This window comes from Polaribacter irgensii 23-P (assembly GCF_000153225.1).
Lineage (GTDB): Bacteria > Bacteroidota > Bacteroidia > Flavobacteriales > Flavobacteriaceae > Polaribacter > Polaribacter irgensii.
The window spans coordinates 140,849-256,191 of the sequence record NZ_CH724148.1 but is presented as its reverse complement, the minus strand read 5'-3'; the positions used below and the strand labels follow the sequence as shown (position 1 = coordinate 256,191).

General features: G+C 33.8%; 86 protein-coding genes, 1 other RNA gene and 3 pseudogenes (1 of these 90 cut by a window edge). 46 read left to right on the top strand and 44 right to left on the bottom strand.

The window, feature by feature from the left end:
• The 5 genes and pseudogenes from PI23P_RS01100 to PI23P_RS12875 all read right to left on the bottom strand — a co-directional run.
• On the bottom strand, window positions 1-3,080 hold the 5' portion of the coding sequence (locus PI23P_RS01100; RefSeq protein WP_004568852.1) for a SusC/RagA family TonB-linked outer membrane protein. 115 nt of this gene lie to the left of the window's left edge; the window shows 3,080 of its 3,195 coding nt (coding positions 1-3,080); the start codon lies at window positions 3,078-3,080; the stop codon falls past the left edge of the window.
• 249 nt (window positions 3,081-3,329) lie between these two features.
• Window positions 3,330-4,382: an arsenosugar biosynthesis radical SAM (seleno)protein ArsS gene (arsS, locus tag PI23P_RS01095; RefSeq protein ID WP_004568851.1), complete on the bottom strand. Its 1,053-nt coding sequence runs from the start codon at window positions 4,380-4,382 to the stop codon at window positions 3,330-3,332.
• A 131-nt stretch (window positions 4,383-4,513) separates the two neighbouring features.
• Window positions 4,514-4,849 carry an arsenosugar biosynthesis-associated peroxidase-like protein gene (locus PI23P_RS01090; RefSeq protein WP_004568850.1) on the bottom strand — a complete coding sequence of 112 codons (336 nt, stop codon included), beginning with the start codon at window positions 4,847-4,849 and terminating at the stop codon, window positions 4,514-4,516.
• A 33-nt stretch (window positions 4,850-4,882) separates the two neighbouring features.
• Window positions 4,883-5,587, bottom strand: a complete 705-nt coding sequence (locus tag PI23P_RS01085) for a DUF547 domain-containing protein (protein ID WP_004568849.1) — start codon at window positions 5,585-5,587, stop codon at window positions 4,883-4,885.
• Between the two features lie 283 nt (window positions 5,588-5,870).
• Window positions 5,871-6,172 (bottom strand): annotated as a pseudogene (locus PI23P_RS12875) (VUT family protein).
• Between the two features lie 401 nt (window positions 6,173-6,573).
• Here PI23P_RS12875 and fabD point away from each other — a divergent pair.
• Window positions 6,574-7,461 carry an ACP S-malonyltransferase gene (fabD, locus tag PI23P_RS01075; protein WP_004568847.1) on the top strand — a complete coding sequence of 296 codons (888 nt, stop codon included), beginning with the start codon at window positions 6,574-6,576 and terminating at the stop codon, window positions 7,459-7,461.
• Window positions 7,462-7,583: 122 nt separating this feature from the next.
• Here fabD and PI23P_RS01070 read toward each other — a convergent pair whose 3' ends face one another.
• From PI23P_RS01070 to PI23P_RS01055, 4 genes are all read right to left on the bottom strand, one after another.
• Window positions 7,584-10,421, bottom strand: coding sequence for a M16 family metallopeptidase (locus PI23P_RS01070; protein WP_004568846.1), 2,838 nt, complete (start codon window positions 10,419-10,421; stop codon window positions 7,584-7,586).
• 114 nt (window positions 10,422-10,535) lie between these two features.
• Window positions 10,536-10,730: a hypothetical protein gene (locus tag PI23P_RS01065; RefSeq protein ID WP_004568845.1), complete on the bottom strand. Its 195-nt coding sequence runs from the start codon at window positions 10,728-10,730 to the stop codon at window positions 10,536-10,538.
• A 331-nt stretch (window positions 10,731-11,061) separates the two neighbouring features.
• Window positions 11,062-12,069: a UDP-glucose 4-epimerase GalE gene (gene galE, locus PI23P_RS01060; RefSeq protein WP_018942482.1), complete on the bottom strand. Its 1,008-nt coding sequence runs from the start codon at window positions 12,067-12,069 to the stop codon at window positions 11,062-11,064.
• Between the two features lie 7 nt (window positions 12,070-12,076).
• The gene (locus PI23P_RS01055; protein WP_004568842.1) at window positions 12,077-13,240 is read right to left on the bottom strand and encodes a DegT/DnrJ/EryC1/StrS family aminotransferase; all 1,164 of its coding nucleotides are present in this window, start codon (window positions 13,238-13,240) and stop codon (window positions 12,077-12,079) included.
• A gap of 74 nt (window positions 13,241-13,314) precedes the next feature.
• Between PI23P_RS01055 and PI23P_RS01050 the strand changes: the two genes are divergently transcribed.
• Window positions 13,315-15,696, top strand: a complete 2,382-nt coding sequence (locus PI23P_RS01050) for a penicillin acylase family protein (RefSeq protein ID WP_004568841.1) — start codon at window positions 13,315-13,317, stop codon at window positions 15,694-15,696.
• Between the two features lie 430 nt (window positions 15,697-16,126).
• A complete protein-coding gene (locus PI23P_RS01045; RefSeq protein WP_004568840.1) occupies window positions 16,127-16,726 on the top strand; it encodes a PhnA domain-containing protein in 600 nt (199 codons plus the stop codon).
• A 169-nt stretch (window positions 16,727-16,895) separates the two neighbouring features.
• Here the strand turns inward: PI23P_RS01045 and PI23P_RS01040 are convergent, their stop codons facing one another.
• Together PI23P_RS01040 and PI23P_RS01035 are read right to left on the bottom strand one after the other, a co-directional pair.
• Window positions 16,896-18,083, bottom strand: a complete 1,188-nt coding sequence (locus PI23P_RS01040) for a pyridoxal phosphate-dependent aminotransferase (protein WP_026288476.1) — start codon at window positions 18,081-18,083, stop codon at window positions 16,896-16,898.
• Window positions 18,084-18,110: 27 nt separating this feature from the next.
• Entirely contained in the window at window positions 18,111-19,202 is a 1,092-nt protein-coding gene (locus tag PI23P_RS01035; protein ID WP_004568838.1) for a fatty acid desaturase family protein, read from the bottom strand.
• A 121-nt stretch (window positions 19,203-19,323) separates the two neighbouring features.
• Between PI23P_RS01035 and rsmG the strand changes: the two genes are divergently transcribed.
• Window positions 19,324-19,953 (top strand): 16S rRNA (guanine(527)-N(7))-methyltransferase RsmG, encoded by a 630-nt coding sequence (gene rsmG, locus PI23P_RS01030; protein WP_004568837.1) that lies wholly within the window; start codon window positions 19,324-19,326, stop codon window positions 19,951-19,953.
• Window positions 19,954-20,024: 71 nt separating this feature from the next.
• Here rsmG and PI23P_RS01025 read toward each other — a convergent pair whose 3' ends face one another.
• A complete protein-coding gene (locus PI23P_RS01025) occupies window positions 20,025-22,289 on the bottom strand; it encodes an FUSC family protein (RefSeq protein WP_004568836.1) in 2,265 nt (754 codons plus the stop codon).
• A gap of 238 nt (window positions 22,290-22,527) precedes the next feature.
• On the opposite strand from PI23P_RS01025, the gene PI23P_RS12630 reads away from it, so the two are divergent.
• On the top strand, window positions 22,528-22,698 hold the full coding sequence (locus tag PI23P_RS12630) for a hypothetical protein (protein WP_004568835.1): 171 nt from the start codon (window positions 22,528-22,530) through the stop codon (window positions 22,696-22,698).
• A 724-nt stretch (window positions 22,699-23,422) separates the two neighbouring features.
• Here PI23P_RS12630 and PI23P_RS01020 read toward each other — a convergent pair.
• The 3 genes and pseudogenes from PI23P_RS01020 to PI23P_RS12715 all read right to left on the bottom strand — a co-directional run bounded on the left by PI23P_RS01020 (window position 23,423) and on the right by PI23P_RS12715 (window position 27,231).
• The gene (locus tag PI23P_RS01020) at window positions 23,423-24,340 is read right to left on the bottom strand and encodes a glutaminase (RefSeq protein ID WP_004568834.1); all 918 of its coding nucleotides are present in this window, start codon (window positions 24,338-24,340) and stop codon (window positions 23,423-23,425) included.
• Window positions 24,341-24,489: 149 nt separating this feature from the next.
• Complete coding sequence (gene lysS, locus PI23P_RS01015; RefSeq protein WP_004568833.1) at window positions 24,490-26,184, bottom strand: lysine--tRNA ligase; 1,695 nt, start codon at window positions 26,182-26,184, stop codon at window positions 24,490-24,492.
• 546 nt (window positions 26,185-26,730) lie between these two features.
• A pseudogene (locus PI23P_RS12715) lies at window positions 26,731-27,231 on the bottom strand (DUF456 domain-containing protein).
• Window positions 27,232-27,356: 125 nt separating this feature from the next.
• Between PI23P_RS12715 and PI23P_RS01000 the strand changes: the two are divergent.
• From PI23P_RS01000 to PI23P_RS00980, 5 genes are all read left to right on the top strand, one after another.
• Complete coding sequence (locus PI23P_RS01000) at window positions 27,357-27,719, top strand: BlaI/MecI/CopY family transcriptional regulator (RefSeq protein WP_004568830.1); 363 nt, start codon at window positions 27,357-27,359, stop codon at window positions 27,717-27,719.
• 86 nt (window positions 27,720-27,805) lie between these two features.
• Window positions 27,806-29,362 (top strand): M56 family metallopeptidase, encoded by a 1,557-nt coding sequence (locus tag PI23P_RS00995; RefSeq protein ID WP_004568829.1) that lies wholly within the window; start codon window positions 27,806-27,808, stop codon window positions 29,360-29,362.
• 10 nt (window positions 29,363-29,372) lie between these two features.
• On the top strand, window positions 29,373-29,774 hold the full coding sequence (locus PI23P_RS00990; RefSeq protein ID WP_004568828.1) for a hypothetical protein: 402 nt from the start codon (window positions 29,373-29,375) through the stop codon (window positions 29,772-29,774).
• A gap of 24 nt (window positions 29,775-29,798) precedes the next feature.
• Entirely contained in the window at window positions 29,799-30,626 is an 828-nt protein-coding gene (locus PI23P_RS00985) for a tetratricopeptide repeat protein (protein ID WP_004568827.1), read from the top strand.
• Window positions 30,627-30,669: 43 nt separating this feature from the next.
• On the top strand, window positions 30,670-31,146 hold the full coding sequence (locus PI23P_RS00980; RefSeq protein ID WP_004568826.1) for a hypothetical protein: 477 nt from the start codon (window positions 30,670-30,672) through the stop codon (window positions 31,144-31,146).
• 103 nt (window positions 31,147-31,249) lie between these two features.
• Here PI23P_RS00980 and obgE read toward each other — a convergent pair whose 3' ends face one another.
• The 3 genes from obgE to secDF all read right to left on the bottom strand — a co-directional run bounded on the left by obgE (window position 31,250) and on the right by secDF (window position 36,618).
• Window positions 31,250-32,239 (bottom strand): GTPase ObgE, encoded by a 990-nt coding sequence (gene obgE / locus PI23P_RS00975; RefSeq protein WP_004568825.1) that lies wholly within the window; start codon window positions 32,237-32,239, stop codon window positions 31,250-31,252.
• A 151-nt stretch (window positions 32,240-32,390) separates the two neighbouring features.
• Window positions 32,391-33,509, bottom strand: a complete 1,119-nt coding sequence (locus tag PI23P_RS12310) for an adenylate kinase (protein ID WP_004568824.1) — start codon at window positions 33,507-33,509, stop codon at window positions 32,391-32,393.
• 106 nt (window positions 33,510-33,615) lie between these two features.
• Window positions 33,616-36,618, bottom strand: coding sequence for a protein translocase subunit SecDF (gene secDF / locus PI23P_RS00965; RefSeq protein WP_004568823.1), 3,003 nt, complete (start codon window positions 36,616-36,618; stop codon window positions 33,616-33,618).
• Window positions 36,619-36,815: 197 nt separating this feature from the next.
• Here secDF and PI23P_RS00960 point away from each other — a divergent pair, with 197 nt between their 5' ends.
• Entirely contained in the window at window positions 36,816-38,492 is a 1,677-nt protein-coding gene (locus PI23P_RS00960) for a formate--tetrahydrofolate ligase (protein ID WP_004568822.1), read from the top strand.
• Between the two features lie 97 nt (window positions 38,493-38,589).
• Here PI23P_RS00960 and mdh read toward each other — a convergent pair whose 3' ends face one another.
• The 3 genes from mdh to gyrB form a co-directional block, all read right to left on the bottom strand.
• Complete coding sequence (gene mdh / locus PI23P_RS00955; protein ID WP_004568821.1) at window positions 38,590-39,516, bottom strand: malate dehydrogenase; 927 nt, start codon at window positions 39,514-39,516, stop codon at window positions 38,590-38,592.
• A 130-nt stretch (window positions 39,517-39,646) separates the two neighbouring features.
• A complete protein-coding gene (locus PI23P_RS00950; protein ID WP_004568820.1) occupies window positions 39,647-40,654 on the bottom strand; it encodes a DUF6588 family protein in 1,008 nt (335 codons plus the stop codon).
• A gap of 125 nt (window positions 40,655-40,779) precedes the next feature.
• Window positions 40,780-42,720, bottom strand: a complete 1,941-nt coding sequence (gene gyrB, locus PI23P_RS00945) for a DNA topoisomerase (ATP-hydrolyzing) subunit B (protein WP_004568819.1) — start codon at window positions 42,718-42,720, stop codon at window positions 40,780-40,782.
• Window positions 42,721-44,189: 1,469 nt separating this feature from the next.
• On the opposite strand from gyrB, the gene PI23P_RS00935 reads away from it, so the two are divergent.
• The 14 genes from PI23P_RS00935 to PI23P_RS00875 all read left to right on the top strand — a co-directional run bounded on the left by PI23P_RS00935 (window position 44,190) and on the right by PI23P_RS00875 (window position 61,162).
• Window positions 44,190-44,456, top strand: a complete 267-nt coding sequence (locus tag PI23P_RS00935; protein WP_026288478.1) for a hypothetical protein — start codon at window positions 44,190-44,192, stop codon at window positions 44,454-44,456.
• 1 nt (window position 44,457) lies between these two features.
• Complete coding sequence (locus tag PI23P_RS00930; RefSeq protein ID WP_004568817.1) at window positions 44,458-45,861, top strand: amidase family protein; 1,404 nt, start codon at window positions 44,458-44,460, stop codon at window positions 45,859-45,861.
• Window positions 45,861-49,208 carry a bifunctional amidotransferase subunit GatB/aspartate--tRNA ligase AspS gene (gene gatB/aspS / locus PI23P_RS00925; RefSeq protein ID WP_004568816.1) on the top strand — a complete coding sequence of 1,116 codons (3,348 nt, stop codon included), beginning with the start codon at window positions 45,861-45,863 and terminating at the stop codon, window positions 49,206-49,208. Before PI23P_RS00930 ends, gatB/aspS begins: the two co-directional genes overlap by 1 nt.
• A 347-nt stretch (window positions 49,209-49,555) precedes the next feature.
• Entirely contained in the window at window positions 49,556-50,947 is a 1,392-nt protein-coding gene (locus PI23P_RS00920) for an anthranilate synthase component I (RefSeq protein WP_004568815.1), read from the top strand.
• 244 nt (window positions 50,948-51,191) lie between these two features.
• A complete protein-coding gene (locus tag PI23P_RS00915) occupies window positions 51,192-51,770 on the top strand; it encodes an anthranilate synthase component II (protein ID WP_004568814.1) in 579 nt (192 codons plus the stop codon).
• Window positions 51,771-51,849: 79 nt separating this feature from the next.
• On the top strand, window positions 51,850-52,839 hold the full coding sequence (gene trpD, locus PI23P_RS00910; RefSeq protein ID WP_004568813.1) for an anthranilate phosphoribosyltransferase: 990 nt from the start codon (window positions 51,850-51,852) through the stop codon (window positions 52,837-52,839).
• Window position 52,840: 1 nt separating this feature from the next.
• Window positions 52,841-53,017: a hypothetical protein gene (locus PI23P_RS12625; protein WP_004568812.1), complete on the top strand. Its 177-nt coding sequence runs from the start codon at window positions 52,841-52,843 to the stop codon at window positions 53,015-53,017.
• A 122-nt stretch (window positions 53,018-53,139) separates the two neighbouring features.
• Entirely contained in the window at window positions 53,140-53,928 is a 789-nt protein-coding gene (trpC, locus tag PI23P_RS00905) for an indole-3-glycerol phosphate synthase TrpC (RefSeq protein WP_004568810.1), read from the top strand.
• Window position 53,929: 1 nt separating this feature from the next.
• Window positions 53,930-54,409, top strand: coding sequence for a DNA-deoxyinosine glycosylase (locus PI23P_RS00900; protein ID WP_004568809.1), 480 nt, complete (start codon window positions 53,930-53,932; stop codon window positions 54,407-54,409).
• Window positions 54,406-55,107 carry a phosphoribosylanthranilate isomerase gene (locus PI23P_RS00895; protein ID WP_004568808.1) on the top strand — a complete coding sequence of 234 codons (702 nt, stop codon included), beginning with the start codon at window positions 54,406-54,408 and terminating at the stop codon, window positions 55,105-55,107. The genes PI23P_RS00900 and PI23P_RS00895 overlap by 4 nt, the downstream gene beginning before the upstream one ends.
• Window positions 55,108-55,150: 43 nt before the next feature.
• Window positions 55,151-56,335, top strand: a complete 1,185-nt coding sequence (gene trpB, locus PI23P_RS00890; RefSeq protein ID WP_004568807.1) for a tryptophan synthase subunit beta — start codon at window positions 55,151-55,153, stop codon at window positions 56,333-56,335.
• Between the two features lie 6 nt (window positions 56,336-56,341).
• Window positions 56,342-57,130, top strand: a complete 789-nt coding sequence (locus tag PI23P_RS00885; RefSeq protein ID WP_004568806.1) for a DUF3050 domain-containing protein — start codon at window positions 56,342-56,344, stop codon at window positions 57,128-57,130.
• Complete coding sequence (gene trpA, locus PI23P_RS00880; protein ID WP_004568805.1) at window positions 57,127-57,894, top strand: tryptophan synthase subunit alpha; 768 nt, start codon at window positions 57,127-57,129, stop codon at window positions 57,892-57,894. The genes PI23P_RS00885 and trpA overlap by 4 nt, the downstream gene beginning before the upstream one ends.
• Before the next feature lie 85 nt (window positions 57,895-57,979).
• Entirely contained in the window at window positions 57,980-61,162 is a 3,183-nt protein-coding gene (locus tag PI23P_RS00875) for a S41 family peptidase (RefSeq protein WP_004568804.1), read from the top strand.
• Between the two features lie 66 nt (window positions 61,163-61,228).
• Here the strand turns inward: PI23P_RS00875 and PI23P_RS00870 are convergent, their stop codons facing one another.
• The 5 genes from PI23P_RS00870 to PI23P_RS00850 all read right to left on the bottom strand — a co-directional run bounded on the left by PI23P_RS00870 (window position 61,229) and on the right by PI23P_RS00850 (window position 68,549).
• A complete protein-coding gene (locus tag PI23P_RS00870; RefSeq protein ID WP_004568803.1) occupies window positions 61,229-61,675 on the bottom strand; it encodes an FKBP-type peptidyl-prolyl cis-trans isomerase in 447 nt (148 codons plus the stop codon).
• Between the two features lie 41 nt (window positions 61,676-61,716).
• Window positions 61,717-63,330, bottom strand: a complete 1,614-nt coding sequence (locus PI23P_RS00865; RefSeq protein WP_026288479.1) for an amidohydrolase — start codon at window positions 63,328-63,330, stop codon at window positions 61,717-61,719.
• A 16-nt stretch (window positions 63,331-63,346) separates the two neighbouring features.
• A complete protein-coding gene (locus PI23P_RS00860; protein ID WP_437438057.1) occupies window positions 63,347-63,703 on the bottom strand; it encodes a DoxX family protein in 357 nt (118 codons plus the stop codon).
• A gap of 104 nt (window positions 63,704-63,807) precedes the next feature.
• Window positions 63,808-65,568 carry a TonB-dependent receptor gene (locus PI23P_RS00855; RefSeq protein WP_238299957.1) on the bottom strand — a complete coding sequence of 587 codons (1,761 nt, stop codon included), beginning with the start codon at window positions 65,566-65,568 and terminating at the stop codon, window positions 63,808-63,810.
• Entirely contained in the window at window positions 65,568-68,549 is a 2,982-nt protein-coding gene (locus PI23P_RS00850) for a tetratricopeptide repeat protein (RefSeq protein WP_004568799.1), read from the bottom strand. Before PI23P_RS00850 ends, PI23P_RS00855 begins: the two co-directional genes overlap by 1 nt.
• Before the next feature lie 214 nt (window positions 68,550-68,763).
• Between PI23P_RS00850 and PI23P_RS00845 the strand changes: the two are divergent.
• Window positions 68,764-69,282: pseudogene (locus PI23P_RS00845) on the top strand (cell division ATP-binding protein FtsE); the annotation flags it as partial.
• A gap of 157 nt (window positions 69,283-69,439) precedes the next feature.
• Here the strand turns inward: PI23P_RS00845 and PI23P_RS00840 are convergent.
• On the bottom strand, window positions 69,440-69,631 hold the full coding sequence (locus PI23P_RS00840; protein WP_004568797.1) for a hypothetical protein: 192 nt from the start codon (window positions 69,629-69,631) through the stop codon (window positions 69,440-69,442).
• Between the two features lie 358 nt (window positions 69,632-69,989).
• On the opposite strand from PI23P_RS00840, the gene PI23P_RS00835 reads away from it, so the two are divergent.
• Window positions 69,990-72,047, top strand: a complete 2,058-nt coding sequence (locus PI23P_RS00835) for an acylase (protein WP_004568796.1) — start codon at window positions 69,990-69,992, stop codon at window positions 72,045-72,047.
• Window positions 72,048-72,320: 273 nt separating this feature from the next.
• Here PI23P_RS00835 and PI23P_RS00830 read toward each other — a convergent pair whose 3' ends face one another.
• Window positions 72,321-73,595, bottom strand: a complete 1,275-nt coding sequence (locus PI23P_RS00830) for a hypothetical protein (RefSeq protein ID WP_004568795.1) — start codon at window positions 73,593-73,595, stop codon at window positions 72,321-72,323.
• Between the two features lie 216 nt (window positions 73,596-73,811).
• Between PI23P_RS00830 and PI23P_RS00825 the strand changes: the two genes are divergently transcribed.
• From PI23P_RS00825 to PI23P_RS00785, 9 genes are all read left to right on the top strand, one after another.
• Window positions 73,812-74,045 carry a hypothetical protein gene (locus PI23P_RS00825; RefSeq protein WP_004568794.1) on the top strand — a complete coding sequence of 78 codons (234 nt, stop codon included), beginning with the start codon at window positions 73,812-73,814 and terminating at the stop codon, window positions 74,043-74,045.
• A gap of 454 nt (window positions 74,046-74,499) precedes the next feature.
• Window positions 74,500-76,329: a leucine-rich repeat domain-containing protein gene (locus tag PI23P_RS00820; protein WP_004568793.1), complete on the top strand. Its 1,830-nt coding sequence runs from the start codon at window positions 74,500-74,502 to the stop codon at window positions 76,327-76,329.
• Between the two features lie 478 nt (window positions 76,330-76,807).
• A complete protein-coding gene (locus PI23P_RS12870; RefSeq protein WP_367888920.1) occupies window positions 76,808-78,013 on the top strand; it encodes a tyrosine-type recombinase/integrase in 1,206 nt (401 codons plus the stop codon).
• 58 nt (window positions 78,014-78,071) lie between these two features.
• Window positions 78,072-78,269 (top strand): hypothetical protein, encoded by a 198-nt coding sequence (locus PI23P_RS00810; protein WP_004568791.1) that lies wholly within the window; start codon window positions 78,072-78,074, stop codon window positions 78,267-78,269.
• Between the two features lie 120 nt (window positions 78,270-78,389).
• Window positions 78,390-78,905, top strand: a complete 516-nt coding sequence (locus PI23P_RS00805) for a hypothetical protein (RefSeq protein ID WP_004568790.1) — start codon at window positions 78,390-78,392, stop codon at window positions 78,903-78,905.
• 168 nt (window positions 78,906-79,073) lie between these two features.
• Window positions 79,074-79,355 carry a helix-turn-helix domain-containing protein gene (locus tag PI23P_RS00800; protein ID WP_004568789.1) on the top strand — a complete coding sequence of 94 codons (282 nt, stop codon included), beginning with the start codon at window positions 79,074-79,076 and terminating at the stop codon, window positions 79,353-79,355.
• 5 nt (window positions 79,356-79,360) lie between these two features.
• Window positions 79,361-79,720: a hypothetical protein gene (locus PI23P_RS00795; protein ID WP_004568788.1), complete on the top strand. Its 360-nt coding sequence runs from the start codon at window positions 79,361-79,363 to the stop codon at window positions 79,718-79,720.
• A 189-nt stretch (window positions 79,721-79,909) separates the two neighbouring features.
• Entirely contained in the window at window positions 79,910-80,479 is a 570-nt protein-coding gene (locus PI23P_RS00790) for a hypothetical protein (protein WP_004568787.1), read from the top strand.
• Between the two features lie 504 nt (window positions 80,480-80,983).
• Window positions 80,984-82,075 carry an AbiH family protein gene (locus PI23P_RS00785; RefSeq protein ID WP_004568786.1) on the top strand — a complete coding sequence of 364 codons (1,092 nt, stop codon included), beginning with the start codon at window positions 80,984-80,986 and terminating at the stop codon, window positions 82,073-82,075.
• A gap of 78 nt (window positions 82,076-82,153) precedes the next feature.
• Here the strand turns inward: PI23P_RS00785 and ssrA are convergent.
• Window positions 82,154-82,547, bottom strand: a transfer-messenger RNA (tmRNA) gene (gene ssrA, locus PI23P_RS12300).
• A 152-nt stretch (window positions 82,548-82,699) separates the two neighbouring features.
• On the opposite strand from ssrA, the gene PI23P_RS00780 reads away from it, so the two are divergent.
• Entirely contained in the window at window positions 82,700-83,905 is a 1,206-nt protein-coding gene (locus tag PI23P_RS00780) for an NAD(P)-dependent oxidoreductase (RefSeq protein WP_004568785.1), read from the top strand.
• The gene (locus tag PI23P_RS00775) at window positions 83,906-84,127 is read left to right on the top strand and encodes a DUF3820 family protein (RefSeq protein WP_004568784.1); all 222 of its coding nucleotides are present in this window, start codon (window positions 83,906-83,908) and stop codon (window positions 84,125-84,127) included. It begins immediately after the preceding gene.
• 41 nt (window positions 84,128-84,168) lie between these two features.
• Here the strand turns inward: PI23P_RS00775 and PI23P_RS00770 are convergent, their stop codons facing one another.
• Entirely contained in the window at window positions 84,169-84,741 is a 573-nt protein-coding gene (locus tag PI23P_RS00770; RefSeq protein ID WP_004568783.1) for a hypothetical protein, read from the bottom strand.
• A 177-nt stretch (window positions 84,742-84,918) separates the two neighbouring features.
• The gene (kdsA, locus tag PI23P_RS00765; protein WP_004568782.1) at window positions 84,919-85,749 is read right to left on the bottom strand and encodes a 3-deoxy-8-phosphooctulonate synthase; all 831 of its coding nucleotides are present in this window, start codon (window positions 85,747-85,749) and stop codon (window positions 84,919-84,921) included.
• 141 nt (window positions 85,750-85,890) lie between these two features.
• Between kdsA and PI23P_RS00760 the strand changes: the two genes are divergently transcribed.
• Entirely contained in the window at window positions 85,891-86,901 is a 1,011-nt protein-coding gene (locus PI23P_RS00760) for a M28 family peptidase (protein WP_004568781.1), read from the top strand.
• Window positions 86,902-86,970: 69 nt separating this feature from the next.
• Here PI23P_RS00760 and PI23P_RS00755 read toward each other — a convergent pair whose 3' ends face one another.
• Window positions 86,971-87,417: a hypothetical protein gene (locus PI23P_RS00755; RefSeq protein ID WP_004568780.1), complete on the bottom strand. Its 447-nt coding sequence runs from the start codon at window positions 87,415-87,417 to the stop codon at window positions 86,971-86,973.
• A gap of 178 nt (window positions 87,418-87,595) precedes the next feature.
• On the opposite strand from PI23P_RS00755, the gene PI23P_RS00750 reads away from it, so the two are divergent.
• Window positions 87,596-88,948, top strand: a complete 1,353-nt coding sequence (locus PI23P_RS00750; RefSeq protein WP_004568779.1) for a UDP-N-acetylmuramate--L-alanine ligase — start codon at window positions 87,596-87,598, stop codon at window positions 88,946-88,948.
• Here the strand turns inward: PI23P_RS00750 and PI23P_RS00745 are convergent.
• From PI23P_RS00745 to trkA, 6 genes are all read right to left on the bottom strand, one after another.
• Window positions 88,945-90,045: a nucleotidyltransferase family protein gene (locus PI23P_RS00745; protein ID WP_004568778.1), complete on the bottom strand. Its 1,101-nt coding sequence runs from the start codon at window positions 90,043-90,045 to the stop codon at window positions 88,945-88,947. The genes PI23P_RS00750 and PI23P_RS00745 overlap by 4 nt on opposite strands.
• On the bottom strand, window positions 90,035-91,165 hold the full coding sequence (locus PI23P_RS00740) for a phosphoenolpyruvate carboxykinase (ATP) (protein ID WP_004568777.1): 1,131 nt from the start codon (window positions 91,163-91,165) through the stop codon (window positions 90,035-90,037). Before PI23P_RS00740 ends, PI23P_RS00745 begins: the two co-directional genes overlap by 11 nt.
• A gap of 79 nt (window positions 91,166-91,244) precedes the next feature.
• Window positions 91,245-91,412, bottom strand: a complete 168-nt coding sequence (locus PI23P_RS12620; RefSeq protein ID WP_004568776.1) for a hypothetical protein — start codon at window positions 91,410-91,412, stop codon at window positions 91,245-91,247.
• Between the two features lie 21 nt (window positions 91,413-91,433).
• Window positions 91,434-93,629, bottom strand: coding sequence for a DUF8693 domain-containing protein (locus tag PI23P_RS00735; RefSeq protein ID WP_004568775.1), 2,196 nt, complete (start codon window positions 93,627-93,629; stop codon window positions 91,434-91,436).
• 1,165 nt (window positions 93,630-94,794) lie between these two features.
• Window positions 94,795-96,294: a TrkH family potassium uptake protein gene (locus PI23P_RS00730; RefSeq protein WP_004568774.1), complete on the bottom strand. Its 1,500-nt coding sequence runs from the start codon at window positions 96,292-96,294 to the stop codon at window positions 94,795-94,797.
• Between the two features lies 1 nt (window position 96,295).
• Window positions 96,296-97,642 (bottom strand): Trk system potassium transporter TrkA, encoded by a 1,347-nt coding sequence (gene trkA, locus PI23P_RS00725; protein WP_004568773.1) that lies wholly within the window; start codon window positions 97,640-97,642, stop codon window positions 96,296-96,298.
• Between the two features lie 149 nt (window positions 97,643-97,791).
• On the opposite strand from trkA, the gene radC reads away from it, so the two are divergent.
• The 3 genes from radC (at window position 97,792) to PI23P_RS12710 (ending at window position 101,221) form a co-directional block, all read left to right on the top strand.
• A complete protein-coding gene (radC, locus tag PI23P_RS00720) occupies window positions 97,792-98,478 on the top strand; it encodes a RadC family protein (RefSeq protein WP_004568772.1) in 687 nt (228 codons plus the stop codon).
• Between the two features lie 92 nt (window positions 98,479-98,570).
• Window positions 98,571-99,875 carry a polysaccharide deacetylase family protein gene (locus PI23P_RS00715; protein ID WP_004568771.1) on the top strand — a complete coding sequence of 435 codons (1,305 nt, stop codon included), beginning with the start codon at window positions 98,571-98,573 and terminating at the stop codon, window positions 99,873-99,875.
• 1,115 nt (window positions 99,876-100,990) lie between these two features.
• Complete coding sequence (locus PI23P_RS12710) at window positions 100,991-101,221, top strand: polysaccharide deacetylase family protein (protein ID WP_004568768.1); 231 nt, start codon at window positions 100,991-100,993, stop codon at window positions 101,219-101,221.
• 598 nt (window positions 101,222-101,819) lie between these two features.
• On the opposite strand, the gene PI23P_RS12295 is transcribed toward PI23P_RS12710, so the two are convergent.
• Window positions 101,820-102,017, bottom strand: coding sequence for a DapH/DapD/GlmU-related protein (locus tag PI23P_RS12295; RefSeq protein WP_081439198.1), 198 nt, complete (start codon window positions 102,015-102,017; stop codon window positions 101,820-101,822).
• 1,663 nt (window positions 102,018-103,680) lie between these two features.
• Here PI23P_RS12295 and PI23P_RS00695 point away from each other — a divergent pair.
• Window positions 103,681-104,370: a YjjG family noncanonical pyrimidine nucleotidase gene (locus tag PI23P_RS00695; protein WP_004568762.1), complete on the top strand. Its 690-nt coding sequence runs from the start codon at window positions 103,681-103,683 to the stop codon at window positions 104,368-104,370.
• Window positions 104,371-104,993: 623 nt separating this feature from the next.
• Entirely contained in the window at window positions 104,994-105,719 is a 726-nt protein-coding gene (locus PI23P_RS00690; RefSeq protein ID WP_004568761.1) for a hypothetical protein, read from the top strand.
• Between the two features lie 3 nt (window positions 105,720-105,722).
• Here the strand turns inward: PI23P_RS00690 and PI23P_RS00685 are convergent, their stop codons facing one another.
• Window positions 105,723-106,994 carry a replication-associated recombination protein A gene (locus PI23P_RS00685; protein WP_004568760.1) on the bottom strand — a complete coding sequence of 424 codons (1,272 nt, stop codon included), beginning with the start codon at window positions 106,992-106,994 and terminating at the stop codon, window positions 105,723-105,725.
• 76 nt (window positions 106,995-107,070) lie between these two features.
• Here PI23P_RS00685 and PI23P_RS00680 point away from each other — a divergent pair, with 76 nt between their 5' ends.
• A complete protein-coding gene (locus PI23P_RS00680; RefSeq protein ID WP_004568759.1) occupies window positions 107,071-107,745 on the top strand; it encodes a rhomboid family intramembrane serine protease in 675 nt (224 codons plus the stop codon).
• 5 nt (window positions 107,746-107,750) lie between these two features.
• Here the strand turns inward: PI23P_RS00680 and rlmB are convergent, their stop codons facing one another.
• From rlmB to PI23P_RS00660, 4 genes are all read right to left on the bottom strand, one after another.
• Entirely contained in the window at window positions 107,751-108,515 is a 765-nt protein-coding gene (gene rlmB / locus PI23P_RS00675; RefSeq protein WP_004568758.1) for a 23S rRNA (guanosine(2251)-2'-O)-methyltransferase RlmB, read from the bottom strand.
• 486 nt (window positions 108,516-109,001) lie between these two features.
• On the bottom strand, window positions 109,002-110,477 hold the full coding sequence (locus PI23P_RS00670; RefSeq protein ID WP_004568757.1) for a RagB/SusD family nutrient uptake outer membrane protein: 1,476 nt from the start codon (window positions 110,475-110,477) through the stop codon (window positions 109,002-109,004).
• 7 nt (window positions 110,478-110,484) lie between these two features.
• Window positions 110,485-113,664: a SusC/RagA family TonB-linked outer membrane protein gene (locus PI23P_RS00665; RefSeq protein ID WP_004568756.1), complete on the bottom strand. Its 3,180-nt coding sequence runs from the start codon at window positions 113,662-113,664 to the stop codon at window positions 110,485-110,487.
• A 910-nt stretch (window positions 113,665-114,574) separates the two neighbouring features.
• Window positions 114,575-115,343: RagB/SusD family nutrient uptake outer membrane protein (locus tag PI23P_RS00660; RefSeq protein ID WP_004568755.1), on the bottom strand; the 769-nt coding region annotated here is incomplete at its 5' end.

Sequence of the window (115,343 nt, the reverse complement as noted above, 5' to 3'; positions counted from 1 at the left end):
GGGTTTTCTGTAATTACAAATAAATTGTTTCCAATAAAAGAAAAGTTCATTGTAGAGGTATCTGTCAAGCCTAAAAAGCCTTCATTAAGATCTAAAGTGTAGCCAATTGAAAACTGACGTAATTTTAAATAAGAGGCATCATAGACATTATTCTCTTCATGATTTCTATCATAAAATTGTCTGTAATAACTTTCTGCAGAAACAGCAACTGTGTTTGGTTGTCCAGTATTTACGTTTACTCCTTGGGCAATAATACCCTCTGTTGGTCTATTTGCACTTTCTGCCAATTGACCTCCAACGTTTCCAAGAGCCCGTGTTCTAGAAACAATTTCTCCTCCCTGTCTCCAGTCGAACAAGAAACTTGCGTTCCAAACTTTATAAGAGAAACTGTTATTCCAACCTAAGGTAAAATCAGGATTGTAATTTCCAATTTTAATTAAATTATTATTGGCAATAAAACGCCCATTATTATCTAAAAGGAATTGGCCATTTTCATTTTTCTCATATCCGGTTCCATACAAATCTCCTATACGTCCACCTTCATCAACTTGAAACCATACGGTCTGATTTGCACTATTGTAAATGCTACTATATGCCAAAGTTAAACGTCCTTCTTCTTGCGGTAAATCTTTAATGATCGATTTATTAGCAGCAAAATTAAAGGTGGTATTCCATTTAAGATTACGCGTTTTTATTGGGGTTCCTCCTAAAATAATTTCGACACCCGTTGTATTTACTTCTCCACCATTGATCACTTGTTGGTTATAACCTGAAGAAATCGCAATTGGTAAAGAGATAATTTGATCTTTCGTTGTTGCGTTATAATAAGTGAAATCTACGTTTAAACGGTCTTTAAAAAAACGTAAATCTGCACCAAATTCATATGATGTGGTTCGTTCTGGTTTTAATTTTGCATTCGGAATAAAGTCTTGATTGCTAAAGGTTGCTTGTCCATTAAACGTTGTTTGCGATACAAAAGCACCAGATGTTTGGTATGGATTGGTATCATTACCAACTTGTGCAACACTTGCTCTTAATTTTGCAAATGAGATATTCTCTGGTAACGCTATTAAGTTTGATAAAATAAAACTTGAAGAGATTGATGGATAAAAGAAAGAATTTCCGGCTATAGAAAAAGGGGTTGCGAGTGCACTAGACCAGTCGTTTCTTCCAGTAATATCTACATATACATAATTCTTATATCCAAATTTTGCAATTCCGTAGAAAGAATTAATTCTCTTTTTAGAATCAAACTGAAAAGCTTCAATTGGTGAGGCTGCGTTGTTAAAGCTAAAAATTTCAGGTTGTGCTAAGTTTGATGTTTGTAATTGTTTTGTGGATGCTGTTTGATCTAATCTATTTCCACCAAAAGAAGCATCAAAAGAAAAATCGTTAAAATTATTGGTATAGTTTACTAAGAAATCTGTATTCACTTCTCTATAAAATACATCGTGTTCTGCATAGGCACCGTTCTTGAAACGATTGGAACTAAAATTACGTTTAAACTTTCTTTTTTCGGAGGAGTAATCCATTCCAGAGCGTAAAGAAATACTTAAGTTGTCTGTAAACTTATGGTTTATTGCAATGTTACCAAAGACACGATCTCTATTAAAGGAATTCGTGTTTTCTTGTAATATGAAAAAAGGATTGTCAAAAAAGGTATAGTTGAAAGAATACTGTTGTAAACCTTCTAATCCTGGTTGCCAGTAGTCTTTTAAACTATCAATATTTAAAGATCTCGGTCCCCAAGCAACCAAAGAATAATTGGCATTTTCACTTCCATATCCGTTGGCTGGTCTGTTATCGCTACCAGCGTTTACATAATTGACAGAAGCCGTCACTTTCGTCTTTTCAGACGGCTTAAAATTCATCTTTATAGCCGCTGTTTTTCGATGTAAATTTACGCCTGGAATAATCGATTCGCTATCTAAATCTGTGATGGATAATCTGTAAGAGCCGCTGTCAAAACTATCAGTAATAGAAATATTATTAATAGTGGTGATGCCTGTTTGATAAAAATCTTTTAAGTTGTTAGGATTTGATTTGAATAAAGTGGGCGTAATAGATGCGCTATTATATAAAGAAGTATCTCCACCGCGAACAATCGTTCCATCTGGTAAAGTTACGGGAGCATCAAATTGTGCAATGAAGTTGCCTGCATCTAATCTTGGACCCCAAGAATAGGTAATATTATCATTTGTTCCGCCACCTAAACCATCTACATATTTAAACTGTCCAGAATTTCCTTGACCAAATTCATTTTGGAAATCGGGCAGACGAAAAGCACTCTCAAACGTAACTGAAGAATTAATGCTTACGCCTAAACCTCTTTTTTTGCTACCATCTTTCGTCTTAATAACAAGTACTCCGTTAGAAGCTCTTGTTCCATATAAAGCAGCAGCACTAGGACCCTTTAACACGGTTACAGATGCTATGTCATCAGGATTTATTTCCATTGCGCCGTTACCAAAGTCTATTTCTTGGAAACCAGCAGCAGCTTCATTTGTGAAATTAAAGGCCGTATTATTGTTTATTGGGGTTCCGTCTACTATAAAAAGCGGATTGTTATTGGAGAATGAAGCTTCGCCACGAATGGTAATTTTAGAAGATGAACCAACTCCTGTTGCTCCTTGTGAAATGGTCACACCTGCCAATTTCCCCGATAAATTATCAAGAAAATTGGGGGTCTTTACTTCCGTTAGTTCTTCAGATTTTAATTCTTGAACAACATACCCTAGTTCTTTAGTTTGTCTACGAATGCCTAATGCAGTAACAACAATCTCATTTAAACTGGTTTCTTGTTCAACAAGTTGAATGTTAATAGTGTTTTTATTTCCGATACGTACTTTTTGAGTTTTATACCCTAAGTATGTAAATGTTAGAAACTGATTTTCTTTTGAGATTATAAGAGAGTAGTCTCCATTTAATTCAGAATTGGTTCCATTCGTTTTTGATGAAGAAATGCTTACATACGGAATTATGTCTCCAGTATTTTTATCCGTAATTGTACCTGTAATTTTTATTTGTGAAAAAATAGTGCTCGAAAAGAGCAATAAGATCCAAATAGAAATGTGTTTCATTTAATATGTTTTATGTCTAGAAAAGCGAATTTATATGTAGGTTTTAAGATCAATTAAAGGTCAGATTGAAATAAAAAAGGACCGGTATAATAGTTTTTAGAAAATTAAAACATGTTGTAAAAAAGGAGTTTGCAATTTTAGATACTATTTTAAATTTTTCTGCAAGTTTTCAGTACAGTGGCGCATTCCAAACTTCTGTCTTTATACGGGTAAAAAATCTTTTATTTCGGAAACACCCTGCACTAAAAATTAAGCGACAACTCCTTGGCAGCTACTCCCTGCACCAGCAGTGCAGCCGTAACAGTGCTGATTTGTTATGATATTTCTATCTTGTAATTTTGCTTCGTTATAATTAGAGATATGTTTTACAGTGCTTGCAACTTTTAGATTTAGCATCTGATTGAAATCACAGTCATACAGCCATCCGTCCCAACTGATTGAGATCGTATTCGTGCACATTACATTGGTTACTGCCGAAGGATTATAGGCCTCCACGAGGGAAGTCATATATTCTTCATAATTATCTGAGGCTATCAAATAATCTAAAAAACGACTGATGGGTAAATTCGTGATGGCAAAAAGACTGTGAAAATCAATATTAAAGGCAGTTTTAAGCTCTTTTTTAAAATCATTTTCTAGGGCTTGTTGGTCTCCGGGTAAAAATGCCCCTGAAGGATTGTAAACTAAATCTAATTTTAGACCTGAGCCTTCTAAACCATATCCAATGGCATTTAATTCTTGCAAAGCTTTTATTGATTTATCAAAAACACCGTCTCCACGCTGCTTGTCTGTTTTTCCACGAGTCCAATGTGGCATTGAAGAAACTACGTGTACATTGTGTTTTTTAAAGAATTCTGGCAAGTCATAATATTTTTTATTGGCGCGAATAATCGTTAAGTTAGAGCGTACAATAAAATCTTTAATTCCTGCTTTTGAAGCTTCTTCTACAAACCATCTAAAGTTAGGATTCATTTCTGGTGCTCCTCCTGTTAAATCTAAAGTATGTGCTTCGGTTGTTTTGATAACGTCTAAGCATTGTTGCATCGTTTCCACGGTCATAATTTCCTTGCGGTCTGGACCTGCATCTACATGGCAGTGACCGCAAACTTGATTGCACATGTACCCTAAGTTTATTTGTAAGATCTCTAGTTTGTTAGGTCGCAATGGAAACTGATGGGTTTCTTTTATTTTTGCAGCGAAGGTTGGCAATTCGCCTGTAGCAAAAATGCCACTAGAAAGAATTTCCATTTGACGCGCAGTTTTAGCGATGTCGTTATTTCTTGCTTTTAATGATTTTTTCATAGGTATCTCCTCGAGCACAGTCGAGAGGTTTTAATTTGTCAAGTTTACAATGGGGGTGTTGAAGTACTTTTTTTAAAGTCTCACTTTGTGGGGGGTTGGCAATTCTTTAAATTTGCTAAAAAAGTGACTGCTTACATCTCTAATTTGTCAACTTTGTTCATCATCTGAACCCCGTGCACTAGGGTAGCACCACTCTTAATAGCGGCTCCAACATGAATTGCTTCCATCATTTGTTCTTTGGTAATCCCGCGTTGCAATCCATCTTTTGTATAGGCATCGATGCAATACGGACACTGCTCTGTATGAGCAACAGCTAAAGCAATTAAAGATTTTTCACGGGCCGTTAAAGCACCTTCTTCAAAGACCTTTCCATAGTAATCAAAAAACTTGTTGCCAAGCTCTGGACTCCAATCTGTGATCTTGCTAAACTTTCTTAAATCCGCAGCATCGTAATAGTTTTTAGACATTATTTTTTTTATTTCTGATGAAAATTAAAGGTACTATTTTCCATTTAAAGACCAGTTATATTCTAGGTAACTAATTTTTTTGTTTGGTTGTAATTGAGTTTTTGAATACCTATTTAAAAAGGCAATTATAGTCCCGTTTTTAACAAAATCTTGTTCAAACCAACTAAAAATTGCTGATATTTCACAAGCATTTTCAGTCAATTTATTTTTAGAGGGATCATTGACGAACGCTTTCATGAGTTCTTCTAATAGATCCTCTATATTTGCCTCGGTAAAAGCAATATTTGAAAGTTTTGGACACGAAAGCGAAGCGCAATTTACCCCTATGTGAATCCTGGGATCAAACAGCTCTTTTAGCAATAGCCTATGTTCAATATCGTCTAGTGTGTGTGTGTTTCCCCCCACTCTTACAAAGGGAATTTTCCAGACAGTTTTACCTTCTTTGTAGATATCTTGAATGCTTTTTAAAGGATAATTTTCTAAAATTATTTGTATTGTATATGCGTTGTAAACATTCATCCAGAATGCTTTTTGTTTGTTTTCTGACCAAGATATATGGGGTTTTGTTGTTTCTAAATAGGTTAGGTATTTTTTAAGTTTTAATCGGTTAAAATTTTTATAATCAACCACACCTTCATTTGTTACATGTTTTTGCAACAGGTCATTAAATATTGTCGTTTGTGCATTCCCTTCAAAGCTGACAAATAGAAATAGCAATAGGACTCCTATTTTTTTCATGTATTTTTCTTTCTTGTGTGATAGACGAAATTTGCGTGAGTTCATTACATAAAATTAGTTTAAAATTTCTCACGCTATTCTTAATTGGAACTTTCTTCTAAAAAGGAAGATAATTCCATATAATATAGAAGTATCCACTACTGCAATAAGTATTCTAAAAAGAAAGCCACCAAGAAGTAAGTTCACAAAAATACTCCAAGGTAAAATGTTAAAAGAGCACAGTAAAAAAAACAGTAAAGGTGTCGATAAATTGTGACGAGAACATAGAGTAATTATTTTGCATCTAGAAATATTTTCTCTGGCTTCGTTTTTTCCAAAAGTGGAAAATTCTAATATTTATAAACAGCGTAAATAGGTAGGCTAACATCGAAGCAAAAAAAGCAATAAGAGACAAGCCATAAACTTGATGAAAAGTGCCATCCCTTATAAAAGAGTTTTTTATCGCAGGCGTAAAATCGGCAGTTAAAATTATTAGCATGTAAGATAGGAGGTGAAAACACCCGCAACTACAACCTGGTGTGCTTCTTTTCGACCACAGATTTCTGATAAAATACTGGTGCTTAAAAAGGTAATGAGATAGGGCAAGATTTCTACTGAAATTTCAAAATGATATCAAACTAAAGGATCTTAATAGTAATAGTTTAAAAAATTAAATTAGAACCGACTGCAGAGGCTATAAATAATGCTGCCAGTATAAGATAAATGGTATCTAATAGTTGTTTGTCCTTTTCAAGTTACTTACAAATTTACTATTTTTTTTTGTGTAGTAAAATTGCAGTCTGTAAGTCGAGAGCATTGAAGGCAGTAAGAAGAGGTAGAGAAACGGAATCTTGTGCAGCTCTTCTTACAAGTATTTGAGTTTCTAGATTTTCTAAAAGTAGACAGGGAAGCACAGTAAGCGAGATCTCGTGGTCTGTGCGAAATAGCTTTCAATAAAAATGAGTATTTTCGCGAACGATTAAACAAATGAATATAAATAAACATTTATGAAAGCATATATTTTTCCTGGCCAAGGGGCACAATTTACAGGAATGGGATTGGATTTGTACGAAAATTCTCCTTTAGCACAAAAATATTTTGAAAAGGCAAATTCCATTTTAGGTTTTTCAATTACAGATATTATGTTTGAGGGCACTGCGGAGCAGTTGAAGGAAACCAAAGTTACTCAGCCTGCAATTTTCTTACATTCAGTTATTTTAGCAAAAGTTTTAGGGGATTCTTTTCAGCCAGAAATGGTTGCAGGACACTCTTTAGGAGAACTCTCTGCTTTAGTGGCAAATGGTGTTTTATCTTTTGAAGATGGTTTGACTTTAGTTTCTAAAAGAGCTTTGGCCATGCAAAAAGCATGTGAAATGGCACCTTCTACGATGGCAGCTGTTTTAGGTTTAGAGGATCATATTGTGGAGGAGGCCTGCGCAGAAATTGAAGGTGTAGTGGTTGCTGCAAATTATAATTGTCCAGGACAATTGGTGATTTCAGGTGAATTTTCTGCAGTTGAAAAAGCTTGTAAAGTTTTATTAGAAAAAGGAGCAAAGAGAGCGTTATTATTACCTGTTGGGGGTGCTTTTCACTCGCCAATGATGGAGCCTGCAAGAGAAGAATTAGCCGCTGCAATTGAGGCAACTACCTTTTGTGAACCAACTTGTCCAGTATACCAGAATGTGCCAGCAGAAGCGGTTACAAACCCTGCAGAAATTAAGAAAAATTTAATACTTCAGTTGACTGCTCCTGTAAGGTGGACACAATCAATACAGGCAATGATTTCAGACGGTGCCACTGAATTTATAGAAGTTGGACCAGGGAAAGTGTTACAGGGCTTAATGCGAAAAATAGATAGAAGTGTTGTTGCAATTGGCGCTTCTTTAGACGCATAGAAGGTGTATCATTAAAATTAAAAGCCCCAATCTCAAATCTGGAATTGGGGCTTTCAAAATAAGTGTAAAAAGTTTCATTTCAGCTCTAAAAGTGGAGTAGTATCCAGTGCTCTTTATAAGTATTAGTTCTTAATTGCACGCTGTCTTTTATTTAAAAGAATTGGTGTTCCATACCCTAATGCCTTCATTCTTTCTAATTGCGTTTCTGCGTCACCAACAATGAGCCAGATCATTTTATTGGGATTGATGTACGTATTTGCTAATTCTTGAATTCGTTCTTTCGTCATATTGTTAACCGTATTTTCTCGATCTCTAATATAATCAGCTTTCAATCCATAATTACTAATCATAGAAAGCATGTTTAATTTTGCACCCGCAGTTTCAAAGGCTCGTGCGTTACTTTTAATTAAAAAACTTTTTGTAGTTTCTAAATCTTTGTCGGAAAAAGTAGTAGGATATTCTTTTAAAATTTTTTGAACTGCCTGTGCAGATTCTAAGGTAACATTTGAGCGTACGCCGCTAGAAATGGTAAAAGTACCCCTTGCTTTAGTTCCAGAAAATCCAGATCGAATACCATAGGTATAGCCTTTTCCCTCTCTTAATTCTTGCGTTAATCGAGAGGCAAACCCACCGCCACCTAGAATATAGTTCATCACAGTAGCTGCATAATAATCCGCATCTATTGCTGCTAAGGCAGGCGTACCAAACTGGAGAACAGATTGTTTTGCATTTGGGATATCATAAAAATAAACAGCAGGTTCTGTTGGTGCCTCCGGAGTTTTGTATACTGGGATAGTAACTTCTTTGGCTTTCCAATTGGTATTTAAAGTGTGTAAGGATGCAATTACTTTTTCTTTGGGAATGGCCCCTACAATTAACATTTTTGAGACAGAAGGCGAAATATAATTTTTATAATACGCTTTTAAATCGTCTAAAGTTATCGTGGGCACAGACGCTAAGGTTCCCAATATATTTTTAGAACGCATATTTTCTTTTCCATATATGAGTTCATCGTAAGCATTTCTGGCAACTGCATTAGGGCTGGCCTCTTGTTGTCTCAAGCGCGCAATAGTTGCATTTTTTAATAAGTCAAATTCAAGGGAGTCAAATCTGGGTTCTAATAATATTTCTTCTGCTAATGCTAATATTTTTGTATAGTTTTTAGCCAAGGTTGTTCCACTTAACGTAATGCTTTCTTTGTCCGCAAATACAGTTAAAGTGGCACCTAATTCTTGAATTGCTTTTTCTAACGCTTGTGTTGTTTTATTTTGTGTGCCTTTGTTTAATAAATCGGCAGTTAAACTTGCAACACCTAATTTATCCATAGATTCTAATAATTGCCCTCCATCAATGGTCAAATTAAAACGGATTAAAGGGACTTCATCATTTTCTATTCCATAGATTTTTAAGCCATTTTTTAAACTGCTTTCGTAGACCTCCGGAACGGCTAATGTAGGTTTTTCACCAAAGGGAGGCGCTACGCTTCTATCAAAGGAGGAAGGTGTTTTTTGATAGGTAGCTGCAATTTTTGGGTTAAATTTTTCTTCTGCTCCAGTCACGATTTTTTCTTCTTTAATTTCGGCAAGTTCCGAACCAATCAGTGCAAGTTCTGGACTGTTTTTAGGGACAAAGCTGGTTGCAATGTAATTTTTATCTTTGATATATTTCTTATAAACACGCTGCACGTCTTCTGCAGTTACAGCTAATGTTCTTTGGATGTCTTCGGTTACAAAGCCTGGATTACCTAAATACGTGTTGTAAGATGCTAAATTTGTTCCTTTTCCTAATACGCTAGACAAGCTTCTATAAAAGCTTGTTTCTTGTCCTGCTTTTATCCGTTCTAAATCTTTTATTGAAATCCCTTCTTCCTCAAATTTTAAGAAGCTTTTCTCAATTCCTGCTTTTACTTCCGACAGGTGGATGCCGTTAAAAGCCCTAACAGAAATTTGCACTTCTCCTGCTAATTCAGAGTTTCCACTATACATACTCGCATAGGAGGTTAGCTTTAATTCGGCTATTAAAACTTCGTTTAGCGGTGCCGATTTGCCTTCTGTTAAGTATTGAGAGAGTACATCTAGTGCATATGCATCGGGGTGATAAGATGCAACTGTTGGCCAAACCATTGTTAGCTGCGGTACTCTTGCAAAGTTATCTTCATAGTATAATAGCTTTGTTTCTTTTACAAACCCTGGTCTTTTCAATAGGGGAGTAATTTTTTCGGTGCCTTTTGGAATTTCATCAAAATAGCGATGTACCCATTTCGTAGCTTGCGCAACATCAAGGTCACCAGATAATACTAAGGTTGCATTGTTGGGAACATACCATTTTTTATAAAAATTCTTTACATCTTGTAAAGTAGCATTTTGTAAGTCTTCCAAAGAACCGATTACTTGCCAGTTGTACGGATGGTCTTTAGGATATAAATTTTTACCAATTACGAACTGATTGTAGCCATAAGGTCTGTTGTCATAACTTTGTCTTTTTTCATTTTTAACAACTTCTTTTTCTTTTGCTAAAACAGGATCCGTAACGGTATTTATAAAATAGCCTAGCTTGTCAGCTTCTGCCCAAATCATTTTTTCTAGACCGTCTTTCGGAATTGTTTGTAGATAATTGGTGCGGTCTCTAGAGGTAGATCCATTGGCGCCTGAACCTCCAATCCTTGCACTCATTTTATCTAAGCCTCCTTTTCCTAAGTTTTCGGATTCTAAAAATAATAAGTGTTCAAAGAGGTGTGCAAATCCAGTTCTGCCTTCAATTTCTCGCGCTGAACCAACATGTACCATTAATTCTACGGCAACAACAGGGTCTGATTTGTCTACATGAAAAATAACATTCAGTCCGTTTTTTAATTCAATTTTTTTGTAGTTGATGCTTAATTCGGCGGGCTGCTCTTTAGAAGAAGGTTTGCAAGCCATTAAGCCAACAATTGTAAAAAGAATGATGTTTATTTTTTTCATAGGAAAATATTTATAGAAGCTAAAAATACTAAAATGGAAAGAAGAAGATAGCATAATCTCTGTTAAATAATGTTCAAAAAAAATCCCAAACAGTTGTTTGGGATTTTTTCTAATTTATTTGGCTAAAACACATTCTTCACAATCTTTTATTTTGCCGTAATACGTTTCTCTGTATTTATGTAAAGTCTGTAGCGGAATGATATTTAATAATGTTTTCTTGATATAAGTGACATTGGTATGCAAACGTCCCATTTTTGAAGTATATCTTTTTTCTAGTCTGGTTGTTCTTCTAATTCTGATCAGTTTCATAGTTTCCAAGCGCATTGGTTAGACCTCAAAGTTACAGGGTATTAGAGCTGACGCGAAATTATAACTGTTAAAACCCTGAAAAGTAGCTTATAAATACAAATATGTAAGTTATGTGGTACTTCGATTGTTGATATCCCAAACTTATGCAACTTTTCTTATCATATAAAAACCAAAAATGGCTTAAAAAATGAATAAAAAGTCAAAAAAATGGTTAATTTGGTTAAAAATAGCAGTAAATAGGCTTTTTAGGACCAAAGTAAAATTTGATAAACAAGCCTTTATTTTGAAAACAAAGTTGCTATTTCTCTTTCTTTAGTTTGACTGTAGTTTTTTATTGCTTTTGTTGCCATTTCCAAGCAGCTTCCAGCGCTTCATCTAAAGATTTTTCTGTCTTCCAGTTTAATTCTCTATTCGCAATAGTGGTATCTGCATACGCAGTAGTAATATCCCCTGCTCTTCTGCCAACAATTTTGTAGTTTAGTTTTTGTCCAGAGGCTTTCTCAAAAGCTTTAATAACTTCTAAGACAGAACTACCTGTTCCCGAGCCTACATTAAAAACCTCGAAATTTTGTTTGTTTTTTTTATGCAGTAGTCTCTGTAATGCAGCAATGTGTGCCTTTGCCAAATCTACCACATGAATATAGTCTCTTATTGCTGTGCCATCTGGCGTTGGATAGTCATCTCCAAAAACAGACAGCTCTTTTCTAATACCAGCTGCGGTTTGCGTAACAAAAGGGATTAAGTTTTGTGGGACTCCCAGCGGTAATTCTCCAATTTTTATACTCTCGTGTGCTCCAATTGGGTTGAAATAACGCAAAGCAATGGCATTCAGCTGATGTGCCTTGCAGCTTTCTTGAAGAATTTCTTCTCCGATTTGTTTGGTGTTCCCATAGGTAGACTCTGCTTTTTTAATCGCTGCGTTTTCAGTAATGGGTAGCTCATCGGCCTGGCCATAAACAGTGCAGGAGGAGGAAAATATAATGTGATCAAGTTTGCGATCTCTCACTTCCTGTAAAATATATACGAGACTTCCAATGTTATTCTCGTAATAATCTAGTGGATTTCCAACGCTTTCTCCCACGGCTTTAAAAGCAGCAAAATGAATAATGCCATCTATAGGATTGTTTTCAAAAAAGTGATGCACCTCTCTTTTAATTTTTAAATCTACGTTGTGATATGCAGGCTTTTTCCCTGTAATTTCGGTAATACTGTCCAGAACACTGAGAGAAGTATTTGATAAGTCGTCAATAATAACAACCTCAAAACCTTCGTTTTGTAGCTCAACAACTGTATGTGATCCAATAAAACCTAAACCGCCAGTTACTAAAATCTTTTTCATAGCTTTTTTAGTTGACAAAATTATTAATGGTATCAGTGATAAACTCTAATTGTTCAGTATCTAATTCTGTATGCATTGGTAATGAAATTACCGTTTTTATCAATTCATTGGTTACTGGAAAATCACTTTCGTTATAACGATCATCTTTGTAAGCTTTTTGTGCATGCAAAGAAACCGGATAATAGATGGCGTTAGGAATTCCCAGTGCTAGTAAATGTTGGTGCAGTTCATCTCTTTTGCCATTTTTGATTTGCAGTGTGTATTGATGGAAAACATGACAATCACAGACAGCACATATTTGACCACAGTTCTCAGTTGCGTTTGATTTTGCAGCAGGCGTGCTTATGTGCGGGTTGTTTGCAAATGCATTGTTATAAAAGCGTGCAGCATCTCTACGGGCATTGCAGTACAAATCTAGTTTTGGTAATTTTGCTTGTAGAACGCCAGCTTGAATAGAGTCTAAGCGAGAATTTACACCCACAACGTCATGATAATAGCGTCTATACATTCCGTGATTTACAATACCTCTAATTGTATGCGCAAGGACATCGTCATTTGTAAAAATTGCGCCTCCGTCACCGTAGCAACCTAAATTCTTAGAAGGAAAAAAGGAGGTAGTCCCTACATTTCCAATCGTTCCTGCTTTTTGTTTTGTGCCATCTTTAAAGGTGTAATTAGCACCAATTGCTTGAGCATTGTCCTCAATCACAAATAAGTTATGTTCTTTAGCAATTTCCATAACTGCTTCCATATTTGCTACTTGTCCGAATAAATGAACAGGCACAATTGCTTTGGTTTTTGGTGTGATTGCTTTTTTCAATGCTTCAATATCCATATTGTAAGTGTCGGCTTCTACATCGACCAACACTGGAGTCAATTTTAGCAGGGCAATAACTTCTACAGTCGCGGCAAAGGTAAAATCAGCGGTAATCACTTCATCACCTTGTTCTAGGCCTAATCCCATCATCGCAATTTGCAAGGCATCTGTGCCGTTTGCACATGGAATCACGTGCTTTACTTCCAAATATTTTTCTAAATCTGCCTGAAATTCGTGGACTAAAGGTCCGTTTATATATGCGGATGTGTCTAGGACTTGCGCTATAGAAGCATTTACTGATTCTTTTATTTTTGCGTACTGACCTTGAAGGTCTACCATTTGAATTTTTCTCATGAAAGGAGTATTTATTAAAGGTGTCAAAAATACAACATAAATCTATTATCTTTGAAATTCTCAAATAGATTTCCATGAAAGTTTTTAAAAAAGGGCTCCTGTTTTTAATAGGTTTTGTTTTATTAATAGTCACTGCACTATGGTATTATACAGTAAGCTTACAGCCCCAGTATAGCGGAGAAATTAGCATAGAAAATACAATTGAAGATGTAACGATTCATTATGATACCATAGGTGTGCCACATATCAACGCTCAAAATCAGAAGGACGCATATGTGGCTTTAGGCTATGTGCATGCCCAAGATCGACTGTGGCAAATGGAGTTGATAAGAAGGATTGCTGCTGGAAGGCTGTCAGAAATGTTTGGAAAAGAGCTGATCGCAACAGACAAGCTTTTCTCTGGTCTTGGAATTGAAGAAAGATCTGCCATAACAATCCAAAATTCAGATACCAATGCGGCTTCGTACAAAATGGCAATGGCTTATTTAGATGGAATAAATCAATACATAGAAAACGGAAAAACACCTTTAGAATTTACTTTGTTAGGTCTTGAAAAAGAGAAATATGCCTTAAAAGATATTTATAATGTTTTTGGTTATATGGCATTTAGTTTTGCGGTTGCGCACAAGACAGATCCGCTGCTAAACGAGATAAAAGAAAAATTGGGTACTGCCTATTTAAATGAGTTGACGGCTACCGAGCATCAAAACTTAACATTGATTAAAAATGAAAAAAATCCAGAGATAACGGCTGCATTTTCAAAAGCGATGCATCATTTGATGGACGTTTTACCAATTTCTCCTTTTATAGGAAGTAATTCGTGGGTCTTAGGTGCTGATAAAACTAAAAATGGAAAGGTTATTTTCGCAAATGACCCTCATATTGGATATTCGCAACCCTCAGTTTGGTATCAAGCTCACATAAAAACACCCGATTATGAGATGTACGGTTTTCATTTGGCATTGATTCCTTTTCCATTGTTGGGGCACAACAAAGAGTATGCTTATGGCATAACCATGTTAGAAAATGATGATATTGATTTTTATGTGGAAGAAAATAACCCAATAAATGAAAATGAATATCGATTTAAAGAAGAATATTTCGCCTACTCTTTTGTTGAAAAACACTTAAAAGTAAAAGGGGAGAAAGATTCTATTTATACCATCAAAGTTAGCAAGCATGGACCTTTAATGAATGGAATTATTGAACCTTTAGCAACTAAAAAGCCAATTGCAATGCAATGGATCTATACCAAATTAGAGAATCAAATATTAGATGTGGCGTATACCATGTCTCATGCGAAGAGTTTGAGTGCATTTAAAGAGGGAGCCAGTAGATTGCACGCTCCTGGTCTAAATATGATGTATGGAGATGCAAAAAACAACATTGCATGGTTGGCCTCCGGAAAACTATATACCCATGAGCGTCCTTTGTACACAAAGACCTTTTTGGAGGGGGCTTCCGGAAAAGATGAAATTGCAGAATATTTAGATTTTGAAGAAAATCCGCAGGCTATAAATCCAAAAAGTAACTATGTGTATTCGGCAAATAATCAGCCAGATTCTATTCGAAAGATGCGCTATCCTGGTTATTATTTATCGGAAGACAGAGCGAAAAGAATTGTTGATCTGGTTGCACCGAAAAATGATTGGACAGTGCCTGAAGTTGCAGAAATGTTGCTAGATGTAACGAGTCCATCCGCGCCAGAAGTTATTGAAGATTTGTTAAAAATGTTAGAGGTGTCTTTGCTTTCTCCCAGCGAAAAAACAGCAGTTTACTATTTGGAAAATTGGAAGGGTAATTTTGATAAGAAGGAAGTAGCGCCCGTAGTTTATAATCGGTGGATTTATGAGTTTCAGAAAAATACATTCGCAGATGAAATGGGGAAAGGGTTTTATCAATTTGTAAACACACCGTTAGTAGAAAAAGTATTGCCTGTGCAAGCGAAACGGCAAAAATCTGTGTGGTGGGATAATATATTAACAAAAGATAAAGTAGAGACAAAACAAGAAATTGTTCGTAATTCTTTTAAAAAGGCGTTTGTGTTTTTAGAAAACCAGCTAGGAGCGAATGTAGCAGATTGGAAATGGGAACGCGTAATTTCTGTGGAGCACAAGCATCCATTGGGCGAATCGGCGATTTTAAGAAAATATTTTAATGTGGGACCTTTTGTAACCTCTGGTGGAGATCAAGTAATTAACAATCAAATTTATAATATTGATTCTACTGGATATTACAAAGTATCTGCGGGACCGTCAGCAAGAAGAATTGTGGATTTTTCTGACGTAGATAATAGTTTGGCAATTATACCTACTGGGCAATCTGGACGCGTTTTTAGTCCGCATTATAAAGACCAAGCTCAAAAATATTTGAACGGAGAATTTGTTCCGATGAAGTTGAATCAGGCAGCGATCCTTAAAAGTAAAAACACTTTAGTGTTGAAGGCAAAAAAATAAAGAATATTGGTTTTTATTTAGGCATATTATATTTAGGTTTTATTTAAACTACAAGACACGTGTTCAAAAGGAGTTTTAAAGCGTTCTATTTACACTGGCAATTTTGATAGCCTTTTTGTAGTCAACGAAATCGGGCGATTTTTTTACTGGCGGCCATACAATGCTGCTGCTGCTGCTGCTGTTGCTTCAAGTAAAGGCTATTTTTTATAATATTTTTGGCAATAAAATTTCGTGCATTGCAATCTTCCAAGAGTGCTTGAGAAGGTTGGTTTAGAAATCTTTTTAAGCTGCATTAGGAATACTTTAAAAAAGGATATAAAAGCCAATCTATTTTAGCATTGTATGCGCAATTATGGACTCTTTTATTTTATACCAATAAAAATAAGTGCATTCATTAAATAATGTATTTTTACCCAACTAAAATAATCCCATGAGTTTACAAGAAGATTTAGAAAAGAGAAGTGGAAACCAATGTGAATTGTGTACTTCAAAAAACGAAATAGTAATTTATGAAGTAAAGCCAACGGTAACTGTTGGTGGAAGTGGTGTAGATGGCAGTTTATTGGCTTGTGAATTTTGTCGAAATCAAATGGACGGTACAATCGAGATGGATGTCAACCATTGGCGTTGTTTAAATGATGCGATGTGGAGTGAGTTTAGGGCAGTGAAAGTGGTTGTTTGGAGAATGTTATCTCGCTTAAGAAGCGAAGGTTGGCCAAAAGATTTATTAGAAATGATGTATTTAGAAGGAGACGACTTGCGCTTTGCAAAGGAATCTGGAGATCATTTAGAGGAGAGTGAAAAGGTAATTCATAGAGATGCAAATGGCGCTATTTTAGAAGCTGGAGATTCTGTAGTTTTAATCAAAGATTTGAAAGTAAAAGGATCTAGCATGGTTGCCAAGCAAGGAACAGCTGTAAGAAGAATTTCTTTAGATCATGAAAATGCCAAGTTTATAGAAGGGAAAGTAGGCCCCACTCAAATTGTAATAATTACGGATTATGTGAAGAAAATGGCAGAGAAAGAGTAATACAATACTTGGTATTGTCGATTTATTTGACAAGTCCAAAAGGAGGTAGTATGGAGGTAAAAAGATTTTTTAAAAATATGTAGTACAGCGTACTTGAAAGTAAAAATAATAAGATTTCACAAAAAAAATCCATCTTAAAAAGATGGATTTTTTTTTATAGAAGTTGCTATTAACTCAAAGCATTTTTGATTCTTTTGATAGCTTCTCGCAATTGAACCTCAGAGGCAGCATAAGACATTCTAATGCAATTTGGTGCCCCAAAAGCATCTCCTGTTACCGTGGCAACATTCGCTTTTTCTAAAAGAAATAGAGAGAAGTCATTTGCGTTTTCAATTTTTAAACCCGAAATTGTTTTTCCGAAGAAAGCAGAAATGTCTGGAAAAACATAAAATGCGCCTTCGGGAATATTTACTCTAAATCCATCGATCTCTCGCAACAAATCCACGACAATATCTCTACGCGCTCTAAATTCGTCTACCATATATTGAATTTTAGAGACGGGAGCGAGAACTGCAGTAATTGCGGCTCTTTGTGCAATACAATTTGCACCAGAGGTAACTTGACCTTGCATTTTTGTACAAGCCTTGGCGATCCATTCTGGCGCGCCAATGTAACCAATTCTCCAACCAGTCATGGCAAATGCTTTTGCCAAGCCGTTTACAGTAATTGTTCTGTCATACATGTTTTCAATGGCTGCAAAGCTAAATATTTTGGATCCGTAGTTTATATGCTCATAGATTTCATCTGATAGAATATAAATTTGAGGATGCGCCTCTAAAACTTTCGCCAATGCTCTATATTCCGCTTCACTATACATGGATCCACTTGGATTGTTTGGTGAGTTGAAAAAGACCATTTTTGTTTTAGTAGTAATGGCTGCTGCTAATTGTGCTGGCGTAATTTTGAAATCATCATCAATAGAAGAAGGGATTTCTATGAATTTCGCTTCACTTAAAATAGCAATCGCAGAATAACTAACCCAATATGGTGCTGGGAGTAAAACTTCGTCCCCTGGGTTTAGTAATACTTGCGCCACATTGACTATAGATTGCTTTGCTCCTGTTGAAACTACGACCTGATTGGGTTCGTATTTCAGATTATTATCCCGTTGAAATTTGGTGCAAATCGCTTCTTTTAAATCTGAATAGCCATCTACTGGGGAATAAGAATTGTAATTTTGGTTGACCGCTTCAATGGCCGCATCTTTAATAAATTCAGGAGTATTAAAGTCTGGTTCTCCTAAACTTAAACTGATAATGTCTTTTCCAGCAGCTTTTAATTCTCTGGCTTTTGCGGCCATAGCTAACGTTTGTGAGACTGGTAAACTGTTAATTCTGTCCGATAATAGATGTTTCATTTTACTGTTGGTTGTGTGTTGCTCTTATTATGCCAATTCTGGTTTCTGTCCTAAAACACCTAAATGTCTAAAATGCTCTACAAGTGCTTTGCTCATTGTTTTGTATTCATTGTAAGGCAAATTAAATTCTTTCGCGGTTTCTTTCACAATTTTAGCCAATTTGCTGTAATGTACATGAGAAATATGAGGAAAAATATGATGTTCAACTTGATGATTTAAACCTCCTGTATAAAAGTTTACCAACCAATTACTAGGTGCAAAGTTAGAAGTGGTGTATAATTGATGGACTGCCCAAGTGTGTTCTAGATTTCCTTCTTTGTCTGGAAGTGGCATGGTGGTGTTGGGTACAATATGCGCCAATTGGAAAACAATACTTAATATCATACCTGCGGTATAATGCATTACAAAAAATCCGATTAATATTTTCCACCAAGCAACGTCTAAAACCAACAAAGGCAAGGCAATCCAAAAGGCATAATAAATAACTTTAGAGATGACTAACTTGGTCCACTCTGCAGCAGGATTTGGAAATTTACCATAAGATAATTTGCGCTTTAAATAGCGATGCATTTGTTTTACATCTGTAGTAATAGCCCAATTAATAGTTAACAAGCCGTATAAGAAGACAGAATAATATTTTTGAAGTTTGTGAATTTTTAACCATTGAGAATGCAGAGAAAAACGTATGATTCTACCCGCATCGATATCTTCGTCATGGTCTTTTATATTTGTAAATGTGTGGTGTAGCACATTGTGCTGTACCTTCCAATTGTATACATTTCCGGCTAAAATATAAATGCTACTCCCCATCAACTTATTTACCCACTTTCTTTTGGAAAATGATTCATGGTTTGCATCATGCATTACGTTCATGCCAACACCAGCCATTCCAATTCCTGTGAGAATAGTTAGCAAACCCATTGCCCATTGTGGCATGGTAACCGTTAGCACGATTATAAACGGAATTAGAAATAAAGAAAACATTAAAATTGCTTTGGTATACAATTTCCAATTTCCAGTTCTTTTGATGTTATTTTCCTTAAAATAGGTATTTACTCTTTTGTTTAGAGTTCTAAAGAATTTCGCTTTATCTACTCTTGAGAAATTAATTGCTTTCATCCAGTATTTGGTTATCTTTTTACAAAAATAAAGCTTTTGAATTGGCTTTTTGTGATAAACGTCAGATTTTGTTGTGAATTGTTTGGCAAGTATAGCTATTTTTGCATTTCAAACTTTTTAGATGGAGATTATTCATAAATATTTTAAAGACTTATCGCAAACTCAAATTGAACAATTTGAAAAATTACAAGGATTATATCAAGATTGGAATTTAAAAATTAATGTAGTTTCTAGAAAAGATATTGATGAATTGTATCTACGTCATGTACTACACTCTCTAGCAATCGCGAAAGTAGTGCAGTTTAAGGCAGGTTCAAAAGTATTGGATGTTGGAACAGGTGGTGGTTTCCCTGGGATTCCTTTGGCTATTTTATTTCCTGAAACGCAGTTTCACCTCGTAGATTCTATCGGTAAAAAAATAAAAGTCGTAGACGATGTTGTAGAGGGCTTGGGTTTAGAGAACGTCGAAACCACAAATGGAAGAGTTGAAGAGCTAAAAGACACTTATGATTTTATTGTAAGTAGAGCGGTAGCACAGATGGAAACTTTTGTCCGTTGGACAAAAGGTCGGATCTCTAAAAAGCAAAACCATGATTTAAAAAATGGGATTTTATATTTAAAAGGAGGAGATCTGTCTGAAGAGCTCAAATTATATACTTCTGCTACGATATACGATTTGCCAGATTATTTTGAAGAAGCATTCTACGAAACAAAAAAAGTGGTGCATTTAGCAATGAAGTTTAAGGGATAATATAAAGCAGAGTTGCACTACTTTTTTGTGCTGCACTCTCTATAAAAGCAGAAAAATAGGTCACAAATATTTTAGCTTCCCTTAAGGAAATTTAAAGACGACAGCTGATACTTTTTAGTGGCTTCTTTTAAATTTTCTGAAAGCGACTGCAACCAGTTCATATGATTTGCGATTAAATACGCTTCCTGAAGGCCATGCAGGGTCTTAATATCTAATTCAGTATTTCCTTGTCGGATATTTTCGTCGCGCAGATTGGATAGTTTTCGATAGGTGTTTAGTAGGGAATCCTTTGATTCTTCAATTGTTGTTGTTGTGTCGGTATCCTCAATTTCTTTATCTAATAGATGGTTGCAAGCGCTTTCTAATGTATGTGTTATGGTGTGAATTACCCTATTAAATTCTTCAGAAGCTGCTGTAGTTTTGTGGTGAATGACAAAAGTACCGATAGAGGCGATTGCAGAAACCATGGTTTGGTTTAAGGTGACCATTTCATAGGTAAGTTGAAATTCTTGCTGTTTTGACTTAGGATCTTGCGTCAGTCGTTGAAAAGAAGCATTTAAATTGCTGACAGCTAAAAAGGCCTCTTTCCTAGCCAATTTATAAGAGATCTTTTCAATTGTTGGCTCCTGATATAATTCTTGCGTTGCCAAAAGGTATTTCTTGTTCATTCTTAGCGCGTTCAGTAATATCTGTTTGAGATTGCTGGCTTCCCATTTAGGAAATATCAGATAATTAGCAACCATTGCAATTGCGGCGCCAATACCCGTATCGAGCACGCGGTACTGAATTACTTCAAAGGTATTTGGGTTTATTAAAGAGTACAAAAAAATAATACTAAGCGTAATTAATGCCGCTGCTGATTTATAATTCTGTTGGATAAGAGAAAATGCTAATATTATTGAGATAAAGGCTAAAACGCCATAAAGTATCGGGTTTTGAGTCGTTAATACAATAACAACCGCAATAATAGCTCCAATAAGAGTTCCGATGATTCGATCTTTCGAGCGTTCTTTTGTCAAGCCATAACTTGGGCGCATGATTACAATAATGGTCAGTAAAATCCAATAAGTGTTTTGGATGTCAAAAATAAGGCCCAATACGTATCCGAAAATAAGCGCGATTGTAAGTCGCAAGGAGTGTCTAAATATAGTTGAATTTAGATGGAAGTTTTGAACGAGTATATCCAAGCTATATTCTTGCAGCGTTAAGAATTGTTGCGAATCTTTTTTCTTTATGGATACTTTTGATGGCTTTTGAACATTTGCCATAACTCTGCGAATAGCGCGAATTTCTTGCAGTAAAAGCTCTTGATAATCGTAGAGGTTCTTTAAAATCAAAGCTCCCTCGCGGGCTTCAGGCAGCTTTAGAGTGTCTAAATAATTTGTAATTGCTTCGTTCGCATTAGAAAGTGCATCTATGAGTGTTTTTTTTGGTGGTATTTTATTGTTTTGAATGAGTAATTCAGACAAGTGAATGAGGTGGTTGCCCATTATCTTATTCAGTTTTTTTGCGGCTTTTAGAAACTTTTTATGTTTTCCAAAAATGGCGTCTATGACTTGGTAATCTAAATATTTAGCTTCGATTAATTCAAATATTTTAATGGAAGAAACAAAAATTAACAATTGTTTTTCTTCGTACCGAGACCGGCCAGAACGTTTACGAGCATTTAGCAAGGTTTCTCGCAGTGTTTCATGCTTCTCTGTTATTTTATTTTGAAGAACAAATGTTTGTTTTAGAAGTGTATCACGCTTATTTTTTTGGGTCAATAATTTCCCTCGTAATTTAAGGTAGGCACCAATAAGAAATAAACTATCTGATAAGAGTTGATTTTGATCTTTCTTAGGTGTGATTTTTTGAAAAAGAAGAGACAAAAGTAAATACCAGAGTCCGCCAACTCCCATTAAGGATACTTGCACGAGTATTTCAGTTGTCGTTTCTTTTTGAATAGCAAAGGCAATAACCATGGCTAAAAGTCCAGAAAAAGAAACTAAAGAAGCTCTGAAACCATAGACAGAAATTAGAGATGCAACAAAAGAAATGGTCGCAAGTGTTAATAATAAAAGGGGTAGGAAAGGTTTTGAAAACAGAATTCCAGCGGTAATAACCATGGTGAATCCAATGCTGATCAAAATAGCATTTACTTTCTGTTTTGTGCTTCCTGGAATATCTCCTGGTGTATTTAAAGCAGCGCCGAGAACGACTGCAGGTGCATATTCTAAATATCCTAAAAAGTAGAACACGGCAAAAGGCACTAAGATGGCAACCCCCAAACGAATTCCGCGATCGAAGTTGGTGCTTTTTAGAAATAATTCGAACTTTTTTATCTTTTCTTTCAATGCGCTTTTAAATTAAGGACAAAGTTATACTAATTGTGCAGAGCATAGCGCGTTCTGCGCGTTTTAGTTTCTGTTCTGAAGAGACGTTCACCAAGGAACCTTTGTAAATAGTACCATTAAAAATAGTTGATTTAAATAGGTTTTGTCTACAAATCAGTTTCTTTTTTTTTATTTGGTATGCTGATATTTTGTACCTTAGGGCCTTAATTAGATAGTTAAAATATTAAAGCATTAAAAGATGAAAAGTATTATTTTAAAGTGGTACCCTGTTATTTTAGCATTTTTATGTTTGCTATACTCTGTTGGATATGGAATATTAGGAATGACCGCAGAAGCGCAATATTCAGCGCACTGGCCAGGTACAATATTGTTGTTTGCGATTGCAATTAGACAAAGAAGAACCACCTAAAAAGAAGCTATTTTATCAAGGAGTAGGGTATTATGAAAGTAGTTAAAAAATAAATCCTTATCTTGAATTAGAAATACATTTATTTTTAGTAAAAATTGAATTTGCCTTTAATTCGTAATTTACTTCTTAAAGGTACAAATCAACACAAGCAATTAAAAATAAATGTATTTTTTAAAATAGCCTCCATCAGTTAACTTTTCTAGGTGTATTATATTCTTTAAATATAGGAACTTAGAAAGAAGAGACAAAGCATAGTATTTTGCATACTAGCTGGGTAGCATATTATTAATGGCAAACGCAATTAGACAAAGACAAACGATATGAATATAGGATTTTTTATAGTAGGAGGTATCATATTCGGAGTATATATGGGTCTAACCATATGGAATATATACGATTCAAGTAAGAAAAGTAAACAAGACAATTATCCAAGACAGAAGTAATAAATAGTTTTTAGGGTTAAATACCAAATGTTGATCCAATGTTTGGTAATTTAAGCCAATTTACAAGTGTTATGTTCTTGCTTGTATGATACGGGTTTAAATTAAAAGTTCGTATTTTCTGTAAAAAAAATATTCAGACTTCTCAAGTTTTTATTTTTTAAAAGAGCTTTAAATAGCTTTTATTGGTATATTGTAATTAGATATCTTTTCTGAAACGAGCGGTTTTTTATTCAATATATTTATGGGTTTAATTTTTATTACGCAGGCAGCATAATTATTACTTAAAAAATAGAAGAAGCTGTTTTGGTTGTGAAATGTTCTAAAAAGAGCATTCCTTTATATGAATTCCCTTTTTCGTTTAATTTCGGACTCCAAACAGTAATGCAAAATTTACTGGGGTGAACCGCTACAATACCACCACCAACACCACTTTTACCTGGAAGACCAACACGAAAAGCAAATTCGCCAGATTCGTCATAAAATCCACAGGTGAGCATTATTGCATTAATCCTTTTTGCTTGTGGCACTGTAATTACACTTTTTTGACTTTGTGTGGTAAAATGTTCGTCCGCCAGAAAAAGGAATATTTTAGAGATTTCTTCACAGCTCATCTCCAATGAACAGATATGAAAATAGAAATCGAGCACTGTATTTACTTCATTTTTTATATTGCCAAAAGATTTGATAAAATTGCAAAGTGCTACGTTTCGAGATCCGCAACTTTTTTCTGATTCTGCTACTTTTTCGTTGTAATTCAGACTTTTGTTATTTGAGAGATCCCCGCAAAAGCTCAGAAAATCTTCTTTTGGGTTTTTGAGATGGCTTACTAAAATATCACAGACTACGATAGCTCCAGAATTTATAAAGGGGTTCCTAGGTTTTCCAAAGTCCGATTCTAATTGTAAAAAGGAGTTGAAAGGATTTCCAGAAGGTTCTACATCTACCCGATCCCATAATTGTTCTCCTTCTAATTTATAGGCAAGCGTTAATGACAATACTTTTGCGATACTTTGAATGGAAAACTTTTTTTGAAAATCACCAATACCAAAAGTTTCTTTTTTGATGGTACTGATGTGAACGCCAAAATTATTTGATGCTACAAAGGCCAACTCTGGAATAAAATTTGCCGTCCTGCCTGTGTCCTCAACTTTTTTTACCTCATTATAAATGTCGGTTATTATTTTTTTGTAGTGTTCCATGAACATGTGTTTTTATTTATGGCTCCAAACGTATTTAATATTATGTATCTCATGATATAAAGTATTCAGAAATTAAAAAGGAATTACACTACTGTAATTCCTTTTTAGCGTGTCAATATTTTTGAAACCATCGGTAGAATATATCGTATTTATAAAGCAGTTACAAATAAACCTTCAGCTGTTTTAGAAACGTTAGCAGCTTCTTTTTTTATCAAACCTTTGATGGCTTTATCCCATTTTTTGTTCGATAAATTGGCCAATGTTTTTAATTCATTGAGCTCAATCTTTTCTGCTTTTGCAATAAGAGCGAGTACGGTCTTTTCTTCTGCGTTAAGTTCTATAGAAGTTGCTTTCTTTTCAGGGCGCATTTGAGGAAAAAATAGTACCTCCTGTATGGATTGGTTGTTGGTTAAAAACATAATTAGGCGGTCCATTCCAATTCCCATTCCAGAGGTTGGCGGCATTCCGTATTCTAGTGCACGTAAAAAATCTTCATCTATGAATTCAGTAGCTTCGTCATCTCCTTTTTGAGCTAATTTTAACTGTTGCTCAAAACGTTCTCTTTGATCAATAGGATCATTCAGTTCGGAATATGCATTCGCAATTTCTTTACCACACACCATTAATTCAAAACGCTCTGTTAACTCAGGATTATCTCTGTGTTCTTTGCACAGTGGAGACATTTCTTTCGGATAATCAGTAATAAAAGTGGGCTGAATGTAATTTCCTTCACATTTCTCTCCAAAAATTTCATCAATTAATTTTCCTTTCCCCATGGTCGCATTCACTTCGATATGCATCGATTGTGCTGCCGCTCTAATTTCATCCTCTGTTTTTCCCGTAATATCAAAACCTGTAAAATGTTTGATAGAATCTGCCATTGTTATTCTCGCATACGGTGCCTTGAAATCAATTTTGTGTTCGCCGAAGGTAGCTTCCGAAGTTCCGTTTACTGCGATCGCACAATGTTCTAAAAGTTGTTCAGCAAAATCCATCATCCAGTTGTAATCTTTGTAAGATACATAGATCTCCATTGCTGTAAATTCGGGATTGTGAGTTCGGTCCATCCCTTCATTTCTAAAGTTTTTAGAGAATTCATACACTCCGTCAAAACCACCAACAATCAGTCTCTTTAAATACAATTCGTTGGCAATCCTCATATACAAAGGAATGTCTAAAGAATTGTGATGCGTGATAAAAGGTCTCGCTGCTGCACCTCCTGGGATGGGTTGTAATACCGGTGTTTCAACTTCAAAGTAACCTGCATCGTTAAAGAAAGAACGCATGGCATTGAATAATTTTGTTCTCTTTATAAAGACCTCTTTTACGTGTGGGTTTACCACTAAGTCTGCATATCGCTGTCTGTAGCGCATCTCAGGGTCTGTGAAAGCATCAAAAGTAACACCGTCTTTTATTTTGGGCATCGGTAAAGGTTTTAAGGCTTTAGAAAGCAATTTAAATTCTTTTACCATGACTGTTTTTTCGCCTACTTGTGTGGTGAACAGGGTACCTGTAATACCTAGGAAATCTCCTAAATCCAGTAGTTTTTTAAAGACTTCATTATAGAGCGATTTGTCTTCTCCCAGACAAATTTCATCTCTATTGAAATATACTTGAATTCTTCCTTCACCATCTTGCAATTGTGCAAAAGAAGCTTTTCCTTGTATATTAATAGCCATCAAGCGTCCAGCAATAGTTACCTGTTTACCTTCTGCAAAACTTTCTTTTATTCCTTTTGAATTTGCATCCACGGGAAATAGGTCTGCTGGATAAGGGTTGATACCCAAATCTCTCAATTTTGATAGTTTTCCTCTACGTACAACTTCTTGTTCTGATAATTGCATTGCTTATATGTATTGATGAATTTTTATGCTTGTAAATGTACAATCTTTCACTATTTTGGCAATTACAGAATCCTAAAAAATAATAATAAATTGGGATAAGAATCATAAATGTTTGTATATTTGCGAGCTACTTTTTGTTGAAGTAGCATTTAGTTGTGTTGTTTGGTACTTTGTAAAAAGTGCCGTGGTTTTGTTAACCAATGGAAAGCTTCCCTTAATCGGGACGCTTTTTTTTTGCTTCAAACTTTTATAAAGAGTTGTTTTTAAAGCTTTTTACTTTTTTATGGTTCCTTCATATAAAGAACAAAAAGGATACGATTTTAATAAAGACTGTACTTTTTTATTGATTTTTAGAAAAATAAATACTTTTTTTAAATTCTAAATTTTTTATATTGTGCTGCAGAAAATAAAGTAGCTTGTTGCAGCTATGTAGTTTATAGAATATATTTTTAGTATCGTGAAAAGTTTTGTTTTATAAATAAAATAGAATGCGAGAAAAAATAACCGTTTTGTAGCTACTCACTTTCTTTTTATAATTGATAGATTTTAAAAGAACTCGCCATTATATTCCCAGACCTTCATAAAAAATAAAACAGCATATACTAAAGCTACAGCAAACTTTATAGTTGCAGAAGTTAGTAGTCCTAATAGAGAACCACTAGCGGCTTTAAAAGCTCTTTTTGTATCCGTTTTGTCAAAGAGTGTTTCTCCAATGAAAGTACCTGAAAAAGCACCAATTAATATTCCAAACGGAATGGGGGAGAACAAACCAATAAGCTATCCAATGGTAGTTCCGTATTCGCCATATTTACTGCCACCAAAACGTTTCGTTCCAATTGCAGGAATTATGTAATCTAGAACCCATATCAGTATGGCAACCGTCAAAGTTATTCCTAAAAACGTATAATTCATTGGTACTATCGAGGTAAGATGCAGTATTAATAAACCAAACCAGCTTGTTAATGGTCCAGGTAAAACAGGCAATATGGAACCTGCAATTCCTAGTAATACGAATAGAAAACCAATGATAAGCAAGAAGATATTCATAATCTATTTTGTAGTAAGACGAAAGTATGAAACCTTTGTTACATTGTTTATTATAACTAAATAATTAGTTTAAACTAATTATTTAGTTATATTTGTGTTATAAAACTATAACTTTAGTTGAAATTATGAGCAAACAATTAACAAAAGCAGAAGAACAGATAATGCAAGTTTTGTGGGATTTACAAGAGGCCTCTGTTAAAGAAGTATTAGCCAAATTACCAGAGCCAAAACCAGCATATAATACAGTTTCTACAATTATTAGGATTTTAGAAAATAAAGAATTTGTCGGTCACAAACCGATAGGTAGAGGTTTTGTTTATCACCCAGTAATCGAAAAAGAAACCTATAGCAACCAGCGTTTACACAAATTAATGAATGGCTATTTTGACGGTTCATTTAAAAGTATGGTGTCGTTTTTTGTGAAAGAAAATAAAATGGACGTTTCAGAATTAGAAAGTATTTTAAAAGAAGTGAACAAAGATAAATAGTTCAAAATTGGCAGTAATCAGTTTTAGTCGGCAGTGAGAAATGTTTTGAAAAGCAGTAAAATGCTTCAAATTAAAAAATAAAAACCATGATAAACTATATAATTCAAGTCGTATTATTCCAAGTAATGTTTTTGGGGATCTATGATTTCTTTTTGAGCAAAGAAACTTTCTTTACAAAAAATAGATGGTATTTACTAAGTACACCAATTTTGTCTTTTTTAATTCCGTTGATAAAAATACCAAGCTTTCAAAAAGCAGTATCACAAGAATATATTGTGTATTTTCCAGAGATTTTTTTATCTCCAGAAAAAGCAATTCAGCAGGTAATCGAAGAAGCTACTTTTTATCAATCTATCAATTATATCACTATTTTATTTTGGATTGGAACTGGCCTTTTTTTGATGTTATTTCTAATGAAATTAGGAAAGATTATCAACTTAATTAGAAAATACAAAACGGAACAAGAATCGGACTTTACGCTGATTTTTATTCCGAATCAAACGAAAGCATTTTCATTTTTCAACTATATATTTGTGGGTAATGAAATTCCGTTTTCGCAGCAAGAAAAAATAATTCAGCATGAATTGGTGCATAGCAAACAAAAGCACTCATTAGATTTATTGCTATTCGAAATTTTAAAAATTATCATGTGGTTTAACCCGATGATTTATTTGTATCAAAAGAGAATCACTTTGGTGCATGAATATATTTCTGATGCCGTGGCAACAAAAGCATCACCAAAAGAAAATTACATCAATCAGTTGCTATCAAACTTTTTTCAGGTCGAAAACATAGCGTTTGTCAATCAATTTTACAAACAATCATTAATTAAAAAAAGAATTATCATGATGAAGAAAAAACAATCAAAAAAAACGAATCAGTTAAAGTATTTGGTATTGATTCCTATGTTAGCGAGTATGTTATTTTATATTTCTTGCTCTGAAGACAGTTCCGAGGTGACTTTTGCTAAAAAACAAGTTCAAACGCGTTATAGTAACAAGGATGGTGCACTTAAGGCAAAGAAAGGTAAAAAAGAAACATATTTAGATTCCTTTTTTGGTTTTCAAAAACCCGTTAAAGGTGAAGAAATTTACCTCAAAGATTTATCAGTTCAAGAAAGAGAGGAGTATGATTCATTAATTAGTAAATTTAAAGAAAAGTCAAAGGCATTTTCAAAAACTGTGGAAGGTATCAGCTTTTATCTATATAAAATGTCAAATGGAAGAAATATGTACGCCATGATAATAGATGTTAAAGAACTTTCTAAGAGAACTGAAAAAGAAAATAAAATTTCAGGGGATGTTAGTTTTATGACAATAGATACGGCACCTACATTTCCTGGCTGTGATTCTGGAGATAAAAAATGTTTTTCGAGAATGGTTCAAAAGCATTTTTCAAGAAATTTTGATGCAGATTTGCCAAATAATTTAGGTTTAACTGCAGGTAAGAAAAGAGTTTTTATAGGTTTTAAGGTAGCTGTAAATGGAGATGTTATTGATGTTCAGGTGAGAGCGCCACATGCGGACATTGAAGAAGAGGTGCTAAGTGTTATGAAAACCTTGCCTAAAATGATTCCTGGTGAGCAAGAAGGTAAGAATGTCGTTGTAAGTTATAATATTCCGTTTTCAATTATTATAAAATAAAAGTAGTAAAATGAAGAAGAGAATTTTAATTGTATTGTTATTTGTATTTGTAAAAGTTGGGGCGCAAACCCCGGCTTTTTCTTCGATAGACAGTCTGTTTGAAAACGGAAGATACCAATTGGCATTAGAGAGATTACAAGCTATAACTACGCCGTCATTTTTATCAAACTATAAAACAGCTGTTATTTATGAATCGATAGACAACTGCAAACAAACCGCACTTTTTTTAGAAAAGGCATTGCACTTTAAAAAGGATAAAAAAGCGCTTTTAAAATTAGCAAAAGTATATCAAAGGCTCAATAAATCTTTTGTATCCATTGGTATTTACGAAAATTTGTTGGCTAAAGATTCTTTAAATTTAGTACTGGCATATCAATTGGGAAAATTGTATTACAAGACTAAAAACCATTAAAAGTCAATTGTAATTTTTAAAAGTTTGACAAAAAAAGATTCTGTAAATGCACAGTATTCGTATCAATTAGGGCTTTCTTATGCGTATGCCAAGGAAAGGGATAGAATGATCAATTGTTTTTTAGATACCTATAAGAAAGATACTGGGCATGTAAGAGCGATCTCTAAACTTGCATTGAGTTTTTTTAAATTAAACAAACTGGATTCGACCTATTTATTTATTAATAAGGGTTTGGCTCTAGCGCCAAGTGATGTAAGTATAAATAGGATAAAGGTAAATCAACTCTTCAGAGAAAAGAAATACGCAGAAACCATTCCTGTCTTGCTGAAATTGGATAGTATAGAAAAAATGGATCTTTTTAACAACACTATGTTAGGGAAAGCATATTATAATCTTGAAGATTTTGCAAATGCAAAATTAAGATTTGAGAAAGCTGTAAAATTAGATAGGGATGCCTATAAAAATTATACGTATTTGGGCAACATCGCCATGCAACAGAAGAAATTTAAAAGCGCAATGTTTAATTATTATCAAGCTAGTTCAAAGGGCAATGAAAAAAGAGATGCCGAATATTACGGATTGGCAAATGCGTATTATGCGATGAAAAGACCAAAAATGGCTTTAAAATTTTATAAAAAGGCATGTGAAGAAAATTTTAAAAACTATCAAGCAAAGTTTCAAGTAGCAAAAATTACAGATGCGTTGTACGAAGATAAAAAAATGGCATACGCGCAGTATAAAAAGTATGAAAAGCAGTTTTTAGATCGGGATAAAGTAATGACTGATTTTGTGCAAAAGAGGATTTCAGATATAAAAAAAGAGTACTTCATGAAAGGAGAATTCTTAGAATAGCCAATTCATTAAATTTTAGTAAATTCACGCTATAATTAGAACTATGTTTTTGCGTGTTTTCTCTTTTTTACTTTTTCTTATTGTGGTTACCTCTTGTAATCAGCTGTCGCTTTCAAAAGGCAAAAACAGTACTGTATTAGACACAATTGTTGATTTTTCTTCTGTGGATACTGCACCTTCATTTAAAGTATGTGATTCGATAATTGTTAAGGATAGTAAGTCGGAATGTTTTGGAAAGACACTGCATCAAATGGTAGGAGTGGAGTTGGTAAAATATCCCTTTAGCGTACAGGATTCTATTTCTGAAATGGTATATGTAGACGTGTTGATAAGTGCACGTGGAAAGATTACGCTAGCTGCCGTTTCCTCCTCATTTGTTGTTAAAGAGCAATTGCCACAATTAGACAGTATTTTAAGAGTTGTGATGGAAAAGATACCGAACGTATATGCTGCAATAAAAAGAGGGATTCCTGTAGCTTCGAAATATCGTTTGCCTATTAAAATCGAACTAAAAGAATAAATTTGCCAATTGTAGTCTCTAGATTAGAAACCGTAAATGGCAAATTTAAAGGATACTGTTTGTACTTTTAATTTCAGAAAGGTGCAATTATCAAGGGCACTGTTTAATTCAACATTTCCCAAAGTTTATCTTTTAACTCTTGTAAGCCTGTTTCTTCAATAGAGGAAATAAACAAGGCTTCCACACCATCTGGAAGGTCTGCTTTAATTTCTTCTTTCAGTTCCTCATCCAACATGTCCGTTTTAGAGATTGCCAGTAAGCGGTCTTTGTCTAACAGTTCTGGATTGTGCTGTTTTAGCTCATTTAGTAAAATAGCGTACTCTTTGTTTATATCGTCACTGTCTGCAGGTATTAGGAACAATAATGCTGAATTTCGTTCTATGTGGCGCAAGAAACGATGCCCTAGTCCTTTTCCTTCCGCGGCACCTTCTATAATTCCAGGAATGTCTGCGATTACAAAAGTTTGTTGATTCCGATGTTCTACAATTCCCAAGTTCGGTTTTAAGGTGGTAAAAGCATAATCTGCAATTTTTGGTTTTGCAGACGTTAAAACAGACAGTAACGTTGATTTTCCTGCATTTGGGAAACCAACTAGTCCTACATCTGCTAGCAATTTTAGTTCGATTCTAAACCAACCATCTTGGCCGTCTATTCCTGGTTGCGCATAACGAGGTGTTTGGTTTGTAGAAGATTTAAAGTTCCAGTTTCCAAGGCCTCCCTTTCCACCAGGTAGTAAGATTACCTCTTTCCCATGTTCGGTGATTTCATGCAATACTTCGTCAGTGTCAGCATCTCTTATGATGGTTCCCAATGGAACATCTACATAAACATCTGCAGCATCACGACCGGTACTTCTACTTTTACTTCCGCCGCCGCCGCCTTCAGCTCTGAAATGTCGTTTAAATTTTAGATGAAATAAGGTCCACATATTTTTGTCTCCACGAAGAATAATATGTCCTCCACGTCCGCCATCTCCTCCATCAGGCCCTCCTTTGGTGATGTATTTTTCTCTGTGCAAATGCACAGAACCTTGTCCTCCTTTGCCGGAAGTTGCATACACTTTTATGTAGTCAACGAAGTTTCCTTCTGTCATTGTAAATTTTTTTTAAATATTCGATTTAAAAGGACCTCTTTTTTGAGATGCGAATGTTTTAAATCTTTAGTTCTTGTTTTGTTTTAAAGCAGCCTTCTTTTGACCTTTGGAATCTAAACAGTTAGTTGTAAACGAACACAAAGTTACGCTTTTAAAGGGTATCAAATACGTTTGAAATTCGCTGCGTGATTTCTTCAACGGAGCCTACGCCATTAATCCCATAATATTTATTTTGAGCTTCAAAATAATCCTTTAGAATGGCAGTTTTTGTGTTGTATTCGTTGAAGCGATTTCGAATTTTCGATTCATCGGTGTCATCTGCTCTACCACTCGTCTTTCCTCTTTCCAGTAAGCGTGTTACCAAAACGTCTTCTGACACTTCCAAAGCAACCATACCATTTATTTGTTCTCCTTTTTCTGTCAGATACGCATCTAGCGCTTCTGCTTGAGACTGTGTTCTTGGAAAGCCGTCAAAAATAAATCCGTTGGCTTCCGCATTTTTCTCTACTTCAGTTTTTAGCATGCTAATAGTCACCGCATCGGGTACTAAATTACCGTCATCCATGTATTTTTTAGCCAATATCCCTAAGTCTGTTTTATTTTTAATATTGTAACGAAATACATCTCCCGTAGAGATGTGTACTAAATTGTAAAGATCTTTTAAAAAGTCTGCTTGTGTTCCTTTTCCTGCTCCGGGAGGACCAAATAATACTATGTTTTTCATTTTCGGTGCTGTTGATAGTTGATATATTTCTGGATAATTTCTACCCAAACCGTTATAATCTAATCCATAACCCACAATGAATTTGTCGGCAATACTTTGACCAATATAATCTATTGGCAACTCTTTTCTAAACACATCCGGTTTGAAGAAAAGTGTGGCAACTTTGAGTTGTTTTACTTTTTTATCTTGAAATATATTATAGATTTCTTGAAGGGTAGCGCCTGTATCAATAATATCTTCTAATATAATTACAGTTCTATTTGTTAAGTCTTCGTTGATTCCTACTAAGCTTTTGATTTGTCCATTTGTGGAAGTACCTTCATAGGAAGCTAGTTTTACAAAAGAAACCTCGCAGTCGCCGTCATACGCTCTAATAAAATCAGCAGCAAATAGGAAGCACCCATTTAAAATACCCACAAAAATTGGAATTTCATTTTTTGGTAAATCTGCTTTTACACTTTGAGCTAAATGTTTTACAATTGCCGCAATTTTATCCTTGTTGATATAAGGTTTAAAATAGAGGTCTTGAAGTTTTATAATAGCCATAGGAGTGCAAATATAACTTGTATTAGTGAAATGAAAAAACCGTTTTCTTATGTCTTACTAAAATCAGTTAGCACAAGAAAACGGTTGTAATTATGTATAATAAGGTTTACTTATTTTTCTCTTCTTTTTTGGAAGTGTCGAACATGATTGGTGTTGCCACAAACAATGAAGAGTAGGTACCTACAGCAACTCCTATAATAAGAGCAAACATGAATCCTTTAATAGAGTCTCCACCAAAGGTAAAGATTGCTAACATTACCAACAATGTTGTTAATGAAGTATTGATGGTTCTTCCTAATGTAGAACTTAGAGCTCTGTCTACTACTTCACTATACTTCCACGTTTTATGAGTTTCTGTAAATTCTCGAATTCTATCGAAAATTACAACCGTATCATTCAAGGAATATCCTACCACAGTTAAAATTGCAGCAATAAAAGATTGCCCTATTTCCATGTCAAAAGGCATAAAGCTATAACAGATAGAGAAGACACTTAAAACGATGAGTACATCGTGAAAAACTGCGATTACAGCTCCAATAGAGAAGGATATTTTTCTAAAACGCAATAGAATGTATAAGAAAACAATAAATAAGGATCCAAATACAGCATACAGTGCAGAAGTCTTGATGTCATCAGCAATCGTAGGCTCTACTTTTATGTAGCTCATTACGCCAGCCCCCTCTTTTTCAAAACCTGGTTTAAAGTCTTGGTATGTTGTATTTCCTAAATAGGGTTTTAGTCCTGTAAATAATGCATTTTGAACCTCCTCGTCAACTTGTTGACCTTCGTCATCAATTCTGTAAACAGTAGTTATTTTTAATTGTTTTTGGGTTCCATATGTTTTTACTTCGGGAGCTGTTATAAAAGCATCTTTCAAAGATTCTGCAACCTGCGTTGCATTCATGTCTTGATCAAAACGAATAACGAAAGAACGCCCTCCTTTAAAATCAACACCTTGCTTTAAACCAATAGAGAATATCGAAATAATACCACCAATAATAACGGCACCGGAAATGATGTATGCTATTTTACGGCTCTTTAAAAATTCCACATTGATGTTCTGGAACCATCCTTTAGAAACTGACGTATTAAATGTTAATTTTGCGTTTTTATTTATGGCATCATCGATTAACAAACGCGTTATAAATACTGCGGTAAATAGAGAGGTTGCAATACCGATCATTAAGGTTAAGGCGAACCCTTTGATAGGCCCTGATCCGAAAACATATAAAATAATTCCCGTTAAAAGCGTTGTAATATTGGCATCAATAATTGCTGATAAAGCTCCTTTTACTGAGAATCCTTCTTCTACGGACTGTTTTAAACCTTTCTTTTTAAACAAACTTTCTTTAATTCTTTCGAAGATAATAACGTTTGCATCTACCGACATACCTATGGTCAATATAATTCCAGCAATACCGGGTAACGTTAACACTGCGCTAAAAGAAGCTAAAATTCCAAAAATAAATAGGATGTTTACAGCAAGGGCAATATCTGCATACAAACCTGCTTTACCATAGTATAAAATCATCCATAATAAAACTAAAATAATTGCCAAGCCAAAAGATTGTATCGAGGCGTCTATCGATTCTTGACCTAGAGAGGGGCCTACAACTTCAATTTGAATAATTCTTGCTGCAGCTGGCAATTTACCTGCTTTTAAAACGGTAGCAATGTCTTTTGCTTCTGTAATGGTCATACTCCCTCCAGAAATAGAAGTGGTACCTCCTGTAATCGCATTGTTTACTGTAGGCGCTGTGTAGACATTGTCATCCAACACTACTGCTATAAATTTATTTTTTTGTGCAGCTAAATCAGAGGTTAGTTTGGCCCAATCTTTTGAAGCACCGCTGTTCATGGTCATGCTCACTTCAGGCTTGTTTAATTGACTAAAGACCTGTGAAGCATCTAGAATAACATCTCCTTCTAATGGAGCAACATCATTTCTGTTTGATTTTATAGCATATAAAGCAACCAGTTCGTCTGATTGAGAAGCATCATTAGTTCCTGCTGGGCTTTGTGGATTAAAAGATTTATAATCCCATAAAAATTTTACATATCTAAGTTCGCTAGGAAGCAAGGATCTGATTTCTTTTCTTTTCAATAAGTTGTTTACAGTGGCAGTATCTGTGACTTTAGCATATCCAATTGTAGAACTTAGTTGCGATTGCATAGGACTTAAATAAGAGAATAGCATTTTTTGGTCTACCTGTGTAGAGTCTGCAGTTGCTCCTAACAAATCGTCGATATCATCTTTGATTACTTCGTCTTCTTGAACAACCTCTTTTTTAGATATGTCCTTTAATAACGCTATAGATTTTGAATTTGCTATTGATAAGTATTGCAGTACTTCTGCATTGGAGTATACTTCCCAAAATTGTAATTCTGCTTTGCTAGTAATTAAAGTGGTTACACGCTCAATATCTTTTGCTCCGGGTAATTCAATTTGAATCCTCCCAGAATTTCCAATTCTTTGGATGTCTGGCGAAGCAACACCAAATTTATCAATTCTACTTCGCAGTACTTCAAAAGCAGTACCAATAGAACTGTTGATTTCTTTTTGTAAAGTTTCTTTAACAGAAATATTAGCTTCATTAAATGAAATTTTATCGCTCAACGACTTCGTTCCAAAAATAGAAGGATCACTTAGTTTTGTATCACCAGCGATGCTCTCAAATTCTTTAAAAAATAAATCTAAATAATTTGAATTGCTATTTTTTTGATTTTCGTCGGCCGTGTCTAAAGCTTTGTTGAAAGCTTCGTTTTTAGAATCGTTTGATAAATTCTTTAAAACTTCTTTTACAGAAACTTGTAAGATTGCATTGACCCCTCCTTTTAGGTCAAGACCAAGGTTCATCTCCTTATCTCGAACATCGTTGTACGTGTATTTAGCAATACCGATGTCAATTATTTCTTTGTTTGCAACACTGTCCAAGTATTTTTTTTCTGAATCAGCTTTCTTTCTCGCATCATTATCCGTTACCTTTCTTTCCGCATATGCTTTCGCATCGTCTTCGACGTTGGTTGCTAAAAATGTGAATGATAATTGATATAAACTCACCAATCCGAAAAGGATAGCGAATACTTTAATAAGTCCCTTGTTTTGCATTTTTGTTATTTTATGTCGACTTTCTTTTTTTTGAAACGAGCAAATATAGTATTTCAATGCAGGCGAAGCAATTATTTTATGACATTTATAAGGTGCTTTTTATCTTTTTGTTTACTTCTTTAATTTAATAAATCCCAAACTCCAAAAAATAGGTATATTTAATGCTTGAAAATAATAACAACCTCTAAATTTAATGAATGACAGGTCTATCTGATATTTCAATTGCACAAGCAAAAACATTGTTACATATAAAGGAAATTGCGAAGAAACTAAAACTAGTGGAGGATGATCTCGAGATGTATGGAAAGTACAAAGCAAAGCTGCCACTTTCTCTTATCGATGAAAGGAAAGTAAATAAACATCATCTAGTTCTAGTTACCGCAATTACACCCACACCAGCAGGAGAGGGAAAGACGACGGTCTCCATCGGCCTGACGGAAGGTTTAAATAAAATAGGAAAGCAAGCCTTAGTCGTTTTGCGAGAACCTTCTTTAGGACCTGTATTTGGATTAAAAGGAGGTGCTACGGGAGGTGGATATTCGCAAGTTGTGCCGATGGAAGATATTAATTTACACTTTACAGGCGATTTCAATGCAATTGAAAAAGCCAATAATTTACTGGCAGCTTTGATCGATAATAATATTCAAAGTAAGGCTCAAAATTTAAGGATAGATCCTCGAACTATTCTTTGGAAACGCGTGATAGATATGAACGATCGTGCTCTGCGAGACATTACAATTGGTTTGGGTGGAACTTCTAATGGAGTGCCAAGACAAGATAGTTTTAACATTACTCCAGCTTCTGAAGTCATGGCAATTCTGTGTATGGCTTCTAGTTTAGAAAATTTAAAAGAACGGTTAGGGAATATACTGATTGGTTTTACATTTGACAAACAACCCGTCTTTGCACGAGATTTAAAAGCAGAAAATGCGATGACCATTCTATTAAAAGAGGCGATCAAACCAAACTTGGTGCAAACATTAGAGGAAAACCCAGCAATTATTCACGGGGGCCCTTTTGCAAATATTGCACAAGGTACCAACACAATTATTGCAACAAAAATGGGATTGTCTTTATCTGATTATGTAGTCACAGAGGCTGGTTTTGGAGCAGATTTAGGTGCAGAGAAATTCTTAAATATTAAATCGCAGTTTGCAAAACTAAATCCGAAATGTGTTGTTTTGGTTTTGACAATTAGGGCCTTACGACACCACGGTGGTGCAAAAAGTGATGCTTACAATATACCGAGTTTAGCAAAGGTTGCGGAAGGTTTTAAGAATCTTGAAAAGCACATTGAAAATATTAGGAAGTTCAATATTGAGCCGGTAGTGGCTATTAATTCTTTTGTTTCCGATTCTGAAGATGAAGTAAATTACATTATTAAAAAGTGTGCAGGTTTAGGAGTGCATGCTGTTTTGTCTGAAGGTTGGGCGAAAGGCGGAGAAGGAACTAAAAAGCTAGCTGCGGCGGTAGTGGACGTTGTAGAGAACAAAGCGACACAATATAAACCATTGTATAGTTGGAAATTACCAATTAAAGAAAAGATTGAAATTATTGCAAAAGAAATTTATGGTGCCAAAAAAGTTGTTTACGGAGTCCAAGCAGAGTTAAATCTTAAAAGGATTGATCGCTTGGGTTTTAATGATTTTGCTGTTTGCATGGCAAAAACACAGAAATCTTTTTCGGATGACGATAAATTAATAGGAAGACCGAAAGATTTTACGATTACCGTTCGTGAAATTGAAATCGCAGCAGGTGCACAGTTTGTAATTCCTATTTTAGGTAAAATGTCGCGCATGCCAGGTTTGCCTACAATTCCCGCTTCAGAACATATGACGATTGACAAAAATGGTGTTATTTCTGGCCTGTCTTAGTGTTGGTTCCTTTTTAGTCACGAGATCTTAAAAATAAAAATCCAGCGAAAGTGCTGGATTTTTATACGATTTGATTCCTAAAGGATTTGTACTTATGCTATAAGGTTAACAATTTATTTGTAGCAGAAACTCCAATTGCAGACTCTTGCATGTGTGCTTTTTCGGAAGTACTTAAATTAATTTCAACAATACTTTCAATTCCGTTTTTACCTAAAATTACAGGTACTCCAATACACAAGTCATGTAAGCCATATTCTCCTTCTAGTAAGGTAGAACAAGGAAATATTTTTTTAGTGTCACAAGCGATTGCTTGAACCATACTAGAAACGGCAGCTCCAGGAGCATACCATGCAGATGTACCTAACAATCCTGTTAAGGTTGCGCCGCCAACTTTGGTGTCTTGTAAAACTTGTTCCAGTCTTTCTTCAGAGATAAATTCAGAAACAGGGACCGAATTCCTCGTTGCCAATCTCGTTAAAGGAACCATTCCTTTGTCAGAATGTCCACCAATTACCATTCCGTCAACATCAGAAATAGGAGCTCCTAGCGCTTCTGCTAATCGATATTTAAAGCGTGCAGAATCCAAAGCACCTCCCATTCCAATAATTCTATTTTTTGGCAATCCAGTAGCTTTATGAACGAGATAGGTCATCGTATCCATTGGGTTAGAAACAACAATAATAATTGTATTCGGAGAATGCTCTATTAAACTTGTAGAGACCATTTTTACAATACCCGCATTGATTCCAATTAATTCTTCACGAGTCATTCCTGGTTTTCTAGGGATACCAGACGTAATTACGCAAATATCAGAATCTGCAGTTTTCGAATAATCGTTTGTGCTTCCTGTAATTTTAGTGTCAAATCCGTTTAAAGAAGCGGTTTGCATTAAGTCCATTGCTTTTCCTTCAGCAAATCCTTCTTTAATGTCCAAGATTATAACTTCGGAAGCAAAGTTTTTTATAGCAATATATTCTGCACAACTAGCACCTACGGCACCTGCACCAACAACTGTAACTTTCATATCTTTATTTTTTAATTATTTTCAATATTTACAGGCTAAAATACAAATATTTAAACAAGATATTGTTTAAATTAGGGCAAAAAAAAAGACAGCAATTTTGCTGTCTTTTTTTGTTATCTTTTTGATAGGATTACCTTAGGCTAATGGCAATGCCTAAATTAGCAGTATTGTATTCTTGCAAAGTATAACTTCCAAATATTTTGAAGAAACCTAAACTTAACCTCGTACCAATAGTTGTTCTAAAGCTTCCTGCGTTAAATTTTGAGTTTATAGGGTCTGAAATTGTTCTAGAAAGCGGACCATAATTTAAAGTATAATCTCCTAACATTTTAAGTGTAGAGTTTCCTGATCCGTAACCAATTCCACCATATAAATTTATGATTGGGAAGTTTAACGATGCGATAGCTTGCACTGTATAAGAATTTAATTTAAATTCTGCCATCCCATTTTCAACAGAAACATCAGTATCACCTTTTATGTCATATTCTACATTCATAGTTGTGTAGGCTGCCAGTAAAGAAACATGTAAAGGGGTTTTGCCTATTGGGCCGAACCAATCTGTTATTTCTTTTTTTAAACCTATACCTAATAATTTTCCTTTTACATCGTCCGAACCAACTTCTGGAACTAAACGCAAACTTATTTCAAATTTTGCAGGCAAGCCTAAGCTTAGTTGAACCGCGGGAGCAGGCACTGCGCTTAAAGGTAGACTTTCTTTTATTCCTCCAGGAGCATTAAAGGTTGTGCTAAATGTTTGGCCGCCCTCTGTGAAATTAATGGTTGTGGACGGTGTATTGTCTTCTGATCCAGCTACAGTTGCAGCAGTAATGTTCTTTCCAGTGGCTTGATTTATGGAAGTTAAACCTGTCAACGTAAACATTTCATCTTCTTCAGGCACTAAAGAAGCATTTAATCCAATTGAAAGATCAAATCCAAACGGTTTATGAACTTTTGCTGTATGATACCAACCATTATTCATGCTGTAAATCAAACCTTTCATTGCCGGGTTTATATACGCATTAATTAATGTACTCCGGTCATTTTTGTCTGCTAGAAGGTATCCTTCAAAACCTTCTTGCGCTTTGGTGTTCAAAGTGAAAGCGAATAGGGTTAAAAAAAATAAAGTTAGGTTTTTCATAATAAAATTTTTTAGTTCATAAAGTCGGAAGGTACAAATAAATTCACAAATTTATTTGTACCGCCGAACTCATTAATTCTAAAGTATTTTAGCGTTTTTAAATTTTGGTCTCTAGTAATTAGACGTTATACGTCTATTTTAGCATATTTTGCGTTTTTTTCAATAAACTCTCTTCGTGGTGGAACTTCGTCCCCCATAAGCATTGAAAAGACTCTGTCAGCCTCTGTGGGGCTATCAATAACCACTTGACGTAGAGTTCTGAATTCTGGATTCATTGTGGTGTCCCACAGTTGATCCGCATTCATTTCTCCCAAACCTTTATAGCGCTGTATGTTTACAGTGCCGCCCATTTGCTGTGCAATGAAATCGCGTTGATCGTCATCCCATGCGTATTCTCTTTTTTGTCCTTTTTTAACCAAATACAAAGGAGGTGTTGCAATATAAATGTAACCTTGCTCTACCATTTCTCTCATATATCTAAAGAAGAACGTCAATATCAAGGTTGCAATATGCGAACCGTCAACATCGGCATCACACATAATTACTACTTTGTGATATCTTACTTTACTTAGGTTTAGTGCTCTTGGGTCTTCTTCTGTACCTATAGAGACACCGAGTGCCGTAAACATGTTTTTGATTTCTTCATTTTCAAAAACTTTATGTTGCATTGCTTTTTCAACATTTAATATTTTTCCACGAAGTGGTAAAATTGCTTGAAAGTTTCGATCTCTACCCTGTTTTGCTGTTCCCCCTGCAGAATCTCCTTCTACTAAGAAAATTTCACATTGGGCAGGATCCGTTTCTGAACAATCTGATAGTTTTCCAGGCAAACCTCCAATAGACATTACTGTTTTACGCTGCACCATTTCTCTAGCTTTACGCGCTGCGTGTCTCGCTGTAGCTGCTAGAATAACTTTTTGAACAATTATTTTGGCATCATTCGGATTTTCCTCTAAATAGTTGGTTAACATTTCTGAGACAGACTGCGATACCGCTGCCGAAACTTCTCTGTTTCCTAATTTTGTTTTTGTTTGTCCTTCAAACTGGGGTTCTGCAACTTTTACCGAAATAATAGCGGTAAGTCCCTCACGGAAATCGTCACCAGCAATTTCGAATTTTACATTTTTCAATAAACCAGATTCGTCAGCATATTTTTTTAAAGTCCCTGTCAATCCGCGTCTAAAGCCAGATAAATGGGTTCCTCCTTCATGCGTATTAATATTATTTACATACGAATGCAAGTTTTCGGCATAAGAGGTGTTGTAGACCATCGCAACTTCAACGGGAATCCCATTTTTCTCACCTTCCATAGAAATTATTTTGGAAGTCAGTTGCTCGCGGGTAGAGTCTAAATATTTAATAAATTCTGGAAGCCCTTCGTCACTGTAGAAAACCTCAGAAATAAAATTTCCTTCATCGTCTGTGCTGCGCTTATCAGTTAGGGTAATTGTAATGCCTTTATTTAAATAGGACAGTTCACGCATACGAGTGGCAAGCGTATCGTAATTAAATTCTGTCGTTTGTTTAAAAATAGATTTGTCAGGTAAAAAAGTAACAATAGTTCCAGTAAAATCACTTTCGCCAATTGTTTTTACTGGATATAAAGCTTTTCCTTTTGAATATTCTTGTTGCCAAACCTTTCCTTCTTTGTGAATGGTTGCCGTTAAAAGGTCTGAAAGTGCATTTACACAACTAACACCAACCCCGTGTAAACCTCCAGAAACTTTGTACGAATCTTTGTCAAATTTACCACCAGCACCAATTTTAGTCATGACAACTTGCAACGCAGAAACACCTTCTTTTTCGTGAATTCCTACAGGAATTCCACGACCATTGTCTCGCGTTGTTACGGAGTTATCCTCATTAATGGTTACATCAATGGTGTCACAATAACCGCCCATGGCCTCATCAATGGAATTGTCGACAACTTCGTAAACTAAATGGTGCAAACCTCGTGGTCCAACGTCTCCAATATACATCGAAGGGCGCATTCGCACATGTTCCATTCCTTCTAATGCTTGAATACTTGAAGCATCATAACTATATGTTTTTTTTTCTTCGCTCATGATAAAAGTTAAATTATGTCTTTGCGGTCTGTATTTAGCAGTAAAAAATCAGGATGTATTCTTTAAATTTAAGCTTCCATGACTTTGTTCACAATGACGATTTTCTCTGCCCAAATCTACTGTATTAAAAAGAGTTTTAAAAGCTTTTAAGTGGTTTTACTTAAAAATTATTAACATTTGTTAATTGTGTAACTGTCTCTTAAAACGCTTAATAAGGCTTTTAATTCCAGTTTTTTGTTTTTTAGCACGACACTGTTTTAAATAAATAAACAAAACCTCTTATACGAGTTGTTTTGTTCATTTGGTTCTAAAGTGAATGGCTCAATTTAATCTTTTTTTAGTTGGTTTGTAGCGAGAAAATATGCAAGTTTAAACGATTAGTCAAGTTTACGAAAAAGGAGTTAAGAGTTCCAAAATATAAAAGTATGCGAAGGAAGATCTTCAGGATCAACGCTTGCTTTAAAATGAAGAATACAAACTTGTTTCTAACTATATTTTGAGAACAAATTGCACATAACTTCAATAATGCATTTGCCTTAAATAGTGGTTTAATTACGCTTAAGCGATTGTTAATTTGGATTTTAAAAATCATGTCATCGTTTACTTTAAAATCTTTATTCGAGGTTTCAGTTTCTATGCTATATTTGTCAGAACTTAAGACAACTCCTTTTTCTTTGAAGATACTTTCACCGTTGAGTATTGATGTAATCTTAAAAATTCCTTCTGACTCGGTTTCTAGTATTGAATGACTTACGAGTATACTGTCTTTGCTGAACACTCAAAGGTTAGTGATTTTACAACAGGCTAATTTGCCAGTCTTTGCACTTTTGTAAGAATCATATTATTTTTAATTATCATGTTATTACAATTACAACCGGGTAATAAAATGATTAAGAGTCCCTATAATGTATTAAAACTTTTTTAGCTAGCGAAGTGTCAGACGTCATGAGAACTAGCATTGCGTATTTTTTTATTTTCAGAAATACCCAGTGTAAAAAAATAATTTTACATCTATTTTAACTTACAAATTATAGGACAGACTATAATCACTACTCAAAGAATATTTTTTTTGAAAGAGTCGTAATTTTTAGAGGTTCCTTGTCAGATATCGCTTCAAAACAAGGTCGGTTTCACTTGTTTCTGCATAGAATGAAAGAATACAGGTAACCATTTTTAAATAGAAGTTTCTGAAACCTTCTAAAAAGGGATCTACTTTTAATCTCGATTTTATTATATCTGTAATTAAGTATCCATATTTTGTCAATACTGTAAAGACCGTTTAAAATCATGGAAAAGAAGTATTTGTAAGGGTTGTTCTACATAAATTTGTTGTATAATTGCATTCATGAGCATTAATAACAACAATCGTAATTTCAATAATCCTATGCTATAGGACAGGAGGTTATTGTTTAGAAATATATAAAGCCTTCCAAATCGGAAGGCTTTTTTTTTAATTTAAAATAAAAGACATGAGTAAAATAATGACTGTAGACGTTTTGTCTAGTATTAAGGGAGCACGTCCATCAGAATCAGTGAGTACATTGTTTGATGTAATTAAAAATGCAAATCAGAATAATAATTCCTTGAATGCAGTCAATAATAATAGCGTGTCTTTAGATGATTTAAGAGCAGATATTGTCTTCGAGAGTGCGGCTTTAGAGAAAGAAATTATCAGAGCGAATTTTCCAAGAGAAAAAAACGGGTTTTTAGTAGTTGCTAAAGTGATAGAAGATTAATATGGAATCAAAGATAAAAAGGATACACCAACAATTGCTGTCCAAAGAATTTACGTGTGTTAGTTTGGTACAAGGGAAGCTGGACTTGCTTCAGGAGAACACGCACAACACTGTAAATTCATTGCTAATTGAAACAGCCTTGGGACTTGCAGCAAAAGTAGATATTAAAATTGAAAATGGTGAGGATATAGGATTGTTAGAAGGGATTCCTTTTGGTATTAAAGATGTGTTTATGTTGCAGGGTACTTTGGCAACGGCAAGTTCAGATTTGTTAAAGAGTTACAAATCCTCTTACACGGCAACGGCAATTCAGAAATTATTAGATGCTGGTGCAATTCCGCTAGTCAAGGAAAATTGTGATTCGTTTGGCCATGGCTCCTCTTCTGAAAACACCATTTTTGGTGCTGTAAAAAATGCAATCAATACAGAACTAGTGAGTGGAGGTTCGAGTGGGGGCTCTGCGGTAAATGTAGCAAAAGAGTTTACGATTTTCTCTATCGGTGGAGATACCGGAGGTTCTATTCGGCAGCCAGCAGGCTTTAATGAGGTATTCGGATTCAAGCCAACATATGGCAAAATTTCTCGTTACGGATTAATGGCTTATGCATCTTCTACAGATTGTGTTGGACCCATTGCAAACTCTATTGAAGATCTTCGAATTGTTCTCAATATAATGAGTGGAAAAGATGTTAGAGATCAAACTACTTATGGTTCCGAAGAAATTTCTGAAGAGGCAATCGACTATAAAACTTCTTCAGTAAAAACAGTGGGTTATTTTAAAAACTTTATTGAAGCTGATGCGATTACAGATGAAATAAAAGAAGCTTTTTTAGCAACTTTAGAAAAGATAAAAGCGAGCGGTATTGCAATAAAAGCATTGGACTTTTTTGATGCAGATATTTTAGTTTCTACATACTACACACTAGCGATGGCAGAAACTGCGTCTAACCTTTCTCGCCTAGACGGAACAAATTACGGTGCAAGAATTGAAGGAGAAAATCTAAAAGACACTTATTCCATTACGCGATCAGAAAAATTTTCTGAAGAAACAAAAAGAAGAATTGTAGGTGGAAATCAGGTTTTGTCTCAAGGTTTTTCGGACGCTATTTATCTAAAAGCACAACATATAAGAGGACAAATATCCGCACAGTTTAGCAAGGATTTTACAGAAGTAGACCTCATTTTATCTCCAGTGACTCCCGGAGCTCCTCCAAAAATTGGCGAGAGTCTAAAGAACCCGTTGGCAATGTATTTGTCAGATGCCTATACTGTTGGTTTTAGTTTAGGTGGTTTACCAACGCTTACGATTCCGAAAGGAACAGCTACAGGTTTACAGATTACAGCAGACAAGAAAAAAGATGCAGCAGTTTTGCAATTCGCTAATTTCCTTAACGATATTTTATAATGGAACAAGTGCAAATACAAGAGGCTTTGAAGGCTCACGGTTTAGAATTGATTATTGGTTTAGAGACACATGTTCGTTTAAACACCAAGAGCAAGTTATTTTGCTCCTGCCCGAATGAAGAAATAGCTATTCCCAATCACCATATTTGTTCAGTTTGTACGGGGCAAATGGGGGTACTACCAGCCATCAATAAAGAGGCAATAATTAAAGCTATTTATTTTGGAAAAGCAGTAAACTCCTCCTTTTCAAATGACGTAATCTCGTGGGATCGAAAACATTATGAGTATCCAGACAATCCTAAAAATATACAAATCACACAATTTCACAATCCGGTAATTCCAGATGGAGAAGTTTCTTGTTATCGAAATGATGGTTCTCAATTTACGGTCACATTAACGCAAACCCACATTGAAGAAGATGCGGCAAAACTAATGCACGAGAAAAAAGTTTCTTTGGTCGATTTTAATAAAGCTGGAGTTCCGCTTATTGAAATTGTTACAGATCCCTGTATTCGAAATATTGAAGACGCTTCAACGTATGCGCAGTACATTCAGAGAATTGTTCAGAATCTAGGGATTTCAGAAGCAAATTTAGAAAAAGGAGAGTTCAAATCAGATGTTTCTGTTTCTCTGAGGAAAATTGGGGAAACCGGATTAAATCCAAGAACAGAAATTAAAAACCTAAACTCTTTTAAGTTTATGGTAGATGCTCTAAAAGAGGAAATCGAAAAGCAAATAAATTATTTTAAAACCCATAGCGAGTTTAGACCAGAACAAACCACGGTTTTATGGGATGCAGATTTAAAGCAGACTAAAACGATGCGAACAAAAGAGTTTGAGGCGGATTATCGTTTTATATCTGAGCCAGACTTGCCATTTGTGAACATTAAAGAAGTGGTTGCAGGAATTAAAATTGATATAAGTGCTCTGCCGTATGCTGTAGAAACGGTTCTTATTAACGGGAAGGTTTTACCACAAGATGCGAAGTTCTTTACGGCGGATGCGCTTCGATCTAAGACTTTTATGGCGCTGAATAATGTGCTTCAAGATCCGTCATTTGTTGCCAAAACATTGGTAAATAATATGGAGGTAGATGCGTATAAAAAGATAGGACATGTTGAGCATCTTCTTGAAATTTTTCAATTACTGAAAGCCGATCAAATAACAGCTGTATTGGCTCAAAACGCAATTGCGACATATGTTGAAAACAATAGCTTCGATTATAAAAAATATTTCGAAGAAAACACGATTTCTCACGAAAAAATTAGCTTAACAATTGCACAAGTTCTGCAAGAAAATGAAGAGATTTCAAATGAAATCAAAGCAGGGAACGAAGGAAAAGCGGGAATTTTAGTTGGGAAAGTAATTGGTAGTATTGGCAAGGGAGCTTCTGGGAAAGTAATACGTGCAGGAATTTTGGAGCAATTGTCTAGAAAAGAGGGGATCACCAAGAACCAAGACGCACAAAACCAAGGGTTGAAAGCGATTGGCGATCAGACACTGGCAAACAGCGAAGAAATAACTGTAAGTAGCGAACCGCGAACCGCTATTATCATAAAAGAAGAATATAGAACACATACGGTTTCTCAGCTCTCCGAAGCCTCTATTAATCAAAAGGTAACGCTCTCGGGTTGGGTTTCCAGTGTACGAGATCACGGTGAATTGATATTTATTGATTTAAGAGATTCGAGTACTCAGATTTTTCAAGTTCGCTTAAGTCGAGAAACGTTTCCTAATTTAGACGAGCTGGTGAAGTTAAAACCAGAATCCGTCATTTCTGTCACAGGGATTGTACTTCAACGAAATGAAGATGATTATAATGCAGGTTTGAGAACAGGGAAATTAGAACTCGAAACTACAGATTTAGAAATCTTAAATCTTTCTAAAACCTTGCCTTTTGAAATTAAGAGGGCCTTTAAAAGCAATGAGAAAGTCCGTTTTGAATATAAATTTCTAGACCACCGAAATGATGAAGTTCGACGCGCAATTGTAAACAGACATAAAGTAATTAAGTTGCTGCGTGATCTTTTAGATGAAGAAGAGTTTTTAGAAATAGAAACGCCTATTTTAACTGCGGGAACAGATGAGGGTGCAAGAGAGTTTATTGTGCCAACAAGAAAACAGGTAGGTTCTTTTTATACGCTGCCTCAGGCGCCACAGCAGTTCAAGCAAATGCTCATGGTAGGTGGTTTTGAAAAATATTTTCAAATTGCACGTTGTTTTAGAGACGAAGACTCGCGTGGAGATCGACAGCCAGAATTTACGCAGTTGGATTTAGAGATGGCTTTTGTGAGTATGCAACAGATTATCGATTTAAACACAAGGTTGTTTAATGAAGTAGTTCGAAAAATTTATGGTAAAAAGTGGGTTTTATATCCTTTTGAGGTCATTACGTATAAAAATGCAATGGACAAGTATGGTTGTGACCGACCCGATTTACGGTATGGTTTGCAAATGCAAGACATTACTTCGATTGTCAAAGAGACTAGTTTTCAAGTTTTTAGTAAGCCAATTGCCGACGGGGGAATTGTAAAATGTATTAAAGTTTCTGCCAAGGAACAAGGAGGTAAAAGAATGTCTAAAGGACAAATTGAAAGCTTGACCACGATTGCGCAACAAAATGGCTTAGGGGGACTGGCTTATATTATTGTAAATGAGCATGATTTACAATCGCCTATTATTAAATTTTTAGGAGAGGAAATCGCTAAAAATATTATACAATTTACTGCAGCTAAAGTGGGGGATATTGTATTTTTCTCTGCGGCGGATTATGCAACGGCAAACAAAGCACTAGACGCCGTTCGTCAAGAGATGGGACGTGTGTTGAACCTTGTAAACCCAAAAGAGTTAAGACCTGCTTGGGTGATCGACTTTCCAATGTTTGAAAAGACAGACGAAGGAAGATGGACGTTCACACACAATCCTTTTTCGATGCCAGCTATTTATGATTTAGAGAAGCACATGAATGTCAAAGGGGATGAAATAGGAACCATTATTGCGCAGCAGTACGATTTAATTTTAAATGGATATGAAATTGGTGGAGGTTCTGTGCGTGCGCACAAATCAGAAATTTTAGAAGCTACCTATAGAAATATGGGATATACCCATGAAGAAATGATGAAAAGTGTGGGAACCATGCACAAAGCATTTCAATATGGTGCGCCGCCGCATGGGGGCATCGCTTGGGGTATTGATCGTTTAATGATGATTTTAGAGAAGAAAGCCTCAATAAGAGAGGTAATGGCCTTTCCTAAAACAGGTGCGTCAGAAGATTTGCTGTTCAATGCACCTTCTCCTTTATCTGATAAAAAGGTAGAAGAAATGAATGTTAGAATTATAAGAAAATAAAGAAGAGAATTTCGTCCTTAAACCTAGTAGGCAGTAATTTAAATTAAACAGAAGAAGTCCGCACGTCTCTTGTGAAATTTCAAATAACGCTAGAATTTAGATAAGAAATTTTTGGGATGTTTGTCAATTTGTAAAATTTTGTTAAAACGGATAAAATAATTTAGAAAGGTTGTTTAATTTAAAAATCTACCCTACTTTTGTACTCGACATGAAAAATAATACAAACAAAACTTGGTGGTGGAACTCTCTTAATTCATAAGTGAGATGAATCCTATATGTTTATAACATAATAAAAAAAGGCTTATCTCACGATAAGCCTTTTTTTATTATTAAAGTTCCGGAACGAAATGAAAAAAATACAGTTTAAAACAATTTATAAGACAAAAATAGCAGATACCATAACTCCTGTAGGATTGTATTTGCGTTTTAGAGACGCTTTTGCAAACACGCTTTTATTAGAGAGTTCTGACTATCACAGTAAAGAAGAAAGTTTTTCTTATATCGCAATAGAGCCTGTGCTTACCATGAAGGTTGATGATGCACAATATACAGTTTTTCACAAAGGAACAGAGATTGATGCGCAACCGGTAGATAAGAACTTTTATCAATTATTTGATAAGTTCACCAACTCAATCGCTTTAGACTGTCCACCAGAATTAAAATCGTACAACGGATTGTATGGATATTCAACCTTTGATGCCGTTCAATATTTTGAAAACATCCAATTTACAAATAAAAAAGCACCTTCTGCAATTCCAGAAATGCAGTACAGTTTGTATCGGTTCATCATTGCGATCAATCACTTTAATGATGAAATGACCCTGATAGAGAATATAGAGGAGGGTAGCGAATCGCGCATAAAAGAAGTACAAACCATCATAGATGCGCAGGCATTTAACACACAGAAATTCGAGACGGTCGGCAAGGAGACTTCGAATGTAACAGGAGAAGAGTTTAAAGAATACGTAAGAAAAGCAAAATCGCATTGTAAAAGAGGAGACGTTTTTCAATTGGTGCTTTCGCGTCAATTTCAGCAAAAATTTAAAGGGGATGAGTTCAATGTGTATCGTGCATTGCGTTCCATAAATCCGTCACCTTACTTGTTTTATTTTGATTATGGAAGTTTCAAATTAATGGGATCTTCACCAGAAGCACAAATTAAAATATCTGGAGGGAAAGCAACCATTAATCCAATTGCAGGAACCTTTCGAAGAACTGGCGATAATGCAGAAGATATTAAATTAGGGAAAAAACTTTCTGAAGATAAAAAAGAGACTGCAGAACACGTGATGTTGGTAGATTTGGCTCGAAACGATTTAAGTAAGCATGCAGATAACGTTATGGTTGAGGTGTTTAAAGAAGTACAGTATTTTAGCCATGTAATTCATTTGGTTTCTACGGTAAGGGGGAAAATTAAAGGCAATCCAATTGAAATTGTTGGAGATACTTTTCCTGCTGGAACCTTGAGCGGTGCACCAAAGTATAAGGCAATGGAGCTGATTAATACTTATGAAAATCAAACACGCGGCTTCTACGGAGGTGCCTTAGGTATTATTGGTTTGGATGGTTCTATAAATCTAGCAATTGCCATTCGTTCATTTGTCAGTAAAAATAATGTATTGTATTCTCAGGCGGGTGCAGGAATTGTGATTCATTCAGACGAGGCAAATGAATTGCAGGAAGTAAATAATAAGTTAGCGGCATTAAAGAAAGCCTTGATTTTAGCAGAGGATATTTAGGATTGTGATCAAGGCGTTTTAACGGGCTTTCTTCGATATCTTTTTTAATCGTTCACGATAGGAGTTTGTAGAAAAGGAAATTTATTCGAATTGACACTAAAAAAAGATGCCCTTGCGGTTCCTGGCGTAAAAGTACATGTTAAATAGTTCCGAGTTGTTTTTGCAACAGAAGAATCTTTTTAAAAAGAATAGCTTACCAAAGCAAATGACAAAATTTGCTCTGTAATGACAATTAAAGAAAAATATGAAAATATTAATTTTAGACAATTACGATTCGTTTACGTACAATTTGGTGCACATGGTAGAAAAAATTACTGGAAATTTTCCAGCGGTTTTTAGAAACGATGAAATAACTATCGAAGAAGTGGGGAATTATGACGTGATTATGCTCTCTCCAGGACCTGGAATTCCAGACGAAGCTGGCATTTTAAAGGAGGTGATAAGGACGTACGCAGGAAGTAAACCAATTTTTGGAGTGTGTTTAGGCTTGCAAGCAATTACAGAGGTTTTTGGAGGAACTATTATCAATTTAGAAAATGTGTTTCACGGTGTAGCCACTGCGATGAGAGTAACCGATGCAAACGCAATTATTTTTAAAGGGGTTCCAGAAACATTTTTAGCGGCAAGATATCACTCTTGGGCAGCAACAGACATGGGGTTTCCAGAAGAAATACAAGTAACAGCAAGAGATGAAGATGGTTTAATCCAAGCAATACAACACAAGGTTTTTCCAATTTCAGCGGTTCAATTTCATCCAGAATCTATTCTGACAGATGTGGGAGAACAGTTATTGAGAAACTTTATAAATAGCGTTAAAAAGTAATAATATAGGGAGGTCACAAAGTTTTGAAATAACTTTGCATTGTTTCTATTTCCCCTAAAATTTTTAGAATTTAATTCAAATGAAAGCAATTTTAGATAAATTATACAACCACGAAAGATTGTCTAAGTCTGAAGCAACACAAGTATTAAAAGACATTGCTGCAGAGAAATACAATGATGCTCATTTGGCTTCATTTATGACTGTTTTTATGATGCGTCCGATTACAGCAGAGGAGCTTTCTGGTTTTAGAGATGCTTTAAAAGAACTTGCAATAAAGGTAGACTTTTCTGATTACAATACTATTGATATTGTTGGAACGGGAGGCGATGGGAAAAATACTTTTAATATTTCAACTTTGACTTCTTTTATTGTAGCGGGTACCGGACAGAAAGTTGCAAAACATGGTAATTATTCAGTTTCTTCGCAGTCGGGTTCTTCTGATATGTTGGAAAGTTTTGGATATCATTTTTCAAATGATGAAAGTATTCTTAGAGCGCATTTAGAAGAAACAAATATTTGTTTTTTGCATGCTCCAAAATTTCATCCAGCGATGAAAGCTGTGAGCTCTGCTAGGAAAGCATTGGCATTAAAAACGTTTTTTAACATGCTAGGACCCCTGGTAAATCCGAGTTCTCCGCAAAATCATATGCTTGGAACGTTTAATCTTGAAACTGCGCGTTTGTACAATTATATTCTACAAGCTGAAGACACAAATTATGGCATCATTCATTCGTTAGATGGGTATGATGAAATATCGCTAACAAGTGGATTTAAGTTCTTTACTAAAAATGGTGAACAGGTTATTAATCCAGAAGATTTAGGTCAAAAAAGAATACAGCAATCAGCTATTTTTGGAGGCAACTCTGTAGCCGAAGCTGCTAAAATTTTTAAGATAATCATTGATGGAAAAGGGACTGACGCTCAAAATAATGTGGTTTTAACAAACGCAGCATTTGCCCTTACAATTGTAAACGAAACGAAGTCTTTTGAAACTGCATTTGAACAAGCGAAAGCCTCTCTTTTTGGATTGAAAGCGAAACAGACTTTAGAAAAGTTAGTGCAAATTTAAGATGGTAAAAAAGAAAAGTAATTTAATATCAATCATTCCCGCATTTCTATTAATGGGAATAGCCGTTGGTATTCAAACAAAAAGCATCATTGTAAATGCTGCTATCGGATTGATTGTTGGAATTGTAATTTACTTTTTTCTAAGTTATAGGAACAAAAGGTTTAATAAGAATAGATAGAAAAGGCTGCGATATAATTTTTTCAGAAAAAAAATCGAAAATCGCCAAACTGACACATGTGTTTGCCTCTCAGTAATTTGAGGAGTATGAATAAAATTACATCGGGATAATATTATATAAATATGACAATACTAGAAAAAATAATCGCTTTTAAAAAAACAGAGATTGCTAAGATAAAAGCAGAAGTTTCTGTTAAAAAATTAGTCGAAAGCCCCAACTTTGGAAGAACTGTTTTTTCCTTAAAAAAATCACTTTTAGAAGTAGGTTCTTCTGGAATTATTGCAGAATTTAAAAGACAATCACCTTCAAAGGGGATTATCAACGACACGTCAACGATTGCAGATGTCACCAACGGATTTTTAAATGCCAATGTTGCCGCACAATCAATTCTAACAGATACTTCTTTTTTCGGTGGTAGCATGGCCGATTTGATGGAAGCAAGAGTTATCAATCAACAGAAGCCTATCTTAAGAAAAGATTTTATAGTAGACGGTTTTCAAATAATAGAGGCAAAAGCAATTGGTGCAGACGTTATTTTACTAATCGCTTCTTGTTTGACAGCCGTAGAATTAAAAAATTACGGACAGTTGGCGGTTGATTTAGGCTTGGAAGTTTTGTATGAGATACACACGCAGGAGGACTTAGATAAAATCAGTGATTTGGATAATAAGATCATTGGCATTAACAATCGAAATTTAAACACATTTGAAGTGGATCTAGAGAATTCTATAAGGCTAGCAGATCAAATTCCTGAGACTTGTGTCAAAATTTCTGAAAGTGGTATTTCTGATCCTAAAATCATTACGGGTTTAAAAGAGTTTGGTTTTCAAGGGTTTTTAATTGGAGAAAGTTTTATGAAAACAGAAAATCCAGGGGAAGCCTGTCAAGAATTTATCAGTCAATTGAAGTAATATGGAGAGAGTTTGCTTTGATCCGATCCTACCAGCAAATCCCAAGATTTTTATTTTAGGAACAATGCCAGGGAAGCAATCTTTGAGGAAACAACAATATTATGCGAATAATAGAAACTCTTTTTGGAAAATTATGTACGCGTTAACAGAAGAGGTTTTTAGCGAAAACTATACAGAAAGAATAGATACTTTGAAGCGAAATCATATTGCAATATGGGATATCTGTCAGTTTGGAGAAAGGAAAACAAGTTTAGATTCTGATATAAAAAATGAAGAGCCCAACCCTATTAATGAAATTATTGAGATGTTTCCTTCCGTGAAACAGATCGTATTTAATGGAAAGAAAGCCGAAAAATTATACAGTAAGTATTTTAGTGAGATAGCGCACATACGGTATGACACTGTTTTGTCTACAAGCCCGGCAAATGCAAGATATTCGTTTAGAGAAAAATTAAATAATTGGAAAATAGCGATGATATGAAACTGAAAGTTTGCGGAATGAAGTATATAGACAACATCCAACAAGTGGCAGATTTACAGCCAGACTATTTGGGGTTTATTTTCTATGAAAAATCAAAGCGGAATTTTGAGGGCATTATTCCAGCGCTCCCAAAATCAATAAAAAAGACAGGTGTTTTTGTAAATGAAATGCTGGAGATTGTCATTTCAATGGTAGAGGAATACCGACTAGAGGCAATTCAGTTGCATGGAGACGAGTCTGTAGCTTATGTTTTAGAGTTAAAAGCACAGTTAAAAGAGAGGAAGGCATTGTTTATTGAAGAGAATAAGCTTCAAACAAAAAAGAAAAATAAACAGTATGTAGCCGAAGAGCGCATCGAAATTATTAAGGTCTTTGGTATTAAAGATAGCTTTGATTTTGACGTCTTGAAACCCTATTTAGAAGTTGTAGACTACTTTTTGTTTGATACAAAAGGAGCGGAAAGAGGAGGAAATGGAACAACCTTTGATTGGACTGTTTTAGAAAAATATCCTTTTAAAAAGCCCTTCTTTTTAAGTGGAGGAATCGGTATTGAAGAGCTCTCCGAGGTACAGAAAATTAAGGGTTCAGATTTACCAGTATATGCGGTAGACGTGAATAGTAAATTTGAAAGTGCTCCAGGAGTAAAGAAAGTAGAAATATTAAAAGAGTTTAAAAACAGTTTGACTTTAAGAAATTAAAGAGGAAACGTAATAATAATTATAGGATTATACAATAGAAGATATGAAATCAAAATTTCACCCAGACAAAAACGGATATTTTGGACAATTCGGAGGCGCATTTATTCCGGAATTATTACATCCAAATGTTAAAGAGTTAGCAGATAACTATGTTCAAATTATAGAATCTGAAGAGTTTCAAACAGAATACAAGTCACTGTTAAAAGAATATGTTGGCAGGCCAACACCTTTGTATTTAGCGCAGCGATTGTCAGACAAACACGGCGCGCACATTTATTTAAAGCGCGAAGATTTGTGTCACACAGGTGCGCATAAAATTAACAATACAGTTGGACAAATCCTGATTGCAAAGAAATTAGGTAAAACAAAGATTATTGCAGAAACAGGTGCAGGACAGCACGGTGTTGCTACAGCAACAGTGTGTGCTCTCATGGGACTGGAGTGTACTGTTTTTATGGGAGAGAAGGACATTGTGCGTCAAGCCCCAAATGTTACTAGAATGAAAATGTTGGGCGCTAAAGTGATACCGGCTACAAGTGGTTCTAAAACATTAAAAGATGCTACAAATGAGGCAATACGCTATTGGATTCAGCATCCAGAAACGTTTTATTTAATTGGTTCTGTGGTAGGGCCTGCACCGCATCCAGATATGGTAGCGCGTTTGCAAGCAATTATCTCTGAAGAAATGAAATGGCAGCTAAAAGAGAAGACTGGAAAGGAAAACCCGGATACAATCATTGCTTGCGTAGGTGGTGGTAGTAATGCTGCAGGTGCTTTTTATCACTATTTAGATGACGAAGATGTGGAACTAATTGCTGTGGAAGCTGCAGGTCTTGGGGTGCATTCTGGTGAAAGTGCAGCAACTTCTCAATTGGGACAAGTAGGAATTATTCACGGAAGTAAAACTATTTTAATGCAGGACAAATATGGACAAATTGTAGAGCCATATTCTATTTCTGCAGGTTTAGATTACCCCGGTGTTGGACCTTTACACGCCTTCTTATATGAAACAGGAAGAGCAAAATTCATGAGTGCGACTGACCAAGAAGCATTGGATGCTGCTTTTGAACTCACAAAAATAGAAGGGATTATTCCTGCTTTAGAAACTGCACACGCCTTAGCTGTGTTAGATAAAATAACCTTTAGAAAAGATCAAGTTGTCGTTATAAATTTATCAGGTAGAGGAGACAAAGATTTAGAAATTTATACCAAATATTTAGAAGCTTAAAGAAATATGAATCAGAATATAGCACACATCGAAAAAGAGCTGGAAGGCCTTAGAAATGAATTAAAAAATCATTCTTTATATAAAAAGTTGCACACGTTAGAAGATGTACAGACATTTATGTCGCTTCACGTTTTTGCAGTTTGGGATTTTATGTCTCTTTTAAAGGCAATACAGATTAATTTAACCTGTGTTTCAATTCCTTGGACACCTGTTAAAAACGCCGAATTGGCAAGATTTATCAACGAGATTGTCGTGGCAGAAGAAAGTGATCACGACGCACATGGAGTCATAAAAAGTCATTTTGAAATGTATTTGACAGCTATGAAAGAAGTGGGTGCAGATTCAAGTAAAATGCACGATTTATTGAAGACACTACAACCAGGCGTTTCAGTAGAAAAAGCATTGGAAAGTATTGCAATACCAACTGCCGTAAAGGAGTTTTTAAACTTTACGTTTGATCTTATCAAAATAAATCAAACGCATGTTATTGCGTCCTCTTTTACTTTTGGAAGAGAAGATGTGATTCCAGACATGTTTATTAGTATCATTGACAAAGCAACTTTAGAAAATAATAATTCTTACGATAGTTTTAATTATTACTTGAAGAGACACATTGAATTGGATGGAGACGAGCACGGTCCACTATCTTTAAAAATGGTTACGGAACTTTGTGGAGATGATGCTCAAAAATGGAAAGAAGTTTTAGAGACTGCAAAAAAAGCATTGCAATTAAGAATTAATTTGTGGAGTGCTATTGAGCAAGAAATAACAGCACAACTAAAGGTAGCGATATGAATTCGATTCAAGAATTATTTCAGAAGAAAGACAAAAGTTTGTTGTCTATTTATTTTACTTGTGGGTATCCTGAGTTAGGGGATACTACAAAAGTGATTGCAGGATTAGAAGAAAGTGGTGTAGACTTCATTGAAGTGGGCTTGCCATACTCAGATCCTCTAGCAGACGGACCAACCATACAGGAGAGCAGTCAGAAAGCATTGGAAAATGGAATTAATTTAGACATTATATTCGAGCAATTAAAAACAATTAAAGGAACGAACAAAACACCTTTGGTTGCAATGGGCTATCTAAATCAGTTGCTAAAATATGGAGAAGATAAATTCTGTGAGGCTTGTGTAGCTTGTGGAATTGATACCGTAATTCTTCCTGATTTACCAATGGTGGAATATGAAAATCACTATCAACAGCTGTTTGAAAAGTATGGGATTACAAACGTGTTTTTAATCACTCCACACACATCTGAAGAGCGTATTCGCAAGATAGACACGTATTCAAAGGCGTTTATCTATGTCGTGGCTTCCGCTTCTATTACTGGAGCAAAGGGAGAAATTTCAAACAGTCAAATTGAGTACTTTGAAAGAATAAAGAAAATGGACTTACAAAGTAAATTAGTGATTGGATTTGGTATTTCAGACAAAGCAACGTTTGATACCGCTTGTGAGTATTCAAATGGCGCTATTGTAGGTTCCGCTTTTATAAAGCATATCGGAACGAACGGAGTTTCAAAAATAGCTGAGTTTATAAAACCAATAATTAGTTAAAGAATTATTAATTTTTTAGAGAGAACGCTTGATTTAACATTAAACAGTTTTAGAAAGTCTAGTTTGGTCATTTAAAACTCAAAAAATGACTAGAAAAAGATTATTAACTTTTGCAGTGTTACTCAATGCTACTTTTATTATCGCTCAAAATACTTTGATAAGAATGCCATCTATAAGCCCAGACGCTTCTCAGATGGCATTTAGTTATCACGGAGATATATGGGTTTTAAATTTTGCAACAGATCAAACAAAGAGGCTGACAATTCATCAAGGGTATGAGAGCGACCCTATATGGAACTCTAAAAGCAATCAGTTAGCATTTACCTCTAACAGAAGAGGAAGTGTCAATATTTTTAAGACCGATTTAAATGGAGGAATTCCTGACCAGCTAACGTATCATCCTAGCGGAGATATGCCATCTCATTGGAATGCTAATGGAAGTATTATTTTTTCTAGCAATAGAATCTTTAAGGGGACAGAACGGGAGTCTTCAATTTATGCCATTGATGAAAACGGTGAAACTCCAAATCGATTTATGACCGCATTGGGAAGTCAAGCTTCCATTTCGCCAAATGGAAATTTCGTTGCTTTTGTGAAGGGAACATGCAGAGTTTCTAGAGAAGATTACAACGGTCCCGCACAAAGAGACGTTTGGATTTACAATTTGAAGTCAAAAGAGTATCATCAAATTACAACGAGCAAAAAAAATGATCATACACCACTTTGGGATGCAGATAACAACCTGTATTATGTAGGATCAGAAAGTGGTAGATACAATATTTACAAAACATCTTTAAATAGCAATGGAACAGAAAATGGTTCTAATAGTCAATTAACAAATCTAAAAGTTAATGGTGTTATCTCTTTTTCAGTAAGTGCTAATGGAACAATCGTTTACAATAGTGGTGCAGATGTTTTTAAGATTCAAAATAATATTTTTGAAAAATTAAACTTAAAGTTAACAACAGATAATAGATTTGAGTTAGAAAAAGCCAATACAGTTTCTGGTGATATTGGAAATTTAAGTGTTTCTCCAAACGGAAAACTAATCGCATTAAGTATCAATGGAGAAATTTTTGTAAAAGAAAATAATAAGGATAAAACGAAAACGAATAATGTGAGTAATCATCCTTTTAGAGATGACAATCCATTTTGGATTGATGACAGTACATTGGGTTTCTTATCAGATAGATCTGGGCAAAATGAATTTTTTAAAGTAGAATCTACCGATAAAAACGTAAACTTAAGTAGAAGTTTAAAAACAGCAGTTACACAATTAACAAAAAGTAAAACAGATGTTTTCGAGCCGTTATTATCTCCAAATAGAATGAAAATTTCTTACAGAATTGGTCGAGGAGAATTAGTGATTGCCGATATAAAAGACAGTAAAATAGTTGCCCCTAAAAGTTATTCAAATTCATGGGCATCGGCAAATGATGTTTCTTGGAGTCCGGACAGCAAATACATTGCATATTCTCAGCAAGATTTAGATTTCGACAGTGAAATTTATATTCAATCTGTCGAAAATTCCTCAAATAAAATCAATATTTCTATGCATCCAAGATCGGATGCATCTCCGGTTTGGAGTCCTGACGGAAAAAAGCTTTCATTTGTATCCAACAGAGCAGGGGATAGAGGAGGCATCAATTACGATGCGTGGATGGTTTGGTTGCAGAAAGCGGATTGGGAGAAAACGAAGGCAGATTTTAAAGAGGGTGCCTATTATCAGCCGAAAGAAGAGGATTCTGAAGATGGAAAGGAAAAGAAAAATTCAGCTAAAAAAGTAGTGGTAAAGATAGATGCCGATAAAATTTATGATCGATTAGTGCAATTAACAAGTTGGGCAGGTAATGAGGGCGGAACACTCTTTAGTGCAGATAGTAAAAGTGTCTATATTTCGGCAACAAACCCTGCAACAGCTAAAAATGGGTATTATAAAGTTAAAATAACTGGAGGAACACCAAAACCAGTTAAAGGAGTTTCATATGTTGGTAGTTCTACTTTAAATAAAGGAAATTTATACTTTTCATCGAAAGGAAAATTAAAATCTTTAAACCTAAAATCAGATAAAGTTTCTTCATTTACGCATTCGGCAACGTACATAACGAATTTAAAGAAACAAAACGAGCAAGTTTTTGAAGAGGGAGTTAGAGCAATAACTGCTGGCTTTTATGATCCAAAATACCATGGTTATAATTGGGACGCGATTGTAAAAAGATACAGACCCTGGGTTTTAGCAGCAACCACAAAACAGGACTATTCATTTATGTTTAACATGATGTTGGGGCAATTAAATGCAAGTCATATGGGATACAGAGGAAGTACTCCAGAAGCTACCTTCAGTGATGAAGTTGGTTTGTTAGGGTTGGATGTTTCGAATGTAAATACTGGCGTAAAGGTGAATTTCGTTTTACCGAATTCAGCAGCAACGAAAACAAATGTTTCATTAAAAGTGGGCGACGTGATTACCGCTGTAAATGGAAAATTAATTGAAAAGAACACCAATTTTTATAGTCTTTTAAAGCAGACTTCTGGAAACGAAATTTTATTGACTTTAGCAAGTTCTAAAGAAGTAGTTGTGAGAACACAAACTTCTAGGACCATTAGAAATTTACGATATGAAGAATGGGTGAATTCTCGTAAGAAGTTGGTCGAAGAATACTCTGAAGGAAAATTAGGCTATATTCATATTCAAGGAATGAATTTACCAAGTTTTGAGCGTTTTGAGCGGGAATTAAAAGCGAGTGGCTATGGCAAAGAAGGTATTGTTATCGATGTTCGAAATAATGGAGGTGGTTGGACTACAGATAGGCTGCTGGCAGTTTTAACTTATCAACAACACGCCTATACGGTTCCAAGAGGTGCAACGAACAATCTTCAGAAAAATAATGTGAAGTACAAAGGAAATTATCCGTTTAATGAGAGAGCAATTTTATCTGTTAATACAAAACCTTTAGTAGCTATTGCGAACGAAAGTAGTTATTCAAATGCAGAAATTTTTGCGCATGCCTTTAAGAGTTTAAAATTAGGGAAGTTAGTTGGACAGCCTACATTTGGAGCCGTAATTTCTACTGGTGGATATCGATTGCAAGATGGTCTTATAAGAATGCCTTTTAGAGCTTGGTACGTGAAGGAATCGGGAATGAACATGGAACACGGTCCTGCAGTGCCAGATTTTTTAGTAGCCAACAAACCAGGGTGGAAAGCGAGAGGTGAAGATGCACAACTTAAAAAAGCTGTGGAAGTATTATTACAGGATGCTAAATAAGATACCTTAGAATCAAAAAAAGGCAAAACTTGTTAAGTTTTGCCTTTTTTTTAAGAGTATAGCAATTTAATTGACGCGGATTAACTTGATATCAAAAACCAATGCAGCTCCTCCGGGAATTGTACTATTACCATTGATTCCATAACCTAAATTATAGGGTACAATTAGAATTCCTTCCCCACCTTCTTTAAAAAGAGGGATGCCTTCTGTCCAGCCACGAATCACTCGATTTAATCCAAAAGAAATTCCGCTAGCGTCACTTGAATCAAAAGTTTTACCGTTTAAAAAATAGCCCTTGTACGCAACGGTCACATTGGAAGTATTTGTGGGTCTTGTCCCGCTACCTTCATTATTTATCACATAATACAATCCAGAATTTGTTCTGTTTGCATTGAGATCATTGTCTTCTATATATTGGATAATATCTTCGTCAGTTTGTATTTCAAATTTCGAGTCATTTGAGCAAGAAATGAAGAGAAGTAGGGAAGCTAAAAGATAGAGATAAGATTTCATTTGGTGTTTTTTAAGTTTTTTGCAAAGATACTTGGATTATTTTAATAAACTTTTTCTCCATTTAAAAATGTAGAGACAACTCTTGTTTTCGGTAATTTATCATCTGAAATTTTTAGGATATCTTGATTAAGAATCACAAAATCAGCAAACTTACCAATTTCAATGGATCCTTTTTCATCTTCTTCAAAATTTGAAAACGCTGCCCAGATAGTCATCCCTTTTAGCGTTTCTTCTCGTGTAAGCACATTTTCCATTTGAAATCCTTTTTCTGGATAGTTGTTTAAATCTTTTCTAACAGTAGCAGCATAAAATGTTAAAAATGGATTTACTTGTTCTACAGGAAAATCTGTTCCCAAGGCAATTTTACCGTATTTATTTAACAGATCTTTAAAAGCATACGCACCTTTCATTCGTTTTGCTCCAATTCTTTCTCCTGCCCAATACATGTCTGAAGTGGCATGTGTTGGTTGCACCGATGGTAAAATATTGTCAAAATAATTAAAGTCTTCTTCAGAAATTATTTGAGCATGCTCAATTCGCCAACGTCTATTTTTAGCATTTTTTAAAACCTCTTTATATGTTTTTAGCATCCATGTATTTGCAGAATCTCCAATGGCATGCGTATTCATTTGATAGTCTGATGCGGCAATCTGCTTTGCAATTTCACGGTACCTTTCTGGGGAATAGATTAGGGCTCCAAAATGATTTTCTCTGTCAGTATAAGAGCTTCGCATTGCAGCGCCTCTAGAACCAAGGGCACCATCGCCGTATATTTTAAAGGAGCGCACATTTAAGTGGTTTGTTTTGATTTTTCCCTTACGGATATAGTATTCTATTTGTGCTTGCTTGTCTCCTGAAACCATCGCATATATCCGCATTTTTAGAACTCCAGTTTGTTGTAAGCTATCAATTAATTCAATGGTGTTTCTATCCAATCCAGCGTCATCAACGGTGGTTAGACCATAAGAAAATGAAATTTTTTGCGCATCTAATAAACCCTGTATTGCTTCTTTTTGCGATGGATCGGGGAGTTTAATGAAATCCATTGCAGCATCAATTAGAACACCTGTCATTTTACCATCTGCGAGGATAATTTCTCCACCAGGAACGACAGTGTTTGCGGAAATTCCTGCGAAGTCGAGTGCAGCCTGATTGACTAGTAAGGCATGTCCGTCAACTCTACTAATGGCAACCGGTATTGTAGGAAATAAAGCATCTAATTTATCTTTAGTCGGAAATTCTTGGACGGCCCAATCATTTTGATCCCAACCCCTGCCTGTGATAAAGGAGGTGTTTTTTTCTTTTTGAAAAGCAACGATTCTTTGCAACACTTCGTCATAACTTGTGGTGCCTTCTAAGGAGACCTTTTGTTGTTGTAAGCCCATTCTATAAAAATGGCAGTGGGCATCTATTAATCCAGGAACTATCGTTTGCTTTTTTGCATCTATAATTTCTGTAGCTTGGTATTTACCTGTAATTTCTTCATTTGCCCCAATGGCAATAAAGATTCCGTCTTTTACGGCAAAAGCAGCAGTTTGTTCAAAGTTTTTATTTACGGTATAGGTGTTTGAATTGATGACAATCAAATCAACTTTTTCTTTGCTGCAGGATAAAATGGCAAGTGTCGTACCTAATATAAAAAGTGTTTTTCTCATTTGTGGTTTTTTAGATTTACGAGTTGATGTAGATGACATATGTGGCATACATTAATAAGAATTGTAGAGGTATCCTGATGATCGCCATTTTTTTTGATCCGATTGCAGGCTTCACTTTAGTAACATCCCAGATATGGATGGGTAAAAAAATAAGTAATAATATAAAAATTCCAACGGCAGCATTTCTAGAAGTTGAATTAAAAAACAAGCCAATTCCAAATAGAAGTTCTACGCCTCCAAAAATATAATTAACAGCTAATTTTGGGAGAAAATTAGGAATAAAATGTTTGAAAAACTGTGGTTTTATAAAGTGCATGATGCCTGCAAAACAAAAAATAATGCCAAAGAGAGTTCTTAAAATAAGTGCGGTCATGTCCATCGAATTTATAATTTTATTAGAAATGTATGCAACAAAGACATTGAAATTTAATAAACGACTGTCTTATCTGCAGTTTTTCTCGTGCTAAATTAGGGTATTTATAAATCAAATTTATAAGTAATTCCTCCTGAGATTTGAAAACCCTGGGTGTCAAAATTTGCAAAACGCTGGTATTTAGTATTCAATAAATTATTCAGCTTTAAAAAAGCAGAAAATTGATTACTGATATGATATCCGGTATACATATTTAAATCGATAAAGGAGTTCAATCTTGCAATTGCAGGTGGGAATGAATTTGAAGGTGAATTATAAAGAGCATCCCTGCGCTCACTGACATAGAAAGCAGTTATATTGGTGTCCCATTTTTGAGTTGTATAATTCGCTAAAAAAGTACCTTTCACGCTTGGTAAGTTCCAATTTTCCAGCGCATTTGTCGTTGCGTAATGGTCATATTTAATTTGTACTGACAAACGAAGAGGCTGCGTATATTGATACTCAATTTCTGCGAATATAGAGGAGGTTTTAATGTCGTCATAATAAATAGCAAATGAATTGCCGTACTCATATCCTTTTAAGTTATCATTAACAGCACTTGCAGTCCCATCTGATTTTGATTTATTTCTTAAAAATAAGGGTTTATCCTCTTCTTGTTTTATACTTACCTTAAAATTGTAACTCAATTCTCTTGAAATACTTCCGTTAAAGGCAAGGTATAGGTTGGAAGTTTCTGCGGTTTGAGTAATGAAGAGTGTTGGAGATACAAAAGGGTTCTCTTCAGAAAATTGCTGGTATGTATTGGTCTGTAAGTTTCCTGTAAAGCCAATTTTTCCACGAATGTATTTTTTATAAAGATCTGTTTGCAGCAGCACTTCTGGAAACATGAAAAAATTAGTCAATTTATTTTCGGAATCTACAGATAAAAAAGTTTGTAGACCTGCTTTTATAGAAATATCGTGATAGTCAGTTTCGTATTGCGGATGTATATGCAATGTATTTTGTTGATAATTGACTGCTTTAGCAGTCTGATAGTTGTTTTCAAAAGAGCCTTTTAGAAATTCTAATCCGCCGTTTATGGAAATTTCATCCGTGGTATTTCTAAAAAAAGGTATTGGAAAACTTGAATCGATATTAAAATGAAGAAGTACTTCTGAACTCTTATAAGTATCGGTGAGATAGCGGACAGAAACATTCCCTGTTTTGACATAAGAGTCATAAAAATTAAAATTCCCTGTGAGGGCTAGATACTGATAATTTTGCGCTTCCTCAATACCGTTTACAACTGTCTCTGTAAAATTGCGATCTTGCGGTAAGCCATACCAATTATAGTGTTTACTCTGGAGATCTGCTTGTATTTTCCAATCAAAAAAGCCTTCTTTTTGCGTATAATAACTGCGGGCACTAAAGTCTGAAAAAGTACTATTTAGTATCGTTTTGGAGATGTTTTTATTGGCGGCATTATAGGTTGCGTGCAGTCCAAATACATTGGAAAATCTAGTGTTCTTAGAAATATAAAGTTCAGCATAAGGGCTTTTGTAGTTTCCATAGCCAGTTGCCAAATAGTTGGTATACACCTTTTCTTTAATTCCAATTTCAAGGGCTTTTAAAGCTCCTGTTTGAGGTATAAAAGTGGATGCAACAGGTGCAGAGAAAATAGCATATTTTAGTTTTACTTTGTTGTTTTTTTCAAGTAAGGTATTTGTAGGGTTTTTTTCAATCTTTTTAACAGTGGCAATTTTGGGGTTGTATTTTGTAAGTATATTCACAACCTCTACGACTGCAAGGGTGTCTCTTTTCTTTTCTTGAGCATTGGTAGAAAAAAGAAGCATTAAAATAATGGAATTACAGATATGGCTTTTCATCAGTTCTTTTTTTCTTGGATTGTCGAGGCATTTATTTTCTCCTCTTTTTTTCTTATTGCTGAAAGTGCGCTGCGCGCATCGATGACGAGATCGTTAAACTCGCTAAAGTTTTGTATGACATTTTCTAAAACAAATGTTGCTTGATAAATATCCTTTAAACCGTAATAATTTTCACCCATAATTAGATAGCTTTTTACAGCCCAATAGGTGTAATTTGAATAATTTGCAATTAATTCTTGAATAATAGCATTTGATTGCTCGTATTCTTTTTCCATATTTTTAAAGTATGCATTGTAGTATAATGCTTCTGATTTTAAGCTACCAGTGGTTGATTTTTGTAGTTGACTGTAATATTCTTTCGCCGTAATAAAGTCTTTATTTTTAATAGAAGCCCGGGCAATAATTATTTTTGCATCGTTCAGTAGTGCAGCATCTGTCTTTTCTTTTTGTAATATTTTTTGAGCATAGACGATTGCTAAATCGTATGTTTCCATCTCATAGTATCCTTTCATTAAATTACTTTGTGCGAATAGAATATTCTCGAGTACATATCCTTCTTGCTCTAATCTTTCTAAAAGTGGAAGTGCTTTTGAAATCTCTTGTTGCTGCAGATAAATTTGAGATAATTTATTGAGAGATGCTTCGGCATATTCGGTTTGTTTTTCTTTCAATACATACGCATAATTTGGACGCGCTTTTTCGAATTTATTCATTTTAAAAAAAATGTCTGCTAAGCAATATGTGGCCTTTATTCGGTGAGCGCCCTTTGGGAATTCTTCAAGGTACTTTTCAAATCTTTTACTCGTTTTTTCGGAGAGTTCACCCGTATTATATTTTCTTTCAGCAATCGAAAAAGTGGTGTCGTCTAATTCTGAACTGCTTATCTTGATGAACTTTAAAGTAGTTACCCAGACAACATATGCATCTAATGTGTCTTCATTTATATATACGTTTTTAGCATTTGATACAGCTTCAAAAGCTTCTGGGGAACCTGGAAATTTAGCGGTCACCTCTTTGTATTTTAAGAGGGCTTCTTTATTGGCATCGGCATTAAAATACAATAAGCCTTGGCGTACTAAAGTTCTAGAAGTAAAGATGCTTTTTGGATGATTTTTCAAGAGTAGGTTATAATAAAAATGAGCATTTCCCTCTTCTTTTAATTTTGAATAGGTGTTGCCAAGTTCATATAAGGCGTCATCTTTTAAGTTAGAATTAGAGCCTGCATTAATCACTTTTTTTAGTGCAGTGATTTTAGCTTTTTGATTTGTTGTAAAGCCATAACTCATGCCAATTTGATAGGAGGCATAGGCTGCGTCAAGACCATACTTATCGACTACTTTGGTATAAGAAGCGATAGCTTCTTTATACTTCCCAAGTGCAAAGTTACTATCTCCCAGACGAAGAAATGCATCGAATTTTAAAGCATCGGAAATCGTTTTGATCTCTAAAAATGCAGTAAAATAATTTCCTGCATTTTGATATTCTTCTAGCTTAAAATAGCTGTATCCAATTGCATAAGAAAGATCTGCAAAATCTGCTATTTCTTTAGATTTTTTAGCAGTGCTTAGCGATAGGAACCCATCCAATGCTTCTTGATATTTTTGCATTCTATACAAGGTTTCAGCTTCCCAATATCCTGATCTTTCTTTGATTTTTTTGGTTGTAGATTTTTTACCTACAATAAAATAAGGAAGTGCATCTTGGTAACTGTGGTCATTAAATAATTGAATCCCTCTGTATAAAGAGATTTCTATTTCAAAGCTATTGTTCTCTTTCGATTTCTTCTCGGATAAAAATTGGAGTGCACCTTTATAGTTTTGTTGATGTATAAACGATGAAACTACCAATTGATTTATTTCTTGATACGCTTTTGATTTTGGATATGTTTTTAAATACGTTTGTAGCACGTCAGAAACCAATTCGAAAGGGTTTCCCTGCTCATAGCTTAATTTTGCATAATTTAGAGCTGCATCTTCCTGAATGTTTTTGTTAAAATTCATTTTGGAAGCTGATTTAAAGGCATTTAGAGCTGCTGCGTTTTGATTTAAATTGAGATAGCACTCGCCTAAATGATAATATGCGTTTTGGGAAACAGGATTTTTTTCGCCAATAATTTTATTGAAGTTATCTAGTGCATTTTTAAAATCTTTTTGCTTGTAATATGCATATCCTAACTGATAAAAATCAGTGTTATTCCAATTTTTGGCAGTTCCTTTGTATATTTTTAAATAGGGAATAGCTTTGCTGTATTCTTTTAAGTTAAAGTAACTTTCACCGATAATTTTAGAAACTTCAGATTTTAACTTTTCATTTACGTTGGTGAGCAATTTTGATCCAACAGCGATGCAGCGCTCGAACTTACCGGTTTTAAAACTAATATCTAACAGGTAATAAGAGATTTCTGCATGGTAAGAGTTCGTTTCGGTACTTTCTTTGAAAATGGCAGAAGCAGCTTCATAATCCCCTAATTTGTAAAAAATAAAACCATAATAATAGCGAGCATCATCTCCATATTTGATGTCATCAATTAAAGGTGCAAGGTTTTTTTTAGCAAGCTTTAAATTATTAGCATTCAAATAGCTGTAGCCCATTTTAAAGTTCACTTCTTTTTGACGCTCAGAAGAAAGTTCGGTGCGATTTAATTTAAGATACCACTTAAGTGCGCGAGCAGTTTTTTTGTTTGCAAAATAATAATTTGCAATATTCAAAAAAGCTTCATTTATTTTACGATTATTGGGGTATTCCGCAATAAAAGAAAGTACTTTTTTATCTGCATCTGGCTGTTTTAATTGTATAGCACACATGGCATCATAGTAGGAAGCTTCTGCCTGTAATTGCGCACCTATAGACGCGTTGTTTTTTGTTCTATGAAACGATTCTTGAGCCGCTGCATAGGCCTTAGTGTTGTACAGTTGAAGACCTTGGGTAAAGGATGTGATGGTATTCGATTTTGCAATTGACTGCTGCGCATGGTTATGCATACAAAGGATGAAGACACACAAAAAAAGTAATATATTTTTCAAAAAGTAAGGGTTCATGGGTTTTTTTCTTCTTTTTAATAGAGAACGAATAAGTTTATGATTTGTTGGACAGCGTTGCACTTTAACACGAAAGCTTTGTCAAAAGTAAGAATTGTAGCGAATTCGTAGTGAAAAATGGTTGGAAACTTTTAGATTTGTATAAAATGTTAAAAATATGAGTAATCTTGTTTTGCAATTAGAGAATGCAGAGATCTATCAAAGAGATAATCTTGTGCTTTCCGGAGTAAATTTAACATTGAAAAAAGGAGATTTTTGCTATCTAATAGGAAAGACAGGGAGCGGAAAGAGTAGCCTTATGAAGACTTTATATGGTGATCTGCAATTAAAAAATGGAACTGGTAGTATTGTTGGTTTTGATTTAACAAAGCTCAAAGAAAAGGAAATTCCATTTTTAAGAAGAAAAATTGGTATTGTTTTTCAGGACTTTAAATTGTTAAGTGATCGCAATGTTTTTGACAATTTAAAATTTGTGTTAAAAGCTACAGGCTGGAAAGACAATGAGCTCATGAAAGACAAGATTCACGAGGTTTTAGATAAAGTTGGCCTAAAAGCGCAATATTATAAGAAAACTTTTGAGCTTTCTGGTGGGGAACAGCAGCGCGTGGCAATTGCAAGAGCACTGCTTAATGATCCAGAATTGATTCTAGCAGATGAGCCTACAGGAAATTTAGATCCAAAAACGTCCTTGGAAGTGATGGCGTTGCTAAATCATATCCATAAAAGTGGCAAAACTATTTTAATGGCAACGCATGATTATCAATTAATTGTCAAGTTTAAGCAAAAAACTTTAAAGTGTGAAGGCGGTGCATTATTTGAAGTTGCGCAGCAAGCTAGTGTTTAAAAATAATAGTGATAATTTTTTTGGCATTTTTTTCAGGGCTAAATTTTAGTAGCTCTTCGCGGCGTTTTTCGGAGTTTTCATTAGTGAAATTCAAAGTAATCAATTTGGAAGTTTTTTCGAGAATTTCTTTCTTTGTATTTGCAAGCTCACATAATTTTTCTAGACCCGTATCTTGAATCATTTTCGAATTTATAATAATATGTCTGCCTTGAAATAAGGAGTTTAATAGCTTTAATTTAATTCCTGTTTTCTGAAAAGTTTTTTTTTAACATCACAACATAAATAGTCGTGCGCTTAATAGTGCATGATAAATTTATTTTAATACTATAAAATGAGCTCGCAATTTTGTTTGGTAAAACCTTTTGCAGATCGTTTATTTCATATTAGTATTTCTCGTTAGAAGTGCAGTAAATCATTGTATTAGAATAATTTATTGAATAAATTTAGCTATTTTGAGCCGTAATTAAAACTCGTTCTTTCTTTCTATCTTAGAGCGATCAAATACTGGCAGATAGGTAGTATTTTACAAAAACAATCCAATGAAAAAAATAGTGCTTCTTCTTGTAATTTTTATTCTCAATTTTAAAAGTAATGCTCAAATAAATCCTGATACTATTCAAATTGTCAGAGATGCATATGGGGTTCCGCATATTTATGCACCAACAGATGCTGCACTTGCTTATGGTTTTGCATGGGCACAAGCAGAAGATCATTTTAAATTGTTACAGGAATCCTATTTGGCAGGGAATGGACTTTTGGGAAAACGCATTGGAAAAAAAGGAGCTGGAGCAGATTTTTTGACGCAATTTATTCAATCAAAGGCGACAGTAAATGAAAATTTTCACACACTAGGTAGTGAGTTTAAAGCAGTATTGCAAGGTTTTACGGATGGATTGAATGCATTTTCAAAAAAACATCCAAAAGAAATACTCGAAAAAGAATTATTTCCATTAACACCTCAAAAGTTGTTGCGCTACACGCAATTGCAGCTCTTTATTTCAAATGGGGCAGACAAGCTGGTAAAGGGCATTGTAAATGATGAGATGTCATGGCCATATGACATAACGCAGGATACTAAAGGATCAAATTTACTAGCCATCAGCCGCAGTAGAACCCAATCGGATGAAACTTTTTTAGCCATCAATACGCACCAGCCTTTAGAAGGCCCTACCTCTTGGTATGAGGCACATTTGGTGAGTGAAGAAGGAACAAATATTATTGGAGCTACCTTTCCAGGTTCTCCTTGTCTGCTTACTGGAGCGAATGAGTTTTTAGGATGGACACATACTGTTAATTATCCCGATAAAGCAGATGTATTTGCATTAGAAATGCATCCGGAGAAGAAAGATGTGTATTTGGTAGATGGTGCGGAATACAAATTAGAAAAGCTAAAAGCAAAACTGAATCTAAAGTTTTTAGGGCTGAACATTCCGATAAAGAAAAAGTTTTACAAAAGTATGTATGGGCCTACTTTAAAAAATAAAACAGGGGTGTATTCGGTGCGAACCCCAAGCACTACAAATATTAATGCGATTGAGCAGTGGTGGCATATGAATAAGGCAAAAAGTTTTACCGAATTTTACACAGCATTAAAAATGAAGGCATTGCCAGGATATAATATTGGGTATGCCGATAGAAACGATACTATTTTTTATATTTCTAATGGTAAAATTCCAATTCGAGCGAAAGGATATGATTGGACAGATGTGGTTCCAGGAAATACGCGCAAGACACTTTGGGATTCGTATTATGATATTCAAGATTTACCACAAGTAATCAGTCCGAAGTCAGGTTTTGTATACAATGCAAACCACAGCCCTTTTAAATCTTCAGGTGCTGCGGACAATCCAAAAGCAGAAAATTTTGCAAGAGCAATGCAGTACGAAACGTACGACAATAACAGATCTACAAGACTTTTGCAGCTTTTAGAAGCCCAAGAGCACATCGACTATAAACGTTTCAAACGCATTAAATATGACCATCAACTACCTACGCCATTGCAGTATAATTATATGGATTTAAATGCACTCTTTGAAATGGAAATTGACAACTATCCAGCGGTAGATGTGTTGCTTTCTGATATTAAAAATTGGGACCGAATTACAGATCCTGTATCTTATGGCGCTGGTGCATACGCAGTGCTCTATTATCAGTTGATGCCGCATTATCTAAAATTAGATGCGAATCATATTTTCTCGAAAGCCATACTTTATGAAGCGCTGAAAGATACAAAAGGTTATTTGAAGAAGTATTTTAATAGTGAGCGCATTCAATTAGGAGCTTTTCAAAAATTGGTACGTGGAGATAAATCCATTCCTATTTTTGGTTTGCCAGACGTTGTAACTGCAATGAGAGGTGTGCCTGATAAGAATGGACGCATAAAAATTACACATGGTGAGTCTTATATTGGATTGGTGCGATTTACGCCTACCAAGACATATTATGAATCTGTGATCTCTTTTGGAAATAGTCGAAGACCTGAAAGTTCACATTACACAGATCAAATGGAATTATACGCTAAGTTTAAAACAAAAACCATGTCTTTCGAGCGCACTGAGGTATTGAAAACAGCCACTAAAATATATGCGCCTAAATAGCTTAGCGTGCAGTAGGATTGTAGTCTTATAAGTTTCCGTTCTCAGTAGTTCGCTGAAAATACCTTTGATTATGTAGCAAATGACGGTTTCGTGAGATGAGTTAGAAAACTTTTTTATTTTCGCATTGGTTGATATATCTGAGAGTAACTCAATTTCATCTTTTTTTTATAGCTTTTTAAAGGGATACGGGCAGCGGTCTTGCTAAATGTTTTAAAAGGGGATTGTAGCTGTTTTATTTGCTTTCTTTGAAATGAAGCGTTTGTCGTTCTGAGTTCATTCAGAATTTAGCGATGTATCAACAAAATAATTTATCAAATATGTTTCTGAAAAATAAGGGTATTTTAGGCTTTTATTAGAGAGCACATAGTTATTTTTAATCGCTTCCTTTAAGGATGTCGTTTTGGCTTCTGAGTATAAAAAAACATTGTATAATAATTTAATATAATCTTCATAACTATATCTTACATAATTGAAATCAAAGAGTGCCAGGTATTTTTTCTGTTGATTTTTATCATTTGTAAATTTATAGTAATAGACACACATCAAATAGAATAAGTTTAAATGATGTTTCTGATAATAAAATAATTCATTTTCATTCAAATCTATAGTTTTGATAAGATAGCGCATTAGCACAATGTTCTTTGTTGTAATTGCGGTAATCAAAAGCTCGAACGAATAGTCTAATAATAATGATTTTTTCCCTGAATGTATTTGGTAATATTTATTTAAAATTGCGTTTAAATCATCATACTTATTTGCCACTATTTTTATCGAGAATAACCTACTGCAAAGAATTGGATGTAGGGTTTTACTATAGGCTAAGTTTTCAAAAGGGTCTGTTATTTTTTTATTATTTAAAAAACTTCTAAACGTTAATATAGCTTTGGTGAATACCTGAAGTTCCTTGCTTTTTGTGTTTTTATGAATAATTTTGGTCCAATTTTTATAATAGCCATTTAGAGTTGAGTAATCAACAAATGTTAAATATACACAACGTAAAAAGTTCGTATTATGCAATAATTCGTTATCTTTCAAAGGTTGGTTTCTTAATAGTAAACCAATCGAGTTTCCTAGATATAGGATTTCTGAGTAAGAAAAGGAGTTGTATTCTAACTCTTCTAGCTCAAATACTTTATTTAAAATAGCGAACTGTTTGTTGTAAAGTAGCTCTCTTGAAAGGATGATTAAAAAGCCCACAAAATCTTCAGTACTTTTCTTTGTTTTTTGAACAAGTTTAATTATTTCAACCGGGTTCGCATCGTAAACAGCCCTGTAAATAACAACCGACATATTTTGTTGTTCTTTTTGGAGATGCGTTTGCGTAAAATGAATATAATTCTTGTACCCAATAAATTTGGCCAAAATATTTAGTGTGTTTCTGTTAGGTTTGACATTTGGAGCCAAACCAAACAAACGTCTTATGGTATTGTAGCTAATTTCAATATCTAGCGTCTCTAATATTGCATTCGCAAGCAATTCACAGTCGCCTCGATCTAGAACTTGTTGCCCTATTTTTTTTTCAATCCCTTGTTTTAATAAAGCAAACATTTATGTATCATTTATGTATCAAATATAGTGAATTATTTATATATTTTTACGCTTCTATATGACAAGAATGCGTATTGATACATATCGCGCAAGTATATGATCTATAGCCCTAAATAAGCGATTACTTTTGATTAGAAAATAAATTAATAAATATTTAATAGCCTTTAATAAATTGCGGCACAGGCTATTAATTTTATGCGGTTGTGCGCTTTAAAAATGAAGAAAAGGTATTTAGTATTTAAAGGAAGCACTTATCATCCAAGTGGAGGAATGAAAGATTTTTTTATTGACTGTGATTGTATCGATGAATGTTTACTAGCATTCAAAAAGTATATTCTAAAAGACTATAACAAGGAATATTCTATGTACAATGAAAAAGAGTATTTAGAGGTAGAGTTGGGATATGCATGGATGCATATATATGATTCAAAAGATGAAAAAATTGTTTAGAAAAAGGAAATCATGATTTTTATTGCTTACAAAACAGATTAAGCGGTATAAAATATTTCACCAACAAGAGGTAATAGTTGTCAACGAGTAAGTTTAAACATGAGCTATAGAATATGAATACACTTCATGCTATTTAGCCGTATAACAATCTTGATTTAGCATGTATTTATAGTAGATAAAGTATTGGGAAAAAGAAATTAACGATCAATAAAATTGATGAGAAGTTCTATGAAAAGGGAGAGGAAGGGATGAGAAATTATCCCTTTTTTATGTTTTAAAAATATTAAATCAAATGCGTACTCTTCTTCTTTTAAGTAATTCACAATCCCCTCGATTGCTTGTTGCCTTAATTTTTTTAATCTATTTATGTATCAGTTATGTATCAGTTATGTATCAAACAGAGGGTTTGTTTTTTATATACTTGTGAGACATAATAGTGAAAGAAAAATTTAATATGAAAAATTTAATTACAATAGTTTTAGGATTAAGTATAATGTTCGGGTGCAGTAATTATGATTCAGAAGTTGACAGTATCAATAATTCCGATGGAAGCACTCCTGGTCCTAGTGGAAACGTCTTTCCGGCTGTAAATACGATCGGTGTTTCTGGTCAGTGGGAATTTATCGAAAATAAAGTATCAGGAAAAATAAAACAAAAACGACAAACTTATAAAAGAGGGATTCATTTAATTCGGAGTACTTATAACGATTCATTGGATGTTGGGGTTTTACCAGAAGCAGTATTGCCTTTAACTGGGCAGTTGTCGGAAAATGAAACAATTACTGCTGTTATTGGTAATTTCGGTTATCTGCCAATCTTTAATGAGTTTTTAGTGTCTTACAAGATAGCATATGAAGATGAGGCGTTTGGTGAAGAAATTTTTGAAACTTATACAATTTCAGACTCGTTGGCATCTGTAGATTTTACATATTTTGATTTTGCTACTACAGCAAATTTGTCTCAGCCTGGAGCCTATACAATCGAAATGAGTACACATTTGGACACTGATATGGATTCTGAAAATAATATATACACTAGGATTGTACAATCATTAACATTTTCAGATGTATGTAATATTCATTCTTTAATTTTTGAGGAGAGTAATTCTGCATTCAAACTGTATACACTTGATGATAATGGAACCTGTAATTATGTTGTTTTTGGAAATTATACATTAGACCAGGAAAATAATATTATAACATTATTTGTTAATGAATCAGGAGGTTCAGTAACTAAAATTGGTCAAATATACGACGCTGCGTTAGATGATAACGGAGGATTTACAGGAGCAATATCTGTAGAAGGCTTGTGTGTTCAGTTATTGGATGGTTTTGAAGAAGAATCCTATGCTTCAAACCTTACATATATCCCAGATGATAATTTAGAACAATGGCTGGTAGATGAGGGGTTTGATAATCAAATGGATGACTATATGCTCACTAGTAATGCTCAAAATATGGCGGGAATAGCAATAATGGCTGATGATGCATGTTATGATGAAAGTGGAGCTATCATTTGTGCATGGGAAGATTTTATGGATTATGATAGTAGATTTTCAAATAGACTAACTAATCTTGCAGCAATTGAGGCATTTCCAAGTTTACAAATCTTAAATTTAACGGGAAATGATTTAGATAGCATCAATATTACTAAAAATAGTCAACTGAAGTATTTGTATTTAAATTTTAATAGCTTTTATACGATTGATACTAGCGGAAATCCCAATCTAGAGGAGATTTCTTTAGATAATAATAAAACCATACCAAAAGTAGATTTTTCTCAGAACTCATCAATGAAAATTCTAGCAATGCCTAATATAGCATTGGGTAAAATGTCAGGTTACATAGGGCCTGGAGGTTACTTTGATCTATCAAATTTAACGCAACTTGAGGCCTTAATGCTTGGTAACAATAACCTCACTTCTGTTGATGTTTCGAATAATAACAATCTCTGGAAACTGCAATTAGGAGGAAATAATATTGCAGAAATTGATGTAAGTCATTTAGTTTCATTAACAGAATTTAGTATACACCAAAGTCCGATAACTTCATTGGATTTGTCTTCAAGTACTCAATTATATAAGTTGAACATTAATGATTGTGACCTACAAGGAACATTAGATCTTTCCATGATGGAGAATCTTATGGAGTTTAGTGCAGGGAATAATCCTAATTTAACTTGTATTAAAGTAAATCAGACTCAATTAGATAATATAAATAATGGAGCTACAAATTTTGAATGGAATTATGATTCTAGTGTTACAATTTCTTTGGACTGTGATTAGCCTTGAAAATCTTGATAATATTCAAAATACTTCTAAAAGTTCAACTTATACTATTTGGTAACTATCTAGTAATGATTTACTTAAGGCTGTTTTAAGGTTTACCTTACAAATAGACAAGGACTTACCGGAAAATAAAAAGGGACAATCTCAAAAAAAAATGGTTTTGTCCCGTTTAGTGGATAGGCAGAGAACCGCACCTATCTAATTACTTTAAAATATTGTTTGGCTAAATTACTACTTTATTTGTTTTATTTAATTGGTTTAAAGGTGTTTTGGAATTAGTTTATAATTCAGTTAAGTTTGAAGTAATACGAACAGATGGGGAAAAGGTGGGGAAAGATTTTTATATTTGATTGTTCAAATGTTAGACTATGCCAACTGCAAGATTTTTAATTAAGGGAAACAAGAACCCTAGTTCTATTTATATCCGTTTTAGACACGTAAACAATTTGATTTTACTAAATCAACTTCTTTATTAATAGACCCTAGTTACTGGAGTACTTCGAAAGGAGATGTTAAACAGATTGCAAAGAATAGTGAAAAACTAAATTTACAAAAGAAATTAAATGATTTAAAGAGTTGCGTTTTAAATGAATTTAATGATGTCTATTCAGATGGTGGCATAATAAATACAGACTGGTTAAATACTTCAATAAGAACCTTTTTAAATCAAAATACAAATGTAGATTTTAGATACTTTACGGATTACGCCTATTATTTTTATGATAACCTTGGGAATAAGGTTTTAAAAAGTGGTAAAACTGGAGTTACAAAGGCAACCATTAAAAAGTATCAAACTATAATTAATAAAATATTAGCATTTGAAAAGTATAGAAAAAAACGTTTATTACTTCAAGATATAAATTTAAAATTTCACAAAGATTTTATTTACTTCTTACATAATGTCCAAAAGTTAAATTACAATACTACTGGTAAATACCTGACTTTTATAAAAACGATTTGTATTGATGCTAAAAAGTATGGTTTAAAGATTAACACCGAGGTTGAGGATGACAGGTTTAGAGCAACAAAAGAAAAAGTTAGTTTTATAACACTTTCAGAGATAGAAATTAATAATATATACAATACGACCTTTACATATAAACCCTACCTAGAAAACGCCAAAAATTGGCTAATTATTGGAGTTCGGACAGGTGCAAGAGTTAGCGACCTATTAAACTTTACAAAAGACAATATTAAAAATGGTTTCATTGAATATTCGGCACAAAAAACAAATCAAAAAATAGTTTTACCATTACATCAGCAAGTAAGAGAAATACTAGAAACCAATAAAGGCGAATTTCCTCGTAAAATATCTAGTCAAAAGTTTAATGATTATATTAAAAAAGTTTGTGAAAATGTAGGTATGAATGAAGAGGTTAATGGATCCAAAAGTATCAAACTAAAAAAAGGAGTTTGGCGAAAAGTAAAAGACGATTATAAAAAACATGAATTAGTTTCTAGTCATATTATGAGACGTTCGTTCTCTACCAATCATTATGGTAAACTACCAACACCGTTAATAATGGCAGTTACTGGCCATACAACCGAAAAGATGTTTTTAAATTATATTGGAAAAACAGCTAACGATAATGCCGAAACTTTAAATAAATTTTGGCAGCTCCAAGAAAGTAAGAAAGAACAAAAACCTATTTTAGAAGTAATTAAAAATGGAACTGTTTAAAACGTAAAATGAATAATTTTATCGAAAACAATTACTTTGAGATACTAAACCAATCCCCATGGAAACAAAAACAAACCTAAGTCAAGAAGAGAACATCGCACAATTACTAGAATTGGCAAAAGAAGATAATACCAATATTACATCAATAAAGAAAAACACTCAATTTATTGCATGGACTTTAATTATATCAATGATAATTACTGCACTTAGCTATGCCGTACTTTTCGGTAAAACAGGATATTTCAGGGCCTATTAATTTATAATTTTTAAGTGTGTTACATCGCGCTATCTTAATTCGAATTAGGTTAAAAAGTTTATTAACGGGCAAAAGTTGTTTAAAATGAGTAAGGGAGTAGAAAAACCAAGTTTCAGTTAGTTGTTAAAGGATTTAAATTCCATTTGTGAAATACCAGAAAGAATAAATTCGATTGATTTAATTAGGTTAAAAGAGTTAGATACTCAATTAGATAAAATGCTATTTAAAATGTTTAACTCCATAGATCAATTATTGGTTGCAAATCATAATCATGAGCAGCCGAAAATGCGAGATATTGAGCATTGGAAAAATAATCTTTTTCAGTATGGTTTTAGTTATAATGGGTTAGTTGATTTTAAAGAATTAATACAAAATAAAATTATTTTTCTGTCAGTAAAACAAACCAACACTTTTAACGATCTTATTTTTAAAGATGCACCCAGTGAGAGATTTTTTAATTATTTGGTTGAGGAATGGCTAATGGTTGAAGATAATCAGACAACTGCATTAATATTTGTATTTACAGAAATGTGGTATAAAAAGATAGATAAAGAAACACCATATAAAATTAAAAGTACACAAACAGACTTTGCTCGTGAATATTGGAATAAAAACTATTTAATATTTTTGAGTTAAATGCTAAAAACCTAAAATTGAACAATGATAATTTTACAAATTACTATGACGATCAGTTTAAAAAATACTGATACGAATTTCAAGGGGGATAGATACCCCTAATATCCTTCTATATAGCCTAAGATGAGGTTAGATATTTGCATTAACAATAACAATAAAACATAAGTTATGACAGATGCAATTTTAGTAAATGGGGTAACACCTGAAAAATTAACAGAAACCATTTTAAATGGTGTTAGAAGTCAGTTAAACGAATTAAAAAAAGATTTAACACCGAAGGAACCCGAGGACTTTTTAACGAGAATGGAGACGGCTAAACTTTTAAAAATTAGCCTCACTACTATTCATGAATGGGCAAATACTGACATTTTAAAAATGTATAAAGTAGGTAATCGCACTTACTTTAGTCGTAAAGAAATAGAAAGTACTTTGTTTAACTCTAATCGTTAAGAGTTATGAGAACGGGCAACAAGAAGTATGTAAGAGCTATTTACAATATAGATTCCTCTTGTAATAATACAGATATAAAGAGGGAATATGTTTTTGTTATAAAAAATAATTCTTTAATTGACAGGGTTTTAAAGAGCCAGATTAAAATTGAAAAGGATAATGGTTTTCATGATAGAAGTAGGCACTTTGATTACTGGCTATATTTTAGAAATAATACTAATTGGAGTAGGTGTTTTAAAACTGGATTGGCAAGGACTTCAATAAAATATGTATTTGAGGGAAATGTATCAGAACCAATTATTTTAAATGTAAAAAACAATAAGGGGAAAGACTGGGAAAATCCGAAACACTTTATAATATTATAGTTTTTTAAAAATTCAGAAACTGTTGTAATCGACCTATTTAGAGATTTTCACCCTTTTAAAAAGGCGTTGATTGAGTTAATCGTAAAACAACATAAACTCTACATATAATAAAAAAAGGAGCTGTTAAGAGTTCCTTTTTAAGTTGTTCAAATGTTTGTATTCACGGGCAGTAAATACATAATAAATATAATGAAAAAAAACGATAATTTTCAATATGTTCTTACCATAAATCAATGGGTAATTATTGAATTTTTTAAGGCTAAACAGTTTAATCTTGAAAGATCAAAGGAGCTGAAAGGGAAACACTATTTTATACTAACATTAATAGTTAAGTTGTATTTGAATAAAAATCTAATAAATAAAACGTTTAAAGGTTCGGTATATACGTTGATGGGTAATACTCTCTTTTATGATAATTTACCCTTAACGTTTGTTAAAAAGGCTAAAATAGTAAAGGAAAAGAAAAGGGAAGATTTGTCTTTAAAAAGGAATTTACAAAACTATTTAAAAAGATTGATTGATTTAGGTTTTATATATAGAGTTATCGAAAACGAAACAATAAGGTATTTGAGAGTGGATGAAGTCTTTCTATCTAAATGTAATAAAGTTAAAATTAAACTTTCTCCTTTAGAACTTGTAAATAAATTTGCGAAAAAGAGTATTAAAATTATTGAAAAAGAATACACTCAATTACTGCCTTATGGCCGATACTCAAGTTTAGAGAAAACGTTTTTTGTTAACGAACATTTCAATCAATAGATGTATGATAAATATGATTTTGATAAACAAGATATATGTTTAAGATTTAAAATATATTTAGACGAATGTATAAAAGACCCCCTGCTATAAGATAAAGGGATATAAATAAATCCTAATCTTATTCTTTATACTTATGAAAATTATTTCTTTCCCTTATGAAAATTATTTCAACATATTATTATATTAAATATTAAATAAATATATACAGAAATAAATAAATTTTTATAGATATATACTTAGTTATGGGTAGGTAGTGGGATAAATCCATAGAGTAATATATCAGTGTACATCGCCTTTAAGTTAGGGAAATATACAATAGAAAAACGAACAATAGGGGGGTAAGTATTTGGTTATTGATATTCTAAATAGAAAAAACGGATTCTTTTTATTTAAAAATCACCAGTTGAATTAGTGGGTTCCTTCTGTTTTAATCAAGAGGGTTTTTTTATATTTGATTGAGATGCATCCAAATCAATTAAAGAATAGATTTATAAAATTTTAAATATGGCTTTAGATCAGATAGTGATTATAGGAAATGGATTTGATAAATCAATTGGTTGCCCTAGCAGTTACAGAGAGTTTTTGTTTTTTCTATTAAAAAAAGAAATTACAAAAGTATGTAACGAAGAGAATCATCAACCCAATAAGTTTTATGAGGCAAAAAATCCAATATTTACATTTCATTTTATAAGATTTGTGGGAAAAGAGAATTTTCTCTCTGCTATTGATAAGATTAAAACCATAAAAGATGTTCGTCTTTTTTTTGAAAAAGATATTGTTATGTATAGGTTCATATCACCATTTATTGAAGAATTATTTAACACAGAAAATGATAATTGGGGAGATATTGAGGTGATATATTATAAAAGTCTATTAAGTATAAGTAAAAAGGATAATCAGAATATTCCATTATTAAATAGTCAGCTAGAGTTCATAAGGGATGAGTTATTAAAATATTTATCAGACCTTAATTTAGTTACTAGTGCCGTTCATAGATTCGGACCGAATGATTTTAGTGATATTTTATTAAAGGAAACTAGAGCTAACGGAGTTAATAATAGCTCGACAAAAAAAGAGGTACGTTTAGATAATATCTGTTTTATTAATTTTAACTACACAAATTTTTTAAACGAAATTATTAGTAAAACTGAATTTAAAAATTCAAAGGTTATCTCTATTCACGGAAATATAAATAATAAAGAAGATGTGATATTCGGTTATGGTGACGAGGATAACGAAGATTTTAATAATTTAAAAAATGATGGGAGAAATGTATTATTAAAACATATAAAAACATATAATTATCAGAATAACGACAATTATAAGAAACTACTAGTGTTTTTATCGCGGTCAAAGGATTTTCAAGTTGTTATTTATGGTCATTCTTGCTCATTGTCAGATAAAGTTTTGTTAAGGGAGATTTTTGAGAATAATAAATGTAAGTCAATAAGAGTGCTCCATTATAAAGGTTCTAAAAATTATTACGATATTTTATATAACATAAGTAGAGTTTTTCAGAAAAATAAACAAGTAAGGGAAAAAGTTAATCCTTTTGATGAACTAGATGAAATACCACAAATTGATTTAGTTAAATAATATTATGGGGAATATGTGGGGAAAATAAAAACACCTCTTCGTTTAAACTTATATAAACGTTGAGGTGTTAATAATTAATAGTGGAGACGCCGAGAATCGAACTCGGGTCCAAACAAGCAGTCAAAAAGCTTTCTACATATTTATTTCTTTCTTAGTTTTCGACTAAAAGCTGATTAAGAACAATCCAATTTTAGCTTAACTTCTTTAGTTTCAAAAACCTGTCGAAATATCAGGCTTTCTATATTTACTTTTACGATATCCAAAAGTGAAACGCCGCAAATCAAGGCTGTTCGTGGACATAAAGCTTGCACACCTAGTGTGCCGAGGCCAATCCTACTATAATTCGGATTATGCAGCTAAAGCGTAGTTATCTTCGCCGTTTAAAAAGTTGAAATTAGGTTTTACGAGTATTATTTCATAACTCGATATGCTTACCAATCTACTGTCCTTGCTGTCAAAACCAGTCGTCCCCAAAATGTCAATGAACTATTTCTATCTTTAGAAATGCTCAATACAAAAGTATAAAAAATACAGTTGGTTATCCGTATTAATTCCAATATCTTCGAACAAATATTTATTTCCGTATTTCACACTATTTTTTAGGAACTAATAACCGCAAAGATCATGAAGTTTGGCATTATAAGAGAACGAAAAAATCCACCAGATAGAAGAGTTGTTTTTTCTCCTGAAAAATTAAAAGAATTCAAAGATGAATATAAGTCTGCTGAGTTTCTTGTAGAAAGTTCCAATATTCGGGTGTTTTCTGACCAACAATACAAAGAAGTCGGTTTTGAAGTAACACAAGACATGGCAAGTTGTGATGTTTTATTTGGTGTGAAAGAAGTACCGATAGCCGATCTGATTCCAAATAAAAAATATTTTTTCTTTAGCCATACAATTAAAAAGCAACCCTACAACCGTGATTTGATGCGTGCGATTCTTGATAAAAACATCGAATTGTATGATCATGAGACAATCGCAAAAGAAAATGGCAATCGTTTGATTGGTTTTGGACGCTATGCTGGTATTGTGGGAGCCTATAATGGCTTTAGAGCAATTGGATTGAAAAATGCTACTTTCACATTGCCCAAAGCAGAAACTTTAGTGGGGCAGGTAGAATTAATAGCGGCTTTAAATGCAGTAGACATTCCGAAGTATAAAATTTTATTAACTGGAAATGGAAGAGTTGCGTATGGTGCAAAAGAGATGTTAGATGCAATGCGTATAAGAAGGGTTTCGGTGCAAGAATATCTCGAAAACTTCTTTGAAGAACCCGTGTATTGTTTAGCGGATGTGTTAGATTACAACAAACATAAAGTGGATAAGAATACCACGAATAGACATTTTTACACGCATCCATTAGATTATGTTTCTGACTTTTTTCGTTTTGCAAAGGTGACAGATTTTTTTATTGCCGGGCATTTTTACGGAAGTAGCGCACCCTATCTCTTTACCCGAGAAGAGGCAAAAGCTAAATATTTTAAAATTAAATTTGTAGCCGATATCTCTTGTGATGTAGATGGGCCAGTAGCCTCTACCTTAAGAGCGTCTACGATCGAAGATCCTATATATGGGTACGATCCAAATACCGCGTCTGAAGTGGATTATAATGCTCCTAATGCAATTGTTGTAATGGCTGTAGATAATTTGCCTTGTGAATTGCCAAAGGATTCAAGTGAAGGATTTGGAGCCTTGTTTTTAGAAAATGTAATTCCTGCTTTCTTCAATGATGATAAAGATGGAGTACTGCAGCGCGCAAAGATGACAGCAAATGGAAAACTAACTACACGTTTCTCATATTTGCAAGCATATATTGATGGCAAAGAATAAATGACTGAAGACAGACAATTTTTAATAGACTTAGCCAAAATGCAAATGCCTTTTGGAAAGTATAAGGGAACCTTTTTAATTGATTTACCTGAGCATTATATTGTGTGGTATAAAACCAAAGGGTTTCCTGCAGGAAAATTAGGGAAGCAGATGGGGTTGGTGTATGAGTTGCAGCTTAATGGACTCGAAGAAATGGTTCGGGAGATTAGAAAAAAGTTTTAAATCTTATTTTTTATTAAAAGTATTAATTTTTATTTTATGCATTATCTAACAACTACGCCGTAGGTTACGTGAGAGATGGCTAAAATAGTAAAAGTAGTATTCCAATAGCTAGGAATTACAAAGCATAGAATGCCTAATAGTAATGATAAAATGCTTAAAAAAAGTAAGTTTTTACGCTCTTTGTTTCTAATAACAAATAAGAACAACGCATATATTATCAAGAAAACAGGCATTAATAAATCGATAAAGCCATACGTCATAAGTTTTGTTAATAGTACAAACACAAAAACGACAGCAATTGCGAATTTCATAAAGAACTTTGTTGTTTTTGAGTTCCAAAAACGTTGCTGAAAGCTTCGAGCTGTTCTTAGTCCGCTAATAAATAAAGCGAGCGAAGAGATCAAAACAAAAGTAGCAGCCAAAACAATAAATATAATTTCGATAATTTCTGGTGATAAAAAAGCTATGGAATGACCTTCAATTAAAAAACTCTCTAGAATGTACTTATAAATGTAGCCAAGTAGAAAGAAATAACCACCTATTAGAACACTCGTAAATCCTCGTAAAGTGAAATTGACTTCAAAATTATCATGTAAAACTGTTTTTTTTACCATAAATAGTAACTCTCTTTTGTAAAGATACAAAATGAGAAGTAATTTGGTGAAATTGCAAAAGATAAAAATTGGAAAACTAGCACTTTAGCTCTGATGTCTACACGTTTATTTTTATTTCAATTTACTAAAAAAAAATAAGTCCTTTTAAAATTTTATATAAGACATTCATTTGTAAAGTTATAGGTGTTTGTGAAAATTATTAATTGTTTTTCTAATGGCTACTAAATTAGTTAAGAGTGCTTCGAGGTTGTCTAAGTGTAACATATTTGCACCATCACTTTTTGCATTTGAGGGATCAAAATGGGTTTCTATAAACAATCCATCTACATTATTTACAATTCCAGCTCTGGCAATCGTCTCGATCATTTCTGGTCTACCACCAGTTACTCCTGCAATTTGATTGGGTTGCTGCAAGGAATGAGTAACATCTAAAATGGTTGGAGCAAATGCGCGCATTTCAGGGATTCCCCTAAAATCTACAATCATATCTTGGTAACCAAACATGGTACCTCTGTCTGTAATCCACGCTTTGTTAGAACCGGCATCTTTTACTTTTTGTACGGCGTGCTTCATCGCATCAGGACTCATAAATTGTCCTTTTTTAAGGTTGACGACTTTCCCTGTCTTAGCAGCTGCAACTACCAAATCGGTTTGACGCACCAAGAAAGCAGGTATTTGCAAAACATCTACATATTCTGCTGCTTTTATAGCATCAGAAACTTCATGTATATCTGTCACTGTCGGTACGCCGAAGGTTTCAGACACTTTGCGCAAAATTTTCAATGCTTTTTCATCTCCAATTCCTGTGAAACTGTCAATCCTACTTCTATTTGCTTTTTTAAAACTTCCTTTGAAGATATATGGAATTTTTAACTTGTCTGCAATGTGAACCACTTTCTCGGCAATGCGCATTGCCATTTCTTCGCTTTCAATAGCACAGGGTCCTGCAAGTAGAAAAAAGTTATTCTCGTTAGTATGTTTTATATTCGGTATTTCAGATAAGATCATTAGTTAAAATTTTAGGTAAAAATACATAAAATTATACATTCTTTAGATTGTTGAATTTTAAGAATTTTAACTTTTTAAGTACTGTAAAAGTTATTTTTTCTTCAATTAATAGGTATATTTCAACATCGAAAAAATATTAGAATGAATTATAAGTATGTATTATTTGCAATGTCTTTTGGGGTTATCTCTTGTAAGACTTCAAAAAGTAGTATTCACACTGAAAAGTATGCAGTTGAAATAACAAGTGCAGCTTCAGAAGTTCGCATCGATTCTAATCTTATTAGAAAGCATGTGTATACACTGGCCTCCGATGCCATGGAAGGGAGAGCAAGTGGAACTGCTGGAATTGAAAAGGCGGCAAAGTACATAGAAAATGAATTTAAGAAAATTGGATTGTCAGTATTTGCAGATTTAGAAAATTACAGACAAACCTTCACGTTTAAAAATAAAAGAACACAGCAAGATGTGACCTCTTGTAATATTATTGGGGTGTTGGAGGGGAAAAGTAGAAAGGAAGAATATGTAATTGTTTCTGCACATTATGACCACCTTGGGATGCAGCAGGAAGTTGCGGGAGACCGCATTTACAACGGTGCAAATGACGATGCCTCTGGAGTTGCGGGTGTATTGGCATTGGCAAAATACTATCAGGAAATAGGCAGTGAAAGAACCCTTGTTTTTGTGGCTTTTACTGCCGAAGAAATGGGTTTAATCGGTTCTACATATTTTGGAAAAGGCATCGATGCTGAGAAGTTTGTCGCGGGTATCAATTTAGAAATGATTGGAAAAACACCCAGTTTTGGACCAAATACAGCCTGGTTAACAGGCTTCGAAAGATCTGATTTTGGAACTATTATTCAACAAAATTTAATGGGAACTGGATATCAATTATTTCCAGATCCGTATCGAAATTTCAATTTATTTTTTAGATCAGACAATGCCTCATTGGCAAGATTAGGAGTTCCTTCGCATACTTTTTCTACCACCCCAATTGATGTAGATCCAGATTATCACAAAGTATCAGATGCTGCAGAAACTTTAAATATGACAGTGATTACACAAACGATACAGGCGGTGGCAAAAGGAATAAAAAGTATTGTCAATGGAAAAGATACACCAACAAGAGTGGTGCTTGAAGAGGTAAAGAAGTGATTGTACAAGTGCCAATACCAGTGCTCTAAATAATAGATAAAGGGTTATATTGCCTAAAAAAAATACCGTTTATAATTGATATCTAATAGACAGTCCTAAATTAGAATTTACATTATCTACGTTACCTATGAGTCTTACTTCTGGTCTGAAGTCTAGGGATAATAAGAGAGGTATCTTAAATTGATATTCTACGCCGATAATTCCAGAGGCAAAAATAGAGGTGCCACTTGCTTCATAAATTCCTGAGCCGAAACCCGCATACCAATTAAAATTTTCTTCTAAACTCCAAACCCACTCATGTAGTCCTACAAGTTTTAAATCCCTAAAACCATCCCTTGTGCTTAAATTTATTTCCAAACGAGTATGTTCTTTTAATTTTCTTTGGTAAGAGATTTCAGAGTTAAAACTATTATTATTAGTCAAGCGCAAACCAATTACATTGTCTGAAATTTCCTGTGCGTTGGCCGATAATATTGTGGCTAAAAATAGTGCAAATGCTAAAAATATTTTCGTCATTTTTTTTGACGAAGATAAAATATTTATTAATCTAAAAATTAGATTCCATTATTTTTCGCGTATTTAATATAGATGTATCCCTTTAAATTGTTTAAAGTAATTTTTATTCTAGTTTGATTCTAATAATATTCATTTTTGGAAGGAGCTTTTGTATTTTTGACATTCTAAATTTTTTTACATGAACATTCATTTTATTGCTATTGGAGGAAGTGCGATGCACAACCTTGCAATTGCATTGCATCAAAAGGGGTATCAAGTTTCTGGAAGTGACGATGCCATTCACAACCCGTCTAAAGCTAGGTTGGAAAAATACGGATTGTTACCCACGGAGTTTGGTTGGTTTTCAGAAAAAATAACGACTAATTTAGACGTGGTAATCCTGGGAATGCATGCAAAAAAAAACAATATAGAACTTTTAAAAGCACAGGCAATAGGTGTTAAAATCTATTCATATCCCGAGTTTTTGTTCGAGCAATCTAAAAATAAAACACGAGTTGTAATTGGAGGCTCTCACGGAAAAACAACCGTTACCTCAATGATCCTACATGTGTTAAAATACCATGAAAGAGCAGTAGATTATATGGTAGGTGCGCAACTGGAAGGTTTTGAAACAATGGTGCATTTAACAGAAGAAAATGACTTTATTGTATTGGAAGGAGACGAGTATCTTAGTTCACCGATTGATATGCGTCCTAAATTTCACTTGTACAAGCCAAATATTGCCTTGATTACCGGTATTGCGTGGGATCATATTAATGTGTTTCCAAATTTTGAGAATTATACAGATCAATTTAAAATTTTTACAGATGCAATGGTTCCTGGGGGAAGTATGGTTTATAATGAAGAAGATGCCATCGTAAAAGAGGTGGTCGAAGCTTCTCTTAATCAAATTAAAAAGTATCCGTATCAAACTCCGAATCATTTTATAGAAGACGGAATTACCTATTTAGAAACGGTAGAGGGAGATTTACCTTTAGAAATTTTTGGGAAGCACAATCTTCAAAATTTGGCAGGTGCAAAGTGGATTTGCCAACATATGGGAATTGACGAGGACGACTTTTATGAGGCCATTGCAAATTTTAAAGGAGCGAGTAAAAGATTAGAGAAGATCGCCGAAAATAAGTCGACGGTAATTTTTAAGGATTTTGCACACAGTCCAAGTAAAGTTTTAGCAGCGACAAACGCTGTTAAAGAACAATATGCAGATAGAACTATTTTAGCGTGTTTAGAACTACATACCTATTCTAGTTTGAATACAACCTTCCTTTCAGAGTACCATGGTGCATTAAACGCTGCGGATAAAGCAGTCGTCTTTTATGCGCCAGAAGCGTTGAAATTAAAGCAATTAGAAGCAGTGACTGTGACACAAATTGCAGAAGCATTTGGAAGAGATGATCTAATTATTTATACAAATCCACAAGAATTTCAAGAATATTTATTTCGTCAGAATTTAGAAAATACGGCCCTGGTGTTAATGAGCTCTGGCAATTACGGTGGTTTGGATTTTGAAGCGCTAAAAACAAAGCTTTAGGCTTTTCTAATTCCTATTTGAATTAGTTTTTCTTTGCGCCACTGGGCATCTGAAATTCTTTTAAGAAGCCATTTGCGTAGCGCTTTGTTGAAAATTGATTTCTTAAGAATTATCAATCTTTTTGAAATAAAAAGCTGTTTTGCCGTCTTAAGCTGGCGTTTCGCTCTTATATTGTTGCTAAGCGCTTGCTCATAGAAGGCATTGAGATAAGCATTGGTGTTTAAACTACTGTGATACTTTAAAGTTTCAGGTTTGCTAAAAACCTCAAAACAATTTGCTAGAAAGCAATTTAGGGGATGTTTTAGTCGTTCAAATTTATTAAAAGCTTCTTTTGCACTTGTCTTTTTAGAGAGTAAAAAAACATCGTAGGCATTTCTGAGAGAAATATTTTTGTACTGAAATCCATCGTCATTTATCTGCACTGCAATTATGGACAATGCCAATTGATTTTGAAAACTTAGCAAATGAATAGTTTTTACTTTTTGTATATCTTTTGCAATGAGGGCATAATTAAATTCATTGGCGTATTTTTCAACTAAAAACTCTTTGTGAATCTCTACTGCGGCAATATTACCCTTTTTTCGCAATCTTGGATAATGCCTGAAGTGCGGGTAATCGTAGGTGGTTTTATCTACTTTTGAGTAACTGTTTTGCGTGAGCACTTCGATAGCGATTGGATAGTGATCCGGAGAGAAAATAAAATCAATATCACCTACCATTCTTTCTGCGGGATCTTCATATAAATTTTCAAGTAAATTCCCCGTTCCTTTTAAAAATATTGGGGGTATCTGATGTCTTGTTAATAGTTGGTTGATTTCTTGAGCTTGCGCAATAATTTGAGTATTTCTTTTTCGATTTAGATCGGTTATGTGTTGCATGTGTGCAATCAGATCTACAGGTAAATAATGTAAGAATACTGCTCTTTTTAAGTTACAGTACAAAGCAGGAAACACTAAGTGTGCTGTGCTCACTTTTACAATTGATTCCCAATCTATATTTCCAGCTTTTAATTCTTCTTCAATTTCTTTTTTGTTTTTTTCTTCTAAGGAAATAGTCAAACACTTTGCAATAAAAAAAAGCGTGTCTTTATAGGTCATTTGTAAATATTTTAGAAACCGTTGCAATCATTTTCTCATTTTCTGAATAGGTGATTTGATAATAATTTAAAGAGGTAAACCATTCTAAAAATAGTTGAACATTTTCTTTTATTGGGGACAACCAAGAGTCTGGAACTAAGAGTTGAAAAGCAGCTATCTTGGATATTTTAGTACATTTTAAAACACTGTCTTTTTCGTATTTAATAAATACTAAATCTTTACAAGGCAAGTGAGATAGAAAATTTGTGTTGTTTGGTTTTAAGAACCTAACAGTTTTATTTAATTCTTTAAAATGATATACTATGCTATTTTCCAGATCAGGGTAGCGTGTGAGTAAGGTGTTTAAACTATTCTCTTTAACAGAAATAGCTGCAGGAAAACTATACACATTTTTTGTCTTGGAATCTATTGGGACAAAATCATCTGCCAAGCAGGTAAATCCGTTTGCTTGCAACAATGCTAGAGAAGTGCTTTTTCCATTTCCAGAATTTCCTAAGAACAGTATTGATTTTTTTCCATTTGAAACTGCGGAGGCATGAAAAACACCTAGCCACTGACGTTCTTCTTTACTGTGAATTTTTTGAATGAACTCCATAGAAAACTTCCCTTGGAAAAAGTGAATTTCTTTGCGGTTCCAGCCGTTGATAAAGGTATTGTTCACGTATAAGTATATGAAATTATCTTGTGAGAAAACACTAAAGGTATGTGAGTGGTTGCTTTTTTTTGGAACCTCCAAATGTGCAAACTTCGGATGCACTAGATACAGTTCATATTCAGAAGAAAAGGCCATTTTAAAAAGAAGCTCATTTACTTTATAATATTTAATGTATTGAAATAGTTTTGGTTTTTTTATTATTTTACAAACAGCATTCGCTCTTGGTGTTTTTGATGTTTTAACTTTTTTCTCTAAATCTACTATAAAATCAATTGCTGTATTTAACGGCACTTTTAAATCGTTAACAATAGTAGTTGCTATTTCTTGAACTGTATTTCCTGAGTAGAGCTTTTCTATAATCGTGGCAGTCGTGTTTTCTACTATTAAATATTCATTAGAGTGTTCAGACCAAACAATCGTTTTATCTTCTATTCTTGTTGACACGTATTTAAGTCCTTTTTTCATCGCTACCAAACGTAGTTGTTTCTTCCTTAGCATAACTTTAATAGTGATGCAGCTTAATATGTTATTTTTAAAATAAACATTAAAACCCCATTCCTGGATTTTCGGGGCTATGGCTTTGTGCTTTTTTAGGATCTAAAATCAGGTAGGTACCAAGTGCAGTTAAAATTGAATTTTCCCCATATTTACTTATTTTATTTAAAGCTTCCTTTCGCGAAATTTTTTGATTTTTAGCTTTTTGATGTTTCATGATTTTTTAATTTTACAATTATTAGGAGCCTAGAATCATTTTTTTGTGAAGTATTCCAAGTTTTGTTTTTAACGCAATAATATAAAGGCCTCTCTTTAGTCTTGGCAATTCGATATCCTTAATTTCTTTAGACTTAAGAGAGGCTTCTAAGATTTTTATGCCCAGTATATTATATAATGTGATGTTTGCCTTTAAGTGAGGGATGCCTGAAATTCTTAAGGAAGTTGGACTTCTCTGATAGATACTTATGTTTTTTAAGATGTTCGCTTTATCAGTTTTCAAAGAGGTTTCTGAGGTGTGCAAGTAGAAGCGTCCGACACCGTTTAGCGCAGTATCTAATGTAACTTTGTATTCGTCATTGTCTTGGGTTAACACAATAAATTTGTTTTGAGGTCTGTCTTCTAAAAATATATTTAAGTTTGGAGGGAGGTTTATTGTTTTTGTGGAGAAGGTAATCTCTTTGTCAACTGCAGCATTTATTCCAATAGGAACCACCATTGCTGCATAGTTCAGATTTGGTAAAGATTGTATTTGGTAGTCTTGTCCTTGACTGTTCGAAATTAAATGAGTGTAAATTGTGAAGGGGTGTGCAGTGCCTCCAAACAACTTTCCCTCATGGCCGTTCTCGTAACCAGTACTTCGTTCTGGTGCATAGTATATAACTGCATACCGAGAGTTTATTTTATCTTTCATAATAATTTTGATACTTATTTTTGATTCCTTTTGAAAAGTATCAGAAGATTCGTGAGATTGATGACTTTCTAAAAATTGAGCAATGTTGGTGTTGGCCGCTTCAACAAAAAAAGCTTGTCCTGGTGCAATTTTATAAGGTATACTTGAAATTTTAGTATCATAGGAAGCCGTACTTTGATTCCAAATATATATTTCTTCTTGAGCGAGCATGGCGGTATTTAAGGATAAAAAATCGTGGCTATTGATGTATGCGGCAAAAGGGTTTCCTATAAGGTTAAAATTGTTCCCTTCATTCTCAGCTGCTGCAGACAAAGGAATAAATATGTTTGATGTAGACATGCTTCCCGTAAAGGAAATGAAACCGGGAGCGGCTAGTTTTGTAGCATATCCTTTGCTCGTTATAAGGTCTTCTGCAGCAGTATCAGAAAAATAAGACCACCGATCAGTCGCAATTGTTTGTGTATTATCATAACTAGCAAAACTTATTTCGTTGTCTTCATTTGTCATAAAGTTATTATTTGAACGCATGTTGGTCATTGTTTCTCCTTGCACTGGGCTCGAAACTAAATACCAAGTTTTGAGTCCGTCAATGTGGTACTCTAAGTCTCTGTGATAGGTAACAGCACCATTTGAAGTTCCGGTAACAATTAAGGATGCACTAGAGTTAAGTGTAATTTGTGTTCCTTCTATGATGGCAATGTTGCCAGCATTAGCGCTATTTCCTGCTGCGATATTCGGAGTTTCAGCAGTGATTGGAATCTGTGCGAAAGAACTTGAAGTAGGGATGCCATTATCCCAGTTTGCAGAAGAATTCCAAAGATTGCTTGAAGCTCCAAGCCAATTTGTTGTGTTTGTAGTGAAGGCCTCTTGTGAGAAGGGTAATAGGCTTTCTCCATCAATATTTGCTGCAGCCTTTTCCCATTTGGAACTATCTCCGATAAAAGATAAATAGTCACTATACAAGATATTTGAAGAGCGACTACCATTATAAAACCCAGCTTCTGAATTTTCTGAACTATAAAAATTCACAAAGGTGCTTCCTACGATTAAAGAAGTATCTGAAAAATGAGCCCCTTCGTTTCCTGCCCCATTTTGAATACCTGCTAACCAAACAGCAACACTGTTTATGGTTCCTGTATATGCAAATAAAGCATCCCCATTTGTAGAAAGGTTAAAGCGACCAATCTGGTCTGTAAGCGCTCCAATGGATACTTTTCTAGAAGCACTTGAATCAAAATCATTAAAAATAACAACGGTACCTGATTTTAAGACGGTGTTTCCCGCACTCCATTCCACAGTGCCCTCACTACCCGATAAGCTCGTGGCACTTGCAGGTTGTTTATCAGAAAAATAAATAATTGTATTTTTAGGTTGGTCTTTTAATATTACAATAGCAAAGTCGTCATCACCATCTGCATTAAATCCTATAAAAGCGATGTCTCCTGAAGTTTGAGAAAAGAGAAGTGCAGGTATTGTTATAACAAGAATTAAGGAGGTGATTTTAAAATTTTTGTGGAGTTTCATGACTTTTGTTCGTTGGGGTTCAGTAAGATACAAAAAAAAATAGTATTTATTGAATAAAGAAAGCGTATTCTGTTTACTCAATAACTGTATTTGTGATAAGGTGTATTCTTTGTTTTTTTGAATTTGTAGAGGTAGTGTTCTATTTTGAAAAAAAAATAGTTCCTAAGAATGCGCACTACTGCATTATAATCAGTGTCGTAGTTTACCTTCGCAACTCCTTTATTTAATTTTTTTTACCGGTTTGTTGTGATTTCAACTTACCCTAGTAGAATTTCCACCTCAATTAATTTTGTCAGACCTGCCAACACCTTTTTTCGCTTTTAACAGCGCCTTGTCGTTTTCATTTTTAAAATATAGCGATTACATTCGGAGAACAATTATTAGAGGACAAAACTATTTGAGCATTCGCAAATAAGCAATCTGTACTTGTAGAATTACTATAACAAGTGTATTTATTTGGGCGTTTGTAGAGAAGGATAAATAGTTTTGTTGCTAAAGAATAATATAGGTTTCGTCTAAGAATCTGTAAAATGTAATAGCACAGACACCATCCTTAAAGGAAAGGTATACTTTTGTGTACACCTCTAAATATTTAAAGGTTTTACAACCAAAATTCATGAAGCTAGTTGCTTGGAGGAATTAATGTAAGAGAACTTTCGAAGTTGTCTTTTACAATCACTTGTAATTAATAGTGGTTTAAAAATTCTTTAAAAATGAAAAGAGAATGTGTCAGAATTCATTTTTCCCATATAATAATGGCAATAATACGGTGTAATTGGATTTGTCAAGCAGTTTAAAGATCTTTACTTTACCGCGTTTAATAGCATTGTATGTGCTCTGGGTTCTAATTTATAAATAGAGGTGTTGCGTGTTTTCTGGGATGGAGCGATATCACTGTATTCATAGTAGTTTTTATGGGTAATGCAAAGTTTAAACAGTGTTAAGTATTATTAATATTTCTGCGAAAAATTAGGCTTCTGAAGTCTCAAAGGTTTAACTGATTTTTTTTTGTTTATTAGAAGAAGTTCAAAATATTTTAAATACAAAGAAATGTCAGCGAAAAAATAGTCTTTAGTTTGGAAGTAGGAGTTTTGGAGACTAAGATAACTGTCCAAATAGAAGACAACAGAGTTTAATTAATTACAAAGTAGATTCATTAGCTCTTTTAGTTTTTACGCCAAAAGAATGGGGTGAATAAAATAAGAACAGTAAATAATTCAAGTCTTCCAATCAACATTAAAAAAGAACAAAACCATTTTGCGGAGTTTGATAAATGCGCAAAATTATCTACGGGACTTACAGATCCAATTGCAGGTCCAATGTTTCCTAAGGAGGAAGCGGAAGCGCCCAAAGCAGATAAAAAGTCCAAGCCAAACAAGGTCAATATTACAGAAGAAATAATAAAAATTAACATGTAGATAATAAAGAAAGATAAAATGTTAAAAACGATTGTTTGGTGCACCGTTTTTCCATCATATCGCACCGGGATAATTGCATTAGGGTGCAAGGCCTTTTTAAATTCTAAGAAACTATTTTTCAGCATGATAATATGTCGCACCACTTTTACACCACCACTTGTAGAACCTGCGGACCCACCTGTAAAGAACAAGGCAAAGAAAATACCTGTTGCAAAGAAGTTCCACATGGTGAAATCTGCAGAGACAAAGCCAGTCGTGGTGACAATGGAGGTTACCATAAACAAAGCGTGCCTAATGGCACTTTCCGTTTCTCCAAATACTTTTGGATCTGTTAAAATACTTTCTAAATTGGGGTCTTGAAAAAAGAGAATCAGCAAGGCAACTGTAGCAGAGACTCCTAGAATACCGAATAAATAGTACCGAAACTCTTCGCTCTTAAAGACCTTTTGAACCTTTCCCTTTAAGGCAAAATAAGTGAGCACGAAATTAGTGCCGGCAACAAACATAAAAAATATAATAATGTATTGAATTAGGGGGGTGCTGTTGTAATGTGCAATACTGTCTGATTTTGTAGAAAATCCTCCAGTACTCATGGTTGCCATGGCATGGTTTAATGCATCAAACCAAGTCATACCAGCAAATTTTAATAATAAAAATTCAACTAGCGTTAATATAACATAAATCAAGTACAATCTTTTGGCTGTGTCTGTTATTCTTGGGTGCAATTTATCTGCAGAAGGTCCCGGGGCTTCGGCCATAAAAAGTTGCATACCTCCGATACCTAAAAGAGGTAAAATAGCAATGGTAAGTACAATAATTCCCATGCCACCAATCCAATGTGTAGCGCTTCTCCAGAATAAAATTCCTTTTGGCATGTTTTCGATATCTGTTAAGATCGATGAGCCTGTTGTAGAATATCCAGAGATGGTTTCAAAGAAAGCATCGGAAATGTTCGGAATCGCTCCAGAAAGCAAATAGGGGAGCATTCCCGTGAATGATAAGGTGAGCCACCCAAGGGTAACAATGAGATAGCCCTCTTTTTTTTGAATATTTGTAGTGGCAGGCTTGTTTAAAAAATAGAGTAAAATACCAGTAAAAACAGTTATAATAGCAGCATTCAAAATTCCCCATTTTTCAGGTTCATTGTGATACAGACTGAAAGGGACGGCTAAAAACATAAACAGCCCGTTAATTATCGCAGTAATTCCTAAAAAACGGTAAATTATTTTTGTGTTTAAAGTTCCCATTTTATCTAAACAGACTTTCTACAGTGTTGATCGCTTCCGGCAAACAAAATACAATTACTTTATCTCCACTTTGTATTTGCATTTCGCCAAAAGACATGTATGGTTTTCCATCCCTAATAATACCGCCGAAAACGGCTTCTCTCGGAAAGTTTAAGTCTTTAATTGGTTTTTCTGTTACTTTGGCATTTGGCTGTACTTCAAACTCGAAAACTTCTGCATCTATATTGTGTAAATTTGCAAGTGCTAGAATTTCACCCTTTCTAATATGCCTTAAAATATTACTTGCGGCAATTAGTTTCTTGTTAATTAGAGATTCAATTCCAATAGTTTGAGAAATATCAATATAATCCATATTTTCTACCAAAGCAATCGTTTTTTTAACTCCTTTAGATTTTGCAACCAAGCAAGACATAATATTTGTTTCAGAATTATTAGTTACTGCAATAAATGCATCCGTTTCTCTGATATTTTCTTCTTCTAGTAATTCTAAATCAGTACCATCACCGTTAATTACCAATACGTTCTCTAATTCTTCTGCAAGATTTTCTGCTTTCTCTTTATTTTTTTCTATCAATTTAATTTTAAAGCCCTCCTGGCACAAATTTCGTGCTGTCTTTTCTCCGATACTACTTCCACCAAGAATAATTACATTTTTTATGTCAAATTTTTTCTTTCCGATAATAGGGTACAAGTCTTTCATGTTGTAGCTAGGAACAGAAAAATAAACTTGGTCATTTACTTGATAGGTAGTGTCTCCCCTTGGAATAATAGTTTGAGAAATGTTCTCTCTTTTTATAGCAATGGTGATAAAATCGATAGCACTAAATTTTTGTTTTGCTTCCTTCACCGTCAAATTTACTAAAGGAGATTTGTAGCTAAGTGAAGTTCCCATCACGTTGAACAATCCTTTTTCAAATTCTACTGTATCGTTAAAAGAGGATTGATTTAACAGCATTTTTATTTCACTTGCTGCTAATTCTTGTGGAGAGATCATAAAGTCCAAACCAAACTGTTTAAAATCTACTTCGCAGTCATTTAAAAACTCAGGATTGTCTATTCTAGCAATGGTTTTTTTTACACCTAGTGCTTTGCCAATAACAGCAATTGTAAAGTTGGTGTTTTGGCTTTCAGTAACCGCAATTAATAAGTCCGCAGAATCAATACCAATCTCTTTTAATAGCTTTATCGAAGTGGCATCTCCTTTTTTGGTGATTACATCTAGATGGCTATTGAGGTAGTTTAATTTTTCGCCATCAAAATCTATAATATAGGTGTCTTGAGATTCATACGAAAGTAGTTTTGCTAAATGAAAGCCAACATCTCCTGCACCTGCTATAATAATCTTCATGTGTAAAAATAGATAGAATATAAGCGACAAAGATACGAAAGTCTGCAAACTAATTTTTAAAAATTGATGTTTCCTTTAACTTTCGGTCTTTTCTAAACTGGAGCATCTTGTTACTTGCAGGCTGTTTTGTACATTTATAAAAAACAGTCATGGAAAAGTTGACAATTAAGTCTTGGGCTTTAGACGACAGACCGAGAGAAAAGTTAGTAGCAAAAGGAAGAAATGCACTTTCGGATGCTGAACTTATCGCGATATTAATTGGCTCTGGAAATCGAGAGGAAACTGCAGTAGCTTTGTCTAAAAGGATTTTAAAGACAGTAAACGGTAATTTAAATGCACTTGCTAAATTATCGGTAGAAAAACTAACAGCCTTTAAAGGTATTGGATTGGCAAAAGCGATTAGTATTATTACCGCTTTAGAATTAGGAAAAAGAAAGCAGTTAGAAATTGCTTTAGAAAGGCCAAAGATTACAGGTAGTGCTGATGTTGCAAATACCATGCAATCCATTATTGGTCATCTTGAACATGAAGAATTTTGGGTGATTTATCTTAATAATTCGAATAAGGTAGTTGCAAAGGGACAAATTAGTAAAGGTGGATTAACAGCAACTTTGGTAGATGTGCGATTGGTTTTTAAAAGAGCTTTAGAATTGGCGTCTGTGGGCATTATCGTATGTCACAACCATCCCTCAGGTAAATTGCAGCCAAGTGCAGCCGATAAGCAGTTGACTTTAAAAATTAAAGAAGCAGGAATTACTTTAGATATTAAACTTTTAGATCATTTAATAATTACGGAAAAAGCTTATTTTAGCTTTGCGGACGAAGGATTGTTGTAAAAACTAGTGCCTGAAATTAGTAATTCGTAAGAAAAGCGTTTCCCAACATTTTTGCGATTACATTTGATTATGAAATACTGAATATTAAAAACATGATTTTAGTTTATACACATAAAATTACACCTCGAATACGGTATATATTTAAACACATACTTACTAGAACACTTTTGATTCCTGTCGGATTTACATCAAAAGTAGCGGAGTTTGTGGCACACAATGGACCAAAATTAAGCTATACAAAAAGTCCTTTGGGCAATGAGTTTTTTATAAAAAGCAACGATTTATTATTTGAGCAGGGTGTAAATTTTTTGGATATTAATATTCAAAGTTGGGAAGATGTTCCCTGTTTTTTTGCAACAGGAAGTCAAGCGACCGTACCGTATGATATTTTTGCAGCAAGCTTTTATTTAATTTCACGTTATGAAGAATATTTACCACATGTTAAAGATGCACATGGACGATACACCGCTTCAGAAAGTTTGGCATTCAAGAACGGATTTTTAGAAAAACCGGTAATTGATATTTGGGCATTTAAGCTTTTAGGGCGTTTGAAAGAAAAATTTCCAGACTTTACCTACAACAAAAGGACTTACAAATATATATCTACCATAGATATTGACAATGCATTCGCTTACAAGCACAAGAATTTCATCAGAACATTGGGAGGGTTTGTAAATGATTTAATTCGGATACGCCTTCTAGATGTTTGGTATCGTTTCACGGTTATCTTAAACATTAAAAAAGACCCTTTTGATACTTTTCAGCGGATATTGCGTGTTAAAAACATGGCGGAGATCCAAACTATATTCTTCTGCTCTGTTGGTGATTATACGACATTTGACACCAATGTTTCTGCTTCGAAAAATAAATATAGATTGCTTATTAAGGAACTGGTAGATTATGCAGATGTAGGTTTGCATCCCTCTTATTTTGCAATGCAGAATGGCGCGCTTTTAAAGAAGGAAAAAGAACGATTAGAAAGCATTACGAATACGCCAGTAACCAAATCTAGACAGCATTACTTACGTTTTAGCTTGCCAGAAACTTATCAGCAATTAATCGATTTAGAGATTCTTGAAGACCACTCCATGGGGTATGCAAGCCACGTTGGTTTCAGAGCCAGTACTTGTACTCCTTTTTATTTTTATGATTTGGATTTTGAAATTCAAACTCCGCTAAAGATATTTCCTTTTGCTTTAATGGATACCACGCTAAATGATTATTTAAAAAACACTCCAAAACAATCTTTAGGTAAAATTAGAGACTTAAGAAACGAAGTGAAAGCGGTAAATGGTACTTTTATTACCTTGTTTCACAATGAGAGCTTAAGCAACCATTTGCGCTGGAAAGGTTGGAAACGCTTGTATGAATCGATGATAAAAATTGCTTCATCTTAGAATGATCGACTAAATTAAAAGAAAAGATTTAAATGTTGTAAAGTATAACGCTTGTGTTAAGAATTCCAAACACCTTAAGGTTTATGGACATTCTTGGTATTTAGACATTGTTACAGACAATTGGGATGTTTTGGTTTTGAATGATTATTAGGCAGTAATGTTCATTTTTTACAATATTAAATACAGATTTAAATATAGTTAGCGGTCTTATTTCTGTCAGCAGACTTCAATTTATGTAGCCATAAAAATTGATGACTTTTTAATCAAAAAATTCTTAAAGAAAACGCCAAAAAGTATTATTTTTTTCAACGTAAATTTTAGTTTTAAAGCAATGAATTCTTCTATTTCTAGAAAGCAGAATTTTATTTTAGATTTAAATAAAGAATATGTATAAATTTATAAAAACTACAGAAAAGACAGAAAAAAGAGTTTAAGAAAAGCATCTGAAGTAAATTTATCTTTTAGAGATTTTAATAATATAGAAGCTCTTATAAATCTTTAAAAAAACGTTTTTGATTCTCTTAAAATGCCGAAAAAACTACTTCCATAAAAAAAATACGATCATGGAATATTGCGAACAAAATAAATTAGGTTTTGTAAGAAATATTTTTGTTGAAGATAAAACGATGTGCGTTGATTTTTTTTAAAGTATAATTATAGAATTTATTATTTATTTGGAGCTTCATCTAAAGAAGGTGAAAAATACGGAGCTACTACTTTTTTATTAGATTCCGTTACAAGAGAGTATGCAAATACAAACACAGTTTTAGATTTTAAGGGTTCTACAGTGCCAAGCATTGCTAGTTTTTATAAAAGTTTTGGTAGTAAATTAATTCATTATATAAATTATAAATCAAATGCGATTAAAAGAATTTTTCTTTAAAACAGCGTTTTTATATAAACCAATTCCTGTCGGTTCCTTTATGAAACTAGCAAAAAAAAAGTAATATTTCCCTTTTATCATTTTGTTGAAGGCCGCGAAAATAATTTAATAAACAACATTTATCGATCAAAAACATAAGAGGAATTGATAGAAGATATTAAGTTTTTAAAAAGACATTTACCTCTTTGTCAATTAATGACTTAAAATCAGAAAAAAAACAAAACAAATAATTTTGGGTTCTTTCTTTCTTTCTTTCTTTCTTTCTTTTGACGATGGTTGGTCAAATTTTTATAAGGTACTTGCACCTATTTTAAGAGAAGAAAAAGTATTTGCAATTAATTTTTTAAATGCTAGCTTTATTGAGAAGAAAGATTTGTTTTATAGATATAAAGTCAATTTATTAATGCTCTTCAACAAAAAAACATTTCAAAAGACAAAAAAAAGCTATCAAAGATTTATTTAAACTAGATGCTTAGAATACAAAAAAAGTTTGTATTTTTTTTTAAGAAGTATCTATATAAAATGTGCGTGCTTTGAATGATTTAGAGTTAATTTTAGGAGTTATATTTTCTAATTTTTAAAACCCAAAAATCTTATTTAAATAAAAGCCAAATTTTAGAGTTAATATAACAGGGTTTTTATTTCGGTGCACACAGTAAAACGCATCTAAGGTATTCTTAAATAAGTTCAAAAAATCAATTAATTGAAACGATAGAAAGTATTGAGGAAATAAAAAGTCAATTTAATTTAGAAAATAATTATTTTGCATTTCCTTTTTTAGATAAAGGAGTAACGAAAGAGTTTTTCTAAATTATGAATTCATAAGGAATTGTAACTTTCGGCACTTGTGGTTTAAAAGATGAAGAAAATTGCTCAAGCTTTCCAAGAATTCAAATGAAATACAACACTGTTTATTCGGCTGAAGTTATTATTAAAGGTGAGCTAGTTTATTAAATTTTAAAAAGAATGCTTGGAAAATACAAATTAAAAAGAAAATAAAATTAGTCCAATTTAGATATTAAGATTTTAAAAAACCTTTGAACTTTTTAGCTACTTTTTTATTAAAATAATTTCAGAAAATTTTCTTTGTACGCATCTTTCTCTTTAATCCTTTTACACGGGTTGCCCAAAGCTAGAGAGTTGTATGGAATATCTTTGGTAACGACTGAATTAGCCCCAATAATTACATTGTTTCCAATGTTAACTTCTGGTAAAATTTTACTGTTTGCGCCAATCCAAACATTATTTCCAACTGTAATAGGTTTACTTTTATTGTATTGCTAAAGTTGTTGCTTTTGTGGTTTGCAGGAATAATAGCAACTCCTGGTTCCAACTTATATTTGATCCAAAGGTTATTCCATTCGTTGCTTGTATGTAATTGTTTAAATTGTTGCTTGGGTTACATAAAATACCCTTTGTAATATTTTCTGGTGCAATAACTTTGGAGGTAAAATGAGCAGGCCATCTTACTTTTGGGTTTAGCCTAAATAATTTTTGAGGCAGTAAATAGTGAAAAAATAAAATATACTATTTTTGGATTTCATATTTTGGACGGTGATATTCTGGATACATCCAATTAATAATCTGCCCAAAAACCCAAAAATCTAATTTATTGAACATTGTTTTGTGAGATAAATTTTAAGTGATTTAAAAAATAAGGCAGTAGTAAAAGAAGGCCTAATCCACCAAAAACAGCTAAAATAAAAATTGCAATAGCTATATTATTGTATTGATATTCAAAATAAATAGCACTCAGGTTAATAATAAATAGATAAATATTAAAAGTTAAACTCTGGTTGTTTTTATCTAAAATTACTATTAAATTACTGATTGGGTTAAAAGAACTCCATGCAAGTATAAGGATAGACAGGATTAATGAATAAGACCTTAGGTGGGTCCATTTATTATAAAAAATAGATTTTTAAATGCTCATGCCAAGGGTAATTATCAACACTAAACAGGCTGAAATCACGAGTAAATTAATCCGAACAATTTTTTTGGTTAATTTGAAGCGTTTAGTTTTGTTCTCTTTTAAAAGTTTTGATGATTTTTTTAAGAAAAAACATTAGCGATAGAAGATGATATTAAAGATAATGAGGTTCCAAGAATTTTAAGACTAAAAAAATAGACACCAGCTTCTTTAGCTCTAAAAAACGTGAGGATTAAAATGGACATTAAATTATTAGTTGAACTATTGATTACGTTAGAGGGGAGTAAATGTTTTACAGTTGAAATATTTTGTTTTAACCCTTTATTAATATTTTCAAAGTTTATTTTTGAAAGCACATTACTATTTTCAAAAATATTAAAAATTGTGAGATTAAAAAACCAACGATTAAACCGAATGTATTGAAGTAAAGAAAAAGTAAAAATTGGCAACTAATATTACTAATGGTTAAAATATTTTCGAATTAGAAAGTATTAGAAAATTCTTTTAAAAGCGAAAAAATTTTCATGTAGGACAATAAGTCCAACGAATGAAGATCCTAAAAAGAAAGAATTACAAAGCCTACGCTTAATTTATTTTCATAAAAAATTAGTTGAAAACACAAATAATAAAGTGAAAATTAAAAAACTCAAAACGATGGTTAATCCCATTAAAAAATTGAACCAGTTCACACTTTATTTTTCACTTTTTGAGAGTACAATACATTTGTTTAATTGCAGAGTTGCTATTATAGACACATACTAATTAGGCTAATAAAAATCCAAATAGTCCGTATGCTTCCGCCCCATATAATTTTGCAATAAAAATAGCACCAATAATTCCAATAATTTGTGCGATTGCTGTTTCTCTAAACATTACTAGAATATTTTTACAAAAGGAAGATTTTGCGATTTTATACACGGAAATATTTAATGGACTGAATGAAACAAATATAACGTAGAAACTCTTTTTTTAGTATTAAAATTTCTATTTTTATGCCAATGAAAATAGAACACATTTTTTTTGACTTGGATCACACTTTATGGGATTTTGAAAAGAATTCTGCATTGACTTTTAATAAAATATTTTTAGAGAATAAAATCAATCTTGAGATTGATGATTTTTTAAAAGTATACGTTCCACTAAACCTAAAGTATTGGAAATTATATCGAAATGAAAAAATTTCGAAAGAAGACCTCCGATATGAAAGGTTGAAAAAGTCCTTTGATGCGATTAGTTATGGTGTTTCTGACGCAATGATAGACAAATTAGCGACAGAATACATGGATAATTTGTCAAGTTTCAACCACCTTTTTGAGGGTGCTATAGAGCTTTTAGACTACCTGAAAGAAAAGTATACTTTGCATATAATTACCAATGGATTTGAAGAAATTCAGAGTAAAAAAATGATTAATTCTAAATTGTATCCTTATTTTGAGCAAATAATTACTTCTGAATCAGTGGGTGTAAAAAAGCCGGATTCCCGCGTTTTTAACTTTGCGCTGAAAGTTTCAAAAGCAACAAAAGAAAATTCGATAATGATTGGTGATAGTCTAGAGGCAGATATTCATGGAGCGTTAAGAGTAGGGATGCAGGCAATTCATTGTGTTTTTGATGAAGCTACTCCAACAGATAAAAGCATTACCACTGTCACGAGTTTACTAGAAATTAAACGATATCTCTGATTCAATTCTAGCTGTTTTTTAACTTTTCTAACACGGAATTTCTTAAAAGTTCGGTTCGACATTATGGTATCCAAACTTTGTTGTAGTTTTTACGAAGTATACTAAAAGTATAAAAGTAAAAGTCTAAAGTAATGCCCTAAGGAGCTCTTCTTATGAGTGTGATTATGGTTCTCAAGTATTGAGACGTATTACTGTCATACTCTATAATAGATCGTTTTCAAAAAACAGTCAAAATTGCTCGAATTTAGGATATCTAGTAAAATAAACATCCTGATTGAATGAGCGTTGAAAAAAGAAGCTTTGAGATATTGATATAAACGGTTAAAATAATTTTTTCTTTTAGTAGAGCGGTTTCTTTGTAATTAGTAGTTAGCGATGTTCAAACCATAGTTTAGCAGCCTGCTTTTACTCTTGTTTTCTTGAGAGTATTTTGCAGAATCTATTGGTTTTGAAAGTATATTTTAAGCTGCATGTATTCGCATGTGGGCATTCAATTGGATACTTCTTTAAAGACTTAGAATATAAACTCTTCTAGACTTATTGAGAATATGACTAAATTATAAGATATTTGTCTATTCATTATTGTTTCTTTACAACTCAATTTCCATCTTATTTCAATTAAAATGAAAAATATCTTTATATTTTTATGTGTATTAATTTCTTTTTATTCAGCGTTAGGTCAAGAGCGTAAAGTGGAGAACTATAAATATATTATCGTTCCTAATAAGCTCGATTTTTTTAATGAGATTGATCAATATCAAACAAGCTCACTTCTTCAATTTTTATTACAGAAAAATGGTTTTACGGTAATTTTAGATTCAGAACAGTATCCGTTAGAACTTAGAGCAGATCTATGTAAAGCATTAACTGCAAATATTATAAAGGAGGCGTCTCTGTTTAAAACGAGTATCCATCTCGAATTAAAAGATTGTTTTAATCAGGTAGTTTATACTTCTAATGAGGGTACAAGTAGATTAAAGGATTATAAAAAAAGTTACCAGGCAGCGATGAGAAATTTGCACAGCACTATGGGGGCTGTTACATACAAACCCAAAATAACAATAGAGCGACTTATAATATCGAAAGATGCGGACATAGATAGTATTGAAAGTAAGGATACAAGAACTATTTTGTCTCCACAAATTATAGAGAACGGTTATCAATTATTGAATGCGGATGCAAAAATTATTTTCGACGTTTTAAACACCAGTCTTCCAAATATTTTTGTTGTTAAAGATCGAAATGGGATACTTTACAAAAAAGGGGCATACTGGCTTTTGGAATACTTTGAGGGAGATAAAAGGATTATAGAGCAGTTTACAATTCATTTTGTTGAAGAAGATCATTAAGCGCTAATACCCATACTTATTTTTCCATCGATTTTTTAACACCTCTTTAAATTGTTGTTCTCTAGGGTTTTTTCCCGGGGTATAAATTTTATTACCAGAGAGCGTTTTAGGTAAAAATTCTTGTGCTACAAAACTGTTTGGATAGTCATGGGAGTATTTGTAATCTGCACCATAGTCCAAATCTTTCATGAGTTTTGTTGGTGCGTTTCTTAAATTTAGAGGCACAGACAAATCGCCAGTTTCTTGCACTAGCTTTTGCGCTGCACCAATTGCTAAATAGGAGGCATTACTTTTGGCAGAATTTGATAGGTAAATAGCGCATTGGCTTAATATAATCCTCGACTCAGGATTTCCTACGATTGCCACTGCTTGAAACGTGTTGTTGGCCATTATTAAGGCTGTTGGATTTGCATTTCCAATATCCTCAGAGGCTAAAATTAACATCCTCCTTGCAATAAACTTGACATCTTCGCCGCCTTCAATCATTCTTGCCAACCAATATACAGCTGCATTTGGATCACTACCACGAATTGATTTTATGAAAGCAGAAACAATGTCATAGTGTTGTGGCCCTGATTTATCATATCGCGCAGTATTTTTTTGAATTTTTGACAAGACTAATTCGTTTGTAATCACAACTTCGTCATCAACAGAAACTAACAGTTCAAAGATATTTAATAATTTACGAGCGTCTCCTCCCGATACTTGTAATAGGGCCTCTGTTTCTTTTAATATAATTTTTTTTGAAGATAGAAAAGCGTCTTTTTCCATTGCCCTGTGCAATAAAGCGATCAATTCTTCTTTGTCAAACGAGTTTAGAATATAAATTTGACATCTAGAGAGTAGGGCAGGTATTACTTCGAAACTGGGGTTTTCTGTGGTGGCGCCGATGAGTGTAACCCATCCTTTCTCTACCGCACCTAGCAATGAATCTTGCTGAGATTTACTAAATCGGTGTATTTCGTCGATAAATAATATTGGGTTTTTTGCGGTGAATAGACCACCACTTTTTTTTGCTTTTTCGATGACATCTCTTACATCTTTTACACCAGAGCTAATAGCACTTAATGTGTAAAATGGCCTATTAGAAGTTGTGGCTATGATATTGGCTAGGGTGGTTTTGCCAATTCCAGGAGGACCCCACAAAATTAAGGAAGGAATAATTCCTTGCTTGATGAGCTTAGTTAAAATTCCGTTTTCACCAACTAAATGTTGCTGACTTACATAATCTTCTAGTGTTTTTGGTCTAATTCTTTCTGCCAAAGGTTCATTCATACTACAAAAATAATAAAGTTTTATGACAGAAGTCGTTGTTTTTTAATTTGGTAACATATTTGTTACTATTGGAGTAATGAAAGAGAATGTTCAATTAAAAATCACAAAAGGTATTTTTCTTGTTCCCATCGTATTTGTTTTGGGTATTTGGTTCATATACTGGGTTGAAATTTATTTCAGCTTCAACTTTAATAAATATGGAGTTTTTCCTCGTGATTTATTAGGGCTGAGAGGCGTTTTTTTAACCCATTTTATACACAGTGACACCAAGCATCTTTTGAATAATTCGATTCCTTTATTTGTACTGCTTTTAAGTTTATTTTATTTTTACAAAGGGATTGCGTATCAAGTTCTCTTGTATGGAGCCATTGCGTCAGGGTTTTTAACGTGGGTTTTCGCCAGAGAATCTTACCATATTGGGGCTAGTGGAATTGTGTACTTATTATTTAGTTTTATTTTTTTTAGTGGAATGATTCGAAAACATTATCGTTTAGTAGCGGTATCCCTAATTGTTATATTTCTTTATGGGAGTATGATTTGGTATGTTTTTCCCATCAAAGATGGAATGTCTTGGGAAGGGCACTTGTCTGGTTTATTGGTAGGCCTGTCCTGTGCTATATTTTATAGAAAAAAAGGATTGGTTCAGGAGGAGCACCAATATACGCAAACCGAGTTTGATCTTTTATTTGATGAAAAAGGGAACTATGTACCAAAAGACATTGAAAAAGAGTCAAATGCTGTGTCAAAGTAAGTTTTTTACTTTTTAGTTATTGAAATTCTTTGTCTAATTGTTTCATATAGAAAAGCGCCACAGGCAACAGATACGTTTAATGAAGCAATATCACCCAATATCGGTAATTTCGCTTTATAGTCAACCATTTTGAGGATAGAAGGATTTATACCACGCTGTTCAGAACCCATGACAATGGCAATGGGTTGATTTAAATTAATGTCATAGAGTACATCTTCTGTTTTTTCAGTAGCCGCCACTGTTTTAATTTCAGCTGCTTGAAGGATGTACAACGCATCTTTTATATGATCTACTTTACAGATGGGTATTTTAAAGGCAGCACCTGCAGACGTTTTTATGGTTTCTGCATTTACAGGAGCACTTCCATCTTTTTGAATAATGATACCATTCACACCTGTGCATTCTGCAGTTCTTATAATCGCTCCAAAATTACGAACATCAGAAAGTTGGTCTAACAAAAGAAAGAGGGGAACTTTATTGCTCTCTAGCGTCTTTTCAATTAGCTCTTCTAAATCATAAAACTCTACTGGAGATATTTGGGCAACGGCACCTTGATGATTTCCATTTTTAGACAGACGATTTAATTTCTCTATGGGAACTAGGCTTGTAGTGATTCCTTTTTCTTTAATCAATTGATTTAATTCATAAAAAAGAGAACCACGTAATTCTTTTTGAAGGTAAATTTTGTTGAGTGTAGAGCCTGATTCTATCGCTTCTATAATCGCTCTAAGTCCAAAAATATTGGTTGTTTCTTTCGTATCTTCTGTCATATTGCAAATGTATGTTAATTTGCGATTATAAAAAAGTAGCAGAAATCATTTTATAGCGAGATTTCTTGTTTTTAGATTATAGATGTCTGTATATGCGTATGTACGTTATCATGTAGGTTGCTCTTTTTCGCCTTGCTTTAGTATTCTATTTTGAATTGAGATCTAAACATTGCTAATCTAACGATAGTAGCGCCTATTTTTTTTTAAGAATCTTTGATTGCTTATTTTTTATTATTTGCACTTTCTTCTCTTTTAATAGATATTGGTGGTTCCATTCAATTTAATAGGATAGAGAAGGTCTATTTTTTTTGAGAGATTTCTGCTGTTTTTAATTTGCTATTTATTTTAATATTAGAAAAAAATTTAAACTTAATTTAAAAGGTCCTTGCTTTTGAATTAATGAAAATTGAAAAAAAAAGCTGGAAATCCGTGATGGATTTCCAGCTTTAGCTCATTTGATTCTATAGATGTGTAATCGTATTATGTTTAATTTGCAGCATCCACTTCGGCTAGCGGAATTTGATAAATCATTTTAATGTCTAATGCAGGTATTACAAGATCTGCACCAGGCATAACATCGTTTAATCTTCCATCTTTTCTATTAAGGCCTACGCTATTTCTTGCCATATCAAAGGAAGCTACTCCATCGCCCCAAAGTTCAATTCTTCTATACACAAGAATTTCGTTAACTAAATCTGAACCTGTTTTTGTAGATTTAGTGTAACTAGGATCTCTTAAAGAATTTAGTTCAAATAACACTTGTTGAGCATCGCTATCTTTAGATTGTCTTGCCAGTGCTTCTGCTTTTGTGAGATAAAATTCTGTATTTCTTAGATAGATATAATCTCCTGTAAAAACTCCAGGTCCTCCTTCAGATATAAATTTCAAGCTAGTATATTTTGGTGTTTTGTTGTAATGCGTCCAAGTTCCTGGCACCAATATTACGCCTGGACCATAATCTTGGTCTGCAAACCAAGTCTTTCTCTTATCGGTGTCGGGTATCATATCGTATAAATTAGAGTTTCCTTCTTTAAAATGATTCCACCCACTATACCCGTCATTAATTTGACTCATGTGAGAAAAGAAAGAAGCGTATACTTCAGTAGTTTGGGCTGTAACTTCAGATCCCCATATAACTTCTGATAATGCTAATTCGTCAAAGCCGTGCTGTACATCATTGCTTATACTTCCAGCCGCCATTGCTATACTTGCATATTTTTCAGCTTCACTCCAATCTTCATAGGTTAGGTAATATCGAGCCAAGTATGCAGCTACAACATCTGCATTTATTTCTTGTTTTGAAAGTCTGTCAAATGTTTTTAATCCATTGTAGGCTAATGTTAAATCGTCCAAGATTAGCTTTTTTACTTCACCTACTGTAGATTTTTCTTGACCTACAAAGTCACCAAAATCAATGGGTATTGCCAATTCAGAATCAGCAGCTTTGGTGTGTTGATAAATTCTGATCAAATAGAAATACGCAATCGCTCTATATGTATAAGCTTTGTATTTAAAGTTTAGTGCTTCCTCAGGAGCGTTATCTGGTATTGTATTAATAATTCCATTTGCATTGTTGATGACTTTGTAGAAGAACTCCCAAATAAATTCGTTACTTCCAGATGTCAAAATAATATTGTCATAATTACTGTAACTACCAAAGTGGGTATTTCTACTCATGTCCATGTCATTACCTCTTAAATCCATACCAAGATCTACCGCTTTTAAACCAAATCCAGCAGTAGCGCTTGTTCCATCTCTTAAATAGGATAAAATTGCACCGTCTAAAGCTTCAAGGCCAATTGTTCCACCGGCACTGGCATTTGCTTCGGCATGAGATGCGCTTAGAAATCTTTCATCCTCAAAGTCTCTATTAAATTCAGCACAAGAGATAAAAAGTATTGTTGAAATAAACAAGACAAAATATTTGTCTAGATGCATATTTAAGTTTTTTATTTGTTTCATAATTAGTTTAATTAAGATTTATATTTAGACCAAAAGCAATTGTTCTATTTGCGCCGTATTCAGCAGAAGAAGATCCTACTGAATTTAAACGAGGGTCATATCCCTGTCTTGCGCTGTAAAGTAACATTGCGTTACTCACAGTTCCATAGAAACGAATGCTATCGATGTGGTATTTTTTAACAGCCTCATTTTGGAATAGATACCCCAAGTTAATGTTGCTTAAACTTAGGTAACTTAGATCTACTAAATAAAGATCTGAAATCCTGTATTGATCATTGCGCAAAGGATCAATTCTTGGCAATTGAGCAGTAGGGTTGTCAACGGTCCATGTTTGGTCATAATCTGCGAAATTTTTGACATTATTTCTTTGATCATATAGACCAAAATATTCGTTATCAACACCGTATCCTCCCAGTTGATATGCGAACTGTAGTCCTAATGAAAAATTACCTACCTGTATATTTGTTCCAAATCCACCTGTAATTGTAGGAATCGCTTGTTTATCAAGAAAGACTCTACCATTTTCAATAGCCTCAGCGTAATCTTCTGTGATGATCTGTTCACCTGTAGTAGCATCTTTCGTAAAATATTGTGCATTTCCATTTTCTTGATTTACACCTGCGGATTTAACCATGAAATAATCAAAGAGACTTTTACCGACAACTCTTCGAAAGTTACCTGCAGGTATAGAGTCTCTAGGAAGCTCGGTAATTTCATTTTTAAGTGTGGAAAGATTTGCATTTATATTAATGTTAAAATTTTCTTTTTTTACGGCATCCCAAGAAACTTCAGCTTCTAATCCGCTATTGACCATAGATCCAAAATTTTCTGGACTAGAGGCTTGACCTGTAGATAATTGTAATGGATTATTAAATAGTAGGTCTTCTGAATTTTTTCTGTAATACCCTAGAGATACGTTTAAGCGATTAAATAAACTCATTTCATAAGCAACATCGAAGCTGGCTGCTTTTTCCCAAGTAATGTTTTTATTTCCTAAACTAAATAAGGTTTGAGTTAACTCTCCATTATTTTCACCAATTTGATATTGGTTTTCATAAGCTACAAGATTACGCGCTCCAGAACCTTCATAAAATATTCTATCATTTCCGGTAGTACCGTAATTTACTGCTAATTTGGCGTAGTTTATGACTTTAGAATTTTTCATGAAATTTTCATTACTTAAAATCCATGAAGCTCCTGCAGACCAGAAAGTTCCCCAACGAGAATCTGGGTGAAAAACAGAAGACGCATCGTATCTTGCAGTTAAGTTTAAAAAGTAATTATTATCTAATCCGTAAATAAACCGAGAGAAATAACCTTCGGTGGTGTATTTGGTATTATAATTACTGCCTGATACATACACAGAGGTGTTGTCCAGTACTGGACTAAAATCTCCAATAAGATTTCTTTTATTTACACCTAAAGTTGTAAACGTTTCTTCGTACACTTCGTGCCCTAAAAGAGCATCAAAGCTATGGCGTCCAAAGTCTTTTTTCCAGGTTAATAACTGTTGGTTTGTAAAAGCTGTAAAATTATTATTATTTACACTTAACAGTCCATTATTTGATTTTGCAAAAGCTCCAGCACCTGGTCTTGTAAAGTCAATTCCTTGGTCTACTTGGGTTAATAGATTGGCTACGTATTCGAACTTAATATCAAAAGGTAGGTCTATTTTGGCTCTTAAAGCTGCATTAAAGTTGTCTCTTTCATTGGTTTCTGTAGTATTTTCTATAACCGCTAGGGGGTGCTCTCCTGGTGCATAGTTTCGGGCATTTCTAGAGGTACCATCTTCAAAAAATTGAGCATTACCAAAATCATAAGCCAAACCACTTGGAGTGTTACTATTCGTGATAGGATTCCAGTTTTCATCATATTTAAAAACTGGATAAATTGGTGCAATTCTGCGAGTCCAAGAAAAAGCATTGTTAAAAGATCCAGTACCGTCACTTGGAACTGACTGACTTTTAGACTTGGCGTAAGATACATCTCCACTTAAAGAGATGATGTTTGCGATATTCTTAGAGTTTACTTTTAAACGAGCAGTATGTCTTTCAAAATTACTACCAACGGTATATCCATTGTCTACTTGTGAACCTAGGGAGAAATAGTAAGTTACATCCTTTGAGCCTCCGGAGATATTAATATTCGTAGATTTAAAACTGGCTGCATTCCTAAATAAGACATCTTCCCATCTATCATTTACTAATAAGTTTGCACTACTATTTAGTTTTCCTGTTAGCGGATCCACTAATGTTTCGTTAGAAACATCATATACGTTATACCCTAATTCATCAATAAGCGAATTGGAAGCAGTTTGTCTTGCCTCACCAATAGTAACAGGTGTGCCTGCTGCTCCTTGTGCGTAAAATTCAGAGTTTGCGAGTATGCTATGATACGACTCATAAAACTCGCCGGTTGTGTTAATTATATTGTAATCTTTAGCTGCTCTTTGAGTAATACCAACTCGGGTATCAATACTAATCTGTGTTTTATTTTTCTTTCCTACTTTTGTAGTAATCATTAGAACTCCATTAGAAGCTTTATTACCATACAATGAAGTAGAAGAAGCATCCTTGAGTACCGTGGTGGAAGCAATATCCTGTGGATTGATGCTGCTCAAACTTCCAGAATAAGGAACACCATCTAAGACAATTAGTGGAGCACTATCTGCATTTATAGATCCAAATCCTCTAATTCTTATGATAGGATCCGCACCTGGTTGCCCGCTAGATTGTATAATTCTTAATCCAGAAGCCAATCCTTCTAAACCTTGAATAGGGTTGGAAAAGGTTGCGTTTTCTAATTGCTCAGCACTAATTACACTCACAGATCCTGTAAGAGATGCTCTTGATTGAGAACCATAAGCTGTCACCACTATTTCATTTAGTATATTATTATCTAAAGTAAGAGTAACGTCAATGATATTTGAGGTACCCACAATTTTCTCTGCAGTTTTATAACCGATATAGCTAAAACTTAAGACTTCACCTTTTTTTGTTTTGATAGTGTACTTACCATCAAAATCAGTTTCAGTGCCTTTTTTGGTTCCTTTTATGACTACACTTACACCCGGTAAACTTCCAGATTCATCTGAAACCGTACCAGAAACTTTTTGTTCTTGTGCAAAGGTCATTTGCACTATTAACGCTAGTAAGAGCGTTAAAACCCCATTAAACTTTGTTCTCATGTTTGTATTTGTTTGAATTAGTGCTGTAAAAATCTTAAAATATTTCTAATAAAACTATTATTTTGTAACTTAATTTTATTAAAAAAACAGCATTAATAAGATTGTCTTGAAAATACGCTAATCAATTAACATTTTTGATGTGAATTTTATTAAAAAAAAACATATAATAGGGATGTGTTTTTCTTTAATTTTAGATTTAATATGACGAAATAGCTGTTAAATGATTTGCTGTTAATTTTTTGAGAAAAAATAATCAATGAAGTGTTGTATACTGGTTTATTTTATTAAAAATTAAATTTATGTAGAAGAGTTTGTAATTGTTTATTTCAATAAAATGCTAGGTTCTTATTCTTCTCAATGGAGAATATTTTTATGGTCTTTCATTTTGCGTTTTTCGCTAGGATTTATCTATTAGTAATAAATTAAAGAGTACTTTTTCTTTATATACGTGTGCATTCAGGTATTGACTTCAGCAGTGTCATCCAACTATTTCTCAAGATATATACCTTTTAGAATCGCATTATAAGGTAAAATACTTTTGCTTACCGATTGCTGTTTTTAATTTTGGAGTATTTTAGGAAGGACGCTTGGGTGCAAATAAGTTTTGTTTCTATTTCTTATTAATTTGTGCAAGTCTTACTGCACGAGAATAATTTTTAGTGCTTTTGTTGTTGGAGTTATCTGTTCGTCTTGTTAAGCACAATTTCTTTAAAATTTGTTTAATTGAAATTTTAGAAAAACATAATTATTATTTAAATTATAATCGTTAAATATATTTTTAATATGCTGTTTTACGTTTTTAGTTTTCTCTTATTTTACAAAATTTTCAAAATTAAGGGTAAAATAATAAGCAAAAAAAACCACCTCTTTTGAGGTGGTTTTAGTTTTACTTGGTAAACAAATTAAAATGTTACTTATTACCCTCTGTAATATTTGGGTTGTCTGTAAGTTCTCTTTGAGGCACCGCAAAAGTTAATTTTGGGTCATCGTAAGCTAAGGTAGATCCTGCTAAGTTTAGGTGATTGCTACCTCTGGTGTTACTTAGTTTTCTTCTTTTCATTAGCAAGTAGCCTTTTCCTTCACCAATAAATTCAATTCTGGTTTGAAAAACAATTTCGTCTACAAGTGCTTGACCAGACAATGCATCTACATATGCATAATCTGCAGCATCGTCGAAGCGGTTGGCCAATACTTCTTTTAGTCTTGTTTTGGCTGCTGCAGCATTGCCTTCAACAGCGCTCATTTCAGCAGACAAGAGATACATCTCAGTAATTCTCATGTACACATAATCGTCTGTCATTGGGGTTTGTCCAAAGTGTACCAAATCTAAATTATAAAATTTTCTCGCAGGGATCAAAGGAGAAGCTCCGACATTAAAACCAGTTTTGGTTGGTTGTCCAAACTGAGATTTTCTGATGTCATTGGCATCGATATTGTCGTAAAGACCTTTGTCAATTCCTCTGAAATTACCTACTGCTTGATAAGAGTAGCTGTAATAATCCATAAATCCGTGCCATGAAACCAATCCTAAACCGTTAGCTACGGTAAGATCAAATCCCCACATCCATCCTGGAGTGCTTAGTTGTGTAAAACCACCGGTAACTTCATCTTTATTCATCATGGTAAACTCACCAGAGGTGATGATTTCATCTGCTAGATTTTTTGCTAGCACATTCTTG

Coding starts and splice junctions, on each gene's coding strand:
- arsS (WP_004568851.1), bottom strand. CDS start 4,382: ATGAAAAAATCATTAAAAGCAAGAAATAACGACATCGCTAAAACTGCG.
- PI23P_RS01090 (WP_004568850.1), bottom strand. CDS start 4,849: ATGTCTAAAAACTATTACGATGCTGCGGATTTAAGAAAGTTTAGCAAG.
- PI23P_RS01085 (WP_004568849.1), bottom strand. CDS start 5,587: ATGAAAAAAATAGGAGTCCTATTGCTATTTCTATTTGTCAGCTTTGAA.
- fabD (WP_004568847.1), top strand. CDS start 6,574: ATGAAAGCATATATTTTTCCTGGCCAAGGGGCACAATTTACAGGAATG.
- PI23P_RS01070 (WP_004568846.1), bottom strand. CDS start 10,421: ATGAAAAAAATAAACATCATTCTTTTTACAATTGTTGGCTTAATGGCT.
- PI23P_RS01065 (WP_004568845.1), bottom strand. CDS start 10,730: ATGAAACTGATCAGAATTAGAAGAACAACCAGACTAGAAAAAAGATAT.
- galE (WP_018942482.1), bottom strand. CDS start 12,069: ATGAAAAAGATTTTAGTAACTGGCGGTTTAGGTTTTATTGGATCACAT.
- PI23P_RS01055 (WP_004568842.1), bottom strand. CDS start 13,240: ATGAGAAAAATTCAAATGGTAGACCTTCAAGGTCAGTACGCAAAAATA.
- PI23P_RS01050 (WP_004568841.1), top strand. CDS start 13,315: ATGAAAGTTTTTAAAAAAGGGCTCCTGTTTTTAATAGGTTTTGTTTTA.
- PI23P_RS01045 (WP_004568840.1), top strand. CDS start 16,127: ATGAGTTTACAAGAAGATTTAGAAAAGAGAAGTGGAAACCAATGTGAA.
- PI23P_RS01040 (WP_026288476.1), bottom strand. CDS start 18,083: ATGAAACATCTATTATCGGACAGAATTAACAGTTTACCAGTCTCACAA.
- PI23P_RS01035 (WP_004568838.1), bottom strand. CDS start 19,202: ATGAAAGCAATTAATTTCTCAAGAGTAGATAAAGCGAAATTCTTTAGA.
- rsmG (WP_004568837.1), top strand. CDS start 19,324: ATGGAGATTATTCATAAATATTTTAAAGACTTATCGCAAACTCAAATT.
- PI23P_RS12630 (WP_004568835.1), top strand. CDS start 22,528: ATGAAAAGTATTATTTTAAAGTGGTACCCTGTTATTTTAGCATTTTTA.
- PI23P_RS01020 (WP_004568834.1), bottom strand. CDS start 24,340: ATGGAACACTACAAAAAAATAATAACCGACATTTATAATGAGGTAAAA.
- lysS (WP_004568833.1), bottom strand. CDS start 26,184: ATGCAATTATCAGAACAAGAAGTTGTACGTAGAGGAAAACTATCAAAA.
- PI23P_RS01000 (WP_004568830.1), top strand. CDS start 27,357: ATGAGCAAACAATTAACAAAAGCAGAAGAACAGATAATGCAAGTTTTG.
- PI23P_RS00995 (WP_004568829.1), top strand. CDS start 27,806: ATGATAAACTATATAATTCAAGTCGTATTATTCCAAGTAATGTTTTTG.
- PI23P_RS00990 (WP_004568828.1), top strand. CDS start 29,373: ATGAAGAAGAGAATTTTAATTGTATTGTTATTTGTATTTGTAAAAGTT.
- PI23P_RS00980 (WP_004568826.1), top strand. CDS start 30,670: ATGTTTTTGCGTGTTTTCTCTTTTTTACTTTTTCTTATTGTGGTTACC.
- obgE (WP_004568825.1), bottom strand. CDS start 32,239: ATGACAGAAGGAAACTTCGTTGACTACATAAAAGTGTATGCAACTTCC.
- PI23P_RS12310 (WP_004568824.1), bottom strand. CDS start 33,509: ATGGCTATTATAAAACTTCAAGACCTCTATTTTAAACCTTATATCAAC.
- secDF (WP_004568823.1), bottom strand. CDS start 36,618: ATGCAAAACAAGGGACTTATTAAAGTATTCGCTATCCTTTTCGGATTG.
- PI23P_RS00960 (WP_004568822.1), top strand. CDS start 36,816: ATGACAGGTCTATCTGATATTTCAATTGCACAAGCAAAAACATTGTTA.
- mdh (WP_004568821.1), bottom strand. CDS start 39,516: ATGAAAGTTACAGTTGTTGGTGCAGGTGCCGTAGGTGCTAGTTGTGCA.
- PI23P_RS00950 (WP_004568820.1), bottom strand. CDS start 40,654: ATGAAAAACCTAACTTTATTTTTTTTAACCCTATTCGCTTTCACTTTG.
- gyrB (WP_004568819.1), bottom strand. CDS start 42,720: ATGAGCGAAGAAAAAAAAACATATAGTTATGATGCTTCAAGTATTCAA.
- PI23P_RS00935 (WP_026288478.1), top strand. CDS start 44,190: ATGAGTAAAATAATGACTGTAGACGTTTTGTCTAGTATTAAGGGAGCA.
- PI23P_RS00930 (WP_004568817.1), top strand. CDS start 44,458: ATGGAATCAAAGATAAAAAGGATACACCAACAATTGCTGTCCAAAGAA.
- gatB/aspS (WP_004568816.1), top strand. CDS start 45,861: ATGGAACAAGTGCAAATACAAGAGGCTTTGAAGGCTCACGGTTTAGAA.
- PI23P_RS00920 (WP_004568815.1), top strand. CDS start 49,556: ATGAAAAAAATACAGTTTAAAACAATTTATAAGACAAAAATAGCAGAT.
- PI23P_RS00915 (WP_004568814.1), top strand. CDS start 51,192: ATGAAAATATTAATTTTAGACAATTACGATTCGTTTACGTACAATTTG.
- trpD (WP_004568813.1), top strand. CDS start 51,850: ATGAAAGCAATTTTAGATAAATTATACAACCACGAAAGATTGTCTAAG.
- PI23P_RS12625 (WP_004568812.1), top strand. CDS start 52,841: ATGGTAAAAAAGAAAAGTAATTTAATATCAATCATTCCCGCATTTCTA.
- trpC (WP_004568810.1), top strand. CDS start 53,140: ATGACAATACTAGAAAAAATAATCGCTTTTAAAAAAACAGAGATTGCT.
- PI23P_RS00900 (WP_004568809.1), top strand. CDS start 53,930: ATGGAGAGAGTTTGCTTTGATCCGATCCTACCAGCAAATCCCAAGATT.
- PI23P_RS00895 (WP_004568808.1), top strand. CDS start 54,406: ATGAAACTGAAAGTTTGCGGAATGAAGTATATAGACAACATCCAACAA.
- trpB (WP_004568807.1), top strand. CDS start 55,151: ATGAAATCAAAATTTCACCCAGACAAAAACGGATATTTTGGACAATTC.
- PI23P_RS00885 (WP_004568806.1), top strand. CDS start 56,342: ATGAATCAGAATATAGCACACATCGAAAAAGAGCTGGAAGGCCTTAGA.
- trpA (WP_004568805.1), top strand. CDS start 57,127: ATGAATTCGATTCAAGAATTATTTCAGAAGAAAGACAAAAGTTTGTTG.
- PI23P_RS00875 (WP_004568804.1), top strand. CDS start 57,980: ATGACTAGAAAAAGATTATTAACTTTTGCAGTGTTACTCAATGCTACT.
- PI23P_RS00870 (WP_004568803.1), bottom strand. CDS start 61,675: ATGAAATCTTATCTCTATCTTTTAGCTTCCCTACTTCTCTTCATTTCT.
- PI23P_RS00865 (WP_026288479.1), bottom strand. CDS start 63,330: ATGAGAAAAACACTTTTTATATTAGGTACGACACTTGCCATTTTATCC.
- PI23P_RS00860 (WP_437438057.1), bottom strand. CDS start 63,703: ATGACCGCACTTATTTTAAGAACTCTCTTTGGCATTATTTTTTGTTTT.
- PI23P_RS00855 (WP_238299957.1), bottom strand. CDS start 65,568: ATGAAAAGCCATATCTGTAATTCCATTATTTTAATGCTTCTTTTTTCT.
- PI23P_RS00850 (WP_004568799.1), bottom strand. CDS start 68,549: ATGCATAACCATGCGCAGCAGTCAATTGCAAAATCGAATACCATCACA.
- PI23P_RS00840 (WP_004568797.1), bottom strand. CDS start 69,631: ATGATTCAAGATACGGGTCTAGAAAAATTATGTGAGCTTGCAAATACA.
- PI23P_RS00835 (WP_004568796.1), top strand. CDS start 69,990: ATGAAAAAAATAGTGCTTCTTCTTGTAATTTTTATTCTCAATTTTAAA.
- PI23P_RS00830 (WP_004568795.1), bottom strand. CDS start 73,595: ATGTTTGCTTTATTAAAACAAGGGATTGAAAAAAAAATAGGGCAACAA.
- PI23P_RS00825 (WP_004568794.1), top strand. CDS start 73,812: ATGAAGAAAAGGTATTTAGTATTTAAAGGAAGCACTTATCATCCAAGT.
- PI23P_RS00820 (WP_004568793.1), top strand. CDS start 74,500: ATGAAAAATTTAATTACAATAGTTTTAGGATTAAGTATAATGTTCGGG.
- PI23P_RS00810 (WP_004568791.1), top strand. CDS start 78,072: ATGGAAACAAAAACAAACCTAAGTCAAGAAGAGAACATCGCACAATTA.
- PI23P_RS00800 (WP_004568789.1), top strand. CDS start 79,074: ATGACAGATGCAATTTTAGTAAATGGGGTAACACCTGAAAAATTAACA.
- PI23P_RS00795 (WP_004568788.1), top strand. CDS start 79,361: ATGAGAACGGGCAACAAGAAGTATGTAAGAGCTATTTACAATATAGAT.
- PI23P_RS00790 (WP_004568787.1), top strand. CDS start 79,910: ATGAAAAAAAACGATAATTTTCAATATGTTCTTACCATAAATCAATGG.
- PI23P_RS00785 (WP_004568786.1), top strand. CDS start 80,984: ATGGCTTTAGATCAGATAGTGATTATAGGAAATGGATTTGATAAATCA.
- PI23P_RS00780 (WP_004568785.1), top strand. CDS start 82,700: ATGAAGTTTGGCATTATAAGAGAACGAAAAAATCCACCAGATAGAAGA.
- PI23P_RS00775 (WP_004568784.1), top strand. CDS start 83,906: ATGACTGAAGACAGACAATTTTTAATAGACTTAGCCAAAATGCAAATG.
- PI23P_RS00770 (WP_004568783.1), bottom strand. CDS start 84,741: ATGGTAAAAAAAACAGTTTTACATGATAATTTTGAAGTCAATTTCACT.
- kdsA (WP_004568782.1), bottom strand. CDS start 85,749: ATGATCTTATCTGAAATACCGAATATAAAACATACTAACGAGAATAAC.
- PI23P_RS00760 (WP_004568781.1), top strand. CDS start 85,891: ATGAATTATAAGTATGTATTATTTGCAATGTCTTTTGGGGTTATCTCT.
- PI23P_RS00755 (WP_004568780.1), bottom strand. CDS start 87,417: ATGACGAAAATATTTTTAGCATTTGCACTATTTTTAGCCACAATATTA.
- PI23P_RS00750 (WP_004568779.1), top strand. CDS start 87,596: ATGAACATTCATTTTATTGCTATTGGAGGAAGTGCGATGCACAACCTT.
- PI23P_RS00745 (WP_004568778.1), bottom strand. CDS start 90,045: ATGACCTATAAAGACACGCTTTTTTTTATTGCAAAGTGTTTGACTATT.
- PI23P_RS00740 (WP_004568777.1), bottom strand. CDS start 91,165: ATGAAAAAAGGACTTAAATACGTGTCAACAAGAATAGAAGATAAAACG.
- PI23P_RS12620 (WP_004568776.1), bottom strand. CDS start 91,412: ATGAAACATCAAAAAGCTAAAAATCAAAAAATTTCGCGAAAGGAAGCT.
- PI23P_RS00735 (WP_004568775.1), bottom strand. CDS start 93,629: ATGAAACTCCACAAAAATTTTAAAATCACCTCCTTAATTCTTGTTATA.
- PI23P_RS00730 (WP_004568774.1), bottom strand. CDS start 96,294: ATGGGAACTTTAAACACAAAAATAATTTACCGTTTTTTAGGAATTACT.
- trkA (WP_004568773.1), bottom strand. CDS start 97,642: ATGAAGATTATTATAGCAGGTGCAGGAGATGTTGGCTTTCATTTAGCA.
- radC (WP_004568772.1), top strand. CDS start 97,792: ATGGAAAAGTTGACAATTAAGTCTTGGGCTTTAGACGACAGACCGAGA.
- PI23P_RS00715 (WP_004568771.1), top strand. CDS start 98,571: ATGATTTTAGTTTATACACATAAAATTACACCTCGAATACGGTATATA.
- PI23P_RS00695 (WP_004568762.1), top strand. CDS start 103,681: ATGCCAATGAAAATAGAACACATTTTTTTTGACTTGGATCACACTTTA.
- PI23P_RS00690 (WP_004568761.1), top strand. CDS start 104,994: ATGAAAAATATCTTTATATTTTTATGTGTATTAATTTCTTTTTATTCA.
- PI23P_RS00685 (WP_004568760.1), bottom strand. CDS start 106,994: ATGAATGAACCTTTGGCAGAAAGAATTAGACCAAAAACACTAGAAGAT.
- PI23P_RS00680 (WP_004568759.1), top strand. CDS start 107,071: ATGAAAGAGAATGTTCAATTAAAAATCACAAAAGGTATTTTTCTTGTT.
- rlmB (WP_004568758.1), bottom strand. CDS start 108,515: ATGACAGAAGATACGAAAGAAACAACCAATATTTTTGGACTTAGAGCG.
- PI23P_RS00670 (WP_004568757.1), bottom strand. CDS start 110,477: ATGAAACAAATAAAAAACTTAAATATGCATCTAGACAAATATTTTGTC.
- PI23P_RS00665 (WP_004568756.1), bottom strand. CDS start 113,664: ATGAGAACAAAGTTTAATGGGGTTTTAACGCTCTTACTAGCGTTAATA.